Below are 110,399 nucleotides of genomic sequence, written 5' to 3'. Positions count from 1 at the left end.
TCGGCGGTGCTGCTGCACATGCTGAGCCGCCTGAGCGAGAGCATCCCGGTGCTCTGGGTCGACACCGGCTACCTGCCGGAAGCCACCTACCGCTACGCCGACACCCTCTGCCGCCTGCTTCCCTTGAACCTTCAGGTGCTGCAGTCACCCCTGAGCCCGGCTCGCATGGAAGCCCTGCACGGCCGCCTATGGGAGAACGGCAGCGTCGACGACCTCACCCTCTACCACCAGATCCGCAAGGTGGAACCGCTGGATCGGGCCCTGCGGGAGCTGCGCCTGCGCTGCTGGGCCAGTGGCGTGCGTGGCGGCCAGACCGACCACCGCATGGCCATGGCGCACCTCGATCCCGTGCGCGAGCGCTGGTCGCTGAGGCCCCTGTTGGAGTGGACCAACCGCGATGTCTTCTATTACATGCAGGAGCACGACCTGCCCCAGCACCCTTTGTTCGAGGCCGGCTACAGCACCGTGGGGGACTGGCACTCCAGCGCCCCTGACGACGGCAGCGGCGACGGCAGTGGAGAAGGGCGTGCCACCCGTTTCGGTGGCCTCAAGCAGGAGTGCGGCATCCACCTGCCTGGGGTGATGGGCGACGGCATCTGAGGTGGCGATCGAGCGCCGCCGCTGGTTGCTGATCGGCAACAGCCGCTGGCACTGGGCTGAGTCTCTTGAGGGTGAGGCCAGTGGGACGTCGCCATCGGTGGGTTTGGTGCTGCGTCACTGGCACCAGCCCTCCCCTGGCGTTGGCGATCACGGCCCCCTGACCAGCGGCCCCCTCACCACCGATCTGGTGGCCTGGGTCGCCGTGGGCGCCGTGGATCCGGCCTGGAACCTGCCTGAACCACTTCGGTTCGGCTTGGAGCAGATTCCCCTGGCTGGAATCCCCCTGGCTGGGGATCGACCGGGCCCTGGCGGGCTGGGGGCCTGGCGACGGGAGCAGGCGCTCGATCCGGGCGCTTCAGTGCTGGTGGCCGATGCGGGCACCGCCCTCAGCCTCACCCGCGTGGATGGAGGCGGTCAGTTCAGGGGTGGACGGCTGATGGCCGGTTTCGGCCTGCAGCTTCGGGCCCTGGCCGCGGGCACGGCTGCCCTGCCGGCTGTTGCGATCGAAGCCCTGGCGCCGGAACCCTCGGAGTTGGGTGCTGAGCCCTGGCCTGTCGCCACCGCCGCCGCCATGGTCAGCGGCGTGGGCCGCGGGTTGGCGGCGGCGCTCCTGGCGGCCTGCCAGGAGCTCTCCGCCGCCGGGGAGCCCACCGCCCTCTGGCTCACCGGCGGCGATGGCCCCACTTTGCTGCCGTGGCTGGCTTCGTCATCCCTGCCCGTGCGCCACGATCCCGATTTGGTCCTGGAAGCCCTGGTGGCGCTCAGCTCAGGGCCAGGTCCGCGAGGATCTCATCGGCCTGGGTTTCCGCCTTGACCTTGCGGTAGATCTTTTCGAGGCTGCCATCGGGGGCGACCACGAAGGTGTGGCGAAACACCCCCAAAAATTCCTTGCCCATGAATTTCTTCAGCCCGTAGCTTTCGTAGGCGGTCGCCACCGGGAAGGGCTCCGACTCACTGAGCAGGGTGAAGGGGAGCTCGTATTTGGCGATGAACTTGGTATGGCTGGCGGCGGAGTCCTTGCTGATGCCCAGCACGGCGATGCCGTGCTTTTTGAGAACTGACCACTGGTCGCGGAAGTTGCAGGCCTCCTTGGTGCAGCCCGGGGTGTCGTCCTTGGGATAGAAGTAGATCACCACCCGCTGGCCCTTGAATGACGCGAGGCTCACCGGCTGGCCGTTCTGGTCGGGCAGGGTGAAGTCGGGGGCGGGATCGCCGATCTGGAGGACCATCGCAGGCGCGCGCAACATCCTGGGGAGCCTAGGGGGGCCTTGAATCTGCGACCGAGACTCTGGCTGCGGAGCTTCCGCGGCGGTCCAGATCCCAGCGCTCAGCTCTCCCTCCAGGAACGGGACTGGTGCGCGCGGCTGCCCGCCGGCGTGGGCGGGCGCTACGGCGCCAGCCGTGCCCTGCTGCGCCAGCAGCTCTCGCAGCACCTGGGTTGCGAGCCACTGGCGGTCCCACTCCACAGCCCGCCGGGGGCGGCCACCCTCCTGGCGCCGGGCTGGGGCTCGATCAGCCTGGCCCACAGCGGTGATCGGCTGTTGATCGGCTGGTCCCCCCGGCCCATCGGAGTGGATCTGGAAGACGGGCAGCGCCGCTTGCAGGCCGCTGCCCTGGCCGCGCGGTTCTTCCCGCTCCAGGAGCGGCGCCAGCTCGAAGCGCTCGAGCCGGCGCAGCTGCGCCGCGCTGTGCTGGAGAGCTGGGTGCACAAGGAGGCGGCGATCAAATGGAGCGGCGGCAGCCTGGCGGCCGACCTGCGTCACTGGTGCTGGGACCACCGCCTCCGAACGCTGCTGGACCTGCGCGGATCGGCCGCCCCCCTGCCGCTGCGAGCAGCGTCAGGGCTGGTTGTGCGCCGCCGTGGGGGAGGGGCTGGAGTCGGCCGACTGGGGTTAGGGTCCGCCCAGCCACCCGGCCCGCGATGGCGATCGCCTTTCGTCTCTCTGTGATCGCCGCTCTGGGGCTGCTGGGGCTGGCCGGTTTGCTGGGGCTCTCGCTGCAACCGCCGCTCACCAGCCGCACCGGCATCGGCACCGCCCGGATGCTGGCCGAACTGGAGAACCAGGAGGCTCTCCAGGACTCGCGTGAGCGCGCCGCCGCCAGCCTCGCTCAGTTCGTGGGCGGCGAGATCACCCGATTCGTGTGGGGCGGCTTTTCCCCCGATCTCGACGTGATCGCTCTGGAGCCCCCGATGACATGGTGGCCCGGGTGATCGCCGGGCCCGAGCGCATCGAGCTGTGGCTCACCGCCGATGGGGGAAGTGAGCGCTACGTCGGCCGTGTGGAGGCCGTGGACAACGTGCCCAAATCCGTGAGTTGTCGCGGCCAGGGGACACCAGGAGCCTTCCCCCTGCGCGAGGGACGGCTGAAGTGTCCGGAAGGCTGGATCGAATTGCCGGCGCCGGCACGGCAGAAGCGGCCAGGCTGAACGCGTCGCGGCCCGCTGGGATCGATGCGACGCAGTTTTTTGCAACAACCTGTCAACCCACAGGGGCTGTTGGTCAATGGTTCGAATGGTTGTTATGAAGTCAGCAAAAGGGCTTGCGAAGTTGTTGGCAAGTGTTACTCCAACCTCTAGGGTGAATTCGGATGTATTCGCTGCAACCTCCGTGCTCAAGCGCCTTGCCACCGGTCTGATGATCGGAGCCACCTTCACCGCCCTGGCCCTGCCCGCCTCCGCGGCCGTCGACAATGATCTCCCCGTGCGCTGGAACTCCGGTGGTGCGGTGTGGTCCACCAACTTCGAGGCCTTCAAGACCTTCATCAGCACCGGTGACGTCACCGACCGCGGTCTCGCCTCGGGCATCTCCCGCTCCGGCTGGAGTGCCAGTGAACTGCGCACCGGTCTGGCCAAGCCCTACAGCGTTGATCTGGTCGGTGTCTCCGACTTTCTCTACTCACCCGCCGGCGTGAAGTTCCTCAAGAACGCTTCCCGCAGCTATTTCCCCTACTGGTCCCAGTCCACCTACGCGGTGGAATCCCTGCGCAGCGCGATCATCGCCGACGCCGTGGATGGTTCGATCTCCTCGGCTGGCATCATGGCCGCCCTGCCAGTCGACTACCGCCTGGCTGACACCTGCAACACCTACGACGGCAAGCAGAACGTCTGCGCCGAAGGCAAGTGCGTGGGTGAGGCCCAGTGCACCTCGCTGCTCAGCTGGTACGTCTTCCTGCCGGCTTGCATCCAGGCCAACCAGGTGGTTGCGGCCGTCGTCACCCGCCCCGAGCCCATGATGGCTGCTCCCGCTCCGGCTCCCGAGGCCATCCGCGGTCTCTGGTGAGCCCTGGACCTTTGGCTCCCTGCCCCGGCTTGGCCGGGGCTTTTTCATGGCTGCTTTGGTCTGCGGGCGATCAGCAGCTGGTGTTCGAGTCGCTGGGGCAGCGCCCGGCCCCGCTGGTTGAGGAAGGCCTGGTGCTGGTTTTCACAAGCGGCGGCGCCGAGCGCCTGCTCGAGCCGTTGGCGGTAGGGGGCCTGGGGAGCGAACCAGCGCTCGATCATCCCGTCGTTGAGCTCCAGGCTCAGCGGCTCATTCCAGATCCGCGGCTCCAGGGACCAACCCCGCCGCACCAGCTCGGCCCCCAGGGCCTCTGGATCGGGACTGGCCTGCAACCAGGAACCTTCAAGCGCCACCACCTGCTCCAGCACGTTCTGCAGGGGGTGTGGTTCCCTGAGCCCGGCAGCTCCAGCAAGGCGCCGGCGGGCCCCAGGCGCGGCTGAGAAAACAGCAGCCGCAGCTCCGCCCCGGGGCTGGCAAGGCGCTCCAGCGCCCCCAACCAGGCGTCGATCAGTTCGGGGCTGGCGCCCCGCCAGGGGTGGCGGGCGGCGATCGTTTCGAAGCGCAGCCCAGGTTCAAGCTGCCGCTCCAACGCCTCCGGTTCACCAAAGGGGGCCAGCAGCAGTTGGGGCCGACGCAGGCTGTCGAGCATCTCCAGCTGGGCCCCCAGGCGCTCCAGGTCGCCGGCCTCGCTCACCTGCAGCACCACCCCCTCCGGCGTGGCCTCCAGGGGGTCGAGGGCCCAGAGCAGCGAGTGGGCCTCCAGGATCAGGGTGCGGCCGTGGCGTTTCCAGCGGGCGTCCTGCCAGAGCCGCTGCCGGAGCTGATCGAGCCGTTCACCTTCTGCCCCCAGCTGCCGCCTGAGCCAACGCTCGAGGGCAGGGTCCTCGGGCCCGCTGCTGAGGGGGCGCAGGCGTCCCCTTCCGCTGCCGTCTCGGCTGCCGCCGCCAGCTGGGCCGCGCGCCGTTGCTGCAACCTCTGGCGCTGTTCGCCTTCCCAGCCCGTCCGCCCCGGCTGCCAGAACACCTCCCCTGCAGGGCACCGGGCAGGTATTGCTGGGCCACCCAGTGCTCGGCGTAGGCGTGGGGGTAGCGGTAGCCCACCCCGTCACCGAAGGCCTGGCCGTCACGGCTGGCATCACGCAGGTGGGAGGGCACCTCCTGGCGGTTGGCGGCGCGCACGCTCTTGAGGGCATCAAAGAAGCCCAGCAGGCTGTTGCTCTTCTCGGTGCCGGCCAGATACAGAGCCGCCTGGGCCAGGGGGTACAGCCCCTCCGGCAGGCCCACGCGCTCGAAGGCGGCGGCACAGGCCTCCACCACCACCACCGCCTGGGGATCGGCCAGGCCGATGTCTTCTCCGGCAGAGATCAGCATGCGCCGGAAGATGAAGCGCGGGTTCTCACCCGCCTCCACCATCCGCGCCAGCCAGAACAGGGCGGCGTCGGGATCGGAGCCCCGCAACGACTTGATGAAGGCGCTGATCGTGTCGAAGTGGGCGTCCCCTTGCTTGTCGTAGAGCACCGCCCGCTGCTGGATCGACTGCTCGGTGATCGCCAGGTCGATGCGAATCACGCCATCGGCCGCGGGCTCGGTGGTCTCCACCGCCAGCTCCAGGGCATTGAGCAGGCTGCGGGCATCTCCGCCGGCCACATCCAACAGGTGATCGGCCGCCTCGGGGCTCAGTTCCACCCGCCGATCGCCATAGCCGCGCTCGCGGTCGGTCAGGGCGCGCTCCAGCAGCTGGCGAAGGTGGCGGGTTTCCAGCGGCTGCAGCCGGAACAGGCGCGATCGGCTCACCAGCGCCTTGTTCACCTCGAAGAAGGGGTTTTCGGTGGTGGCACCAATCAGGGTCACCGTGCCGTTCTCCACCCAGGGCAGCAGGGCGTCCTGCTGGGCGCTGTTGAAGCGGTGCACCTCATCGATGAACAGCAGGGTGCGCAGGCCGTGCTTCCCCAGCCGGTCGCGGGCGGCCTCCACCTCGGCGCGCAGATCCTTGACCCCCGCCAGCACGGCGTTGAGGCTGCTGAAGTGGGCCCGGGTGCTGCCGGCGATGATCCGGGCGAGGGTGGTTTTGCCGACCCCGGGGGGCCGTGAAGGATGAGGTTGCCCACCCGATCGGCGGTGATCGCCCGGCGCAGGAGGCGTCCGGGCCCAAGGATCTCCTCCTGGCCGGCGAAATCCTCGAGCGTGCGTGGGCGCAGGCGGTCGGCCAGGGGCGCCACCTTGGCCCGGTTGTGGGCCTCCTGGTGGGCAAACAGGTCATGGTCGGCCGTGCCGCTCAAACCGAATCCCCCATCGCGATCACTCCAGGGAACTCCACGTCAGGGGAGGGTGCGGCCCGTTGCAAAGGGTAGGCAGAGCGGCAGACTCTGACGAGGTTTGAGGCTGGTCGTGTCGCGCCGTTTCGTGCTTGGTCTGGGCGCCGCAAGCCTGTTGATCACTCTGGTGGGCTGCCAGGAACCGGAAGCGGCCAAGCCGAGAATTCTGCCGGTGGCCACCGCCGTAGCCGCCTCCGCACGCTTCAGTGAGGGCGTCGACACGATCAGCACGCTCGAATCCGACAAGCTCGTGCAGCTCGCCGCCCAGGCCGGTGGCCGCATCCTGCGCCTGAATGTGAGCCAGGGCGACCGCGTCAAGGCAGGCCAGCAATTGCTGGTGCTGGACCAGGTGCAGGTGGAGGCCTCGGTGGCCAGCCTGCGGGCCCAGCTGGAAAAAGACAAGCTCAACTACCAGCGCTTCGAGTTCCTCGCCCGCCAGGGGGCCGCCAGCGTCCTGCAGCGCGATGAACTGCGCGCCGCCTACCTCTCCTCGCGCCAGGCGGTGATTTCCCGGGAGGCCGACCTGGCCTTCCGCGATCTGCGCGCTCCGATCGCCGGTGTGATCAGTGACCTCAAGGTGAAGGCCGGCGATGTGATCGCCACCGGTCAGGAGCTCACCAAGGTGGTGAGCAACGCCGAGTTGATGGCGCGGGTCGACGTGCCGGCAGCGCTCTCGAGCCGGGTGCGGCCGGGCCAGCTGGTGGTGCTCAAGGACCCGCTCACGGGCCGCACCTTGGCCAATGGCCGCGTCGATTCGATCGATCCGACCGTGAATGCGGGCAGCCAGTCGCTGCTGGTGAAAGCGGCCTTCGCCAACCCCACTGGGGCCCTGCGCAACGGGCTGCGGGTGCGCACCCGGCTGGTGCTCGATGAGCAAGATCAACTCTCGGTGCCGTTTGAGGCTGTGATCCAGACCTCCGGCCAGAGCTTCGTGTTCAGCCCCGGCAGCCTCGCCGAGCTGGAGGCCACCAAGCCGCCGGCGCCGGTGCTGGAGGCCGCCCGCCGCCTGCCGCCGGGCACCACGTTTGCCCTGCAGGTCCCGGTGAGCCTCGGGGTGGTGCAGAACAACCGCTTCCCCGTGCAACGCGGCCTCACGGCCGGCCAGCGGGTGATCACCTCCAACCTGCTCAACCTGCGCCACGGGGTGCCGGTGGCAGCGAATTGAGCGGCCTGTAAACGATGTCTCCCTCCAACAACTTCATCGTCCGGCCGGTGCTCACCGTGGTGTGCAGCCTGCTGATCGTGTTCGCCGGTTTGATCGCGATTCCGCTGCTGCCGATCGAGAACCTGCCCGACATCGCGCCGCCCACCATCAAGGTGACCGCCTTCTACAACGGCGCTGATGCCCTCAGTGTCGAGGAGGGCGTCACCACCGTGCTGGAGCAGCAGATCAACGGGGTGGAGGACATGGAGTTCATCACCTCCAGCAGTGCCGCCGATGGCACCAGTGCGATCGCGATCTCCTTCGCCAGCGGCACCGACGGCGCCATCAACCAGGTGAACGTGCAGAACCGGGTGGCCCTGGCCCAGCCCCAGCTGCCCACGGAGGTGCGCCAGTCGGGGGTGGTGGTGAACCAGGCCTCCACCTCGATCCTGCTCGTCTACAACGTCGTCAGCGAAGATCCCGCCAACCCCTACAGCACCGAGACGATCAGCGGCCTGCTGGATCAGAACCTCACCGATGCGATCCGGCGGGTGAAGGGGGTGGGCAGCCTGGCTTACTTCGGCAACCGCAAGCTTTCGATCCGGCTCTGGCTGGATCCAGGCAAACTGGCGGCCAACCAGCTCACCTCCAGCGATGTGGTGGCGGCCCTCAACAGTCAGAACCGGTTGGTGCCCGCAGGCCGCGTCGGCGGCGCCCCTTCGCCCCAGGGCCAGGTGTTCACCTTCTCGGTGCAGCTCCAGGGCCGCCTGGTGAAGCTCGACGAATTTGAAGCCATGATCCTGCGCACCGCCCCCGACGGTGGTCTGATCCGCCTGCGGGACGTGGGCCGAGTGGAGCTGGGCGGTGAGAGCTATGACGTCTCCGCCACCGACCTGCGCGGCGTGCCTTCGGTGGGCCTGGCGATCTATCAGCTCAGTGGCAGCAATGCCCTGGAGGTATCCGATGGCGTGGAAGGCGTGCTGGCCGACTTCAAGGCCACGATGCCGCCCGGGCTTCGTCTGGAGAAGATTTACGACTCCACTGACTTCATCAACGCCTCGATCGAGGGTGTGACGGGTTCCCTGCGCGATGCGGTGCTGCTGGTGGTGCTGATTCTGTTTCTGTTTCTGCAGGACTGGAAGGCCACCCTGGTGCCGGGCATCGCCATCCCCGTGGCCCTGGTGGGCACCTTCGCCTTCGCCAAGGCCTTCGGCTTTTCGCTCAACCAGCTCACGCTGTTCGGGTTGGTGCTGGCCACGGGCCTGGTGGTGGATGACGCCATCACCGTGATTGAGGACACCTCCACGAAGAAATCCCAGGGCCTCAGTGCCGTGGCGGCCGCCAAGGCAACCATGGATGACCTGTTCGGGGCGGTGATCGCCACTTCCCTGGTGCTGTTCGCGGTGTTTCTGCCGGTGCTGTTCTTTCCCGGCGCCACCGGCACGATCTACAAGCAGTTCGCCGCCACGATCATCTTCTCGGTGGCGATCTCCACCTTCAACGCGCTCACCTTCTCGCCGATGCTCTCGGCTCTGCTCCTGGCTCGGGAGAGTCCACCCCCAGTCGCCGCACCTACGCCATCGCCGGTGCGGTGATCGGCGTGATCTACGGCCTGCTTTCGGCTGGCCTCACCGCCCCATTGGTGGTGCTTCTGTTCGCTGGCATCGGCGCCGCCCTGGGCTGGTTCACCCCGCAGATCTTCGATCGCTTCAACCACCTCTATGGCGGCTTTGAGCGCCGCTATGAAGGTGCCCTGGGCTGGGTGCTGGGGCGCCGCAAGCTGGTGATGGCCCTGCTGGTGGGCGGCGTGGTGCTCACGGCGGTGGCCTTCAACGCCATCCCCTCAGGATTTGTGCCGGTGGAGGATCAGGGCTATGCGATCGGCTTCGTGCAGGCCCCCGATGGCAGCTCTGAAGAGACCACCCGGCGCATCAACCGCCAGGTGGCCGAAATTCTGCGCGGCGAGAAGGACATCAGTTCGGCGGCGATCTTCAGTGGCGCCAGCCTCGATGGCAACGCCCCCAACCGCGGCCTGTTTTTCTTCGGCACCAAGAACTGGGACGACCGTCCGGGCGATGAGCAGTCCGTTCCGGCGATCGTGGGACGGCTGGGCCCGAAGCTGGCCCAGATCCAGGGGGCGCGAGTGTTCGTGGTCGAACCGCCGGCGATCCCCGGCTACGGCGCCTCGGGCGGCTTTGAGTTCCAGTTGCTTGATCGCAGTGGTGGCGCCCTCAACCTGCCCGCGTTCTTTGGCGCCGCCAACAACCTGATCAACACCGCCCGCCAGAATCTGGTGGGAGGGTCGCCGCTGTTCGATCGGGTGTTCACCCAGTTCAGCCCCGAATCGCCCCAACTGGCGATCAAGGTGGATCGCGACCGCATGGCCGCGGCGGGTGTGGACTACGGCCAGGCGATGCAGGCGTTCAGTTTCAACTTCGGTGGCGCCTACATCAACGACACCTTCCAGGAAGGCAAGGTGCGTCGGGTGTATGTGCAGGCGAATGAAAGCTTCCGCTCCACCCCTGAGCGGCTCAGTGCGGTGTTCGTGCGCAACAGCTCAGGCGCCACCATCCCCCTGGCTGAGTTCTTCACGATCGAGCCGATCACCGGCCCGGCGGTGATCCCGCACTTCAACCTCTACCGCTCGATCAAGGTGGAGGGTTCGGCGGCGCCAGGCAGAAGCTCGGGCCAGGCGATCATCGGCATGCAAGACACCTTCAAGAAGCTGGGTGTCAACGGCATCGGCTTCGACTGGACCGGCATCTCCCGCGAGGAGGTGAAGGCCGGTGCCCTCGCGGTGGTGATCTTCGCCCTGGGGATCCTGGTGGTGTACCTGGTGCTGGCCGCCCAGTACGAGAGCTACAGCGATCCACTGATCATTCTGATGACGGTGCCCACCGCGATGCTCGGCGCCTTGGTGTTCCTTGGGTTGCGCGGCTACGACCTCAACATCTACGCCCAGGTGGGTCTGGTGATGTTGATCGGTCTGGCGGCCAAGAACGGCATCCTGATCGTCGATCTCGCCAACCAGAGAATGCTGGCCGGGGCCACGGCCCTGGAGGCGGCCCGGGAGGCGGCGCTGTCCCGCGTGCGGCCGATCCTGATGACGGCGATCTCTTCGCTGTTCGGCTTTTTGCCCCTGGTTCTGGCGAGCGGCGCGGGGGCGCGGAGTCAGTCGGCCCTGGGCACGGTGGTGTTCGGCGGGTTGCTGGTGGCCACCGTGCTTTCGCTGCTGGTGGTGCCGGTGTTCTACGTGGTGATGAAGCAATGGGTGCGCCCGGAGATCCCCCTGCCGATGACGACCTTGCGGTGATCGTTGACGCGGGCGGCGAGGCCTTCTGATGGCGTCCCCGGCCCCCCTGCGCGGGCGCCAGGTACTGCTGGCCGCTTTGATCGGCGGCGCCCTGGGGGCCGCCGTGGCCCTGATGTTGAAGACCGTGGTGTCCAACACCCCGGCCCAGGTGAGTCCGCGCACCTATGTGATCTTTTTCGTGATCTTCTGCGCCTTCGGCGGCCTCGCTGGCCTCACGCTCGAAGCGGTGCGCCAGCTGCAGGAGCGCAACCCCGATCCTGCGTACCACCGCAAGCCGCGCACGGCGGCCCGGCGCCAGAGCCCCCAGCGACCCAGGCCCCGGGGGAGGAGCCCAAGGGTGATTAGGCTCGCCAGCGCCGGCTTGGACTGTTCCGTGGGCAAATCTGCGGCCTGGCTCCTCCCCCTTGTGTTGCTGGCGGGATGCGGCGCTGGCAAGCCCACCGCCCAGCCCCTGCTGATCGTTCAGACCCAGGCGATCGATCCCCAGACGTTCACCCCGGGGATCGATGTGGTCAGCAAGCTGGAGTCGGTCACCGACGTGCTGCTCAAACCGGAAACCGATGGCCGCGTGGTGAAGATCCTGGCCAGCCAGGGGGAACGCGTGCGCCAGGGCCAGCACATCTTTGTGCTCGACAACGTGCAGCCCAGCGCCCAGCTCAACGCCAGCACGGCCGAGGCGCGCAAAGACCGCATCAACGCCGAGCGCTACATCTTCCTGAACAACCAGGGGGCTGTCTCCAACAAGGACCGCGACGCCTATATCACCCAGGCGATTCAATCGCGCGACCAGGTCAAGGCCAATGCCGCCACCCTGGGTTACTCCTTCGTGAAGGCGCCGATCGACGGCATCCTCGGTGATCTGAGCAGCGTCAAGCTCGGCGATTTCGTGCAGAAGGGTCAGTCGATCACGGGTGTGGTCGACAACAGCAGCCTCTGGACCCGCATGGATGTGCCCTCCACCCAACTTGGCCGGGTGGCGGTGGGCCAGCGTGTGCTGCTGACCTCCCAGGGCACACCGACGGTGAGCGCCGAAGGCCGGGTGGTGTTCATCTCCCCTTACTTCACCCCGGCCACCGCCACCAATCCCTCACCGCCCAATTCGTTGTTGGTGAAGGCGGAGTTCCCCAACCTCACCGGCAAGCTCAAAACCGGCCTGGTGGTCACCAACCGGATCATCACCGAGCAGAAAGTCTCCCTGGCGGTGCCCGTGCAGGCGGTGACGATGCAGGCTTCCCAGCCCTTCGTGTTCAAGCTGGTGCCGATCCAGGCGATCCTGCCGCGGCTGAAAGCCTCCACCCAGGTGCCCGAGGTGCAGAAGCAGAAGCTGGAGAAGCTGGCCGCCAAGAATCCCCAGCAGCCTGTGGTGGTGCAGGTGGCGGTGAAGCTCGGCACCCTGCAGAACAATCACTTCCCCTTGATCAGTGGCCTGGCGGCCGGCGATCGGGTGGTGGTGAGCAACACCGCCCTGCTGCGCAGCGGTATGCCGGTGAACGAAGCCGCCCCTGGCACCCGGCTGGCGGGCAGCACTCCAGAGGGCTGAGGCCAAGCCATGTCGCTGTCCGACAATTTCATCAAGCGGCCCGTGCTCACCACGGTCTGCAGCATCCTGATCGTGCTGGTGGGGCTGATCGCGATCCCCACCCTCTCGATCGAAAACCTGCCCAACATCGCTCCGCCCCTGGTGCAGGTGAGCGCCACCTATGGCGGCGCCAATTCGATCGTCACCGAGCAGTCGGTCACCAATCCGATCGAGCAGCAGATCAACGGAGTGCCCAACGCCTCCTACATCGCCTCCACCAGCACGATGCAGGGGGCGAGCACGATCAGCGTCTACTTCAACGAAGGAACCGATATCAACATCAACCAGGTGAACGTGCAGAACCGCGTCTCCCTGGCGATGCCGCAGCTGCCCCAGCAGGTGCAGGCCACCGGGGTGTCGGTGGAGCAATCCACCCCCTCGATTCTGCTGGCCTACCAGGTGGGCTCAAGCGACGGACAGTTCGATGCCGCTTACCTCAACGGGCTGATCTACGAAAGCCTCTACTACCAGCTGGGCCGGGTTCCCGGTGTGGCCAGCGTCAACCTGCTGGGGGCTCCAACCCCGCCTTCTGGCTGTTCATCGATGCCAAGAAGGTGACCGCCAACGGCCTTACCGCCAACGACGTGGTCAATGCGGTCAAGAACCAGAACACCGTGGCCATCGGTGGCCTGGTGGGCGGCCCGCCCGCGGGGGCAACCAGGCCTACGCCTACCCGTTGCTGATCAAGAACAACGGCAACCTGGTGTCGGTCGAAGATCTCAACGACCTGATTGTGGGACGCACCTCGGCCGGCAACCTGCTGCGTCTCAAGGACGTCGGCAGCGCCACCTACGGCTTCAACACCTTCGGCCAGGTGGCGGTGGATAAAAAAGGGTTTCCCTCGATCACCGTGGCCGTCTTCCAGACCCCGGAAAGCAATGCCCTCGATGTGTCCGAGGGGGTGGTGGAGGTGATGAATCAGTTCGCCGCCGGTGTGCCGTCGGGCGTCGTCGTGCAGCAGATCTACAACATCGGTCAGTTCATTGAATCGGCCGTCGAAGGGGTGGTGGACGCCCTCGGCCTGGCGATCATCCTGGTGCTGCTGATCCTGTTCCTGTTCCTTCAGGACTGGCGCGCCACGGTGGTGCCCAGCCTGGCGATCCCGATCTCCCTGGTGGGTACCTTCGCCTTCGTGAAGGTGTTTGGTTTTTCGATCAACCAGCTCACCCTGCTGGGGTTGGTGCTGGCCACGGGCCTGGTGGTGGATGACGCGATCGTGGTCATCGAGGCGGTGTCCAAGAACATCGAGCGTGGCATGAAGGCCCGCGAGGCGGCGATCGAATGCATGGGTGAGCTGATCGGAGCCCTGGTCGCCACAGCCCTGGTGCTGATGGCGGTGTTCGTGCCGGTCGCCTTCTACCCCGGCGGCATCGGCATCATCTACAAGCAATTTGCGCTCACGATCGCCTTCTCGATTGCGATCTCGGCCTTCAATGCGCTCACCTTTTCGCCGATGCTCTCGGGGCTGATCCTCGGGGGCAAACCCCAGCCTCCCAAGGGTCCGATCTGGATCGTGCTGGGCGTGGTGGTGGGTCTGGCCTTCGGCCGTTTCAACGGCGTCGGTGGCTGGACCTACATCCTCGGCGTGGTGCTGGGCGTGCTGGGTGGGGCCAACCTGCCCTGGATCTTCGAGCGCTTCAACGTCTTCTTCGCCAAGGTCGAGAGTGGCTACAGCTCCTTGGTGGCCGCCTTGATTCGGCGCCGTCGCTTGATCCTGGTGGGCCTGGGGGCCGGCATCGTGCTCACGGTGTTCGCCTTCACCAGCCTGCCCTCGGCCTTCATCCCCGATGAGGACCAGGGCTACGGGGTGGGCTTCTTCCAGCTCCAGAACGGCGCCTCCCTCAGCCAGACCCAGGCCACAGCCCAGGAAGTGGCCCGCGTGCTGGGCAAGGAGGAGGAGATCGTGGCCGGCACGGTGGTGAGCGGCTATGGCTTCAACGGCGCCAGCCCCGATCAGGGGGTGTTCTTCTTTGGCCTCAAGCCCCTGGAGGAGCGCTCCGCCGCCTCGGCCTCGGCCGCAGCGGTGGTGAAGCGGCTCAACGACAGCCTGCAGACGATCAGCAGCGGCTTCGTGCGCGCCGGCCTGCCGCCGGCGATCCCGGGCTTCTCCTCCCAGGGGGGCTTCTACTTCCAGTTCAACGACCTCAGCAACGGCGGTTACAGCTTCACCGAGCTCGCCCAGCAGGCCACCAAGCTGACCTCAACCGCCCAGGCCACAGGTTTTTTCAGCTCGGTCTACACCCAGTTCATCCCCAGTGCGCCGGCTTTTGAGCTGAGCATTGATCGCGACATCCTCGGGGCGTTGAACATCGATTTCACCCAGGCGATGAGCACGATCGGCATCCTCGCTGGCGGCAACTTCGCCAACCTCACCTACGAGAACGGCCAGGTGCGCAACATCTATGTGCAATCCCAGGCGGCCAACCGCAGCACGATTCAGGATGTGGAGGGCTACTACGTGCGCTCCAACGACAACAAGCTCGTGCCGGTGTCGGAGTTCGCCAAGGTGACCCTCACCAGCGCCCCACCGGTGATCAGCCACTACAACCTTTACCGCACGATTCTGGTGCAGGGGGCCGAGGCCGCGAGCAAAAGCTCCGGCCAGGCGCTGGCCAAGATCCAGGAGGTGTTTGGCAGCCTCGATTTCAACAACATCGGCTATGCCTTCACCGGCCTGGCGGCCCTGCAACTCTCGGCCGGTAGCGCCAGCGTGCTGGTGTTCGGGCTCGGGATCCTGGTGGTGTATCTGGTGCTCTCGGCCCAGTACGAGAGCTACGTCACCCCGGTGATCATCCTGATGACCGTGCCCCTGGCGATGCTCGGGGCGCTGGCGTTTCTGGCGATCCGCTCGATCGACCTCAACATCTACGCCCAGGTGGGGTTGGTGACCCTGATCGGCCTGGCCGCCAAGAACGGCATCTTGATCGTCGAGGTGGCCGAGCAGCACATGAAGGCCGGGATGAGCGCCGTGGAGGCCGCGATCGCCTCAGCCGAATCACGGTTGCGCCCGATCCTGATGACGGCGATCGCCGCCCTGGCGGGCTTCATGCCCCTGGTGGTGGCCCATTCCGCCGGCGCCCAGAGCCAGCAATCCCTGGGCACGGTGATCTTCGGCGGCCTCCTGGTGGCCACGGTGCTCTCGCTGGGGGTGGTGCCGCCCTTCTACGTGGTGATCAAGGGACTGGAGGCCCGCTGGTTTGCGGAGGGTCAGCAGGCCTGAGGCATGGCGATCAGGTGATCACCGTGGGTCGCTCCATGCCCGTGCGCCCTTTGATTTCCGCCAGCTGATCGATCGCCGTGATCAGGTCGGCTAAGGCCACTTGGGGATCCTGATCCAGGTCGCCATCGGCGGGTTCGTAGCGCTCCAGGTACACCCGCAGCGTGGCCCCTGAGGTGCCCGTGCCCGAGAGCCGCAGCACCACCCGGCTGCCGTCATCGAGCAGTAGGCGCAGGCCCTGGCCGCTGGTGATCGAGCCGTCCACCGGATCGGTGTAGCTGAAGTCGTCGGCGGTGGCGATGAATCGGCCGGCAAAGGACTGGCCCACCAGGGTGGGCAGCAGCCCCTTGATCCGGTCGTAGAGCCCGTGGGCGCGCTCGCTTTCGATCGCTTCGTAGTCGTGGCGCGAGTAGTAATGGCGCCCGAAACGGCTCCAATGTTCCGCCATCAGCTCCGCCACCGAGCAGCGGCGCACCGCCAGGATCTGCAGCCAGAACAGCACCGCCCAGAGGCCGTCTTTTTCGCGGATGTGGTCGCTGCCAGTGCCGAAGCTCTCCTCGCCGCAGAGGGTGATCCGGCCGGCATCGAGCAGGTTGCCGAAGAACTTCCAGCCCGTGGGCGTTTCGAAGCAGGGCAGGCCCAGCTCCTTGGCCACCACATCCACCGCGGCGCTGGTGGGCATCGAGCGCGCCACCCCGGCGAGCCCGCCCACGTAGCCAGGAGCCAGGCCTGCGTTGGCGGTGAGCACCGCCAGGCTGTCGCTGGGGTTCACGAAGCAGCGCTGGCCCACGATCATGTTGCGATCGCCATCGCCGTCGCAGGCGGCCCCGAAGCGGTAGTCGTCGCCATCGAGCAGCAGCTCCGCCAACTCGTGGGCATAGGTGAGGTTGGGGTCGGGATGACCGCCGCCGAAATCCTCCAGGGGTGTGCCGTTGAGCACCGTGCCGGCTGGGGCCCCCAGTAATCCCTCCAGGAGCCGATGGGCGTAGGGCCCGGTGACCGCATGCATGGCATCGAAGGCGATCGGGTAGTCGTGGCGCAGCAGATCGCCGATCTGCTCGAAGTTGAACAGGCGCTGCATCAGCGCCACGTAGTCATCGACCCCATCGATCACCTCCACCTGCAGGCCCTCGATCTGGGCGTGGCCCGGTGTGTCGAGATCGAGGGGCGGGGCATCACAGATGCGGTAGCTCTCCAGAGCGGTGGTGACCGCGTAGATCGCGTCGGTGATTGATTCGGGGGTGGGCCCACCGTTGGCGCCGTTCACCTTGACGCCGAAATCGCCTTCGGGGCCGCCGGGGTTGTGGCTGGCCGAGAGGATGATGCCGCCGATCGCCCCGTGGCGGCGGATCAGGTGGGAGGCGGCGGGGGTGGAGAGGATGCCGCCGGTGGTCGTGATCAAGCGAGCGACGCCGTGGGCGGCGGCCATGCGGGCGATCACGTCGATGGCGGCCCGGTTGCCGTAGCGGCCATCGCCCCCCAGCACCAGGGTGCCTCCCTGCACCCCTGGCAACACCTGCAGGCTCGCTTCAATGAAGCTCTCCAGGTAGTGGGGCTGCTGGAAGTGGCGACTGCTCTTGCGCAACCCGGAGGTGCCCGGTTTCTGGTCGCTGAAGGGTTGGGCCAGGCTGACGCTGTGCGCCATCGGGAGGGTTTCCGGGGGCACCAAATTAGACCGCTCGCCCGCTTGGCCCTGGCTAAGTTGAGGCCTAGCGATCGAAGCGGAACCTTGTCGAAGCGTTGGTCGGGTCTGCGCCCTGGTGGTGGGCCTCTTCTGGGCCCTTGCCCAAGCTCGGCTCCATCCACAGCGGCTTGGCCCTGCTGGGCCCTGCTGGCGCTGGCGTTGCTGGCGCTCGGCCCCTTCGCCCCGCGGCGGCAGTCGTGGGCGGTCCCAAGGCCTACCCCTATGAGCAGGCGGTGGGCACCAGCCTCAAGGCGGCCGAGGCGGTGCTTGGCCGCACCGGTACGGAGACCTGCCTGCGCGGCAAACTCACCAACGCCATGCTCGGTCTATCCGCCAGCTGTGAGGCCAGTGGTCAGCGAAGCGCCCTCTGCCAGCTGGCTGATCAAGCGGCGGTGATCACGGGCCTCTGGAGCCTCGACGCGATGGACGACACCGCCCGCCAGGTGATCAAGCTGGCTGCCCCGGTGGCGGGCCGCTGAGCGAGTGCATCGGCGGCGCTCACTTGGCGCCGAAGCCGAAGATGCCTTTTGGTTTGTCCGGGCCCGCTGGCTTCGGTGCGACCAGGGGCTTGAGGGTGGGTTTGCAGATGTTCAGCAGACTTTCGGCCACCTTGTTGAGCGCCTCGCGGCGGGTGTAGCTGTTGCTGGCGGCGATCACCGATTGGCGGCGGATGTCCCAGAGGTCGTCCTTGCAGGTGGCCGAGAGCCAGGGGTTGTCCATCAGGCCATCGGCGAGCTGGCGCGAGGGCTCGCAGGTGTCGGCTGTGTTTTCGCGGGCGCAGTTGATGGCGGCCAGCTGGACCTTGCGCAGGGTTTCCGTGCTGGGGAACTCCGGCTCAGGCCCTTTCGGGGCGGCCTGGGCCACCGGCGGGGAGCCAAGCGGTAGCAGCACCGCGGCGATCAGGCCGAGGGTTGGGACGCAGGCGGTGGGCCGAGCCATGGAGGCAGCACAGATGACATCCATCATCGCCCCGGCGCCATCCTCGGCCTGCCGCGGCCACAGGCCTTGAGCCTCTGGGCCCGCTTGCGCTCCAACCGCGGGGAGATCCCCAGTTCGGCTCCCCGCCACATTCGCTCGAACTCGTGCTCGAAATGGGTTGCCAGCGGCGGCGAGTGGATCAGCAACAGGGTTTCGTCGTTGCCATGGGCTGCCGCCGGACTCCAGTTGAAGCTGCCGGTGATCACCGTGCGCCGATCGATCACGGCGAATTTGTGGTGCAGTTTGTCGCCCCCCGCCAACCGCGGCACCCCTACCGTTTCCACCGCCGAGGTCCAGGCCTGGTTGTCCGCCTCGATGGCGCAGCGGCGATCCGGCAGGCTGACCCCGAGCAGATCGAGCACTTCTGAAAAGGAGCGGTGGGCGAAGCCCGGATCGGCCAGCAGCCTCAGTCGCACGCCACGGGCCCGCAGCTTGGCGAGGGTGTCCGCGAGGTTCTGGGCAGAAAAGACGAACAGAGCCAGATCGATCTGCGCGTTGGCCTGATCCAGCACCTGCGCCAGAACCTGCAGGCCGTTGCGGGGATCCTCACGGCGGTGGGGGGCAAAGAGCACATCCACAGCGGTGCCCTGCACGTTGACCCGCTGGATCGCCCCCTCCTGTTTCCCCAGGCCGAAATGGCTGTCGGGTTGTCCCAGGGGACCATCGCCCCACATCCGCCGGAACTCGCCGGTGAACACCCTGGCCAGGGGAGCGCTTTCGATGCGCAGCAGGTGGTTCACGTTGCCTCGGGTGCTGGGGGCATCGGGGTCGCCGTGGATGCAGGAGGGGGTGAAGTTGGCCGAGCCGGTCACCAGCACGTGCCCGTCGGCGATCAGGAACTTGTGGTGCATCAGACCGCTGCCGGCGCTGCCGTCGGCGGTGTCATCGATCAGGGGCACGCCCCCCGCCGCAGAATCAGCACCGCATCGCCCGCCTCCCGTTCCTGGGCGCTGAGCAGCCCGTCGTGGTTGCTGTCGGCCAGGGCGCTGAGCTGCTGCTGGCGCAGGCGCTGATGGGGGTTGAGATCGATGGCGTGTTCCTCGCTCCAGGGGGTGCTGTAGGTGTTTTCGAGCACGACCTTCACGTGCACACCCTCCCGCTGCTTGGCCACCAGTGCCCGGGCCACCTCCGGCAGTGAGAGCTCCTGCACGGCGATCAGCAGATCACGGCGGGCGCTGCGGATCGTCTCCAGCAGCAGCGCCTCCAGGTCATCCCCGGGTCGGTCCTGGCCGCTGATGGGACTGCGGTAGCTGGTTTCGGCCCTCTGGTTGAAGGCCAGCTCGAACCCCTTGGGCAGCGGCGGTACGGCCGGAGGCGATCCGATCAGCCGGGCGCTGGCGCTGCAGCCACCCAGCAGCAGGGTCCCAGCCAAAGCGAGCAGCGCTGGCCATGGTCCGGTTGGATGGGGCCGTACTGAAGGGATGGCGTTGGCGTCCAAGGCCGCTGGCCCCGATGGTCTTGCTCAGAGTTCCCAGGCTCTGCCACCGGTGCTTCCAGTTCCCAGGCCCGTAGAGATTCCTGGCCCGCTGGCAGGCGAAGGAGTTGATCTGCCGTGGCAGCTGAACGACCGATGGGGACTACGGCCCCTCGGGGCTCAGAACCATTCGGCCACGGCCTGGCTGCTGGGGTTGCTGTTGTCTTCAGGGGTGTCACGCTCGAAGCGCAGGGTGATGTTGCGCTTCTGCTCACCATCGACGGCGATCGCCTGGATCGGATAGAGCTGGATGCCATCGCGGAAGGGCACCTGCACTCGGAAGGTGCCGTCGCTGGAGAGGGGGACCTCCTCCTCGCCGATCATCAGCCGAGCCGAGGGATCCGTGGCGCCATAGACGATCAGCTCGGCGTCGGCCACGAGCCAGAACGCCCGCTGGCGTGGGGTCACCCCGCCCAGGCCGGATTCGTTGCGGCCACTGGCCCAGAGGCCGATGCCGGAGGGGTTCAGCCCCACACCGGAGAGGCGGGAGCTTTCGTTGTCATCGATTTCGTGGAAGGCCTCCGAGCCGCGGCCGAAGCGCTTCCAGCGCACCGTGGCGCTCTGGTACAACCGCTCGTGCAGGTCGTTGTTGGCGGCTTCCACTGGGCTGGGCAGCGTGGCCATGGTGGTACCGGGGGCCGTCTCCAAGGTGAAGGGGACGAATTGATCAAGGATCTGCTCGCTGGGGTGCAGGGCCGGCACCCGGGCCACGGCGGAGGTGGCCAGGGAGATCCAGCCGCCGGCCGACTGCCGATATCCGAGCTCAACGCGGTAGTCCCGGTCGCTCAGGGGCACCGGTAAGTACCACTCGGTGGAATGGGCATCCACCGGCACCTCCTGCAGGGTGTGGGGGTGGGTGGCCCCGTTGGCCAGGCCGGTCACATCCGCCAGGCGCAGGGCCAGTTGGGTGGCACCGCTGGTCAGGGCCCCCTGTCGATCCGCCTCCGAGATCTCCCAGAACACATAGGCCCACTGGGGGTCCCGGGGAAGGAACACCACCTTGGTGGCGGCGGCGGGACGGGGGCTGGCGGCAGATCAGCCTCGATGGTGAACAAGCTCACCGCCGAGCTGTCCGAAGCCTGCTCGGGCTTACGGGTGTCGATTTCCTCCAACAGTTCCTCCTTGGATTTGCGGCTGTAGAGACTCACACCCAGGTCACTGGCCACTTGGCGCAGTTGGCGGAGGGTCATGCGTGCCAAAGAAGAAAGGGCCTGACTCACAGCGTCTCCTGATTTCATTTGGGATCAGTTTGCATGGCAATTCCCGCTTCGAAGGCCCACGGCCTGCCCCCGTCAGTGGACGCTGACGGCCCCTGGAGCGACCGGCCATGAAAAAACGGCGGGGATCTCCCGCCGTTTCGTTGGCCAAGGGGCGTGAGAGCGAGCCCTGGGCTCAGCGACCGATGCTGCGGTAGGGCACCTTGGAGAGGTAATCAATGTTGGCGCTGCTCACCACGTTGCCGCTATAGCGCATGCCGGGCATGCTGCGCACCCAGGGGAGGTAGTCCTCGGGGTAACCGCCGCGGCGCTGGGTGGCACGTTTGGGAAGCGATTTGGCTGTGCCGGTGAAGACGATCTGGGGGAACCCGAAGATGCCGCGGTAGTAGGCGTCGTAGCGGGGGTGGTGATGTTGAAGGGGTTTCCCCAGAGACCGGGCGCCCACGACGCGATGGCGCTGGAAAGGGACGGTGTTGAAGCCGAAGTTTTCGAGGTATTCGTCGCTATCAAGGATGTCGTCGACGGCGCCCTTGACGCCCTTGGTCATGATCACGGCCGCCCAAGCGATCTCCTCGGCCTGGCTGTGTACCGGTCGGCCGAGGAGTTTTTCCACCAAATGGCGGGTCACTCGGTAATTGTTGTTGAGGTTGTAGAAGCTGCGTGTGAAGGTGTCTGACAGGGTCAGGGAGCGGATGAAGTCACGCACGGTGATCTGACCGTCGCGCAACTGCGATTCCAGGTTGCTGTCCCGGTCGACCTTGAAGGCGTGGAAAAAGATCTGCCGGTAGGCCGACTCGATCACGGACCTCAGATCATCGCGGCTGACAGACGTATCCAAGCCCCCCCTTGGGATCCTCGTCGTTGCCCACCCGAAACGGCTCGACCCGGGAGTTCTGGGTCGTGGGCGCGTATTGCAGGAGGGGGAGGGCCACGCGTTCTTCGGCTTCCAACGACTGCGATCGTAGAAGTGGGCCTTGGGGCCACTACGTCTGGCATGGGCAGGGCTCACGATCCGTAACGTTTGCTGCCGCCACGGGTTCGCCCGCCGCCGCCCAAGGGCGCTCACCAGCCCAGCACCGAGAGGGGGCCTGCAGCGCTGGCGCCGTCCACGGTCCCTTCCGCCCCTGCTGCGCCTTCGGGCTCCTGCCAGCGGGTCTCGATGCAGAAGGAGGCGGTGTTCGAGAGCCCCTCCACGGTGCTCGTGCGCAGCCGCACATCGGGCCCAGCGAAGCTGAAGCGTTCCAGGGAGTTCATCGTTTCGTAGCTCGTGCTCAACAGCAGCTCGTCCCGTTCATCCATGAAGAAGTGGCCGGCCACCGGGGCCGTCTCGGCGTAGCCCCGATCGCGCAGCAGCAGGCCGGCTCGGCCCCGTTCATCGCAGGGGATCAGCGCGAAGACCGATTCGCCCTCGTGGGCCTCCCCCGCCTTGTCCCAGGCCATCGAGCCGCTCCAGCGCACCTGGCAGCCGCCCACCAGGTGGGTGGGGTCTTGCTGGTGCAGTGCGGCGATCGCCACCAGCCGCGGATCGTTGGCCGCCACCTCCACCACTTCGATCAGCGAACCGCCCGCTTCGGCGCTCCGATACAGCAGGTGATGACTGCTGCGCTGGGAGCGCCAGCGGCCGCAGCTGAGCTGGAAGAAGCTGAGGGCATCGGCGATCGACGGGTTCACGGTTGGACATCGGCTACAGCGATGATCGCAACAGACGGCCTTGACGGCGCCCCCGTTGACCCTCGGAGCCCTGGCTGCCCTGGCCGCCGCCCTCTGCTGGACCCTCTCCACCAGTCTCTGGCGCAGGCTTCCCACCTCCCTGGGCGCCGCCCAGTTGAACCTGCTCAAGAATCTGTTGGCCCTGGCGCTGCTGGGGCCGGCGTTGCTGCTGTTCCCCGGGGTCGTGCCGGCTCCGCTGCTGCTGCCCCTGGCCCTGAGCGGGGTGGTGGGGATCGGCCTGGGGGACAGCCTGTTCTTCGCGGCCCTGCGGCGCCTCGGCACCCGCCGCACCCTCACCCTCGAAGCCGGCGGGCCGGCGTTCACCGCCCTGGTGGGAGCCCTGGTGCTGGCGGAGGTGCCGCGGCCCCTCCAGTGGCTGGGGATCGGCCTGATCAGCCTGGCGGTGCTGTTGGTGGCCAGGGGCGCGCCGCCGCAACGCCCGGATCAGGCTCTGGGGCTTGGGCCCGATCGCTGGGGAGTGTCTTTGGCCTTAGGCGCCCTCGCCTGCGGCAGTGCCGGGGCCCTGCTGGCCCGCTCCGCTCTGGTGGCGGGCACGGTGGATCCCCTGCAGTCCGCCGCGGTGCGCCTGGCGGCAGCCTCCCTGGTGCTGCTGCCCCTGCTGCGGACCTGGCCCCGTCCGGGCCAGCGCCCCTGGCCGGCCCCGGCCCGCTGGCCCCTGGTGCTGCTGGCGACGCTGCTGGGGACGAGCGCCGGCATCGTGCTCCAGCAGACGGCCCTGCAGCTGCTGCCGGGGGCTGGCGGTGGCCCTGATGGCCACGGCACCGGTGATGGCCTTGCCCCTGGCGTCCCTGGAAGGGGACCGGCCGGGGAGGCGGGGGCTGGCGGCGGCCCTGCTGGCGCTGGCGGGCGTCAGTTTGGTGGTGGGCCTATGGGGCTAGAGGGGGATGGGCGCTGGCAGCTGCCTCAGCCGCGTCTGGGCTTGCCCCTGCGCCCAGGCCACCAGTTGGCTCAACTCCAGGGCCAGGGGATCACAACCCAGCTCGGCGGCCAGCCGCTCCAGCTGGGCGGCGCCGCTCAGCAGTTGCTCCAGGAACACCGGGGCGAAGTCGGGATCGCTCTGGAACCGCGGCTCGCCGGCCATCCAGGCTTCGATCGCCTCGCTGGCCGGCACGGGGCCTTGGTGGGCCGCACCGATCTGCTGCAGACAGCGCAGGCAGTGGGCCAGCAGGCGCAGGTGGTGGCGTTCCAGTGCCGGCAGCAGGCTTCCCTCCAGCAGCGTCAGGTCATCTGAGCTGAGCGGCCCTTCGGCGCTCAAGGCTGGGGCAGGACGCCGTTGTCGGGTTGGAGGTGGAAGCCACAGGAGTGGCCGCCCTCCAGGCGCCAGTGCACCCGTTCCACCCGGCAATCGGGGAAGGTGTGGCGAATGAGCGCCAGCTCCTGCTCACAGATCACGGGGAACTGTTCAGCGATGCGGGAGACGGAGCAGTGGAATTCGCTCATCAGCCAGCCGGAACCTTCGGGGTCGGGCCGGCACTCGGCCACGTAGCCCTCCCGGCGCCGCAGCTCCACCAGGCGCTCCACCCGTGTGGTCAGGCTGCCGCTGCCGATCTGGTGGAGGTAGTGCTGGGCCTTGTCCTGGGCCTGACGCTCCAGCAGCTCCTGCACGGTGCCGGGGGAGGCTGGCGGCGATCGAGCCAAGCAGACCGAGGGCGAAGTGCTCGCTGCCGTCGGTGAAGTGGTCGTGGCCCTGGGGGGTCAGGCGCCAGTGGTTGCTGGGGCGACCGGGGCCTTCGGAGGCGGGACTGGCTTCCACCAGACCGTCTTCTTCGAGGCTGCGCAGGTGCCGGCGCATCACCTGAACCGACAGCTCCAGGCTCTCGGCCAGTTGGGCTGCCGTGGCTTCCGCCCGCCCGCAGGAGCAGGCTGAGGGCCGCCTCACGGGTGGGGGCCTGGGTTGAGGAACTCATCGGATTGCGCGCGGTCCCGCCGGCGAACGGTCCGTTGCCCAACCTTGCCACGCGTGGCAAGGATTTGTGGATCCGGTTTCGGTGGGCGTCAGGCACGGGTCACAATGGCGCCAAGCCGCGCGACGGCCGATCCGGTGCCCTAGGCTCCAAGAAACGAAACTCCAAGGTTTCGTAATTGGATGTCGGCCTTGTTCGGCCTGGATCCTTCAAGTTGCGATCCCTTCATCCGTGGTGCCGCTCACCGACCCGCCGAACCATGTCTGACGCTCCCCCCAGCAGCACGGCTTCCAGCAGCACAGCGGCTCCCACCAGTGAGAGCCTTGAGGTGATTCGCAAGTTTGCCGAGACCTACGCCAAGCGCACGGGCACCTATTTCTGCAGCGATCCGGGCGTGACCGCCGTGGTGCTCGAGGGCCTGGCCCGCCACAAGGATCAGCTGGGTGGTGCGCTCTGCCCCTGCCGTCACTACGAGGACAAGCAGGCCGAGGTCTCCCAGGCTTTCTGGAATTGCCCCTGCGTGCCGATGCGCGAGCGCAAGGAGTGCCACTGCATGCTCTTCCTCACCGAGGACAACCCCTTCCGCGGCGAGAGCCAGACCATCAGCACCGAAGAAATTCTTTCCCACACCTCCGACTGAGGAGCCTCAACGCCATGGCCACCGCTCCATCCGTCGGCGATCTGATGAGCCAGCCGTACAAGTACGGCTTCGTCACAGACATCGAGACCGACAAGATTGCCAAGGGCCTCAGTGAGGACGTGGTGCGCTGGATCTCAGCTAAAAAGAGGAGCCGGCGTTCCTGCTGGAATTCCGCCTGCGCGCCTTCCGGCAGTGGCTGCGCATGGAGGAGCCCGACTGGGCGACCCTGGGCCATCCCCCGATCAACTACCAGGACATCATTTATTATGCGGCCCCCCGGCAGCAGGACAAGAAGGCCAGCCTCGATGAGGTGGACCCAAAACTTCTTGAAACGTTCGACAAGCTTGGGATTCCGCTGAGCGAGCAGAAGCGCCTCTCCAATGTGGCCGTGGATGCGGTCTTCGACAGCGTTTCGATCGCCACCACCTACAAAGCGAAGCTGGCGGAGCACGGGGTGATCTTCGGCTCGATCAGCGAGGCGGTGAAGGAGCATCCGGAGCTGATCGAGCGCTACCTGGGCACGGTGGTGCCCGGCAACGACAACTACTTCGCCGCCCTCAACTCAGCGGTGTTCAGTGACGGATCCTTCGTGTTCATCCCCAAGGGGGTGGAATGCCCGATGGAACTCTCCACCTACTTCCGCATCAACTCCGGCGACACAGGCCAGTTCGAGCGCACCTTGATCGTGGCTGAAGAAGGCGCCTCGGTGAGCTACCTCGAGGGCTGCACCGCACCGATGTTCGACACCAATCAGCTGCATGCGGCGGTGGTGGAGTTGGTGGCCCTCGATGACGCCTCGATCAAGTATTCCACCGTGCAGAACTGGTACGCCGGTGATGAGAACGGTGTGGGCGGCATCTACAACTTCGTCACCAAGCGCGGCCACTGCCGCGGCGACCGCAGCCACATCAGCTGGACCCAGGTGGAGACCGGCTCGGCGATCACCTGGAAGTACCCCAGCTGCGTGTTGCAGGGTGCCGATTCGGTGGGAGAGTTCTACTCGGTGGCCCTCACCAACCACCGCCAACAGGCGGACACCGGCACCAAGATGATCCACGTGGGTCCGCGCACACGCTCCACGATCGTGAGCAAGGGCATCAGTGCCGGTCATTCCTCCAACAGCTACCGGGGTCTGGTGCAGATGGGGCCCAAGGCGGTTGGGGGTCGCAATTTCAGTCAGTGCGATTCGATGCTGATCGGCGACCAGGCCGCCGCCAACACCTACCCCTACATCCGCTCCCAGCAGCCCGACGCCGCGATCGAGCACGAGGCCAGCACCTGCCGGATCTCCGAAGACCAGCTCTTCTATCTGCAGAGCCGGGGCATTGGCTTCGAGGAGGCGGTGTCGATGATGGTCAGCGGCTTCTGCCGCGATGTGTTCAACCAGCTGCCGATGGAGTTCGCCGCCGAAGCCGACAAGCTCCTGGCCCTCAAACTCGAGGGTTCGGTGGGCTGACCCCCACCAGCTCTGCCTTCTTCCTTTCTTTCCGCCCTGCCCCAACCCCAGGCCCTGTGATCCGTCCCGACGCCGAACTTCTGCTCCAGATCAAGGACCTCCACGCCCGCGTGGAGGATCAGCCGATCCTCAAGGGCGTGAACCTTGAGATCCGCGCCGGCGAAATCCATGCGGTGATGGGGCGCAACGGCAGCGGCAAGAGCACCCTCTCCAAGGTGCTGGCGGGCCATCCCTCCTACCAAGTGACCAGTGGTTCGGTGCTCTACCGCGGAGAGGATCTGCTGGCGCTCAGTCCCGAACAGCGGGCCCGTATCGGCGTCTTCCTGGGGTTCCAGTACCCGGTGGAGATCCCCGGGGTGAGCAACCTGGAGTTCCTGCGGGTGGCGACCAACGCCCGCCGCATGGAGCAGGGCCAGGAGGAACTCGACACCTTTGCCTTCGAGGATCTGGTGCAGGAGCGCCTCAAGGTGGTGCAGATGGATCCTGCCTTCCTGGAGCGCTCGGTGAACGAAGGTTTCTCCGGCGGCGAGAAGAAACGCAACGAGATCCTGCAGATGGCGCTGCTGGAGCCGCTGGTGGCGATTCTCGATGAAACCGATTCCGGCCTCGACATCGATGCCCTGCGCATCGTGGCTGGCGGCGTCAACCACCTGGCCAGTGCCGACAACGCCACCCTGCTGATCACCCACTACCAGCGTCTGCTGGATGTGATCACCCCCGATTATGTGCACGTCATGGCGGCGGGCCGCATCCTGCGCACGGGCGGCAAGGAGCTGGCCCTGGAACTCGAGGAGCGCGGCTACGACTGGGTCGATGAAGAGCTGGCGGCCCTGGAGCTTTCCGAGAACGTCCGCACACCCTTGGAGGTGGCCTGACCATGGCGCTGGCGACCGAGACCTGGAGTGGGCGCCTGCTTCAGGAACTGCCGCCCGCAGCCGGTGCGTTGGCGGAGGTGCAGCGGCGGGGTCGCGCGGCCCTGGCGGCCCTGCCCCTGCCCCGCCGGCAGCAGGAGGATTGGCGCTTCACCGATCTGGGGGCGCTGACGGCCCTGGCTCCCCGTTGGGATGCCGGCGCCACGCCGGTTCCCGTCGACCTGCCCCCGGTGGCCCCTGGGGTCACGCGCCTCTGGCTCGATGGCCGCGGCGATCCCCTCGCTGGGGTTGAACTGCCGCCCGGCCTGCGCCCCCTGGCGCCGTTGGAGCTGAGCCAGGCTCTGGGCCACACCCTGGCGGCCGTCGGCGCCGAGCACCACTGGCCCGTGGCCTTCAACCACGCCAGCGCCGGCGATTGCCTGGCCCTGCGCGTGAGCGGGCGTGAGCCCGTTCAACTGGAACTCGTCAGTGCTGCTTGCAACGAACAGGCGGTGCTCCCCCTGCGCGTGCTGCTGCTGGTGGAGGAGAAGGCCCAGCTGGAGCTCACCCAGGTGCTGCTGGGCTCGGCCGCCAGCCTCACCAGCCTGATTCTTGAGTTGCATCTGGGCCGTAAGGCCGCGGTCAACCACGGTCTGCTGGCCTTCGGGGAGGCCCCGGCCAGCCTGCTGGCCCATCTGGCCGTGGAGCAGGAACCCCAGAGCCGCTATCAGTTCACCAGTGCCTCCCGCGGCTGGGCGCTCTCGCGCCTGGAGCCCCGCATCAGCCAGGTGAGCGGCGCGGCCCACACCCAGCTGGCGGGCCTGCAGCTGGCGGAGCAGCATCAGGTGGCGGACACCCACGCCTGGGTGCGCTTCGAGGGGCCCGATGGCAGCCTCGAGCAGCTGCACAAGGCGATCGCCGATGACCACGGCCGCAGCATTTTCAATGGTGCCGTGCGCGTGCCCCGGGCGGCCCAGCGCACCAACGCCGCCCAGCTGAGCCGCAACCTGCTGCTCTCCAACCTGGCCCGGATCGACACCAAGCCCGAGCTGGAGATCGTCGCCGACGACGTGCGCTGCGCCCATGGCGCCACCGTGAGCCGGCTGCAGCTCGATGAGCTCTTTATTTGCAGAGCCGAGGCATCGACGCCGAGCTCGCCGCCAGCCTGCTCAAGCGCGGCTTCTGCGCCGAAGTGCTCAAGGGTCTTCCCGCGGCCGCCGCCGTCTGGGAGCCCCTGGCGAGGGTGCTGCAGCCGGGCTCTGCTTTGAGCGCTCCGGAGCGGCGGCCATGACCAGCCTGGCCCTCCCACCGCTGATCCCCGCGATCGAGCCGGCCGAGAACCTGGCCTTGCTGACGCGTCCGGATTTCCCGCTGCTCGATCAGGTGGCCTGCCTGGGGGAGCCGCTGATCTATCTCGATTACGCCGCCACCAGCCAGAAGCCCCGTCAGGTGCTCCAGGCCCTGCAGCACTACTACGGCCATGACAACGCCAACGTGCACCGCGGCGCCCACCAACTGAGTGGCCGTGCCACCGAAGCCTTCGAGGCGGCACGCACCAAGACGGCGGCCTTCATCGGTGCCGCCAGCCCCCACGAGATCGTCTTCACCCGCAACGCCACCGAGGCGATCAACCTGGTGGCCCGCAGCTGGGGCGACGTCAACATCCGCCCCGGCGATGAGATTCTGCTGTCGGTGATGGAGCACCACAGCAACCTGGTGCCCTGGCAGCTGCTGGCGGCCCGCACGGGCGCCGTGCTGCGCCATGTGGGGCTCACCCCCACCGGGGAGCTGGATCTCGACGACTTCAAGGCCCAACTGGGGGAGCGCACGAGGCTGGTGAGCCTGGTGCAGGTGAGCAACACCCTCGGCTGCCTCAACCCGATCGCCGAGATCACCCGCCTGGCCCACGCCGCCGGTGCGTTGGTGCTGGTGGATGCCTGCCAGAGCCTCCCCCACCTGCCGCTGAACGTGGCCGATCTCGGCGCCGATTTCCTGGTGGGCTCCTCCCACAAGCTGTGCGGGCCCACGGGCATGGGCTTTTTGTGGGGACGCGAGGCACTGCTGGAGGCGATGCCCCCTTTCCTGGGGGGCGGCGAGATGATCGAGGAGGTGCAGCTGGGCTCCAGCACCTGGGCGTCGCTGCCGCACAAGTTCGAGGCGGGCACACCGGCCATCGGTGAGGCGATCGGCATGGGTGTGGCCCTCGACTATCTACGCGGCCTGGGGCTCGAGCGCATCCACGCCTGGGAGCAACAGCTCACCCGTCAGCTGTTTGCAAGGTTGCAGGCGATCGAGGGGGTGCGGATCCTCGGCCCCACGCCCGAGCAACAACCGGATCGCGCCGCCCTGGCGGCGTTCACGGTGGAGGGCCTGCACGCCAACGACATCGCCGCCCTGCTGGATTCCGCGGGCATCTGCATTCGCAGCGGCCACCACTGCACCCAGCCCCTGCACCGCCACTACGGCCTGGCCGGATCGGCCCGGGCCAGCCTGGGATTCACCACCAAGCCTGAGGAAATCGACCGCTTCGCCGAGGAACTCCAGGGCACCATCGGCTTTCTGCGGGAGCACAGCTGAAGCTGGAACGGCTCCGAGTCAGGCCAGCCCTCAGGCGAGTGAGTGCAGGCCGATGGGGTTGCCTTCCGTGTCGAGCACCACCGAGATGAAGCCGAACTCGCCGATGGCCATTTTCGCTCGGCACACTTGGCCGCCCGCTGGCACCACGCGACTTTCCTCCACCGCGCAATCCCCACAGCTGAAATACACCATCGTGCCGCCCTTGCCGGGCTCACAGCCCTCCATCTGCATCAGCGCGCCGCCAGCCCCTGCCTTTGTGTCGTCCATCGGGAAGCACCAATAGGCCATGCCCGGATTCGAGAGGTCCTCGAACTCCACCTGGAACACGGCCCCATAGAACGCTTTGGCCCGCTCCATGTCAGACACGTTGATCTCGAACCAGGTGATGGGATTGGTGGCCATGACGGGAAGGTTGGCGCGTTTGGCAGAAGATAGGTCTGCTGAAGTGAGCCCTCCAGCGGCTTGGGATGATCGTCACGCTCCCCTTCTTCCACCATGAACATCGACGGCAAGGCCTGGCGCACGATCTGGCTGGAGCAGGGCGGTTGCTCGGTGGGGGTGATCGATCAGACCCAGCTGCCCCACCGCTTCGAAACCCGTTCGCTCGCCACGCTCGATCAGGCCGCCGAGGCTATTGCCACCATGGTGGTGCGCGGTGCACCGCTGATCGGGGTCACCGGCGCCTATGGCCTGATGCTGGCCCTGCAGGCGGATCCAGGCGATGCCTCGCTCGCCGCTGCCTTCGAGCAGCTCAACGCCACCCGTCCAACGGCCATCAACCTCCTCTGGGCCCTGGAGCGGGTGCGTGATCGGGTGGCGCCGCTCCCGCCTACCCAGCGGGCCGCCGCCGCTGCGCTGGAGGCCGCCACCATCGCTGATGAAGACGTCGCCATGTGCGAGGCGATCGGCGACCACGGGCTCGCGATCTTCCAGGCGATCGCCGCCGCCCGCCCGGCCGAACGCCAGGGGGAACCCCTGAACGTGCTCACCCACTGCAATGCCGGCTGGCTGGCCACGGTGGATTGGGGCACCGCCCTGGCGCCGATCTACAAGGCCCACCGGGCCGGGATCCCGATTCATGTGTGGGTGGATGAAACGCGTCCGCGCAACCAGGGCGCCAGCCTCACCGCCTTTGAGCTGGGCCGCGAGGGTGTGCCCCACACCGTGATCGTCGACAACGCCGGCGGCCACCTGATGCAGCACGGCCTGGTGGATGCGGTGATCGTCGGCACCGACCGCACCACCCGCACGGGGGATGTCTGCAACAAGATCGGCACCTACCTCAAGGCCCTGGCAGCCTTCGATAACGGCGTGCCCTTCTACGTGGCCCTGCCCGCCTCCACCATCGACTGGACGATCGACGACGGCGTGGCCGAGATCCCGATCGAGGCCCGCTCCGCCCGCGAGGTGACCCACATCGGCACTCTTTCGCTCACGCCCGAGGGCAGCGGCGCCTTCAACCCCGCCTTCGATGTCACCCCGGCGCGGCTGGTGACGGCCCTGATCACCGAGCGCGGTGTGGCGCCGGCCAGTGAAGAGGGGTTGCGATCGTTGTACGGCAGGGCCTAAGTTCCGCGCGCCTGAGGCCTTTCAAGGTTAAGGGAAGGTGAACAACCAAGCGGTGATCTGTCGTGCTCGATTGTGCCGCCCTGTTCATCTCCGACCTGCATCTGGGATCGAATCAGTGCGAGGCCAAGGAGCTGAGTCGCTTTCTGGCCTTGATTCGCCCCCAGGTGCTCTATCTGGTGGGCGATGTCATCGACCTGGAGGCGATTCGCATCAATGCCAACGTCAGTGAATCCTTCCTGGCGGCCAGCGTCGATCGGGCTTTTCAAGCCGGCTCTGTTGATCCGCTCGAGAAGGGCGTCTTCGGCAGCCGCAAACTGCTGCGCCACACCCACCTGCAGGTGCTTCGCGATCTCCGTGATCTCAGCCGCTCAGGCGTGAAGGTGGTTTATGTGCCCGGCAACCACGACGCTTATCTGCGCAAGTACACCGGTCTGGAAACTGAGTTCTTCGCCATTCGCCGCGAGGATCTCTACACCACCCCGGATGGCCGGCGCCTGCTGGTGCGCCATGGCGACGAATACGACGGAGTGATCCATTTCCACCAGAGCCTGGCCTCTCAGCTCACACGCCTCACGGAGCACTACAGCCAGTTGATCGGCCTGTTCCGCTCCGCCGCTGAGGCCCTACGGCCCAGTGCGCCTTTGGCCAGCTGGAATCCGGAGGCGATTCTTGAGAGTGCTGTGGAGCTGCTGGCTCAGCCCTGGGACTGGCCGGTACCGGCGGCAAGGGGGCTGGAGTCGTCGGAGTTTTCGCTGGCCTTCGCCCTCGAGCGGGCGATCAAGACCCGCACCGGCCATGACCGCGTGCACAAGCGGCTGATGACCCAGCACCTGTTCCGGGAGAACCGCGCCGGCCAGCAGCTCCATGGGCTGATCAACGGCCACACCCACATCCCCGAGGTCACCGGCTTCGAATCGCCCCCGCTTCACCGGGTGATCCGGCAGCGCCCTGCCACATCACCACCTACAACGACGGCAGCTGGGCGCGTAGCCAGCGGCAGCTGGGCCGCACCGCCCTGGTGGTGGCCCACGACGGCACGATCGGCATGATTCGCTTCGATCGCGAGCGCGGCATCGTGCCCTTTCTGCCGCCGCGTTTTCCCTTCAACAGTTATCCAATGCGCCCCTGTTCCGTGTGTGGCACACCGGTGGCTGATCTCAACAAAACCGATCAGGGCGGCGATGGCATTCAGCTCTCCATGGAGGAGCCATCACCTGTTGCCGAAAGCGTCGGGGTTTGATCCACGAGCGGACGATCCAGTGGGCCATCGATCAAGCGCCGGAGCATGGCCTTCGGCCCCTGAAACGGCGAGGGTCAGAGCGCATCCCCGATCAACTTGATGGGGGCGCCGGGACCGTCGGGCTGCACTTCCAAGGTGGAGTAGGTCCACTCCCCTCGGGCTTTGCGCGCCTGCACCACCAGCGTGCCCGAGCCCTTCGGGCCGCTGATCGGGATCGCCAGGTTGGCGCTGCCGCCGGCGCCGTTCGTGCTCACCTGGCCGGAGAGGAACAGGCCGCCTTGGAGGGGTGACCCCAGGCGGCTGCGCACCAGCGGATCGGCCTGGGCCCGCCCCAGGGCTTCCTTGTAGGGAGCGGAAGACTTCATCAGGCCGAACACGCCGAAGACCAGCAGGGCGATGAAGCCCAGCACCGACCCCAGGCTGCCGGCGCAGCCCAGGGGCACCACCCAGGGCCAGTTGCGCTGCCACCAGTTCCGGCTCGGGCTGTCACCGGTCATGGCCGTTCCGCTGGGTCGGGCCCAGGCTAAAGACCCCGTCCAGGAGACCTGGAGCCCATCTAAGGCGTGGTCAGCGCCACGGCGGTGCCGCTCACCACGATGCCGCCCGTCGCCGGAATGGTCACCTCCAGACGGCTGGGGCGCCCCATCGCTTCCCCTGCAGCACCGTGATCCGCCCGCCGGGGGCACCTGAGCCAGGGCGCGCAGGTAGCCGCCGAGGGCGGCGGCGGCCGATCCGGTGGCGGGGTCCTCGCGTAGGCCGCAGCTGGGGGCGGGGTTGCGGGCCTGGAACAGGGCCGGCTGGGCGCGCCAGATCAGCTGCAGGGTGAGCAGCCCCTCGGCCAGCATCAGCTCCCGCAGCACCTCAAAGGGGTAGTCGAGCCGCGCCAGTCGCCCGGCATGGCGGGCCGCCAGCACCAGGTGCCAGGAGCCGGCGAACGCCTTCAGGGGCGGCAGCTCGGGGTCGAGCTCGCCGGCGCCCCAGCCCAGGCAGGCCAGCACCGCCGCCACCAGCTCGGTGCTGGCGGGCTCCTGGCGGGGCTCGACGGAGGTGAGGGCGGCCACGGGGCGGCCGTTCTCCAGGCGCACGCTCACGGGCACCAGCCCCACGGGGGTCTGCAGCCGGTAGGTGCCCATGCCGCTCGACGTTCCCAGCACGACGCCACTGGCGATGGTGGCGTGGCCGCAGAAGGGCACTTCGCAGCTGGGGCTGAAGTAGCGGATCGTGCGCTCGTCTCCAACCAGCGGCGCCAGGAAAGCGGTTTCCGAGTAGCCCAACTCGGCGGCGAGCTGTTGCATCGCCTCCACGGGCGGCAGGGCCGGCCCGTTCCAGACCCCGGCGGGGTTGCCACCGGCCGGGTCGTCGCTGAAGGCCGTGAGCCGGTGCAGCGTGCCGGCGTCGATGGCTGGGTGGGCGTCGGGCTTCACCGCTCAGGCCCCCTGGCCGGGGGCCGCCGAGCCCCAGCGCCGCTGGGCCCACTGCAGCGGCAGGCTCAGGGCGATCAGTGCCAGGGCCAGCAGGCTGTTGGTGGTGTCGCTCAAGGAGGCGGCCACCAGGAAGGCCATCGAGCCCAGGGCCACGATGGCGGCGGCCCAGATCCCGCCCGGGGCCTTGAAGGGCCGCGGCAGTTCAGGCTCCTTCCAGCGCAGCACCAGCATCGAGACCATGCCGGCCAGATACAGGAGCACGTAGAGCAGCGCCGCCACCCCCAGCAGGCGCTCGAAATCAGCGAACAGCACCAGCAGGCCCGTCAGCAGGGTGGTGGCGATCAGGGCGTTGACGGGGGTGCCGCTGGGGCGCACCTGGGCGAAGGCGCCGAGGAACAGCCCGTCGCGGCTGAGGCCGAACAGGATGCGGGGCGCACACATGATTGAGGTGTTCACCAGGCCCAGGGAGGAGATCAGCGCCAGCACCAGGATCACCCGGCCGCTGAGCGGCCCGAACAGGGTTCTGGCGGCATCGGCCAGGGGCAGATCGGAGCCGGCCAGCTCCGCGATCGGCAACACCTTCAGCAGGGCCAGGTTCACCAGCAGGACCAGAGCGATCACCACCAGCAGCCCGCCGATCACCGAGCGGGGCAGGTCCTGGGCGGGTTCGTTGAATTCTTCAGCGAAGTAAATCGGACTCTGCCAGCCGTCGTAGGTGGTGATCACGGCCTGCAGGGCGAACACCGCCGCCACCACCAGGGCTGTTGCGCCCGCCGGTGGCGACGGCCCACCGGCCCCGGCCAGCTCGGGGCCATGGCCCGGGCTGAGCAGCAGGCAGGCGCTGATCAGGGCCAGGAAGGCGAGGGCCTTCACAAGGCTGAGCAGCTCCTGGCTGAGCCGGCCGGCCTCCAGGCCGATCAGCTGGATCAGGGCAAAGAGCAACAGCACCACCAGGGCGATGCCGGTGCCATGGAGGGGGATGGAGGGGATCAGGGCGGTGGTGTAGGCACCGATGGTGACCACCACCCAGGCCAGGCCAGCGCAATGGCCGATCCAGTCGATCCAGCCAACGGCGAAGCCGGCCTGATCCCCCAGGGCGCGGCGGGCGTAGATCGTCCAGCCACCGGCCCGGGGCATCGCTGCCCCCAGCTCCGCCACGGCCAGGGCCCCGAGCAGCACATAGAGCCCCCGAGCGCCCAGGCAGCGAGGATCAATGGTCCGTTGCCCAGCTGGGCGGCCACCAGACCGGGGGTGCGCAGGATGCCGGCGCCGATCGAGCCCCCCACCGCCCCGGCGATGCCGAAGCCCACCCCGAGGATCGAGAGCAGTTGGCCCGACGGTGCGGCGTTCGCCGCTGGGCTCGGTTTCATGGCGGGCCTCCCATGGCCGGAGACTAGGGCTCAGGTTTGCCGCAGGTAGGCCGGTGCCTTGGGGTGGTGCCCATCAAGGCAGGTCGGCCTCCAGCCAGGGTTGAGCGGCCCGGATCAGGGCGTCATGGATGGCCTGCCGCTCAGGGTCCGGGTCGTGGATGGCGGCAACGGCCTCAATCCCTTGGATGTAGGCGGGTGGCAGCCTGTGTTCGCGGGCGCCGGCGAGCACGAGCGCTCGATACCAGCTGAATGGTTGGATCGAAGGGTCGATGTGGGTGGGGGTGGCGACATACACCTGGGCCTGGAGGATGTGGCCGTTGCATGTCACCTCGATCACCTGGTCGTCGTAGCCGACGCCAAGCCCCTCGGCGTGATCCAGCCGTGGCTTCTCGGTGGCGGCCAGTTCAAAGAGCACACCATGGACCTGCGCCTCCGCCCGGTCCGTGGCCCACACATCGCACTTCCCGGAGCCGTCCTTGCCGCGCTTGTGCCAGCGCAACTCGTAGCCCCGGAGCACGGCCCGCCCCAGGGGCATCGCCGAGGGGACGCGCTCCCGCAGACGTCGAACGAGCATGTTGGAGCCGTAGGCGAAATTCAACACGGCGGGCTGGGGAATCAGGCAGACCTGATGGCTGAACTGGATCAGGACGCCGGAGAGGCAATGGCTCGGTTCAGCGTCAGCGGGGATCCACTCGGAACAGGGCCTGCATCCCCGCCACCATGTGATCGTTCACATGGCAGTGCATCATCCACACCCCGGGCACATCAGGGACCATGTCCAGGGTTCGGCTCGTGGCGGGGAAGATGTCGGTGGTGTCGATGCGCCGGCCATTCTCCAGCAGTGTTGAGCCATGCCAGTGGGGCGTGTGGAGGTCCGTTTCCGTTCCCATCGCCAGCAGATACCAGCGAACATGCTCGCCCTGCCGCATGGTGAGTCCAGGAAGATCCGCATAGACGAAGCCATTGATGCCATGCATGAGGTTGCTTTCGATGAACTCCTCATCGCTGCGGTCGATGGATTCGTTGTTGATGAACTCAGCAATATTGGAATCTAGGAACAGGCTCTGGTTTTCATCGGTGATGGCGTAAAGCCCCACGAATTCATGATCCACTCCCTTGGGAAGCCTGCGATTCTCATCCAGCTGGCCTTTCCTGTGAATGATGATCGGTCCCACCAATCCGGCGCTGGTGTCGGCCACTTCGTTGACGTGGGAGTGGTAGGGCCACACGATGGAATCTGGATCAGCGGGCCCAGGGCCGGCGCGCTCTGGAACCTGCCATTGGTAGGTGTGGGAAGCACCTGGTGGCACGTCATCATCCGTACGATCTTTTGGCGAAGACCCATCGGCATAGGGCGAACCTTCGCTGGCCTTGTCGTAGAGAACACCGTGGGGATGAAGGCTCACCGGGAAGCGGGTTTGATTCCGCAGATGAACAACGAGGGTGTCCCCAACCTCCGCGCGCAGGATCGGGCCAAGGTTCCCCAGGTGCTCCTCACGGGATCCTGGCCTGCGCAGAGGCGATGCATCAGCACCAGGTTCGGCTTCTTGCACTCCCCTGGGGCCGTCAAGAATTGCGCCGTAGCCAGCGCTGTAGGAGCGGAAGACCGCCTTGCGGTAGACCCGGCCGATCCGCCCGGCTCGTCGCTCAACGAAGGTGTTCTCCTCAGCTCTGAAGGGCATCCCCATCATCCTGTTGATGGGATAGGAGGGGGCGTAGTCCCAGAGGATCTCCTCCGCTTGAATCCAGTACTCGCGCTGGTGTGAACGCCCGTTGACCGCAAGGGCAAGCCCGAGGATCAAGGCAAGCCCCAGAAGCAGCGACAGCAAAGCCAACCATCGACGCGCCATTCTCTGCTGGTTGATCTGCTGATCCGATCGGCACCTTTCCAGCGAAAGCTAGGCGCAGCCATGCCAGACACCGCAGACGAATGACACGGTCCGTTGTGATCGATGTCACACGAGCGGGGCGCTTGCAACGATGGCCTCTGTGGTCCTATGGCGCTTTTGACGGCAAAGTGAGCTTGCATGAGATCAGCCTTTCAGGCATTAATAGGCGGCGATCACTGGTAGTAGGAACAATCCTGGGTGACGGATTGTGATGTGGGGTTGCTGACCGCCTAACGCTCAAGATCAGAAGCGGGCAGTCGCTTTGGCAAAGGAGACAGCCTCCGGTCACGTCTTCTGAATCTTGATGTTAGGCACCCTTCGCATCGACAGTGGCGTGAGCTTCGACATATTCCTTAAGCACAGCATCCATACGGGCTTGCCAGCCAGCTCCAGAAGCTCTGAAATAGTCAATAACTTCAGGACTATATCGGATTGAAACCAGCTGCTTTTTATATGCCAACTTTGGACGGCCGCGCAGCACTCGCATGGGGACCATCGCGCTCATCTGTTCGTCTGTAAGCGGAAGGGCATCAGGATCTGATTCCGCTGCCTCTGTAATCAACTGATCCTCCTCAAGTGTCGGCATCTTCAGGTTGACCTTCCTTAATGGCTCTGACATAGTGATTGACCTCACGGCAATTGGCTCTGCGTAGGCTAATAATTCTCCTTGCTGGCTCGCGTTCTACAAAGGCTACAAATAAGAGTATGTCTCCAATTGGAGCCAAGGCAATCATCGTTACTTCTCCATAGTCAGCCCGGTCATCAATCCAGACGAGTGCTGCATCCCAGCTGAGCTAAGCTGCGGCCGCCAAGGAGAGGCCGTGCTTGCTCAGGTTGGTCGCGTCCTTGCCAGGGTCGAAATCGAACTGCACGCTTTATCGTAGCTACGGAAAGTCCGGCCGTCAACTTCGACTAAACAAGCAGTCTTCAGGTGGGCCTAACGCTTTTTCTGAAGGTGTCGCTTCTCAACAGGCAACCATTGCGGACCTTTGCATCGCCAGCAGAGCTCAAGTCAGCTCCTCTTCGCTTCTCACACTCGCGCTCAACTTCAGACCCAGAGCCGTGACCACCTTCAGGATGGTGTCAAAGCTAGGGCTGCGCTCTCCAGACAAAGCCTTGTAGAGGCTCTCCCGGGAAAGTCCTGAGTCTCTGGCCACCTGGGTCATCCCCTGGGCCCGTGCAATATCGCCCAGGGCCTTGGCAATGAAGGCAGCATCTCCATCCGCCTCCTCGATGCAGGCTTCCAGGTAGGCCGCCATCTCCTCAGGTGTTCGGAGTTGCTCGGCAACGTCGTACGGGATGGTCGTGGTTTTCATCAGGTCTCCTCTGTCAGGTTGTCTGCCAACAGAAGAGCCTCATCAATGTCCTTGGCTTGTGAGCTCTTGTCTCCGCCAGCCAAAAGGATGATCAACTCGGTTCCCTTCTGCAGGTAGTAGACCCTGTATCCAGGGCCGTAGTTGATCCGCAATTCCGACACGCCAGCCCCAACGGGCTTGACGTCACCAGGATTGCCGCCGATGAGGCGCTCGATCCTGGCCTGAACCTTCGCCCGGGCTCTCAGATCACGGAGACCCGCAAGCCATCGGACGAACCGCTCTGTCTGGCGGACCTCAACCATCCACCAACTGTAGCCTGTTGGCTACGGCGACGCAACGCTGCCTTGCTGGGGCCCTTCAAGGTCGCCACATCCTTCGAACGTTCGCGATCACCTGGCCGCAAGGAGTAAATGCTGAAACAGGACTTCTGATGGAGGCGACTTAGGTGGATCGCAGTATTAGGAATCCATGATGAGCTTGTATGAAACCTTTTCATCCGTCAGTGTAACGAATCCAGCCTTGACCATCTGGTCAATCACGGCTTGTACGTCTGGCTCCCCAACCTGCTTGAAGAGGATAGCGTCTATTGAAGAGCTTAGAGAAGCCAGCGTCCGAGGTCTTGAGTTTCCGGATTTTAATCGATCAACAACCAGCCCCATGCGTTCCTTCGGGGTCTTTGCCGTTGATGCTCGAATAATGGGAATTTCGCCAATCGTCTCGCTCCGGACCGCAAACACCTTTCGCTCCCTTAAGTGCTCAATTAGCGGATCAAAACCCTTATCCTTAGATATGATATGAAAGAAAGCATCTGCATCGGTTGCGCCAATTTGTCCTATGTAAAATGCAATATGAAAGTCAAGGGCGTTGGGCCCCGCACCGGAGATCTTTATGTACTTTGCGCGCTCACCAAGGTCTTGAATAGCAGACACGGTCTCAAATGAGAGTCTTGTCTGCACCTTTCCCACAAAGACATAGGCGACAAAGCCATCTCTATTTAACAGCTCAAGCTGGCTGGGTTGAACACTCTCGTAATCTATGAGGACATAATTGGTTCTCTTCATTATGGATGGCAAGGGAATTGATCAGCCTTGGACAACATGATCGTACGAACTGCGCTATTGCTCTTGCATTATCGCGATGCTTTGGGGCTTTGCAACCTCACGTGTCGAGCGGGCTTACTGAGGTTTAGAGGAATGCCCAACAATAATTGGGCGGGTCCTTGGTCCCTTCTACATGCTCCCTATTCAACCGCATAAAACCATAGTGCCCTGCCCTGTAGGAGCTTAGATCCCTTTCAGGCCTACCGATCACAGGGGCCTTCGCGGCTTGTTCTGACCTTTAGCCGGGTCTGAGAACCAACTGTTCGTCAGGTTACAGAAGATCAGCCGGGCTTCGAACGCCGAGTGTGCCGTGGTTCAGTACATGGGTGTAGATCATGGTGGTCCTCACGTCGCTGTGACCGAGTAATTCCTGGATCGTGCGGATGTCCTGCCCGCGTTCGAGAAGGTGGGTCGCGAATGAATGGCGGAGGGTGTGGCATGTAGCTGGTTTGCTGATGCCCGCCGCCATTACATCCCGCCGGACTGCTTTCTGGATCAACGAAGGATCCAGGTGATGTCGACCTTCCTGGCCTGTGGCTGGATCGCGCCAGCGCTTGTGCTGCGGGAACACCCAATGCCAGCCCCATTCCACTGGTGCGTTGGGATACTTTCTGGCCAGAGCATGGGGCAGAAGAACTCGGCCCCAGCCTGAGGCAAGATCGGCCTGGTGAATCTGGCGCAAGCCATTCAGGTGCTGCCAAAGGGCAGCAGTCTGGCTTGATGGCAGGAGCGCTCTGCGATCCTTGTCACCCTTGCCGGAGCGCACCATCAGTTCATGGCGCCCAAAATCCAGATCATGAACGCGAAGGCGCAGCGCCTCCTGCAGCCTCAGTCCGCTGCCATACAGGAGTCCCGCTACCAGTGCCTCAGCGCCGCTGAGCCGTCTCAGCACGGCGCGTACTTCTTCCACGGTGAGCACCACCGGTAGACGTTGTTTCGTTCGCGCCCGTGCCACGCCATCAAGTTCCACATCTCTCTCCAGCAGCACGCGGTACAGGAACAACAGTGCTGCCAATGCCTGGTTCTGCGTCGACGCGCTCACCTGCAGATCGACCGCCAGATGGGTGAGGAAGGCTTTCACCTCGGCGCTGCCCATCTCGCGCGGATGGCGCATCTGGTGAAAATGCAGGAAGCGTCTCAGCCATTGCTCGTAGGTCTTCACCGTGCGCCTGGCGTAGTGACGCACCACAAGTTCCTGTCTGTACCGCTCCATCAGCCGGGGCGGCCGGTTTGTCGTCATCCCAAGGGCGTCGTCGTCGCTTCAGTGTTCCCACGGCACGGCTGCGTCTGATTCCCGGCTCTTCATTGCCCCCGCCCCCCGTAGCCTCCAGGCGCCACCACCGCACCCCTGCGCCCATGCCCGCCCGTAACCGCTGGTCGGACGCCGGCGCCGCTGCGGCCGTTGAGCGCTATGGCGCCTCCGGAATTTCCGAGGCCCTGGCGCTGCGCACCTTCACGGCGCGGCTGCTGGGGTCCGATCCGGAGCTGGTGCTGCACGGCGGCGGCAACACCTCGGTGAAAACGAGCGTCTCGGGGCTGCTGGGGGAATCGATTCCGGTGCTGTGCGTCAAAGGCTCCGGCTGGGACCTCGCCACGATCGAGCCCCCGGCCATCCCGCCGTGCGCCTGGAGCCGTTGCTCGCCCTGCGCGCCTTGGCGGCTTTGAGCGATGAGGACATGGTGGCGGCCCAGCGCCAGAACCTGATCGACCCGGCTGCCCCCAACCCCTCGGTGGAGGCGCTGCTGCACGCCTTCCTGCCCCATCCTTTCGTGGACCACACCCACTCGATCGCCCTGCTGGCGCTGGCGGATCAGCCCGACGCCGAAGCGGTCTGCCGCCGGATCTACGGCGATCGGGTGGCGATCGTGCCCTATGTGATGCCCGGTTTTGCCCTGGCCAAGGCGGCCGCGGAGGCCTATGAGGCGGCCGCGGCCCGGGCTGCTGAGCAGGGCCTGGAGCTGGAGGGGATGGTGCTGCTGCAGCACGGCCTCTTCTCCTTTGGATCCACGGCCAAGCAGAGCTACGAGCGGATGATTGCGCTGGTGGGGGAGGCCGAACGCGCCCTGGGCCAGGTGGAGCGCTCGTTCCAGCCGCTTCCCCTGCTGAGCCCCGCCGCTCCTGCGGCGGCGTTGCTGCCGTTGTTGCGCGGGGCCCTGGGCCGGGCCGCCGGCGCCGCAGGCCTCCGCTCCCACTGGCTGTTGGATCTGCGCGCCGATGGGCCCGCCCTCGCTGTGGTCAACGACCAGCGCCTGGCTGACTGGGCCACCCGGGGCGTTGCCACCCCCGACCACGTGATCCGCACCAAGGCCCGCCCCCTGGTGCTGCCGCCCGCACCGCCCGCCGGCGACGCCGAGGCCTTAACTGCCTGGGCCGCCGCCGCAGAGCGGGCCCTGGCGGCTTACATCCCCGACTACCAGGCCTACTTCGCGCGCCAGAACGCCCGCGTCGGCGGGATCAAAAAGCCCCTTGATCCCCTGCCCCGGGTGCTGGCCCTGCCGGGGCTGGGCCTGATTGGGGTGGGGGCCAGCGCCGCCGCCGCTTCTGTCACCGCCGACATCGCCGGCGCCTGGGCCGCCACCCTGCTGGCCGCCGAAGCCCTTGGCTCCTTTCGGCCCGTGGGCGAAGACGACACCTTCGACATGGAGTACTGGAGCCTGGAGCAGGCCAAGCTAGGCAAGGGCTCCGAAAAACCCTTGGCCCGTCAGGTGGTGCTGGTCACCGGCGGGGCCGGCGGCATCGGCGCCGCCACCGCCCGGGCCTTCGCGGCCCACGGGGCCGATCTGGTGGTGCTCGACCTCGATGGCGAAGGGGCAGGGGCCACGGCGGCCGCCTGCGGGCCGCTGGCCCTGGGCCTGGGGTGTGATGTCACCAATCCGTTGGCGGTGCGCGCCGCCTTCGCCGCCGCCTGCGCCCACTTCGGTGGCCTCGACATCGTCGTTTCCAACGCCGGGGCCGCCTGGAGTGGCCCGATCGCCCAGCTCCCTGACAGCGACCTGCGCGCCAGCTTCGAGCTCAACTTTTTCGCCCACCAGCACGTGGCCCAGGCGGCGGTGGCGGTGTTCGAAGACCAGGGCTTCGGCGGCCAGCTCTTGTTCAATGTCTCCAAGCAGGCCCTCAACCCCGGCCCCGCGTTCGGCGCCTACGGCATCGCCAAGGCGGCCCTGCTGGCCCTCATGCGCCAATACGCCCTCGAGGGTGGCCCCAAGGGGATCCGCGCCAACGGCCTCAACGCCGATCGCATCCGCTCCGGCCTGCTCGACGACACCATGATCCAGGAGCGCGCCGCCGCCAGGGGTCTCACGGAGGCGGACTACATGGGCGGCAATCTGCTCGGCCAGGAGGTGCGCGCCAGCGATGTGGCTGAGGCCTTCGTGGCTTTGGCGCGGATGGAACGCACCACCGGCGCCCTGCTCACGGTCGACGGCGGCAACGTGGCGGCCATGGTGCGTTAGCGCTAGCGGCGGGCCAGCCACAGCCCCAGGCTGATCCAAGTCACCACCAGCACCAGGCAGAGCGCCGTCCAGGCTGGCAGCCCGATGCTCATCACCGCCAGCGGTGCGCCCACCGTGATCACACCGCCGGCGATCAGGGGCTGCAGGATCAGCTGCTTGATCGAGAACGCTGGCAGAGCGTCGGAGTCATCGGCGGGGTCGGCCATGCGCAGCAACAGCAATCCGCTGGCGGCCACCCCCGTGCCCTGGCCGAACTCCACAATCCCGCGCTCAAACCAGGGGGCCGGCAGGATCCTTGGCGCCAGCAGCAGCAGCACCCCCAGATTCCAGGCCAGCCCCACCGTCGCCAGCACGGTCAGAGGTAGCCAGTCGTGCCGCAAGAGTGAAAGATCCAGGCAGGCGGTGGCCGCTGTGATCAGCAGATCCGCCGCCAGGGTGCTCACCAGGCTCTGAATCGGCGCCGAGGTCCAGTGCCCCTTGCCGGTCTTCTCCAGCACCAACCGCACCAGCAGCGAACCCGCCAGGGCCAGCGGGAACACCGGCAGGGCATCGATCACCAGCTTGAACCCACCCCCCAGCTGATCCGCCACCAAGCCCAGGGAGGTCCAGAGCAGGTAGCCCATCACCACCGCCACCCCGGTCAGGGCCAGGTTCACCGCCCAGCGCTCGGCGCTGCCGGGGCTGGACACAGCCTGAGCTGATGGCTTGGCGATCGCAGCAGCCTCTGCCGGTAGGTCGTTCGAGACCGGAACGACCACAGGCTCCTGCCGGTCTGCCAGCAGCCAGCCTCGGGCGCGCCCCAAGACAACCACCAGCCCGCCTACCAACGTGGCCGCCAGGAGCCCCACCGTGGAGAGCGCCAGCCCCAGGGCCTCGCCCCCGGGAAGCCCAGATCGGCGTAGATCGGCCCCATCGCCGCGGCTGAGCCGTGGCCGCCCTCGTAGGCCACCTCAATGAGGCAGGCCATCAGCGGACTCACCCCCAGCCAGGGTTGCAGCAGCAGCAGAACCACCAGCCCGGCTACCAGGTACTGGCCGAAGGCGAGGGTGAGCGCCATCAGCACCTGCGCCGATAGCGGCCGCCACAACCCCGCCGGGTTCGGCAGCGGCTTGCCCAGCAGCAGGCAGGCGAACACCAGCGTCAGCAGCGCCGTGGGCAGCTCCGACCACAGGGCGATCACCGGTTCGGGCACCAGCGGCACCAGGCCCGTGGGTGCCACCGCCAGTCCGATCGCCCCGGCCAGCAGAGCTTCGGGGATGCCCAGCAGGTGCAGCCCCAGGGCGTTGCCGAGCAGTCGCCCCAGAGCCAGCAGCACGGCCAGGCCCGCCACCGCCACCAGCACGGTGGCTCCCCAGGTCTGCCAGGCCGCCAGGAGCATGGGGGCGAGATCGTTCATGGGAGAGCGGGGAGGCCGAACTGGCGGCGGAAGAAGGCTTCGCTGGCCTCCAGCACCTGGCGTTGCACCGCTCCGCTGCGGAAGCCGTGGCCCTCCCCGGGGAACAGGTGCACCTCCGCCTCGATGCCGTTGGCCCGCAAAGCGGTGGCCATGCGCTCGGTCTGCTCGGGTGGCACCACCTGGTCGTCGAGGCCCTGGAAGAAGATCACCGGGCAGCGGATCCGGCCGGCGTGCTCCAGGGGTGAACGTTGCGCATAGAGCTCCCTGGCCGCGGGCCAGGGTCCCACAAGCCCATCCAGGTAGCGCGCCTCGAAGCGGTGGGTGTCTTCGGCCATCGCCGCCAGATCGGCCACGGCGTAGCGGCAGGCGCCGGCGCGGAACACGTCGGTGAAGCAGAGGGCCGCCAGCACCGTGAAGCCCGCGGCGCTGCCCCCTCGATCGCGATCCGCTCCGGGTCCGCCTTGCCGGCTGCCACCAGGGCCAAGGCGGCGGCGGCGCAGTCGACCACATCCACCACGCCCCATTGGCCATCGAGCCGCTCGCGGTAGGCGCGCCCGAAGCCCGTGGAGCCGCCGTAGTTTACATCCACCACTCCCCACCCCCGCGACGTCCAGTAGGGGATCACGGGGTTCAGGCCCGTGCGCGCCATGGCCGTGGGGCCGCTGTGCCCCTTCACCAGCAGGGGCGAGCCTGAATGCGCGCCCCCGAGGGGCGGGTGGTACCAGGCGTGGGTGGGCGCGTTGCCGTAGCCCGCGAACCAGAGGGGCTCGGGTGGGCTGATCAGTTCCGCCGGCAGGGGCTTCGCACCGGCAGGCCGATGGCTCCAGCGGCCCGTGGCCAGCTCCAGCGCCAGCAGTCCCTGGCCCGCCGTGGGACCACTGGCGATGCAGGCCAGCCGACCGCCTTCGGCGACCACATGGGCCAGATCGTCGAAGGGCAGCTCCAGGGGCTGCCAGCGGCCGCTGGCTCCAGGGGCTTCAGGAAGGACGATCCGTCCCAGCTCCCAGCGGCCCTGCCTGCAGGCGGCCGCCACCAGCTGCTCCCCGTCCCAGGCGGTGGTGGCCATGCCGTAGACCCACTGGGGCATGGCGAATTCGGCCTCCACCTCCAGCAGCGGCTGCCAGATGGTGGGGACCGTCTCCAGCCGGTCGGCGGCCTTCAGCCCATCAGCCCCCGCCAGGCGCTCCAGGTTCCACCAGCCGCTGCGGTCGTTGGCCACCACCAGATCCCCGTTCGGCAGCCACAGGGGTTGGAACACGGAGATCCCATGGCGGTCTGCTTCCCCCGATCCGGCGATCACCCGGGCCTCCACCAGGGCGCCGCTGGCCTCCAGTCGGCCCAACCACAGCTGGCTGCGCTCCCAGGGCATGAACGGCTGCTGCCACTCCACCCACACCAGGTGCCGGCCGGAGGGGCTGAGGGCGGCGTAGCCGCAGAAATCGGCAGGGGTGTGCAGCCGCACCGGTTCCCCCGCCAGGTCCACCGCCACCAGCTGGTCGCGGCCGCCTTCTTCCATCACCCCGATCCAGCGCCGGCGGGCGCCATCGATCAGGCCATCGGCGAAGGCGCGCGCACCCGGTTGGGTGAGTCGCTGGGGTTCCGGTGGCGCATGGCCCTCGGCCTTGCCTGGGCCGCCGGCGAGGGTTGGGCCCAGGTCAAGACGCCAGAGGCAGCGGTCGCCGTCGTGGACGAACACCGCCAGGGGCTCCGCCAGACGTTCCGGTTCCTTGCTGGCCCCGTGCCACTCACCGAGGGCATAGACCCCGCCGCCGTAGTCATGCACGCGGCTGCGCAGGTTCCAGGGTCCCGGTGTCAGCTCCACCGCCTCGGCATCGGGGCGCTGGCGCACAAGCAGGGTGGTGCGGCCCTGCTCCTGGGGTCGCTGCTCCAGCCAGAACAGCCGGCCCTGGAGCCAGTGGGGTTCCTTCAGCGCCGGGGTCAGGCCCACCGCCAGCTCGATGGGCAGCGGCCGGATCCCGGCGCTGGGGGCCGCCCGTGGCTTGCGCCCGTCGCTCAACTGGCCCTCCGGCACGGCTCCTACAATCGATCCATCGTTTCAGGTGGTGTCGTGGCCAGCCTCTTCGCCCAGATGGCCCGCACCGCGGAGCAGACCAACCGGGGCGTGCAGGTGTCCAAGGAACCCCTCGACAGCCCGCCCCTGCGCATTCACACCCTGGGGGAGCAGTCCCTGCGCGCGCCCGCCAAGCGCATCAGCAAGGTGGATGAGTCGGTGCGGGAGCTGGCCCGGAACATGCTGCTGAGCATGTACGCCGCCCGCGGCATCGGCCTGGCCGCCCCCCAGGTGGGGGTCAACAGGCAGCTGCTGGTGATCGATCTGGATCTGGAGAACGCCGCCACCCCGCCCCTGGTGCTGATCAACCCGGAGATCACGACCACCAGTGGTTCGCTCGAAACCTATGAGGAAGGCTGCCTGAGCATCCCCGGGGTCTACCTCAATGTGGTGCGGCCCAGCGCCGTGGAGCTGAGCTTCCGCGATGAACAGGGCCGCCCCCGCCGCCTCAAGGCCGACGGTCTGCTGGCCCGCTGTGTTCTCCACGAGATGGACCACCTCACCGGTGTGCTGTTCGTGGACCGGGTCACCGATGAACTCAGCCTCAATGAGGAGCTGCAGGAGAGGGGCTTCGACCGCACCCACGTCCGCTCCATCCGCTGAACCGATGCCGATGAAACCCTTGGCCGGCCTGTTCCTGGCCCTGGCCTGCGTACTCGGCATCGCCGCCACCGGATCGGTGTTCGAGCTGGCCTACGGCGACCCTGATCTGGGGGTCACCCTCACCGGGCTGATCCTCGGGCTCAGCCTGCCCGGCACTGCCATAAGCCTGCTGGTCGCAATTCGTCTCAACAACCCGGTCTGAGCCCCCTGGCGCTGGGCGGGAGCACTTCTACGATCTCCCCATCGCCGTCCCTGTTGTCGTGAAACGCACCGTTCCTCCCGTGTTGCTCCCCCTGGCCATGGCCGTTGTGGCGACGGGATTCGTGGGCGCGGAGGCCCCGCGGGCCCTGGCCCAGGCCGTCAAGACGCCGGTTCCTGCCGTTGCGGTGACTCCCCTGGCGGACGCTGGACCGGCGAAGGCTGTTCCCCCAAAGGCTGTTCCCTTAAAGGCTGTTTCCACTGAACCTGTTCCCGTTACAGCTGCTCCTACAAAAGCTCTCCCGCTAACAGCTGTTCCTCTGAAGGCTGCCCCGTCGAGCGCCAATCCGGCAGCCGTGGCACCAGGTGCCGCTGGCCTCCCCTCCCCGCGGTGGCGAAGACCATGCCGGTGGTGGTCTCCCAGGGGGCCTTGTTCGACGCCCGCGACGTGCTCCAGGAGCGTTTCGTGCTGGTGGCGGCCCCGATCGGCTCGGGCGAGCGGGCCCAGCTCAACATCTATGAGCAGGTCAGCAATCGGCGCCCCTGCTTCTGCCACCGCCGGCGCCGCCCCCGCCCAGGTGGATCCGTTGCTGGGGAGCTTCGATTTCACCGGCATCTGCAATCGCTTCATCGATGGCAACGGCTACTCCCTGCGGGTGGGCGGCAGTGATCTGGGCACCGTCTACCGCCTGAGCGTGGTGCGCCAGGCGAATGACACCTTCCTGCTGGCCTCGCCGACCAAATCCAATCCAGGACCCGAGATGGTCGTGGCCCGCACCGGCGGCCCCGGTTCCGGCTTCCTGCAGCTGGTGCCCGAGCCGGGTTGGAAGCTGATGCGCCGGCACTTCGGTGCCCGCGCCCTGGGCCACGTCTACGTCTACCGCGATTCCTGGCCCACCGAGGCCCTCACCCAGCAGCCCCCGGTGCCCCCCACGCCGCCCACCCGTCCCGCCAGTTGAAGTCCCAGGAAGGGCGCTTGCTACCATCGTCCATCTCGGCCTTATCCCTGCTTCATGACCCAGGTCACCGTCGGCGAAAACGAAGGAATTGAATCCGCTCTCCGGCGCTTCAAGCGCCAGGTGTCGAAGGCGGGCATCTTCGCTGACCTCAAGCGCCTGCGTCACCACGAAACCCCGGTCGAGAAGTACAAGCGCAAGGCCCAGCAGCGCCGCCGCCGCCGCTGAACGGGTGTTTTCACCCATCCCCGGCTGAGGCTGGAATGATCAGCATGGAGATGTTCCCCGGAGCATGGCCATGGGCCACCTGATCCGTGATTTCACCCACTGGTTCGCCAGCGCGCTTGGCTACACCTTCGGCCATCCCCACCCGGGCGAAGCACCGCCTCCGCCGTTGGTGGGGGTGCAGCCCTACCGCGACCATCCCCGTCGACGCTGAGTTGGCTTAGGGGCGATCGAAGGAGCGAAAGGTGAGGGCCTCGGCCACCGCTTCGGCGCCGATGGAGCCTTCGCCGTTCAGGTCGGCGATCGTGCGCGCCACCCGCAGAAGCCGCTCGGCGGAGCGGGCGCTCAGGCGCCGCTGACGGATCGCCCCCTCCCAGAGCGCCAGGGCCTTGGGGATCAGATGGCTGTGGCGGCGCAGGTCGGCGCCGCCCAGCAGGCTGTTGGCGCAGCCCCCGGGGTTGCGCTGCGACATCCTTGCGCGGGCCTGCCGCACCCGCTGGGCCACCAGTCGGCTGCTTTCGCTCTGGTGGCCGGGGCTCGCTCGGGGCTCGAAGTCCGCCACCAGCTGCTCCGCCTCCAGCCGGCGCACGATCACCTGCAGATCGATGCGGTCCAGCAGCGGCCCCGACAACCGCGACCAATAGCGTTCGCGTCGCTGCTCGCCGCAGCTGCAGACCCGCTCCGGATCCCCGAACCAGCCGCAGGGGCAGGGGTTGGTGGCGGCCACCAGGGCCACCTGGGCCGGGAAGCGGCTGCGCTGCCGCGTGCGGCTGATCCACACCTCCCCTCCTCCAGGGGCTGCCGCAGCTGGTCGAGCACGTCCCGGCGGAATTCCGCCAGTTCATCGAGGAACAGCACCCCGCAGTGGGCCAGCGACAGTTCCCCGGGGCGGGGGATGGCGCCGCCGCCGATCAGGGCCGCCCCGGAACAGCCGTGGTGGGGGGCGCGGAAGGGCCGTTGGCTCAGCAGGCTGCCATGGCCGCCCAGCAGCCCCGCCACCGAATAAAGCTGGGTGAGCTCCAGCATTTCGGGTTGCTCCAACGGCGGCAGCAGCCCCGGCAGGCGCCGGGCCAGCATCGTCTTGCCGCTGCCAGGGGGACCCACCAGCAGCAGGTGATGGCCGCCCGCGGCGGCGATCTCCAGGGCACGGCGGCCGTGGGGTTGGCCCTTCACATCGGCGAGATCCAGGGTCGGCGGCACCCCTGGGCAGGCAAGGGCCTGCAGGGGCTGGCCTGGGCGGGATCCGCCAGCAGCGCCACCACCTGGGCCAGGCTCCCGGCGCACCACACCGTGAGCCCCTTCACCAGGGCGGCCTCGGCCCCGTTGGCGGCCGGAAGCACCAGGGCCCGCGCGCCACAGCGCCGGGCGGCCAGGGCCAGGGCCAGGGCTCCGCGCACGGGCCGCAGGCGGCCATCGAGGCCCAGTTCACCGGCGCACCAGATGCCCGCCAGTTGCTCTGCCGGCAGCTGGGCGCTGGCCACCAGCAGCCCCAGGGCGATCGGGAGGTCGAAGGCGGGGCCCTCCTTGCGCAGGTCCGCCGGTGCCAGGCTCACCACCACCCGGGTGAGGGGCACCCGGAAACCGCCGTTGCGCAGGGCGGCCCGCACCCGCTCCCGCGATTCCTGCACGGCCGCATCCGCCAGTCCCACGATCGACAGCCCCGGCAGCCCCGGGGCGATGTCCACCTCCACGCTCACCTCGACCCCGTCGAGGCCCTGGAGGGCGGCTCCGCTGCACCGTGCCAGCATCGAATCAAGGTCTCACTGCCCTTTCCAGTGCCACCTTCTGTCCCACCGACCGCCTCGCCGGCGCCATGGCCGACCCCAGCCCCACCGCATCGAACGCCCCCAGCGACACGATCTTCGGCCGCATCCTGCGGGGAGATCCCCTGCGATCCGGTGCACAGCGATGAGCTCTGCCTGGCCTTCCGCGATGTGAATCCCCAGGCGCCGGTGCACGTGCTGGTGATTCCGCGCCAGCCCCTGGTGAACCTGGCCGATGCCAGCGATGACGACGCACCCCTGCTGGGCCACCTGCTGCGGGTGGCGGCGAAGGTGGCCGCCGCCGAGGGGCTGAGTGGCTGGCGCACGGTGATCAACAACGGCGCCGGGGCGGGCCAGACCGTGTTTCATCTGCATGTGCACGTGATCGGCGGGCGCCCCCTGGCCTGGCCCCCGGCTAGCCGCCTGGGTAGCCCGTTGGGCCGCAGCCCGCACCTCCAGCGGCGACAATGGCGCCACATGCAGCGGTCCATGGGTCCCCTGAAAGCCTTCCGCGACCAGCTCGGCAAGCTGCAGCGCCTGGCCCAGCCCTATTTCCTCCCCGTTGAGGACACCAGCCCCTGGCAATTCCTGCTGCTGGTGGTCGCCCTGCTGGCGGTGGTGGTGGGCCTCACCCTGCTGCTGCTCACCGGCACCGTGGCCGCCACCGGCGCCCTGATCCCGGAGCTCCGCGGCCGTTTTCTGCCCGGTGTGCCCGAGCAGGTGAGTGCCCTCTGGCGTGGCCCCATCGGTCCAGGGGTCCTGGCGGCCTTCGTGGCCGGTCTTCTGGTGTTCGGCAGTCAGCGCTCCAAGCTGCGTCAGGGCCGCTGGCTGCCCTGGGTGCTGCTGGGGGTCATCGCCCTGCTGATCCTGGTGATCAACGGCATCAACGTCGGCATCAGCTTCATCGCCCGAAACGTCGACAACACCCTGGTCGCCTACGACAGGGATGGGTTCTGGAAGACCGTCGCGATCTATGCCTTCTGCCTGGTGCTCGCCCTGCCGATCCGGGCGATCCAGAGCTATCTGATTCCCAAGCTGGGGCTGCTGTGGCGGGAATGGCTGAGTGGACGCCTGATCACCCGTTACCTCTCGAACCGGGCCTACTACGTTCTCGATCCGAACGATGAATCGTTTTCGGAGATCGACAACCCCGACCAGCGGATCTCCCAGGACACGGCCAGTTTCACCAGCACCAGCTTGAGCGTCACCGTTGAGATCCTCGCGGCGCTGCTCACCTTTTTCAGCTTCATCATCGTGCTCTGGAGCATCAACTCCAAGCTCGCCCTGCTGCTGCTGGCCTATTCCGTGGGCGGCACGGCGCTGATCGTGTTCGCCAGCCGCAAGTTGGTGAAGCTCAACTTCCAGCAGCTCAAGTTGGAGGCCGACTTTCGCTACGGCCTGGTTCACATCCGCGACAACGCCGAGTCGATCGCCTTCTACCGCGGTGAGAAGCAGGAGGCCCAGGAGGCGGAGCGGCGGCTGGGGGGGCGATCCGCAACTACAACGGCCTGATCATCTGGGAGGCGCTGATCCAGGTGATTCAGCGCTCCTACGACTACTTCTCCCGCTTCCTGCCCTGGCTGGTGATCGCGCCGATCTACTTCGCCAAGGAGGTGGATTTCGGCGTCTTCGGTCAGGCCAGCATCGCCTTCTCCCAGGTGCTGTTTTCGGTCAGCTACATCGTCAACAACATCGATCGACTGGCGGCCTTTTCAGCCAGCATCAGCCGTCTGGAGAGCTTCCAGGGCCGGGTGGAGGAGATCGCCAGCCAGGCCAGCAGCGACGCCGCCATCGCCCTGGAAGCCGCCGGCGACGGCCCCGCTGTCGATGCGATCGTCGTCCAGCACATCGACCTGGTGCCCCCCGGCAGCGGCCGGGTGCTGATCCACGACCTGAGCGTCGAGGTGACCCCCAGGAGCGGCTGCTGGTGGTGGGGCCGAGCGGCTGCGGCAAGACCTCTTTCCTGCGGCTGGTGAGTGGCCTGTGGGCGCCGGCGGCGGGCAGCATCCAACGGCCGGCCCTGGCCGATCTGCTGTTCATTCCCCAGAAGCCCTACATGATCCTGGGCAGCCTGCGGGAGCAGCTCTGCTACCCGCTGCAGCCCGATCGCTTCAGCGACGACCACCTGCGCAACGTGCTCGAGGAGGTGCGTCTGGGCGAGTTGGTGAACCGCTATCCCAACCTCGACATCAAGCTCGATTGGCCTCGGCTGCTGTCGCTTGGGGAGCAGCAACGGCTGGCCTTCGCCCGCCTGTTGCTCAATTCGCCCCGCTTCGTGGTGCTCGATGAGGCCACCAGCGCCCTCGATGTGAGCACCGAGCGCCACCTCTATGCCCTGCTGCGGGATCGGGAGATGGCCTTCGTGAGCGTGGGCCACCGCCCCACCCTGGCCGATTTCCACACCCGCGTGCTGGCCCTCGATGGCAACGGCAGCTGGCGGCTGGTGCCCGCTGCCGAGCATGACTTCACCCAGAACTGAACCCACCATGAGTCCCTCCCCCAGCGACGATCCCTCCGCGCCAACAAAGGAGACCCCGGCCACCAGCGCCACCACCGGCGATGTGCCGGCCTTCGGCTGGAGCGCCTACGCCGAGCGTGTCAACGGCCGTTTCGCCATGGTCGGTTTCGCCGCCGTGCTCCTGATCGAAGCGCTCAGCCACCAGAGTTTCCTGAGCTGGGCGGGTCTTGTGCCGTCCTGACAGGCGTTGTTGGGCCACTTCAGGGCAGCCCGTTCAGGGCAACTCGATCAGGTCCACCTGCCAGAGGCCGCCCCGGCTCACCTGCACCGCCAGCAGGCGCCCATTGGCGCTGAGTTGCACCTGGCGCGGCACGCCCGGAGGCTCCATCGGCAAGGGCTGCAGGGTCTGCAAACTGCGGCGGTAGAGCACCAGTTCGGTGCGTCCATCCAGTTGGCGCACCAAGGCCAGCCGTTCGCCGCGCCCATCGACGCTCACGCTCAGGGGCTGGGCGTCCGGTCGATTGAGACCCGGCAGGGGCACCGGGGCGCCACGGCTCAGTTCCACCAGCTGCACCTGCTCGCGGCCCGCACGGCCACTGATCCAGGCCAGCCAGCCAAGGCCCAGCGAGGGAGCGCGGCCGTTGCCGGCGCGCTGCAGTTGCTCGTTGAGGCCACCCATGGGCTGGAGCGGCGTGCCGCCGCAGCCCGCGAGCAGCAGCAGCAGCGCCGCGCTCGTCAGGGCCTGTTTCACGGTGTCACCCCTCATGGGGGCGAGCCGCTCAGGCCCTGCCCCGGGGCCAGGTCCGGCTCCAGCAGCGCCCCCAGATCGAACACCTCCACCCGCGAGCGGCCCTGGTCAAGGAGCTCGAGGGCGATGCGGCGACCATCCGGGGCCAGGCTCAAGCGCTCGGGTTCCAGATCACCCGGCAGATAGAGCGGATGGCGTGCCCCGGTGGCCCGGTCTTCGATCAGGGCCAGCCGCTTGGCGCCCTGCTGGACCACCACCGCCAGATAGCGCCCGTTCCAGCTCAACGACGGGGAGCTGTGGGGCTGCTGGCCCCCGAGGTGGCGCAGGGGCAGGATTCGGCCGCTCTGGCGTTCCTGCAGCAGCACCGTGCGGCGGCTACCGCGTTCCACCACGCTGGCCAGGTAGCGGCCATCGCCGCTGAGGGCGGGGTCTTCGCGGCCTTCGATCCCCAGACCCAGCGGCGCCGCCGCCTGGCGTCGCACTCCAGTGAGCAGAGCGCAACTGGAGAGCGTAAGGCCGAGGGCCAGCAGGAGCAGACCGGAGGCGGCCCTATGAGGCCGCGGCGCTGGCACGGTCAGTCGTCGAAGCGGGAGCTGTTGTCACGCAGGCCACCGGCGGGCGGCTCACTGGGGCGGGAGGCGGCTCCACCTGGGCGGGGGCCCTGGGCTTCCGGCCGTGGGGCACCGGGGCGGGAGCTGGGGCGCACCGGGGTGAAATCGGCGTCGCTGATCGGTGAACCCTGGGGCACACCGGAGGCCCCCAGGCCCGTGCCGCGACCGGGGCTGGGCTCGCCGCCAGGGCCCCCTCGGCGGCTGGAGCGGGGCAGGTTGTCGGCACTGGCCACCGGGCGGCTGCCGCGGCGAGGTTCGTCGCGCTCCCGGCGGCGGGTGCCGAAGGCGGATGGGCCCGAGGTTGCCTCAGCGGAGGCTCCCGCGCTGTAGCGGCTGGCGCGGGGTTCGTAGGTGGGCTCGGGGCGAGCGGGGGCCGGCTGCCGGGGGTGTCCCAGTCATCGGCGGGGCGGGGGCCACGGCTGGCGGCCCGCTCGGGGATGGCGGTGCGGGCCGGCCGCCTGGGCCGGTAGAGGTCGTCATCGGGGAGCTCCTCACCGCGGGAGCGGATGCGGCGGCGCAGGGGCTCCGGCTCATCGAAGCGGTCGTTGTCGGTGCCCCACTGGTCGCGGCCGCCGCCCATGCGCGGCCCGGGACCGGGCTCGTCGTCGTCGAGGAAGGAGGAGCGGCGGGCCTGTTCGGTGGTCACCCCGCGCAGGCGCACGCTCTCATAGGCGAAGAACACCGTGGTGCCCGCCAGCAGGAACTGGCCGAACTGGAGGATCGGATCCAGGCGCCAGCCCTGGAAGAAGAGGATGCCGCCGCAGAGCAGGCCGATGGCGGCGAAGAAGACGTCGTAGTCGCGGGCGAGGGCGGGCTTGAAGCTGCGCATGAAGTACAGCAGCGCTCCCCCACCGCCAGCACAATGCCGACGATGCTGGCCCAATTCAGGCTGGCATTGACCACGGCTGAAGCTCCTCAGGCAGAACGCTTGATCACGTTCTCCGCAAGGAGAACCCGTTAGGACACTTTAGGGACCCTGGCGGCCGAAGCCAGCGGCTTCAGAGCTTCCGGTCAACCTGATCTTTCTGGCTGATGAACACCAGGGCGACAGCGATGGGCACGACCACGATCACGGCGCCCCAGGCGAGGCTGTTCAGGAAACTGGCGAGGGAAGGGGTCATGGCGCACTCAGCTGTGCTGAAATCCTAGGTAGGCAGGGCCACTTCCTACGATGAAGCCCCCTGCGCTTAGGGCTTTGTGACGGGTGATCGTTCGTTGCCTCTCGAGCGGCTGCTGGCCGTGCTCCCGGCCCTGCAGCTGGTTCTCGGCCTGCTGCTGGCGGCCTGGACGCTGCTGTTCCTGTTTCGGATCGTGCTCACCTGGTACCCCCAGGTGGATCTCAGCCGCGGGCTGATGGCGGTGGTGGGCTGGCCCACCGAACCGCTGCTGGCGCTCACCCGCCGGCTGGTGCCGCCGATCGGCGGCGTCGATGTCACTCCGGTGATCTGGGTGGGGCTGATCAGCCTGCTGCGGGAACTGCTGGTGGGCCAGCAGGGACTGCTCACCCTGGTGCTGATCCGCAGCCAGGACCTGGCCGCTGTCGGCTAGGAACGGGTCAGCGGTCGTTCAGCGGCCGATTAACGGCCAGGAGGGGGCGGCAGCATCTCCTGTTCCACGAACTTGGTGTGCACGTCGCCGCGCTGGAACTCGGGCCGATCCAGCAGAGCCAGGTGGAACTCGATCGTGGTCGGGATGCCGGTGACGGCGCATTCCGAGAGGGCCCGGCGCAGGCGCCGCAGGGCATGGTCCCGATCAGTCCCCCAGACAATGACTTTGCCGATCAAGGAGTCATAGAAGGGCGGAATCTCGTAGCCCGTGTAGACGTGGCTGTCCACGCGCACCCCGGACCACCGGGGGGAGCCAGCCGGTGATCCTGCCGGGGGCCGGGCGGAAGTTCTGGCTGGGATCCTCGGCGTTGATGCGGCACTCGATCGCGTGGCCGCAGAGCTTCACATCCTCCTGGCGGAAGCTCAGGGGCTCGCCGGCGGCGATACGGAGTTGTTCGGCGATCAGGTCGATGCCCGTGACCATCTCGGTGACCGGGTGCTCCACCTGGATGCGGGTGTTCATCTCCATGAAATAGAAGTCACCGCCGCGGTCCACCAGGAACTCCACGGTGCCGGCGCCTTCGTAGGTGATGCTGCGGGCGGCGGCCACGGCCGCCTCGCCCATGCGCCGGCGCAACTCAGGGTCGAGGGCGGGGCTGGGGGCCTCCTCCAGGAGCTTCTGGTGGCGGCGCTGGATCGAGCAGTCGCGCTCCCCCAGGTGCACCACGCTGCCGTGGCGGTCCGCCAGGATCTGCACCTCGACGTGGCGGGGCCGGTCGATGAATTTCTCCATGTAGAGGCCCGGATTGCCGAAGGCCGCCTCGGCCTCCCCCTGGGCCGCCTTGAACAGACTTTCGAGCTGCTCGGCTTCGTTCACCAGGCGCATGCCCCGGCCGCCCCCACCGGCGGTGGCCTTGATCATCACCGGGTAGCCCATGGCCCCCGCCAGCCTGGCCGCCTCCTGGGGGCTCTTCAGCAGGCCTTCGCTGCCGGGGATGGTGGGCACGCCCACGCCCTGCATGGTGGCCTTGGCGGTGGATTTGTCGCCCATCGCCCGGATCGCCTCGGGGGAGGGTCCCACGAAGATGAGCCCGTGGGCGGCGCAGATTTCGGCGAAGCGATCGTTCTCCGCCAGGAAGCCATAGCCCGGGTGGATCGCATCGGCGCCGCGGGAGGTGGCGGCGGCAATGATGTTGGGGATGTTCAGGTAGCTCTTGGAGCTGGGGGCTTCGCCCACGCAGACGGCCTCATCGGCCAGTTGCACGTGCAGGGCGTTGCGGTCGACCGTGCTGTAGACGGCAACGGTGGGGATGCCGAGCTCGCGGCAGCTGCGCAGGATCCGGAGAGCGATCTCGCCGCGGTTGGCGATCAGCAATTTGCCGATGGGCATCCGGAGCGGCAGAGCAAGGGCAGGCCGCTGCGGACTGTATCAGCGCTCACTGAGGAAGCTGATGCGTATATTGCTCAGCCGGAGGGCTTCTCGAAGCCAGCCGCCCACGCGGATGTGGTGGAATTGGTAGACACGCACGTTTGAGGGGCGTGTGGCTTCGGCCTTACGAGTTCAAGTCTCGTCATCCGCATTTTTCTTTCTCCACAACCCGGCCCCCCTCCGTGACTGCTGCACAGCCGGGTTCGGGTTCCCGTGAGCCCATGCTCCCTGGCACCGCGCCTGCCGGCGCCGCTCCGGCTGAAGCCGTGATCGTGCTCGTCTGCAACGGTCCCGGCGAGCTGGCCACCTGGGTGCGCCCCCTCGCCCGTCGGCTGCACCGGGACGTGCCCCTGCGCCCGCTGGCCCCAGCGGCAGCGATCGATCTGCAGCTGGTGCTGGTGCCCTGCCCCAACGCCACCGGCTCGGAAGCGCAGGTGGCCCGGCGCATGGGGCTGTTCAGCCGGGTGCTGCCCGCCGAGCGCTTCTGGTGGCTGCTGCTGCGGCCCCGCCGCCATGGCCCCTGGCCGGATCATGGGGTGGTGGTGTTCCTCGGCGGCGATCAGTTCTGGACCGTGCTGCTCTCCTGGCGCCTCGGCTACCGCCACCTCACCTACGCCGAGTGGGTGGTCCGCTGGCCCCGTTGGAACGACCGCATCGCCGCCATGGGCCCCCAGGCCGCCGGCCGGCTGGCCCGGCGCTGGCGGCCCCGCTGCGAGGTGGTGGGGGATCTGATGGCGGATCTCTCGGAGTCGGCGCGCAGCGACGCGCCCCTGCCCCCGGGGAGTGGGTGGCGCTGATGCCCGGCTCCAAGCGGGCCAAGCTCCAGGTGGGGGTGCCCTTTCTGCTGGACACCGCCGATCGCCTGCGGGCGCAGCGCCCCGGCTGCCGCTTCCTGTTGCCGGTGGCCCCCACCACCAGCGTCGAGGAGCTGCTGCGCTACGGGGGGCCGTCCAACCCGCTGCAGTCGTCCTACAGCCAGGGGGCTCCGGAGCTGCGGGAGGCGGCGGGGGCGCGCTGGCTGGAGACCCCGCCGGCACCTTGATTCGCCTGGTGGAGGAGCAGCCCGCCCACGGCGCCCTCAGCCAGTGCGTCCTGGCCCTGACCACCGTGGGGGCTAACACCGCCGAGCTGGGGGCCCTGGCGGTGCCGATGCTGGTGCTGGTGCCCACCCAGCATCTGCACGTGATGCAGGCCTGGGACGGCTGGCTGGGGCTGTTGGCCCGCCTGCCGCTGTTGAGCTGGCTGCTGGGGGTGGCGCTCACCGCCTGGCGCATGCGGAACCGGGGCTATCTGGCCTGGCCCAACATCTCTGCCGGACGGCTGGTGGTGCCCGAGCGGGTGGGGGCGATCACGCCGGCTGAGATCGCCGCGGAGGCGTTGGACTGGCTGGAGCACCCCCAGCGCCTTGAGGGCGTGCGCGAGGACCTGCGCAGCCTGCGGGGCCAGCCCGGGGCCGTGGCGGCCCTGTCGCGGCTGGTGCGAGAGCTGCTGCCGGCGCCCCGAACCGCTCCCTAGCCTGGAGACACGCTCTTCTCAGCCCCGATGTCGGTTTCCGGCCCTGACCCGCTCAACACTGCCCCCTCCGGCTGTGCCCTGCCCTCGGGCTTGGCGCGCGATGAGCGCTCCGAGGAGGCCTGGCGCGAGCGGCTGACGCCGGAACAGTTCCAGGTGGCCCGCCGGGGCGGCACCGAACGGGCCTTCAGCGGCCGTTACTGGAACCACAAGGGCGAAGGGATGTACCGCTGCGTCTGTTGCGGGGCGGAGCTGTTCGCTTCGGCGACCAAGTTCGAGTCGGGCACCGGCTGGCCCAGCTTCTGGGACGGGGCGGCCCCCGGCGCCATCACCCGCATCGTGGACCGCAGCCACGGCATGAGTCGCACGGAGATCCGCTGCGCCCGCTGCGAGGCCCATCTGGGGCACGTGTTCCCCGATGGACCCCGGCCCACGGGTGAGCGCTACTGCGTCAATTCAGCCTCGCTGACGTTCGAGGATCGGCCGGCGGCAGGCGGCTGAGGGCGGCATGGGCCTGCCCCTCGCTCGCTCACCAGGGGTCGTCGATCGGGGCGCTCCGGCCTTCGCCGCGGGGGGCGGCGAGCACATCCTCGTCATCGAAGGGCTCAGGCTCGACGTCCAGGGGTTCCTGCAGGGGCGAGCGACGGCTGGGGGGACGCGGTTGGATCGGCAGCTCCCGCGGGGCGGCTTCGGCTAACAAGGGATCCAGACGCTCATCAAGGCTGCGACTAGGTTCCGGGCGGCTGCCCTGGGAACGATTGGAGGCTGTTCGGTTTGAATTGGACCAACTGTCATCTGAGCCGCTGGAATCGGTGCGATTGAAGCGCGTGCGAGAGGGTTCGTCGTAGCGCTCGCTGGGAGCCAGCCGTTCGCGGTCGTAGCGGTCATCACGACCTGCTTCGTTGTCGTTGCCAAAGCGTTCGCTTCGGAAGCGCTCGTCGCGGTAGGGCTCCTGGTCGCGGCCAGTGGCGCGGGGGCGGCCATCACGGTCGCGCTCATCACGGTTGCTGGCGCTGTAGTTGCTGTCGCCGTAGCGCTCCTCGTCGTCGAGGTAGCGGCGCTGGCGCAGGGGTTCCTGCTGGCGCCCCTCCAGCTCCACGTATTCGAGCTCCTCCTCGGGCTCGAAGGCGCGGGTGGTGGCGGGCTGGATGCGGCGCTGGGCCTGTTCGCTGGCCTGACCAGCCGCCAGCTGATTCTCCACCGGCACCATGTTCAGCCGGTAGCGGTCGCGCTCCTCCTGCTCCCAGCCCGGGCCGCCGATGCCCAGCTTCTCCAGCAGGCCGGTGCCCAGTTGCTTGAGCTTCTCCTCGGCGCCCTCGTAAACAATGATCCGATCGGGGCCGCTGCTGACGATTTCCTCCACCTGCAGCTCCCAGGTGCTCAGCACGCCTTCGCCCAGCAGCGGTAAGCCGAGGGCTCCGAGCACCAGGGTGGCGAGATCGCCTGTTTCGATGTCGAAGCTGAAACCCAGCACCCGCCCCAGCTGCTCCCCGGATTCGGTGATCACCTGGCAATTGATCACCTTGCTGTAGCGCTCCGGGTTGAAACCTTCGGTGAGCGAATCAGCGGAATCCACCAGAATCACATCGCCCACCTGGCGGATGCGATCCAGGGGCATCCAGCGGGGCAGGCCGGGCAGGAAGCGGGTGAGGGGGTTGTCGCGCAGCCCCAGGGCCACCACCTCGCGGCGGTCGATGTCGACGACCACCTCGCCCACCACGCCCAGACGCCGCCCGGTGTCGCGGGTGATCACCTGGGTGCCCATCAGCTCGGAGCGCAGCCAGAGGCGGTCGCTGGGGGCGGCGCCTGCGGTGTCGGCGGAGGGGGAAGGCTTGCCATCCGATTCATTGTGGCCCACCAGTGCTGGTCACGCCGCCGGGGGTAACCCGACCACCTGGGTGTGGGCGCCTCGGGCCTGGGTGACACCGATCGTGCGGGTGGCGGCGGCGATCATCGGCCGCCGGTGGCTCACCACCATGAACTGGGCCTGGTCCGCCTGTTGGGCGATCAACGCCGCCAGTCGCTCCACGTTCACCCCATCGAGAAAACTGTCCACCTCATCGAGGGCATAGAAGGGTGAGGGGCGGAAGCGCTGCAGGGCGAACAGGAAGCTGAGGGCTGTCAGCGATTTTTCTCCCCCGACATCGAGGCCAACCGCCGCACCGCTTTGCCCTTGGGATGGGCCACCAGGGTGAGTCCTCCATCCAATGGCGCCTCGGGGTTCTCCAGTTGCAGGTGGCCTTCGCCCTCGGAGAGGCCGGCGAAGATCTCGCGGAAATGGCGGTCCACCGCCGTGAACGCCTCCATGAAGGCCTCCTGGCGCAGGGTGCCCACGGTTTCGATCCGCAGCAGCAGCTCTTCGCGCTCCTTGCAGAGCACCTCCAGCCGCGCCTCCAGCTCCGCCAGCCGCTGCTCCAGCTGCTCCAGTTCCTCCAGGGCCAGCATGTTCACCGGCTCCAGCGCCTCCATGCGCACCTGCAGCTGGCGCAGCTCCTGTTGCAGGGCCTCGAGCCCGGCTGCGCGCAACTCCTCGCTCAGCTCCGGCAGGGGATCGGGCAGGTCCCGCTCCAGTTGCTCCAGCCGCAGGGCCCCGGAGCGCTCCTGTTCGGCCAGGGCCAGCAGTTCTTCGCCCAGGCGCTGCAGTTCCCACTGGCGCTGCTGCAGGGCCTGGCGCTGGGCCGCCACCTGGGCCTCGGCCCCGTCCCGGGCCCGGCGGCGCTCCCCGAAGCGTTGCTGCAGCTCCTGCTGCTGGGCCTCCAGAGCCGTGCGGCGCTCCTGCTCCTGCTTGAGCTGCTCCCGCCAGCGGCCGTGCTCCTGGGCCAGGGCCTGCACCTCCTGGCTGAGCCGCTGTTCATCGGCCACGAGGCTTTCGAGCTGGTTGCCCAGCCGCTCGAGCGCCAGACCGCGCTCCCGGCGGGCCGCCAGCCTTTCGTCGCGGGCCGCTCGGGCTAGGGCCAGGGCGCTGTCGGCGGCGCTGAGCTCCTGCTCCAGCCCCTGCCAGCGGCCGCTGTCGCCGGAACCCTGGGCGGCCGCCTCGGCCGCTTCCAGGGCCGCCAGGCGCTCCAGCAGCGGCGCCAGCTCCGCTTCCAGCGCGGCCAGTCGCTGGCTGTGCTCCGCCTGGGCCGCACCGGCCTGCTGCCGGCGGTCGCTGAGGTTCTGCTGCCGTTGGAGCAGCGGTCCATGGGCCCTGCGGGCCGCCTGGCGCTCGGCCTCCAGGGCGGCCTGGCGCTGCTGTTTGCGCTGCAACTCGGGGCGCAGGGTCTCGAGTCGCTGGCCCAGCTGGCTCTCCTGGCGGCGGCTGGCCACCAGCGTTTCACCGACCTCCAGCAGGCGCCGACGCAGGGGTTCGGCCTCATCGTGGTCGCTGGCGCTGCCGAAGCTGAGCCGGTCGGCGCGCAGCTGCAGGCTGCCGCCGGTCATGGCGCCGCTCTTTTCGAGCAGCTCGCCTTCGAGGGTCACGGCCCGGCAGCGGCCCAGCTCAGCGCGGGCGCTGGCCAGGTCGCTGAACACCAGGGTGTCACCGAAGACGTAGCGGAACACTTCGGCGTAGACCGGCTCGTAGCGCACCAGCTCCACGGCCCGGCCCACCAGGCCGCCGGTGTTCCCCGAGGCGCCTGAGGGGCCGCGGCCGCGCTCGAAGGCGGCCCCACCAGCACTGCCACTGCCGCCGCCTGTGCCGCGGATCTTGTTCAGGGGCAGAAAGGTGAGCCGGCCCGCCTTGCGGCTCTTGAGCAGCTGGATCGCCCTGGCGGCGATGCGGTCGTCATCCACCACCACCTGGCCGAGCCGGGCGCCGGCGGCCACTTCCAGGGCCAGCCGGTGGCGCTCATCCACCTCCGCCAGCTGGGCCACGGGTCCGTGCAGCCCCTCCAGCCCCGACTCCAGCAGCAGCCGCAGGGCGCCGGTCCCGCGGCTCTCCTGCAGGGCCTCGCGGCGGCTCTCCAGCCGGGCGATCTCCCGCTCCAGCTGGGTCTGCTCCTGCTCCAGCCGGGCGCGGGTGCGCTGCTGCAGGGCCAGGGCCTCGGCGAGCTCCTGGGCTTGGCTCTGGTCAGTTTTGAGCGCCTCCAGCAGTTGCTGCCACTCCGTTTCGAGCTCCGCCAGACCCTGCTGCACGCTGTCGCTGCTGCCGGCCTCCTGCTGCAGTTCGCTCTCCAGTTCCCCCAGGCGCTCCTGCTCCTGGCGCAGCCGCTCGACCAGCTGCTGCTGCTCGGCCTGGAGGGGGCCGCTGCGGGCCTGGAGCTCCTGGCGCTCGCGGCTGCGCTGCTGCTGCTCCTGCAGCCAGGTGCCCGAGCGCCCCGCCACTTCCCCGAGACGGCGGCGGGAGAGTTCCACGGCCGCCTCGCCGGCGCGGCAGGCCTCCTCCGCCTGCTCAAGGGCACTCAGGTCGTCGCTTTCGCTGAGGCTGCGCTGTTGGTTGCGCAGCTCCACCTGCTGCTCGGCCAGCTGGCGACGCTGGCGCTGGAAGCCCTCGGCGCTCTGCTGGTGCTTCTCCCCCTGGCGGGCCAGCTCGCGGCCGCTGGCCTCCAGGCCCGCCAGCTCCGCCTGCACCGCCAGCAGGGCGTCTTCGCCGAGGGCCTTCACCTCCGCTTGCAGCGCCTCCAGCTTCGCGGAGGCCCCCTGCAGCTCCAGCTCGGCCACCGCCAGGGCCTCGCGCTCGCTCCCTTGCTGCTGAGTCAGGGCGCTCTGGCGGCTTTGCAGCTCCTGCAGCTGGCTGCGGGCCGCCTCCACCACCAGCACCTGTTCCTGCAGGCGGCCCAGGTGCTGGCGCTGGCGCAGGTCTTGATACAGGCGTGCCTTGGCGCAGTCGCGCTCCAGCTTCTGGCGGTTGGCGAGCAGCTCCTGTTCAACGATGCGGCAGCGTTCCTCGCGCTCCTGCACCTCCTCGAGTTTGGCGCGGCTCTGCTCGATGCGGCTGTCGAACAGGGCCACGCCAGCGAGCTCATCGATCAGGCCGCGGCGGTCCCGGGCGCCCATCGAAACGATGCGGGTCACGTCCCCCTGCATCACCACGTTGCTGCCCTCCGGGTCCACCCGCAGGCGCCGCAGTTGGGTCTGCAGTTGCTGCAGGTTGCAGGGGACGCCATCGGCGGCGTAGCTGCTGCTGTAGGTGCCTCCGGGGGCCACCCGTAGCCGCCGGGTCACCGTCCATTCCGTCTGCCCGGGTTGGATCCAGGGACCTTCGCCGCTGCGCTCCAGCCCCGCTTCGGCCTCGTCGGGCTGCCAGTCGCTCAGATCGAAGCGCACGCTCACCACCGTCTCGGCGGCCTTGCCCTCGCGCAGCATGGCGCTGTTGATCAGGTCGGGGAGCCGCTCGGCGCGCATGCCGCGGCTGTTGGCCAGGCCCAGGCAGAACAGGACCCCATCAAGGATGTTGCTCTTGCCCGAGCCGTTGGGGCCCGTGACCACCGTGAATCCCTCGTCCAACGGGATCGTCAGGGATCCGCCGAAGGACTTGAAGTGGGTAAGCCCGACCTGATTGATGTGAACCAACAGGCCCGTGCGCCGAGCGAGGCAAATGTAGCGGCTGTCCTCACAATCTCAAGGGTGCTGCCTACGTTGAGAGCACATGGCGCCAAAGCGCTCCCCATCCCATGACCTCCGATTCCCCATCGGGCAGCCACGACCGCTTCCGCGAGCGCTTCGAAACCCTGCTGCCCACGATTCAGAAGGAATGGCCCCAGGTGGCCCGCGACACCCTTGAGGCCACCCGGGGCAGCTTCGATGAGGTGGTCTCGGTGATCACCGAAAAGACCGGCCGCACCGCCCACGGGGTGCAGGAGCAGCTGCTGGAGCTGCTGCACAGGGCCGGCGATCAGACCCGTCAGCTGGCCGACAGCCTCGAGCCCCTGGAGCGGCAGCTGGAGAACCTGCTCGATGAGCTCAACACCAGCCTGCGGCCCAAGATCGAGAAGCCCGTGCGGGAGAAGCCCCTGCTGGCCCTGGGCATCGCCGCCGGCGTCGGCCTGCTCACCGGTCTGCTGCTGGCCTCGGGCCGCCGCTCCCGATGAGCACCACCAACCGGGTCACGGCGATCGTCGCCTCGGTGATGGATCTGCACGTGCGCATCGCCCTGCAGGAAGTCGACCGGGAGAAGCGGCGATTGATCGCGGGCGCTCTGCTGCTCAGCGGCGGTCTGGTGCTGGTGCTGCTGTCGCTGATCGCCGCCGAAACCGCCCTGTTGCTCTGGTTCCACAGCGCCAAGGGCCTGGATTGGACCACGGCGGCCCTGGTGGTGGGGGCGATCAATCTGGTGGCTGCGGGCCTGTTCCTGCGCATCGGCGGCCAGCTCACCAAAGGGCCCTACCTGCCCGATACGATCGCCGGCCTCAGCAAGACCACCCGGGCTGTGCTGGGGCGGGATTAAGGGGCCTGGAAACGGATCCCCAGCGCTTCGGCCACCGCGGCCAGACGCCGGTCCTGGGTCCAGAGGCTGGCCCGGCTCAGCATGGTTGAGCTGATCAGGTGGGCCTCGATGTAGCCGATGCCCCGCCCCATCAGCTGGTGCGTATCGATCACCTGCATCACTTCCAGGTCACTGGCCACGGCCGCGGCCGGGAGGGCTTGCAGCAGGCGCAGGATCGAGGCCCGATGGCGCAGGTTTCCGCAGGCCAGCTCGCCAAGCACGAAGGGGTGGATCAGCACCTGTTGATCGCTGAGCGCCACGGAGAGCGGCCCATGGGCGCCGCGCAGGTGATCCACCCAGAGCGAGGTGTCCGCAAGGATCACGGCAGGGTCACGGCCGGGCCGGGCGGCGCCTCGGGATCGGCTTCAGCTCGGGCTCCGTGCCGCCGAGCAAGGCCAGACGCCGGGCACTCTCCCGCTCGATCAGGGCCTGGAGGGCCTGCTTGAGCAGCTGGGTGCGTTCGGGAATTCCCGAGAGTTCACTGGCCTGGGCCAGCAACTGATCGTCCAGGGTGACGGTGGTGCGCATGGTCTGCTTGGACTGGTGGCGCCGAGGTGTTGACTGGCATCAGATTAGGCATCAATTGATGCGCTGATCGAGTTGGATCAGCGACCCTCCAGCAAGCGCAGCACCGCCTGGGTGCGGTTGTCGAGCGCGGCGCTCAGCGGATCTCGTAGTGCAGCCAGCGGCAATCGAGGCCGCCGTTGCTCACGGGAATCTTGCGGCGCGCCTTCATGCGCAGGGCGCCCGTGAGGGTGGGGTTGCCGCTCAGCAGCCACAAATTCCAGCCGGAGCAGCGTTCCTTGAGCACCTGGCCCAGGTCGGCGTAGAGGGCTTCAAGATCCTCATCGGCGCCAAGGCGCTCGCCGTAGGGCGGGTTGCAGACCAGCACGCCGGGTCGCTCCGGTGGCACGAAATCGCGGGCATCCCCCTGGCTCAGCTGCAGCCAGGGGGCCACCCCGGCGGCCTGGGCGTTGGTGCGGGCCTGCTCCAGCACGGCGGGGTCCCGCTCCCAGCCCACGATCGGCGCCAGCGCCGAGCCATCTGAGAGGGTGTCGCGGCGCAGGGCGATTGCGGCGGCCAGTTCATCGCGCCAGCTGACGGGATCGAATTCCGGCCAGCGCTCGAAGGCAAATGTGCGGGCCCGCGGAACTCCGCCCGCCTGCTCCAGCAGCCCGGGCGCGCGCCCCAGCGCCCAGCAGGCCGCCTCGATCAGCAAGGTGCCGGAGCCGCAGAGGGGGTCGGCCAGGGGCACCGTGCCATCCCAGCCGCTGAGGGCGATCAGACCGGCGGCCAGGTTCTCCTTGAGCGGCGCCAGGCCCAGGGCGGCGCGGTAGCCGCGGCGGTGCAGGCTGGAGCTGGAGCCCTCCACGCTCAGGGCGGCCCGGCCGCCGCCCAGGTGCAGATGCAGGGCGAGGTCGGGGTTGTCCAGGTCGATGCTGGAGCGCTCGCCCCAGCGCTGGCGTTGCAGGTCCACCAGGGCATTTTTCACTTGCAGAGCGCTGTAGTGGCTGTGGCTCAGGCCCGGCGCCGAGCCGCTCACCTCCACACGGAAGCTGGCCGAGGGGGCAGCCACAGGTCCCAGTCGGCGGCGGCCTGCACGCCCGCGTAGAGCTCCCGGGGGCTGGTGCAGGGGAAGGAGGCCAGCTGGCGCAGCAGCCGAAAGGGCAGGCGGGCGCGCAGGTGCAGGCGCATGAAGCCCGCGGCATCGCTGCGAAAGCTGGCGGCCCGCCGCAAGGGCCGCACGTCCGCTCCCCCCAGGGCAACGAGTTCGGCGGCCCCCTCGGCCTCCAGCCCCTGGGGCAGCACCGCCACAGCCTCGAACGGTTCGGTCATGCCCACCCGTGTTGCCCCACCCTGGATCCCTGTTCAGCTGCCACAATGACAAGGTCCGTCCTTGGGCGGACTAGGTGGCTCACACCAATGCTTCGGACAGCGGTTCGATTCCGCTCAGCTCCATTTCTCCCGCTCCCGTGGCGGGACCTTCCCGGGGCTGCAATGGTTTCGACGGGGTATCAGGAGGGTGACTGAAGCCTGCTCGGTAAGAGCACACACGTAACAGCGAACAACATCGTTGCTTTCTCCCGTCAGACCGCCCCTGTGGCCGCCTGACTCCTTAGGGAGATGGGGTAGATCAGCCTTATCACCCAAATGATCCGTGGGGGCTGGAAGGCCCCTTTTTAGTAGTTATACCAAGACTTCTCAGGGTTTCAGCTTTCGTCCGCAAGGCAAGCGCGGAAAAAGCGCGGAAGAATATGAGTCTGGGTAGCCACCAGTAGTGCCTTGGACGCTGTGAGCACTAGGGGGTAGCTGTGCCCACCAAGTGTTCCCACTGGTGGCCGAGGGCTCAGGTAAGTGGCCAGGGCGGTGCTGCTGCGGCTTTCGCTTGGGCAGGGTCACTTGCGAAGTTGGTCCGCCCCGAACGGCGGCGGCGATGGGGTGGCTTGCGAATCGCTGCGCTGAAAAACCAATGGGTCGCTGGTGCCCGCTGACAATGGCCCCGGACAAGATCCGGGCAGAGTTGATCGAACGCTCACCTGAAAGTGACCCCTGGCCGCGACCTGCCGGAGCGGATCACGCACCAAGGCAGACGGCGCCTGTTCGGGGTGCGCTGAAAGGGCAGAAGCTGGACTACTCGGACATCATGACCTCTGCGGTTACTGATTGAGTGGCACTGTCTACAACACAGGAAGCGACGCTTACATTCATGCCGCCAAATCCATTGCGTGCGCGGAACTTCCATGTCCACGTGGCCTTCCCTCCACCAGAGGCGAGGCCATCGCCCCCGTTCGCCCATTCACCGGTGGGCTCATAGGAGGCTGGGTCGCGTAATTTCTGCTTCAGGTTCGCTTCACAGTCCGCCCGGGCGCTGCCATCGTTGAGAATGTCGCTAGGTCGCGATAGAAAGACGATCGCACTGAACAGCACGAAAGATGCAGCGATACCCGCTCCTGCCATTGCTGTGGCCTTGCCAATCGCTTTGATGAAGCCTCCCTTGGCTCCGCCCTTCACCCAGTCAGACAAAAGAAGTCCCATGATGGGAGGGAATACAATTCCAATAAGGCCCGCGATCACTTTTGTTGAAGCTCCTTCTGGAAAGAATCCTGCAGCAAAGAATCCGACTGGTAAGGCGAGAAGGAAGCCGGTTAACTTGATGGCGCAGGGTGCTGTTTTGCCGAAGGGTGCTGTAGATGCAGCAAGTGCTCCGCTCTCCCTCCTAGCCCTCTGGCGTGCAATCCTTTCATCTGCTGTTTCATTCCTCCTGACAGCTAGCTCCTGGGGAAGGTTTGTCAACCTGGCAGCCTCTTTTCTGACCAAAGCCAATGGAATCCGGTCGATCACCCGTCCATCAGCGGCAGCCAATACGAACGACTGGCCGGTTGGTCGAGATCGCTCCGAATCAACGTCACCCTCAGCCTTCATCTTACCCTTCCTGAGGGAATAGCTGACAGCCGCCTTGAATAGATTATCCTCAGCCAGTTCAGCCTCTGTCATGCCTCTAGCCATCTGACATCTCGCCTGAACAATAAGGGAATCTGCGAAGTTTTGACGACATCCAGCCGACCTTCCAGCTCTTCCGCGCCATGCGGAAGCGGGGATAACTTCAGCCTGTCACAGCAGGACGGAGCCTTCCGATCAGGTGGAGGCGGTAGTCGGGAACGCTCAAGGCCAGCAGCAGCAGGCTCTCCAGGGTGGGGGCAGGCATCAAAGGGGCAGCGGTGCCCGCTCACTGTTCCCACACCCGTTCAAGCGCAGTAAAACCAGAGAGGATGGGCTAATTCGACGCGAACTAATGCGCCTCTCTCTCATAGCGCCTGCTGCCCTGGCCTGCCTTGCCTTTGTTCCGCTGTCAGCTGGTGCCAAGGTGCTTGCCGAGGGCAAGCCCAGTCCAGGCGGCTTCTACTGGCAGAAGGTTGAGATGAGTAACAAGAGCTGAATGGGCGGCTGAGACTGCTCGGCTGGGAGTGTGGTCAGTTCCCGGTTGCATCACAAGACCATGGGACTGGCGGCACAGCGGGAGTCAGGGGAACTTCTCCAGCGGCAGATAAACTGGTCGAGCCCGAGGGGTGCACTACAACCGAGCCCCGCACAGTCGGGAGGTCGTTACCGCTGCAAGGAAATCGGCAGCTTCGCCAAGGCCCAGGAGTTGCTGAAGCAGGGGCACAGCTACCTCGATAAGAACGGCGATGGGGTGGCTTGCGAATCGCTGCGCAGATAAATGCACGTCTCGGCTCGGGTCACGGAGATCAGCCAAAACGAGAAGCACAGCCGCTTAGTGAAGACCAAGTCATTGGCTCGACAAATGAATGAAGATCTCTTAAAGTTCGGAGCCTACTCTTTATGTGACTATATGGAAGGGACAAGCGAAGGCGATGCATCACTTTTTAGGGCTGCAGTAGCAATAGCAAATCGTGACCGGAAGATCAAGGATGATATGACGCCATCGGCGGAAAGATCTCGTAGATCGGAGAAGACATATGTATTGGCCGCCGAGGATGGCCGGATCATTGGACGATTGCCCATAGATCAAGTTCTTGAAGAAGTCTTCAATCATGCAACTTCTGTTAAGAGAAGAGAGAAAGGAATAAGACAAGACGAAAGCCTGGAATCTTTTGCATCAAGGGCAGAAAATTCTCCTTTAGTGCCGCTGCCTCCTGCCGTGTTGGAGTTGCGCGGTCTTGGCAAGCACTTTTCTTTAACAGCAGCCTTCGGCTTTCTCGCTGGGACCATTATGCTTTTTAATGGGATTTCCATGAAGACTGAGAGCTCAATTCATCAGATATATCAGATCCTCAATATAGGAGGTGGCGTCATTGCCATCTGTTTGGGAGGAATTTGTTCGCACACAAAGCGCCAGTCGTAGCAGTAGCCACAGAGGTTTTTGGCTTCTTGAGTATGTTGTCCATGGTTGCGCTGTTATGCACTCAGAGGATTGGCTCCTAACTAATTGCGAGGGTTGCAGGGATTTCTTGTAGGCTGTCGTATCGCCCAGTCGGTTGGTGTTAGCCCGTTGGCGATGGCCGCCAGGTCACCCATGCCAGCTGAGCACCTGTCCGCTTGAACACCTGTTGGCCAGACAGGTGCTCAGCGGAGGCTGTGCCAGTCGGGCTTTATCTGGCCCGGGATTCTCAACAAGCAACATGCCAATCCGACCGGTCGGCGTGTGATGCGCTGTCCATTGACGGGGTTCGGCTGTGTCCAATCGACTCGAAGCCTGGCGGGTGTGCCGACTGGCACTATTACGAATGAAAAACGCCACGAAACCCCACCGCTCCCTTGCGGGCGGCCTGCTTCGCCGTCTCTAGTTGACTCCTGCGCTTCCAATCCTCATCCGGCAGAGGCGAGAACGGCTCACGCGTGGGGGTGCCATTGCCACGGCCATAAATGGCGGTGCTCACCCGCATGGGTCCGGTGCCTGCGATGTAGTTGAGCGCCTGGGTCATGGCGTCCACCTGATCGTCATGTGCGCCGCTGGGGAAGCTCAGCAGCTCATCCACGAAACCCTGTAACCATGGCGCCGACCGTGGGAACCACACCTGGCCCTGTTCGAGCTGCACAGCCGCAGCGTTCGCCCGTGCCACCTTCCCGCCCAACGGCCTGACCGCCCTCACAGAAAAGCCCTGCGCCTGGCGAATTAGCGTGTCGATCACCGCAGGCCCGTTGGCCGCGTCTTCGATCAGCAGTTCGCCCCAATGCCACCGCTGGTGGCTGGCGGTGATGGCCGAAAGAGTTCCGGTGGAAGCCCAGTCGGCGGGTGTCGTTATCCAGCAGCCAGATGCCGGTGCTGTGCTGACCCCAGACCTGCAAGGAGACAAAATCAGAGCCATCGGTGCCCTTGAACGTGCAGTCGATCGAAGCCACTAGGCGGACAAAGTTTCTTGGCACCTCTGGCGGTTCGTAGAACTTGAACCACTCCCGAACGAACACCGACCCGGCAGCAATGCTGGGCCGTTGTTGATAGAGCGCCTCCCACCATCGGGCCGACATTCCTGCCCGGATCTTGGCCAATGCATCGGAGTCGAACCTTTCAGGACACAGCGGCTCACCAGGCTCCCGAAAGTCCGGTTCCTGCGACCAGGCAGTGGGCTCGTTCTGCTGTTCAGCAATGGCAGGCAGGTTCACAACATGCCAACCCTCCGGTGCCTCCGCTTCCTTCGCCAATAGGTGCCCAGCAAGGTCGGAGATGTGCCATCGGGTTTGTACAACCACTAGGGCCGCTCCAGGCTCTGCACGGGTTGCGAACGTTGATTCCCACCAGCTCACCATCCTTTCCCGGTAGGTGGGGCTGTCGGCCTGCTGCGCGTCTTTGGTCGGGTCGTCAACGATCCCCAGCGAGAATCCCCTGCCGGTCGTCGCACCACCGACACCCGTCGCCCAGCACCCGCCACCAGCACCCGTCACCCATTGGCCCACAGACTTGCTCGAACGGTCCAGGGTTCCCCCATCAGCGGTGTAGAACCCTCGCGCCTCGCGGCTGAAGCCCTCGGCAAGGTCGGCGCCATAGCTGCTCATCCCAACCCACAGGCCAGGGTGACGGCGAAGGTAGTAAGCAGACAGCAACCGCGAGGACAAGAGGCTTTTCCCAGACCGTGGTGGCAGCAGAATCAGCACCCGGCGGTGCCCACCATCAGCAACCCGCTGGAGCACGTCGGCCAACAGCTCGACATGGCGGTAGAAGGCGACTTGAGGGGCCACGCGGGAAACGAACTCCTTGAACGTGCCCGCGGGCCTTTCAGCCAGTTGCGCCTCAAGCTCCGCCAGGTCCATCCGGGCCAGGGCCTGTCGGATCGGATCACTCCGCATTGTCTGGCGCGGCGATTATGCCAGCAGCAGCAAGACGCAGCAGTAGATCCTGGCGCTGGTCGGCCCTGAGCCCTGCGGATTCGATCGCACTTACCACCTGCCCCATGGCGCGGTTCACTTCACGGGTGACGGCGCTGTTATCGCTCCAGCCAGTGCGCCATGCGTTGCTGTGGCTCAGTAGCCACCGGGCGTCGGCGGTGTCCTGACTAGCCAACAGCTTTGCCACAAGGGCCTTCTCACCCGCCTGGCGGCCTTCATGGAGCGCAGCAAGTAGGTCGGCTTCAAGCTCGGTACAGACCCCCTCACGGGCGTTCTTAAGCCAAGCCTTGAGGCCGCCATAGGAAATGCTCACGGCTGCTGCGATGGATTCCAGGCGAAGGCCGAGGGCGGCCAGCTCGCGCACCTTGGCTACCATCTCGGGGTCGAGCTTACGGTGGGGCAGGCGGTTGGACATGCCCTCATCTTTCCTGCGTGGCCCCGGAAGCACCAGAGAATTGCACATCGGGGCTGATGTCAGTTGGGCCTCGCCGCCCGGGTGGATCAAGCCTTAACGGGTCAATGCTGTCGGGTCGTCGGCGCGCTCCTCATCCCGCAGGGCTTCGATTGCCGCCGTCACCGCCAGGCGCCCATATCCCGCGCCCAGGTGCCCCAGCACTTGGCGGGTAACGCTGGGGTGGGTCGCGGCCAGCTTCAACGCCCGCAGCGCCTCGGCCACGGCCTCCCGCGTAGTCAGCAGCCCGCCGGGGGTGGGCCGTCCTCTGGCGCAACCGTCGGAGGCCCCCCGGGGTGGTGCGGCATCCCAGATCGGCTGTTTCACAGCCGGTTTGGGGCGTTGGCGCAACCGGCGCAGCCTTTTCCCCCTCCTTGTTACTAGGAAGGGTATGCACCCCCTCTAGGGGTGACCCCTTATGTCTTTCTTCCTCGAAGTAATCCAAAAAGGTTGCGTAGGTTGCGTCAAGGGGGGCAGGTCGCTTGCGCTGCTATGGGTTTCGGCTGGTGCAACCTCCTCGAAAAAGTTGCGCCAAGGTTGCGCCGGTTGCGCCAAGGACGGCCCTCCCGGCTGGCTGTGACGGTCCATGTCACCCCCGCCCGGCAGCCAGACCCGCGCCTTCGGTTTGCCGGGCCGGTGGACTTCGTGCTTCCTTCGCACGAAACCCGCTCGCTTGAGCGCGTCGGAGGCTCGCATTTCATCGGCCCTGGTGATCGACTCAAGCAGCCGCAGGTTCGCGCCAACGATTGCCTCTCGGGTGTCGAATCCACCGGGCGTCCGTGAGGTCTGAGCCCAACTCGCCAGGGCCGGCTCCCATTCGTCAACCGCCTCCCAATTGCTGTTGCGGACGTTGCTGGCAGCCTGCTCCGCTGGCGTCAGCCGCCACGGTGCCCCGTCCCGGTATGCCTCCACCGCCGCCTTCCAGATCGCGTCCCTGTCGCGTTTCGCGCCGGGGCCATCAATGAAGGCCCCGCTGTCCTTGCGATGCGGGCAGTCGATCACCAAGAACCGCCGATTGCCTTCCTTGTCGGTTAGGAATCCGTCGCCATTGACGGCTGCCACCATCACGAACTGCCGGGGGAAGGTTTCTTCCCGCCGGGCATAGGGCGGGCGGAACGTGTCGCAGTTGGTTGAAACTGTGGAGCGCACCGATGCCGCCTGTTTGGCGGTCGTCATTTTGTCCAGCTCGTCGAAGTCGTAGAACCAGGCGCGGTGCATCGACATCGCCTGATCCTTGCCGTTGTCGGTGTCGCGGCTGGTGACATAGAACGCTCCGGCCAGGGCTTGCCAGAACTCGGTCTTGCCGATGCCTTGTGCCCCCCGCAGCACAACTACCCCCACCGATGGGCAGCCGGGCTCATAGATGCGAGCAACTGCTTCGATCAGCTTGCAGCGGATCATTGCGGCGCTCAGCGAATCATCAACGCTCAGGTAACGGGCGGCGATGGCATCCAGGTCGATCGTGGGCAGCGTTGGATCGGCAGCCACCCGCTCCAGGTACTCCCGCACCGGATGAAAGCTATGGGCGCGGGCCACTTGGCGGGTGCCGTCGAAGCAATCAACCTTGTTGACCTTCCAGGTCGCCTGCTGAGCGCAGACGTACAACAGTTCCTCGGTGTCGGCCCGCAGGTCGCGGCCATCGAACTCGATGCGGGAACTCAGCAGGTTCATGCGCAGACGATCGCCAACGCCAGCCCCTAGGGCATTGGCCCACGAGCCTGCGTTGGCGCTCCACTCCGGCACCGCCCCGGCGCAGGTAACAAGCTGCGCCTCTGGTGGGGCATCAGCCGGTAGCGGCTTCGGCGGCGGGGCTTGCTTGTGCTGCTCGACGGTGACAATCCGCCTGGCGGAGTCCACAGGGAACCCGATGCCCTTTGCTGCGCCAGCCACCAACTGGCGCACCGCATCGCGGTTAAACCCCGCCAGCACGGCCAGCCGCGCCAGGTGACGCATGGCCAGCGGCTGCCAATCCACCCGTAGGTTGCGGTCCCATTGCTGTGACAGCAGGCGGATCAGCTCACGGGCCTTGAACCGCTCGATGGATTCGAACGCCCCATAGGTCGCGGCCTTGAAGAACTCACAAGCGCCCCCTTCGGCCCGGCCAGGTCAACGGGGAAGAACGCCAATCGCAGCCTGCTGCGATTCAGTCCTGCAGCGATCAACTGGGACCAGACTGCCGGGTTATCGCGGGCGTCGGCGTCATAGATCAACAGCTCCACCGATGGCGCCAGGAGTTTGTGGGCCGTGACCCCAGCGATGCCCTGCACCGCCTGACAGGTGGCCAGGTGCAGTCGCAGGGCATCCTTCCAGCCTTCGGTGGCGATCTTCGGGTCACCGCTGCCGAAGGTGACGGCGCTCTGCGGCTTCCCGACCCGGTTGAGGTACTTGAGGCGTTCGCCGTTGGGTGCGACAGGTGGATCGTCGCAACGCAGTTGCCCGAAGTCACCACCGAAGGGCAGCAGGAGGCCCCCGGTCACGTGGCCCTGGTAGCGGTAGCCCAGGGCCGCGGCCTCAGTTGGGGTGACGCTGCGGGCGCCGTAGTCGATGGCCACCTGCACGGCGTCATCGCTGCCCAGTTCATCCAGCAGTTGTTGGCGATGGGCGGGAGATAGCGCAGCGGCAGGGCTGACCCCGGTGGGGCAGGTGGGGGCGACCGTGGCACCGTAAAAATGGGCGGAGGTTTCTGGTTTTAATTCCCCCGGTTGCTCTGGCGAGAGCAGTTGGGCGATTTTCATTCGCCATCCCCCGCGACGATGACAGCGGGCAGCCGATCGCCTGGGCAGACTTCAGCCAGGGCCTGCATCCCCGGGTTGTGGATCGGCTGGCGGCACAAGGACAAAGTGACGAGGGACATGGCTCAAGACCTCGAACCTGAGAAGGTTTCGACCGCTGCCGGGTCGATCCGCCGGAAGCTGGTGAAGGCCGACTCAGTGGCTTCCGGGTGCCACTGGAGCGGAGCTGCCGTGGTCAGGCCCCCACGGCGATAGTGCATCCCCTCACTGAATGGTGCGAACGATTGGCGACGAAGCCGAAGGAGGGTTTTTGGATGAATCCCTAGACGGACGGCCATCTCAGGGGTTGGGATCCACTGGGCGGATACGGAGGAAGTCATGGAAGTTACCGGGTGCCTCACTCCCAGCTTTCCAACTTTCAATTCCCCCTTTTTCAGGCCGTCCAGCCTCAGGCCCGCTTGCTCTGCCAGAGCTGCGCATCGCTTGGGGTGGTCAGATGCACCTGCTTGGCTGGGTGGAGCGCCTCCTGATCGTTGAGGCTCCTAGCTGTGCAGTGCCATCAGGTCGTTCGGGCTGATAAAGGGCGTGAGATCGACAGAGTCAGGGATGGCTGACCACAGATTCAGGGGGCTGATCCTGAATCAACATCCATCGCGGTTCCCCGGGGCTTGTCCATGCCCTCAGGCAGGGAAGGCCGCTTCAAACGCCGCAGCAGTGGTTGCCTCTGATGCCCACCTGTAGCTGCTGGCATGGACCGCCAGGCTGTGGCCCATGGCGGAGGCGATCGCTCCCACTTCCACCCCTCGCTGGTGGCACCGCAGGCTGTAACTGTCCCGGAAGGTGTAAGGCCGCAACCATTCCCCCTGGCGGTGTAGATCGCCTTCAGTTCCTTCCATTCCGGTTGGATTCGAAGGAACTGCTCCACGTAGTGGCCATTCAGCACCCTGAATCCACCATCACGCCCCTCTGGGATTTCCAGCAAGCCCGCCACCATCGCCCCGGTGATGTTCCAATCCTGACGCTCTCCAGAGGCCATGTGCAGCGGCGCAGGCAGCAGCCAGCGGGGCGCCGTGAGCTGGCCGCCGCAGTTCTTCCGGTAGCTGCACCACATCCTCAACACCCCTTGGTCGTCAGGTTTTGGGACCAGATGCTGCAACTCGATGGGCCGCAGCCCGAACAGGGCCAGGGCACGGAGCACGTTCGCCCAACCAGGATTCCGGCGATCCACTCCCTCAATGAGGTAGAGCATTTCCGAATCAGAAAGGGTGGCCTTGGTCCGCTTCTCTGATGTCTTCCCTCGAAGGTTCTTCACGATCGGCGCCGTGATGGTCCAACAGGCCGCCGCGTGATGCCTGGCCATAGCGTGATCGGTCAGGTTGCGGATGGCGATGCAGCAGGCCGCACGGCTGGCCGCTTTGCCCTTCCACCGCTCAAGAGTGCGCTGGAGGAGCCCATGCCCATCGTGAGGTGGGTTCGGGCCATCCAAGATCCGCAGGGCTTCCTCCATGTACTGCTGGTAGTTGGACTTCCACGTCGCCGGGAGGATTTCATTCCGCCCATTCATCAGTTCCGCCCGCAGGCCATCCACGGCGGAGCTCCAGTTGGTGCCCGTCTTCATGGTGTCGCTGCCATCCACGACCGTTTGCAGGGCACCCTTCACCGTCTGCTGGCCGGTTGCCACGATCTGGTAGATCCTGCCGATCAGTTGCATGGCCGCAGCCTGGCTGGCTGGTGACCATTCCAGAGGCAGCGATGCCGACTCGACCTTGCCGTTGGCTGATCGCACCCTGAGCTGGATTCGGCCACGGTTGTTCGAAACGGTCCATCCGGCCCTGCCGGTGCGGATGGCGGAACGGAATCCGGCCTCCCATACGTTGGCTGCTTTGGTGGTCGCCATTGGTCATTTCCTCTGAGGCCAGTTTTCCGCAAGCGCGGAAAAACGCGGAAATTTCCGCACCTTCAGCTTACTTCGTGCTCCCGGCTGTTCCTTGCAATTCCTTGCCGTCACAGAGAAGCGTAGTTGTCGCAATGGCCCGTAGGGGTCTATCACCCAAATGATCCGTGGGGGCTGGAAGGCCCCTTTAAAGTATTCAGAAACATTGGGGTTTTTGCGAGCCGCTTTGCACCCGTGCGTATGTCCCGTGACGATAGGTTGACAACATTAGGCATCAGCGAAATCCCGCGACAACGCTTCAGTTAGCTCATCTAGGTCAGGCTTTAATCATCTGAGTCCCTAGGCTTCCTCCGCTTGCAGGCGTGGCCGATATCGCTCAGTTAACGAGTTAGAAGCGAACACGCAAGCCACCGCCGTATCCATACTGGGAAGCGTTGGTGAATGTCTCGTAAGAGGCATTAACGTAGAGAGATGTTGAATCGTTAAATTGCAAGTCAACACCAGCGGTTATATTTAAGCCATTGGTCCCCAGGTTCTGGCCCTCTGTCTTACATGATTCGCAGGCGCTGGAGGCTTCAGAGAACGTCGACATCATTGACTTGTTAGAGCTATTGTTCGCAAGTGCGTCCACCTGATAGGCCACCAATAGTGAGGGCCGAATGCTCATTGTTTTTGATGTGTTCAGAGGGATTGGGCTGGTGCTGAACTCAACGCCTGCAGTCGTTACAAGGCTATTAGATGTATTGCCATTTACGGAGAGTGCGAGAGCATTGCCTGATTCGGAGAATCCTGATTGTGCATAACTGCCCCAGGCAAGTCCTAGAAGCGGCTTGATTACTGCCTGGGTGGGCGAGGACGGTTTGGTGAGTGGGAATGCGTAGTCAGTTTCGATGGCAGCAGTAAACCCATTGCCGTTTGTGTTGGAGGTGAGGGAGGAGTCATTGCCGATAAAAGCGATGGATCTGCTTGCATCGATATTAAAGCTGCTGTAGCCCAGCAGTCCGCGCACATGCCATTGCTCTGAAGGCCTGTACTGGGAAAAAAGGTTGAGGCTATTCACGCCTGCGTTGATTGAGGCGGATGATGTTGAGAAATTGTTGGCATATGAGGTACCGTAGCCGTAACTCACACCCACACTCCATTGGTTGGAGGGGTAGTACTCCAGGCCAATACCACTTGAAAATACCCCAGCATTGTAAGAGGCCAAGTCGGCGTTGCCGCGAACGGAACTGCTGTTGTTCTGGGCCAAGGCAAAGGCACAGAGTGGATTCTTCGCCTTCTTGCCGTTGATGATCCAGCCGTTGTTCAGGCATTGCCCAGCCTGGGCAAGCACCGTTTCGCGCTGCTGCTTAAGGGTTTCAAGTCCCACAGATTGGAAGGCCGCATAGGGCTGGGCGGAAAGCGAGTTCACGGCCGACACCAGTTGGTTGCTGGATGGCAGCAACACCAAGTTGTTGAGGGCTTCCACAAAGCCAGAGCTCATTCCCGCTGCTTTGGCCTGGCCTGAGGTGAAGCCAGTGGCACCGATGGCATTACCACTGTTGTTCTTGTTGTTGGTGGCGACGTCCGTAAGGGCGTTAAAGGCTCTGTCCAGAGATCCTGCCAGGCAGAGGGCATTATTGCTGCCGTTGCCCAGTGCCTGCATCGCGGCAGTGGTGGCTCCGGTAGTGCTATTGGGTTTCCACTGCACTGCGAAGGTTTGAGGATTATTTAGGGGGTTCTGACGCAGGGTTGTGCCGAACCGCAGCAAAGCACTGCTCACAGACGACTGATCCAGATTCAGGCTTGAGGATGAGGCGAAGTTGGTACTGTTGGACGCGTCAACGACAGTGTAGACAAAGCCCGGAAAAGGTGAACCACCCCCGAAGGGGATCAGCGCAGCTGTGCCGGTGAAGTCGGTCACATTGCCAGTTACATTGATGCGGTCGTTCTGCGGCCCCCGGATTTCTGCTGCAATCGTGCCGCCGTTCAGGGTGAGATTCGCAGCGGTTAGGGTGCCGATCGAATTGCCAGGAGCAATTATTGCACCAGGATTCAACGCCGTGCTAGGCAGAAGACCGTTGCCTCCGACTAATCCGCCAGACTGAACTGTCAGTGAAGCGGACGGTGCAATCGAGCCGTTGATGAAGACTCTGGCACCAGTGCGTATGGTGGTAAGCCCTGTGTAGGTGCTGTCGCCGCTGAGCGTCATTGATCCATTGAAGGTCTGACCAGTATTCTCTAATGTCAAATCTCCTTCTCCGCTGAAAACCCCAGTGAAGTTTGAGTTGCCAGAATAGCCAGCAAGATCGATGCGGTTCGTGCCGGCGCCTGATACCTTTTCTAGTAGCCAGTTATCATTAGACGAGTTGGTGTTAATTATCAGCCTGCCTCCACAGAAGGTGGTGGCATAGGGATTTGCATCGTTGGCGGGATTGCCAGGGTCTATGCAATCACCTGTTGGAATGGGTGTATCTCCGTTGTAATGCAGAAAGACCCCGGGGCGGCTCCCTGATGTTCGGTAGACGATGGTTCGGTTTTCGCTAAGGCCAAAGATGCGACTGAAAGCCCCACTCACCGAGCTGTCACTGCCTGCGGTTATCAATGGGATCCAATAGGAGGCTGTAGTGCCAGTAACTGAGCCGATCGAGAGAGTGCTGTTTTGAGGGGAAATCGTGAGAATGCCGGCAGCACTTATCAAGTCGCTGCTGGCAGGATTTACGGAGAGATTGTGAAGAATGGCACCGCCGCCATAGCCAATGTTTAGATCACCTGTGAAGGCCAGTCGGCCGATCGGTGAATCCATATCGCCAGGAACCAACATACCTTGAATGGAGCTCTTTCCCGTGCCCGGCAGGGTACCTGAACCTTCGATCACCGTAGATAGGGCAGAGCCGATGCCGGCATAATTGGAAATGTTGCTGTTGTTTTTAAGAGAAAGAGTACCGCCGGCGATGGAGATCCGGCCGGTGCTCTCAGTGCCTTTGCTGAGCCCATCCAGGGAGAGCAGCCCACTTCCAGCTTTCCGCCAGCCCTGGGCAGAGGTTAAGCCGCCGGTGAGGGTGAGGCTGGAGTCTTCCGTCACGTTGAGGCTCAGGCGCGAGCTGCCGGTCAGAGTCAGCGGCGCCGAAATAGTCTGAGTAGTGCCGCTCTCGTTGCTGATGGCGAACCCATTGCGGCCGGTGAGTGTGATGGGGGCTCCATCGATTGTGTAAGATCCAGTCCCAACCCCATATTCAATTCCCTGGGCCTTGAAGTTGGTGATGTTATTGGTAGCCGTTCCACCAGTAATGGCATAAGGAGCCTGGAAACTGATCAGGCTAAAGGGAGTGCCTGGGTTAGGAAGTTGAGAGGATGTCCAGTTTGTGTTTAGGCTGAATGGGCCTGAGGCTGCGTTCCAGCACACCACGTCATCAACCGCGCTGCAGGGGTCTGGCGGTGGAGTGCTGCCCCACTCCTGCAAGGTGATCGTCACGGGATTGCCGGCTTGAAGGGTTCCGTCCCACTTGGATGGAACCTGTAAGGTCGGAAGCGACGAACTACCAGGAAAGCCGGTGTACGGATTCTCATCTACGGAGAATCCGTAGGCAGCGGCAAAAGATTTGTAAGGATCTTGGTTAGTGTCAAATGCTGTAGCAACATCCTGCGTGTGCCAGAACGCCGAATAGATGTTGTAAGCAGGATTCCCGTTTTCATCGGTATTGGTGTACCAATTAGCAGGGTTCGCCCAAACGGTATTGATCAAAGTGTCGCCAGTAGGCAGCGTGGAGGCCAGCGAACCCCAGTTGATTGCTTGATTGAGCTGGGTTTTGATTTGCCCGACCCATTTTGAAACGGGACAGTCCATTGTGGAGTTGCAATATACCTGGTTGTCTAGAGTCTGGTTGGAATCCAGCGGCCACTTGTTTGCAAGCCAGACAGCAGCCGGTGAGTTGGCCTGCGAACGATCGTTGATATTGGAAAAAAGTACGACAGCGTTGTTTTCATTTTTGGGTGCTGTGGTCTGTAGATTGCCCCCTGGCGAGTACAGCGTAAGGGTTACGCTGTTGTTGCTGCCGCTGTTGGGCGTGATGGCCATGATCATCACATCAGACGTAGTGCCACCTGAGAGATTGGTGAAGTAATTATTGCTGCTAACCAGGAACATCCCAGGCTGCAACTTGGCAGCATCACTGGCAGACACCTCCATCGTTGCTGCGTTTTGGGTGTTCGGGATGATAATATTGTGGTTTTTTTGTTTGGTTTTCCAGAGAAGTTGAGCCGAAATATCGCTTGGTGTTGGGATATAGGCTGTTGTTGTTGTGCTCGGGCCGGTTGGAACGCCTGTGAATTGAAGGCCCGTGAATCTAGCGGATCCGTTGTAGTAAATTTTTGAAGGGTCTAGTGTTGTGGTGGCGGCGTAGTTGTTCGCGACTGCTAAGTTGCCAAAGATGCTTGCTGCAGGGATATTATTGATGGTAGAGCCCGTCACGGTTGCTGCTGGTAAATCCGATTTGTACGGTGGGGAATATAGTTTTAAAGCTGCTCTTCGCTTGAACGCGTCTCAGAAAATCTCCCCATATGTTATCAAAAGAGGATGTATTTATGTCCGCTGCCACTGCATTGGAAATGAGGTTGATGGCTCCCGGGATCACAGCCTGACCGGGATTTAGGATGAACTGGTAAGCCTGAGGATTGCTGGTCGGAGCGGTGCCAGGTGGGAGGCTGAATGGGCTTCTGACGTTATTAGAGAAAGCTGAGGTTAAGAACTGATTGCTAATGACTAGGTCTCCGTAGCCCAGCTCCTTTGCAAAGGTGGTGTATTTGCTGTAAATTGCGCTCCGCGTTAGGGTCGGTTTAATTCCAATCGAGTTCAGCCCTGGCGCTGCAACGGTTGAGGGAAAGCTAAAATTATTTACCCAGCTAATGTCAAGTGTGTAAGGGTTGGTTGCTGTTGCAAATTCATACAACTGACTGTAGCCTGGGCCAATTAAAACGGTGCCAGGTGATTGGCCGGTTTTGATGCCGGTCGGGTCTGCCAAAATGATCTGCAAGGTTCCGCCTTTTCCCCCGTTGGCAATGGGAAGGAAGTAGAGCCAGTGAAGGGTAGGGAATTCCAATTGATATTGCCGCCTTGATTGAATCCGTAGAACCATCCCAGGTTGCCACTAGTAGAGGATGTGAGGCCAGATTTATTATCAACGGTGATTGTTGTTTGCGCATAGGCATTCAGTTGCGAGCCGCAGGCCAAAAGACAGACTGAGCCCAGGGCGCCAATGGCTGCTGCCCTTGACCCTTTCAATAGGGGCTTGAGTGCGTTTTTGATTGGGCTGCTCATTTTTCTAAGCAATTTTTGCAGGGCGCGTAAATATGGACGCCGTTGCGAGGGTGTTTATGTCCGTCGAGTCAAGCTGAGGAATACCTCAAGTCAACCCCTTTGCTCCTTTGGCTTGAGGCGTGCTCGATTCATGGTCGTGCGGTTGCTTTTGTGGGCTTTGTTGGTATGGGACCCAGGGTGGGCTCCCATTGGCTACCAGGCCATTTCAGGCGCTCGCCTTCTCAGACGCGTGCGCAGGTCGCGCTAGGAGCCTGTTGCGCGTAGATCAGCGGCCGAGCTCTCCACAGACGCCCATAAATCTGCCCAGATCCCAGTGACAGCAATGGGTCTGGCCACCAGAATGGGGCATGCAGAAGCCCAAGTCCTTCCGCCCCTGGCAGCCGGAGCAGACCACCCTGCTGCCGCCATCACCGAGTGATTGGCTCTCGGATGATCACCAGGTGTATTTCCTGCTTGATCTGGTGGATGAGCTGGATCTATCACAGGTCCTGATCCCCGCTCAGAGCAAAGATCCACGTGGGGAGAAAGGGTTTGACCCCAGGATGATGACGATGTTGCTGCTTTACGCGTACTGCGTGGGCATCGTCTCCTCCCGCAAGATCGAGCGGGCCTGCTACGAGGACCTGGCCTTCCGGGTGCTGACGGGCAACCAGCAGCCAGACCACAGCCGCGTCAGCGAATTCCGGCGCCGCAACCTCGATGCCCTGAGGGGTCTATTTGTTCAGATCCTGCGCCTGTGCCAGAAGGCCGGCATGGTGAGCCTCGGCCATGTGGCCCTTGATGGCACCAAGATTCAGGCCAATGCCTCCAAGCACAAAGCCATGAGCCACGAGCGCATGCTCAGGGCGGAGAAGCAGCTGCAGCAGGAGATCAATGCCTTGATGCGCAAGGCCGAGATCCTTGATGCCCAGGAGGATCGTCGCTACGGCAAGAGCAACCGCGGCAGCGACCTGCCCGACGAACTGCGGCGGCGGCAGGATCGGCTGGCCAGGATCCGTCAGGCCCGCAAGGAGATGGAAGCGGAGACCGCTGCTGCTGCAGCGCGTCAGCGGCACGAGGAGGCAGAAGCGGCCAGGGCCCAAGCCACTGCCGCGCAGGACGCGGAGGCATCGCCAGCAGAGCAGGCCGAGCTGAACAAGAAAGCCGAGGCGGCAGCAGCAAAGGCCAAGGCTGCCCGGGAGGCTGCGATCAAGGCCGCCGAGGTCGCTGGCGTGGAGCCGCCGGATCTGGAGCCACTTGCTGCTGACGCGATGCCACACCGTGGTCTGGCCCGGAAAGCCGACGGCACCCCAACCACCAAGGCCCAGCGCAACTTCACCGATCCCCAGAGTCATCTGATGCAGTCAGGTGGGTCCTATCTGCAGGGCTACAACTGCCAGTTGGCGGTGGACAGCGACCACCAGGTGATCGTGGCGCTCGGGGTGAGCAGCCAACCGCCGGACGTCGAGCACCTGGAACCCATGCTGGAGCGCATCGCCGCCAGCGCCGGTGCACTGCCCACGGTGATGACGATGGATGCGGGCTACTGGAGCGAGGCAAACGCCAACGCCTGCACCGATCAGGGCATTGATGGATACATCGCCACCGGCCGCCTGCCACACGGCCAGCCGCCACCGCCCAAGCGAGGACCTTTAGCCAGAGACGCCGATGCAAAAACCCGCATGGCCCGCAAGCTCAGAAGCAAGAAGGGCGCCAAGATCTACGCCCAGCGCAAGGCGATCGTGGAGCCGGTAAATGGGCAGATCAAAGAAGCCCGGGGCCTACGCCGATTCCTGCTGCGGGGTCTGGAGAAGGTGAACAACGAGTGGCATCTGATCGCTGCCACCCACAACCTGCTCAAGTTGTTCAGGTTCAGGCGATCACAGCAACAGGCGCTGGTGGCAGCATCGGGATGAGTGGCAGCAGAAGCGTTGGCCGGTGTAGCAGCGGCTGACTGAGGCCCATCGATGGGGCCCGGACAGCAGAAGGACGGAGTCTCAGCTATTCAGCTCAGGGGTCGATCCGCTGTGGCCAGGGGTTCGCTGCTCAATTGGCAACAAACTCCTAGTTGTTGGGCAGTTGATCCTCAGTTTTTGCAGTGGTTACCGCGATTTGGAACGCTTGTTCCTGGTCGCCGAGGTTGCGATATGATGCGCGGTCAATGAAGTCTGAGGATCAAGTCTTAGACCGTGCATGAACCTGCTGGATCGACCGGCTGTAATGGCTGTGCCGCTAAAGAGCACTAGCAACGTCAGTGTGATCGGTTGACATTCCTGCTGGAGGTGTTAGTCGTTTGGGCGGCGTTCTCCAGGTAGTCATCCTCAGCTCCGAGCGGGCAGTTGCGTCCCCGTCTACGTAGGTGATCAAATGAGGGCTGGAGTCATGGTGTGTTCACCACCCTCCACTTCCTGTTCGCTTTTCTTGTGCCCTGTCATCAGCTTGAACCTGTTGGAAGCCTGGAAGGGAAGGCCAGGCAACTCTGAACCCGGGGTGCCAGAAGACAAGATCAGCGTCAACCCGCTCCTGGGTGATCAAGCTGAGGAAGCTGCCGTTGCTCCCGATGCTCCTTTCCGATGATCTCTGTGTGCCCTGCCGTGATGGTGGCCCCACCCTCGCTGAGGACGAACTGGCCGCTCTGCTTCCTGAGCTGCCGGGATGGCAGGTGGTGGATCACCATCACTTCTTGAAGTCACACACGTTCGAGGACTTTGCCTCGGCCCTGGCCTGGGTGAACCGCGCCGGCGCGGTCTGTGAGGCCAATGGCCACCACGCCGACTTCAAGCTCGGCTGGGGCTATGTGGAGGTGACGATCTACACCCACAAGGCGGATGGGCTCACCAGGGCCGATGCCGTGCTGGCGGCCAAGCTGGATGCGATCGAGACAGCTGCTCCCGCGGCCCAGTAGCAGCCGCAGGGTGCCACTGACGAACGGCTCAAGCGTCGTCGCGGCCGGCCTGCTGAACGGAAGGACCCTTGAGTTCGAGCGAATTTCCTTCGGGATCCTTGAGGTAGAACGCGGAGCCATACCCTTCGGCGCCGAAATTCTGGTGAACCGCTCCAAGATCGATGCCGTGATTGAGAAAGTGAACTCTCAAGGCCTCCACGTCAAATGGTTCGATACGAAGGCAGATGTGATCGACATTGTGGCCCTCCTTGCCAGGGGGCGCCACCGGCCAGGCCCAGCGCGCCATCGGCATCGACCAGGTCGATCTGGGACTTGCCGGCCCGTAGGTGAATCATCCCCAGGCGCTCATTTCGCTTGGTAAAGCTGCAGCCGAGCACATCGGTGTAAAACCTGAGCATGACGCCCAGATCCCTGCAGCGCAGAACGACATGATCGATACCGAGGATCTGCACGTTCCCCTGCCCCGCCTCGCTCCATTGTGAGGGAGTCGCAGCCTTGAGGGGCCTTCCGTTACGTCTTGGCGAAGGCGCGATCAGCGCAAGCGGAAGCCGCTGCTGGTACCGAGGCGCAGTACCATGAATGAATGAAGCGGAAGCACCAGCGCACCCTTGAGCTGATCTTCTCCCGTCCCGTAAACGGCAGCTTGCCGTGCAGGGACATTGAAGCCCTGTTTCAGGGGCTTGGTGGGGAGGTCACTGAGAGGGCGGGCAGCCGAGTCGCGGTCGTTCTGTTTGGCGAAGTCAGGGTCTTTCACAGACCCCACCCATCGCCTAATACAGACAAGGGTGCTGTTGCTTCAATCCGCCAATGGTTTGAAGAACACGGAGTGACACCATGAATCTCATGACTGTGGATGGCTACCACGCCAAAATTGAATTCGACGAGGAAATGGATCAGTTTCGCGGGGAAATTCTTGGGCTTTCTGGAGGAGCCGACTTCTATGGATTTAGTCCGGATGAACTTCGCCGAGAATTTAAAAAGTCACTGGGCGTCTTTCTTGAGGTCTGCAAGGAGCAAGGAATTGAGCCGCGGAAACACTTTTCGGGCAAATTTAATCTTCGGATTTCACCTGAACTCCATGAGAAGTTGGCGATGACTGCGGAAGTGCAGGGAAAGAGTCTTAACACGCTCGCACAGGAAGCACTCCAGAAAAGTGTCAGCGCCTAGATGGGCGAATAACAAGCCCCTTGAGTCAACAGGTCTCCACCGATTTCATTCTTGAGCTCTAGGGCACCTGCCTGCCACTCAGGGGCGGCGTTGGCAAGATCAAATCTTATTTTAGGCAGCGTTAATACCAAGTCTCAGTGTAATTCCTTGACGGTTCAGATCAAGGGTATTTCTACTCATCAGGGGACCGATCTGACCTCTCTAGGCTTCAAGCAAAGAGGCGGTCATGGCCATGGAAATCAGCAGCACATCGCTCCCCTCGGGCCACGCCTCCAGCGATGCGGAACAGGCACTGCATCGGATCAAAGAGCTCACACAACGGGATCCTGCCTTTGCTGCGGCACTTCGCCAGAGCCATTCCACCGAGGAGGCCGCCAAGCTCGCCCATTCCCACGGCATCACGATCAAGCCCGAAGTGCTCTGGCGGCATCGAGGCACCTTGTTGAGTGGAGGTCTGCCGACGTGGCCTGGATAACGCCATCCACCGCTGAAGAACCACGATCCAGTCCAGGCTGGTGGCTGGCCCCTGCTGCCGGAGACGGCTGATCGCCCATGTGCTTCTCCAGCAGCGCCAGCTTCGTGGTGGCGGCCGGGCTGTTGCCCCTGGGTGTGGGAGCTGTGCGGTATGCCCAGGATCAGCAACGCAATGATCTGCTGCCCCTAGCCCTCACGCCGTTTTTTTCGCGCTCCAGCAGGCCCTTGAGGGGCTGGTCTGGCTTGGCCTCGACCCCGATGGCCCCGACTGGCTGGTCCACCCCGCAGCGCTGAGTTACCTGTTCTTCGCCTATGCCTTCTGGCTGGCCTGGCTGCCCTGGTCCGTGCTGCAGTTGAACGTCCAGGCACCACCTCTCCGGCGGCGTTGGATGCTCCAGGGGCTGCTGGTTCTGGGCTTGCTCGCGGGCGCTGGGCTCTGGCTGCCGCTTGCCCTGGATGGTTCCCTGTTTCAGCCCACCGTGGTGCAGGGATCCCTCAACTACAACACCACCCTGTTGGCGGATCGCTGGATCAACCTTGGTGCCGGCAGCACGGTTTATGGGGTCATCATCACGGTCCCGTTCATGATCAGCGGCTCAGTGCGGCTGCGCTGGTTCGGAGGATCGCTCCTCGTCGCGTTCCTGATCACACACCTGGCCTACGGCTACGCCTTCACCTCGGTGTGGTGTTTTTCAGCGCCCTTCTCTCCGCGTCCCTGTTCTGGATCATCAGGGATCCCCAGCCCCAGGCCCTGCCGGCCCACTGAGAGTCAACGCACCAGTGGTTCCTAGCTGTGGGCTCTCACCCCAGGGCCCGTCGCGACGGATGTTGACCCCGCTCGGACCTCTGGATCAGCAGCTTGTGGAGGCTGTCGGCGAGCAGCACCGCCACCGGTGCCAGGGCGATCGCGCCGAGGTAGGTGAGCGGGAAGCGGGCCATGCCGAAGACGGCGGCCATGGGGGCCACCAGCACCAGGCTGCCGGCCACGATCGGTTGGCTCAGCAACCCGAGCCAGAACAGCCGATTGGGGACATGCATCACCTGCCAGAACGGTCGCCGGTTGCTGCGGCAGGCCAGCAGGGCGCCCATCTGTCCCGCCACGATCAGGGAGAAGGCCACCGTGGAGGCCTCCCGTTGCAACGCCAGCTCAGCCGTTGATGCGATGCCGTGGAGGAGCCGCGGCGCCAGCGACCTGAGCTCTGAGAGGTCGACGCCATGGCTGTGCCAGACCAGCAGATAGCCGGCCAGAGCGATCAGGGCCTCCGTCCCCCCAGCACCAGATAGGAGCGGCGCATCACCGCCCCGTCGAGCAGCGGTCTGTTGCGCGGGCGAGGGGGTTGCGCATCACGCCGGGTTCGGGCGGTTCGGCGCCAAGGCCCAGGGCCGGCAGCACATCGGTGCCCAGGTCGACGGCGAGGATCTGCAGCACACTCAGGGCCGCCGGGATCCTCAGCGCCACCATCGCCAGGAAGGGGGCCGCTTCCGACACATTGGCGACAAGGATGTAGGTGATGAACCTGCGGATGTTGCTGACCACACCACGGCCGTAGTGGATGGCCTCGACGATGGTGGCGAAGTTGTCGTCGAGCAGCACGATGTCGGCGGCCTCCCGCGCCACTTCGGTGCCGCTGATCCCCATCGCCAAACCCACATCCGCCGCCTTCAACGACGGCGCGTCGTTCACTCCATCCCCGGTGACGGCCACCACCTCCCCGAGGGCCTTGTAGGCCTGCACCAGCCGCAACTTCTGCTCCGGTGCCATCCGTGCGAACACCAGCCGGTGGCGGTACTTGATCAGTTGGCGCAGCTGCCCATCGCTGATCCGCGCCAGGGTGGCCCCCTCGATCACGCGCACCGGATCCACCGTGCCGTGATGATCGGAACTTCCGCTGGGAGCCTCCAGGAGACCGATCTGACGGGCGATCGCCTGGGCCGTGAGACCGTAGTCGCCGGTGACCATCGTCACCTTGATGCCGGCCTCGCGGCAGCGCCGGATCGCGTCCGGCACCTCGGGCCGTGGCGGGTCGTAGAGGCCGATCAGCCCCAGCAGGATCAGACCCGCCTCCAGATCCTCGGGAGGGTTGGTGGCGTCAGCTGAACCCGCAGCACGCAAGGCAACAGCCAGCACGCGGAAGCCTCGGCCAGTGAGTGTGTCGTTGGCGACGACGGCCTGGCTGTGATGTTCGTCGTTGAGGGGAACGGGGCCCGAGGCGGTGAGCCAGGCGCTGCAGCGGGAGATCACTTCCAGGGGAGCCCCCTTGGTGATCACCAGCGCAGAGGCCTGTGGGAGCGGCAGATCGATCGGGCCGCGTTCCACCACAACCGTCATGCTTCTGCGGTGGGAGTCGAAGGGCACTTCCCGCTGGCGGGGGTGCTCCTGGCGGAGCGCTTCGGGCACCAGCCCCAGGGCCAGGACCTCCTGGAGCATGGCCGTTTCCGTCGGGTCGCCCACCCCGACGCCGTTGCCATCAAGCCGGGCATTGGAGCAGAGCACGGCTCCGATCAGCAGCAGTCGCCGCATCCCCTCGTCCGCCTCGGGCAGCCAGGTGTCTTCCACGGCCATGTGGTTTCCGGTGAGCGTGCCGGTCTTGTCGCTGCAGATCACACTCACCGAACCGAGTGTTTCCACAGCCGACAATCTCCTCACCAGCGCCTGGCGACGCGCCATCCGCTGCACATTCAGCGCCAGGGTGAGCGTGACCTGGGGGAGCAGCCCTTCGGGAACAAAGGCGACGATGATGCCGATGGCAAACACCAGGCTCTCCATCGGCGCCATGCCGATGAACAGCAGGCTCAAGGCAAAGGTGAGCGCCCCGGTCGACAGCGCGATGATCGTGATCGTCCGCACGATGCGACCCACCTGCTGCTCCAGGGTGCTGGGGCTGCGGCGGGTGCCGGCGGTGAGGTGAGCCACCTGGCCGAATTCGGTTTCGGCGCCGGTGGCATAGACGACCGCCTCACCCCTCCCGGCCGCGATCGTGGAGCCGGCCAGCAGCAGATTGGTCCGTTCGTTGATGGGCACCAGGGTGGGCTCCACTCCGATGGGGAGGGGGCCTGCATGGCGTGAGACCGGCAGGGATTCGCCCGTGAGCACCGAGAGGTCAACGCTCATCTCGTAGGCCGCCCCGATGCGGCAGTCGGCCGGCACCCGGTCACCCTCCTCCAGCTGCAGCCGATCCCCCGCCACCAGCTGCTCGGCAGGGAGCACGCGCAGGAGGCCATCGCGCCAGACCTGCACCTGCCGCGGCAGGGCGCGGGTCAGGGCGGCCAGGGTCTGCTCGGCCTGGAATTCCTGCCAGAACGAGAAGATGCCGTTGATCAGCACCACCGACCAGATCGCCCAGCCCAGCTGGGGGTGCCCGCGGCAAAGGCCATGCCCCCGGCGCACCAAAGCAGCAGCGCCATGAAGTGCACCATCTGGTCGAGGAAGCGCAGCACCAGGGGGCGCCGTTTCAGGCTGGGTAGACGATTGGCGCCGAACTCCTCGAGGCGACGATCGGCCTCCTGCTGCGTGAGACCCTCGGGCCTGGTCTGCAGGGCGGGATAGACCTGCTCCAGCGGCAGGGACCAGATCGGCTGGGAGGCAGCAAGCAGCACCGGGCCCACAGGCTGAATTGCCTTCAGGATGCTCCCTCCAGCGCCCGTGGGCGGCGCTCAGCCAAGGAATCCTTGGGGGCTGGAAGGCCCCTTACCAATGCAGCTCCGGCAGATCGCGGAACACGCCACGAACTCCCGTGCCCCAGGCGTTGCTCAGGTCCTTGAAGTAGCTGTCTCCCTCGCAGAAGCGCCGGCGGTGGGTGATCGCCAGGCTGTCCCGTTCGTAGACGATCAGGTCGATCGGCATCCCCACCGACAGGGTGCTGCGCATGGTCGAATCGAACGACACCAGCACGCACTTGGCCGCTTCCCCCCAGCGTGGTGCTGGGATAGATCACCCGGTCGATGATCGGCTTGCCGTACTTCGCTTCCCCCGTCTGCAGGAACGGGGTGTCTTCGCTGGCTTCGATGAAATTACCTTCCGCATACATCCGAAACAGCCGGGGCACTTCACCCTTGATCTGACCACCGACCAGGAAGGAAGCATTGAACCCACCGGCCGAACCTTCCAGGTAGGGGCCATCCCGTTGTTGGATCGCCCGCACGGCATCGGACACCAGGCCCAACACATCGAACATCGTCCGTGCCGTCCACAGGTTGGCGTCTCCATTGCCGGCGTCGGCCCGCTGACGCAGCAGGCTGATCACCGCCTGGGTGCCGGCCAGGCTGCCGGAGCTGAGCAGCACCAGCACCCGATCGCCAGTGCGCTCGAACACCGTCATCTTGCAGAAGCTGGCGAAATCATCCACACCCGCATGGGTGCGTGAATCCGAGGCGAACACCATCCCGCTCTCCAGGAGCACGGCCACGCAATAGGTCATCGGGCCCACACCTGAAACGACTCCAGCACCGAGGGACCGAAGCTGGTGGTGAGGGCCACATCCGCCGCATCCCGGCCCCGGGCAATCAGGATCCGCCCGATCCGGGGTGTGTTGTTGCGCGGGTCGAACACATGCCAGCCATCGCCGAGGTAAGCCTCGAACCAGGCATGGAAGTCCATGGCGGTATGGGGCGGCGGCACCGCGATGTCGCTCAGATAGCCCGTGCAATAGCGCGCCGGGATGTTCATGCAGCGGCAGAGGGCAATCGCCAGATGGGTGAAGTCGCGACAGACTCCCTCTCGACTTTCAAGAGTTTGGAGGGCCGATTTGGTCGGGCTCGATCGGTTGTAGTCAAAGCGCACGTGCTGATGCACGAAATCGCAGATCGCCTGCACACGCCCCCAGCCGCTGGGGGCCCCCTCGAACCGTGACCATGCGAGATCCGTGAGCAGATCGCTCTCGCAGAAACGGCTGGCCAGCAGGAACAGCAACACGTCGTCCGGTAGATCCTCCACGGGACGTTGCTCCAGCTCTGGCAGGACTGGATCGGTCCATCCAGGGTCGGCCACCAGCCCACTGCCTTGCAGACGCAGCAGCCCAGCCGGAGCGACCAACCTGTGGCAGCGGTTGCCGTAGGAATCGACGTAGGAACGCAGCGGCACCGCTGGCGTCACCTGCAGCGGGTCGGCCTCCAGCAGATCCCCGGCCCTGCTGGCATGGACCCCCAGGGTGACGATCATCGGCGTGGGCCGTGGGCAGCGGAGCTCCAGATCGAAGCCCACGCGGATCTTGAGCGGAGGCTGCGATGGGGCGTTATCTAGCCTTTCCATGAGTCACCGTACTGACGCTGGAGCGCCTGGGAGCGGCGGGAAACCCTCCGCCAGGGAGGCCTCCAACACGCTGGCCAACCGCTCGGCCCACTCCCGCTGGCCGGCGCCCGTGGCCAGCAGGTCCTGGCGGATCTCCAGCTCCACGTGGGGAATCCGGCGGCGCTCCCCATGCACCACCAGGGTGTAGTCGCTTTCATCGCTCACGGCGTAGGGCTCGTTGTCCCCCACCCGGAGACCCTTCTCCCGCCCCAGCCCCTGGAGCATCCGACGGGCGAGGCGCCCGTCACGGCCGTGCAGCACCCCCACATGCCAGGGGCGCGCCACGCCCGAGTGCACCGGCGTGAAGCTGTGGAGCGTCACCAGCACGGTGGCTTGGGCCCGCTCGGTACGCCCATCGAGCTCGGCGGCGATGCGCTGGTGGTAAGGCTGGAACAGCTCCAGGGCCCGTTGCTGCCGCTCGGCGGCGGAGAGGTTGCCGTTGGCGGCGATGGCGGTGTGCTCGCTGCGGCTGACGATCGAGTCGGGAGCTTCCAGCGGCCGGTTGGCATCGATCACCAGCCGTGAGTAGTTGTGCAGGATCAATGAGGCGTCGAGCCGCTCCGACAGGCAGCGGCCCAGCCCATCGACGCCCAGATCCCAGGCCACATGGGTCTTGAGCACCCGAGCGCTCAGGTTCAGGCCAGCCAGGCGGCGGGGAATGGCGCGGCCGGCGTGGTCGGCCGTGAGCAGCACGGCCGAGCGGCCAGCGGGACGAACGATCTGGAACACGGCCGGATCACCGGCCCCCAGCAGGGGTTCGGGAGGCACCGTTGGGCTGCGAATGGGTCGACCCTAGGAAGGCTTGGATCACCAAGGCTTTGGCGCCTCTGCCCCAATTCCTGGCGCTCTCCAATCGAGAAATGGCCGTGCGGATGGTGATGGGCTCTGATCAGCTGGCCGACCGTGCGGCAGCGGGCTTCGGATTCAGCCCTGGCTTGGGCGTAACCAGGGCGTTTCATTCCTGCACTCCGGCGCTTTGCGTAGAGCCTTGCGCGCTGGCCGCCTTCCTCCTGGTGCGATGAGATTTCGCTGCCGATCGGCCTACGATTGGATCATGGAAATGTCCGTTGAACTGGACCTGGTCATCGAGCAGCGGCTTGACCGGCTTGTGCGCGATGCCGGCCGCTCGAAGGAGTTCTTTCTGCAGCAGATGATTCTCCAGGGCCTCGAGGACGTCGAGGATGCCTACCTCGGGGCGGCCGTGGCTGAGCGCATCAGGCGCGGTGAAGAGGCCACGCGCCCGCTTGAAGTCGTTGTAGCAGAACTTGGCCTGGACGATTGAGCTCTCCAAGCAGGCTGAGCGTGAGCTGGCACGACTCGATCGCCCAGCCGGTCGGCGTGTGGTCCCCTTCGTGGGCTTTGGCGCTACCGCGTGGGTGACTACCGCTTGATCTGTCAACTCCTGAATGATCAGCTTGTGGTTCTGGTGCTGAGGATTGGCCATCGAAGTGAGATCTACGACCGCTGAACGGCCACAGGTCAAAGGACGAAGAGTGCCTGCTGAACCAGCACCAACATCTCCTCAGAACTTCCGCAACTCCCGCCGCGGATCCCGCTGGGTGCCCTTCTGGCTGTGGAACACCTGCACCGCCAGGCCCATCCCCAGTAGCAGCAACGCCAGCAGCGCCCACGGATTGCGGCCGAACCAATTGCGGCCCTTCAACGTGCGGCGGCGGCGTGGGGCCATCGAGCCAGGGGCGGGACACCATGCTGCCGGAGCGCGGCCCGCCTCCCCTCAGCCCTCATGATCGCGGGGGTGGGTGATCCGGGGCAGCGTGCGCTCCAGGGGCGCCAGGCTGATGTTCTCGCAGGAGGAGAACTCGCCATGGCCGAAGGGATTGTCCAGATCCCAGATCATCAGCAGGATGAACACCATCAGGAAGGCGATCGAGCCGAGATAGAAGAAGATCTCCACCCAGTCCTCCATGTGGGTCAGCACCAGGCCGGCGCACAACAGGGTGGTGCTGGTGGCTGACAACCAATACACCGTGGGAACGAAGGGAATCGAGCGGATCGTTTCCATGCGCAGCAGCAGGCCCCGCAGCGCGGCCAGCTCCTGGAGCAACCGCGCCATGCAGGGGGATTCACAGCTGTGGCGCAGCTGAGCCAGCTCGGCATTGAGCCGGTCGATCCGATCCAGGAGCTCGTCGGCGCGGGTGGTGCCCTGGAACCAGCCCAGGAACCCTTGCCCCAGCTGGGCGACCGTGGCCAGGGCCGCCGCCGGTTCGGCCTCGGGCCGGGCCCAGCCCAGCGCCTGCAACTCCGCCACCAGGCTCAACAGGATCTCGGCGAGCTGGGCGGGACACTTCTCGCTTTCCTTGTAGTCAACGAGCACGCCGTTGAACAAAAAGCCGATCAGAAAGACGTTGGAGGTGATCAGTCCGGCGAACAGGGGTGTCGGCTCGAGCACCTCCCAGCCCCGGGCCATGGCCAGCGCCTTGAGCGCCGCCACCGGCAGCAGAACCAGGGCGAGCTTCAGCAGCATCCCCAGGCGGCGCATCACCATCGCGCTTGGCCCCCTTGATCCTTCACGGTGTCGCGCACCGGTCTACTCAATGGACCGCCGGCCCGCCCCCATGGCGCGATCGGCGTGCCCGTTGGAGGATCAGTCGATCACCCCTGTCCGCGCCCCATGCTGGTCAACCTCAAACAACGGCTCCAGTCGCTGCGGATGGTGGCGAGCCTGGCCGCCTTCCTCAAGAACCCCACCGAACTCACCAGCGTTTTCGCTGTGGCCCGCAGCCTCCAGGGCAGCCCCCTGGCCACCCAGATGCAGCGCCATCTGCTGGCCAATCCTGCGATGGCCGAGCTGGTGGTCACGCTCTGGAGGCCCGACCCGATCGATCTGGCCCAGCTTTCGGCTCTGCCGGTGGGCAGCCTGGGCCGCACCTACGCCGAGCAGCTCGTCAGCCAGGGGCTGACGCCCGAGAGCCTGATTGACCCCAGTCCGATCAGCTCACCGGCGCAGTACATCACCCACCGCCTGCGGGAAACCCACGACATCGTGCACGTGCTCACGGGTTTTGGCACCGATGGGGTCGGGGAACTGGGGCTGCAGGCCTTCAACCTGGCCCAGGTGCGCTCGCCCCTGGCGCTGCTGCTGATCTTTGGTGGTCTGCTCAGCGCCCTGCAGAACGACGAGCCACTCGAGGCGCTGCTGCACGCCCTCGCCCGCGGCTTCGAGTTGGGTCTGGCGGCCCGCTGCCTGATCAGTTTCAAGCTGGAAGAGGGCTGGGGGCGCCCCCTGGCCGACTGGCGCCTGGAGCTGGGGCTGCCGGAAACGCCGTTGGCCTGAAACTGATGCTCCGGGCCGGCTGTGAGCGCGGCCTTGGCGTCAGGACTGACTGGCGGCTTTCACTTGGTCGCGCCCTTGAAGCCGCTCCAGGCGCTCAGTTCCGCCAAACTCTGCACCCCTTCACGCCGTTCGCTGCCCAGCACCCAGGTGGGGAAGGCCTTGACCTTGGCGGCGACACACTTCTGGCGGCCCTGGTCGTCCTTGTCGCATTCCAGGTAGGGGAGCTTGCGCGCCGCCTCGGTGCCGAACAGGTTCTTCTGGTGGAAACAGTGGGAACACCACCAGGCGCCGTAAAAATCGCCCCCTTGGCGCGCAGGTGATCCGCCAGGGCGATCTGGGAGAGGGTGGAGGGGCTGACCGCCTCGATCCCCTGGGAACCTGCGGGCGCCGCCGCGGACGTCTTGACGGCCGGCTTGCTCCCGGCGCTCGCCGCGCCCATCAGTCCCAAGCTGGCCAAAACCAGCAGGGCCAGCTTCAGGCGTTGAGCCCTGGGGCCAGAGCTGGGGAGGTGGTGGGCCATGGGCGCGCGGGCGGGCTGGAGAAAACCTAGGGGGATTTCCGCCCTCCGGCGCCCCTGGCCAATGCCCGATCAACTGGGAGACTGGTTGGATTCACGTTTGACCGTTCCCCGCTGCGATGAGCGCCAACGGCTACCGCGACTACTTCAAGGTGCTCCAGGTCGAGCGCGGTGCCGACGCCGAAACGATCAAGCGTTCGTTCCGCAAACTGGCCCGCCAGTACCACCCGGATGTCAACCCGGGGGACAACGGGGCCGAGGCCAAGTTCAAGGAGATCAGCGAGGCCTATGAGGTGCTCTCCGATCCCGACAAGCGGCGGCGCTACGAGCAGTTCGGCCAGTACTGGGGCTCCGCCGGAGGTGGTGGCGGCAGCGCTGGCGCCGGTGTGGACGTGGACTTCGGCCGCTACGGCAATTTCGACGACTTCATCAACGACCTCCTCGGCCGTTTCGGTGGTCCCGGCGGCGGTGGGGGAAGCGCTGCCGGGTTCGGTGGTGCCCCGGGCGGGTTTGGATTCGGCTCCGGTTTCCCGGGGGGCTTCCCTGGCCCCGGTGGTTTCGCTGGCCCCGCGGGCGATCGCTCCCAGCCGCTCAATCTGGATGCGGAGGCCACCATCAATCTCTCCCTGGCCGATGCCTTTCGCGGTTGCGAGCGCACCTTGGCGGTCAACGAGGAGCGGGTGCAGGTGCGCATTCCCCCCGGGGTGAAGGGGGCAGCCGGCTGCGGCTCAAGGGCAAGGGCAACCTGCAGCCCGGCACCGGCCGCCGCGGCGACCTTTACCTCACCCTCCAGCTCCAGGACCATCCGATCTGGACCCTCGAAGGGGATCAGTTGCGGGCCGATCTGCCCCTCAGCCTCGATGAACTCAGCCTCGGGGCGGAGGTGCGCGTGGCCACCCCCGATGGCGAGGCCACCGTTCAGGTGCCGCCGGGTATGGGTGTGGGCCGCACCCTGCGGCTCAAGGGCAAGGGCTGGCCCCTCAAGGAAGGCCGCGGCGATCTGCTGCTCACCCTCAGCCTGCACCTGCCCCGGGAGTTCAGCGAGAGCGAGCTGGAGTTGCTGGGCCAGTTGCGCGATGTGCGCAGCAGCGACCCCCGGCGCGAGTGGATGGCGGCGGCCAGGCTCTAGGCCGAACCCCTCGATCCGTAGGATCCGCCCAGCGGTCGTCCCAGCATGGAACTCACCTACCGTCCCCGCCGCCTGCGGCGCACGCCGGCCCTGAGGGCCCTGGTGCGGGAATACCAGCTCAGCTCCGCCGACTTCATCTATCCCCTGTTCGTCCACGAGGGGGTCACCAACGAGCCGATCGGCGCGATGCCCGGCGCCCAGCGCTGGAGCCTGGAGGGCCTCGTGGGCGAGGTCGGCCGCGCCTGGGACCTGGGCATCCGCTGCGTGGTGCTGTTCCCCAAGGTGGCCGATGGCCTCAAGAGCGAAGACGGCGCCGAGTGCTTCAACGAAGGCGGCCTGATCCCGCGGGCGATCCGTCGGCTCAAGCAGGAGCATCCCGGCATGGCGATCATGACCGACGTCGCCCTCGACCCCTACTCCTGCGATGGCCACGACGGCATCGTCAGCGAGGAGGGGGTGGTGCTCAACGACGAAACCGTGGGCCAGCTCTGCCGCCAGGCGGTGGCCCAGGCCCGGGCGGGCGCTGATCTGATCGGTCCCAGCGACATGATGGACGGCCGCGTCGGCGCCATCCGGGAAGCCCTCGATGAGGAGGGCTTCGAGCACGTGGGGATCATCAGCTACACCGCCAAGTACGCCTCCGCCTACTACGGCCCCTTCCGCGAGGCGCTCGATTCCGCCCCCGCTCCGGTGCCACCAAGCCGATCCCCACCGACAAGAGCACCTATCAGATGGATCCGGCCAACGGCCGCGAGGCGCTCACCGAAGCCCTGCTCGATGAGCAGGAGGGGGCCGACATCCTGATGGTCAAGCCGGGGCTCGCCTACCTCGACATCATCCACCGCCTGCGCGGCGAAACCGAGCTGCCGATCGCCGCCTACAACGTCAGTGGCGAGTATTCGATGGTGAAGGCGGCGGCCGAGCGCGGCTGGATCGACGAACGTTCGATCGTGCTCGAAACCCTGCTCTGCTTCAAGCGGGCAGGCGCCGATCTGATCCTCACCTACCACGCCTGCGACGCGGCGCAGTGGCTCAGGCAGGGATGAGCGCGCAGCTGCCCCCGCGGGCCTGAGCCCCAGCGCCGAGAATGGATCGATCCGACATTCACGCCGTGCCCCCGTCCCCCCGCTGCGCCTGGGCCATGTGGCGGTGCGCGTCCAGGACATGGAGCGCGCCAAGGATTTTTACAGGGCCCTGGGCCTCGAGCTCACCTGGGATGCCAGCGACTGGGCCTACCTGCAGCTGCCCGAAGGCGGCGAGGGGGTGGCCCTGCTGGGGCCCGAGTATCGGGCTGCGGGGCCTCATTTCGCCTTCCACGTGGGCGATCGGGTGGGCCTCGCCGCCGTGCACGCCGCTCTCCAGGATCAGGGCGTGACGGTGGGTGCCATCCACGACCACCGCGACCAGACGGCCTCCTTTTACCTGCAGGATCCCGAGGGCAACTGGCTGGAGGTGCTGTTTGAGCCCGAAGGCGGGATCGCCTCCAATGTCGCCTGACACCAGGCCCGCTGGGCCCGAGTCACCGGTTCTAGTCGATTCGCTCCCAGTCGATCCGCCGCCGATTGATCAGGAAACCCGTTCGTTGCTGGAATGGGACCAGCTGGCGGCTGACCTGGCCGTCCATGGCTCCACTGCGGCCGGGCGGGCCCGCTGCGCGGAGCTCCCCTGGCCGATTCGCTGGCCCAGAGCCAGGCGCGGCTGGCGGAAACCACCGAACTGATCGGCCTCGATGGCCTGATCGAGGGCGGCCTGAGCTTCCAGGGGGTGGCTGACCTGGGCGCCACCCTGCGCCATTGCTGCAAAGGCGGGGTGGCGGGCGGCGAGGCGCTGCTGGCGGTGGCCACCACCCTGGCGGCGGCCCGGCGGCTGCGGCGCCAGATCGCTGACCACGAGCTCCGTCCGTTGACCTCATCGCTGGTGGCGGAACTGCGCACCCTGCCGGAGCTGGAGCAGCGGCTCCATTTCTGCCTGGAGGAGGGGGCCGGGTGGCGGATCGCGCCAGTGCGCCCCTGGCCGAGTTGCGCCGGCAGCTGCTGGCGGTTCGCAGCGAGCGGCGCGAGCGCCTGCAGGACCTGCTGCGCCGCTTCGCCCCCTGCTCCAGGACACGGTGATCGCCGAGCGCAACGGCCGGCCCGTGCTGGCGGTGAAGGCGGGCGCCGCCTCCCAGGTGAGCGGTCTGGTCCACGACAGCTCGGCCTCCGGCAGCACCGTGTTCATCGAGCCCCAGGCGGTGATCGCCCTGGGCAACCGGCTCAGGGAGCTGGAGGGCCGGGAGCGGGAGGCCGAGCGGGAGGTGCTCGCCGCGCTCAGCGCCCTGGTGGCGGCGGAAGCCGGCAGCCTCGAGACCCTGCAGAGAGTGCTGGTGGCCCTGGATTTCGGCCTCGCCCGGGCCCGCTATGCCCTGGCCCTCGGGGCGGTGCGGCCGGAACTTTCGGGCGATCCGTCGGCCCCCTTCCTGCTCGAAAACCTTCGCCATCCCCTGTTGCGCCCCAGCCCGCAGCGGCCGCAGGTGGTGCCAGTGACGGTGAAGGTGGGGAGCGAATTGCGGGTGGTGGCGATCACCGGCCCCAACACCGGCGGCAAGACGGTGACCCTCAAGAGCGTGGGGCTAGCGGCGCTGATGGCGCGGGCCGGCCTGTTCCTGCCCTGCGGCGGCACGCCGCGGCTGCCCTGGTGCGATCAGGTGCTCGCCGACATCGGCGATGAGCAGTCGCTGCAGCAGAACCTCTCCACCTTCAGCGGCCACGTGCGCCGCATCGCCCGCATCCTGACGGCCCTGCCCGAGCACCCATCCGAGGCGGCGGGGGCGTCCCTGGTGCTGCTTGATGAAGTGGGCGCCGGCACCGATCCCACCGAGGGGCGGCCCTGGCGATCGCCTTGCTCCAGCACCTGGCCGAGCGGGCTCGGCTCACGATCGCCACCACCCACTTCGGCGAACTCAAGGCGCTCAAGTACGACGATGCGCGCTTCGAGAACGCCTCGGTCGCCTTCGACGAGGAGACCCTCTCGCCCACCTATCACCTGCAATGGGGCATCCCCGGCCGCAGCAACGCCCTGGCGATTGCCTCCCGCCTGGGGCTGGCGCCCGGCGTGCTCGAGCGGGCCCAGGAACTGCTCGCCCCCCGTGGGGAGGGCGAACTCAACCAGGTGATCCAGGGGTTGGAGGCCCAGCGCCGGCGTCAGCAGGAGGCCGCCGAGGATGCGGTGGCCCTGTTAGCCAGCACCGAACTGCTGCATGAGGAGCTGCTGCAGCGCTGGGAGCAGCAGAAGGAGCAGTCGGCGGAGCTGCAGGAGCAGCGCCGCCGCCAGTTGGAAACATCGATCCGCGAGGGGCAGCAGGAGGTGCGCCGGATCATCCGCCGCCTGCGCCAGGGCCAGGCCGATGGCGAAACAACGCGGCTCGCCGGCGAGCGGCTCAAACGCCTGGAGCGGGACCACCGGCCCGTGCCCGAGCGGCGGCAGCACCGGGGCTGGATGCCGGTGGTGGGGGAACGCATCCGGGTGCTGTCCCTCGGGAAGTCGGCCGAGGTGCTGGAGCTCGCCGCCGGTGGCCGGGAGCTCACGGTGCGCTGCGGCCCGATGCGGCTGACGCTGCCCCTGGAGGCTGTTGAATCGCTCAGTGGCCAGAAGCCCCAGCCGCCGGAGCCCCCGCCCCGAAGGTGCAGGTGCGCATCCCCGCCGGGCTTGGAGCGGGCCCCTCGGTGCGCACCGAGCGCAACACCGTGGATGTGCGTGGTTTGCGTGTTCACGAAGCGGAGGCCGCCGTGGAGGAGCAGCTCCGGGTGGCCAACGGGCCGGTGTGGGTGATTCACGGCATCGGCACCGGCCGCCTCAAGCGGGGCCTGCGCGAGTGGCTGGCGGGGGTGGCCTACGTGGAGCGTGTGGCCGACGCCGAGAAAGGAGACGGCGGGCCGGGTTGCAGCGTGGTGTGGGTGAAGTAGAGGCGGCGACGCGCTCCCCTCCGCTCACCCCAGCTCCGGCAGCACCGGCAGCACCGGCAGCGCCGGGGCCTGGCCTGACGGCAGCTTGAGGGCTTCCCCTGGCGATCGAACAGGCGCCAGCCGCTGCCCACCACCTCCAGATGAACACTCTGGCCGGGCACCACGCGCTGGTCGGGGTCGGCGCGCAGCTGCACCAGATGGCCACTTTCCTGCAGGCGGGCGCTGACCAGCAGCTCATTGCCGAGGGCTTCGAGGTGGGTCACCTCCGCCGCCAGGTTGCGGTTCGTGGCGGGGGCGAGCACCAGATGCTCCGGCCGCAGGCCCGCTGTGAGCTCTTCGCCGGCGCGCTCGGCCAGGGCGCATGCCAGCGGCTCCTCCACCAGAAAGCGCTTGCTGCCCAGCTGCACCTGGGCGCCGCCCATGGCCCGCACGGGGAGCAGGTTCATCGGCGGGCTGCCGATGAACTGGGCCACGAACAGGTTCGAGGGCCACTGGTAGAGCTCCAGCGGCGTGCCCAGCTGCTGCAGGTGGCCCTGGTTGAGCACGGCGATGCGGTGGCCCATGGTCATCGCCTCCACCTGGTCGTGGGTGACGTAAAGGGTGGTGGTGCCCAGGCGGCGCTGCAATTCCACGATCTGGCCCCGGGTGCCCGTGCGCAGCTTGGCGTCGAGGTTGCTGAGCGGCTCATCCATCAGAAACACCGCCGGCTCGCGGGCGATCGCCCGGCCCAGGGCCACCCGCTGCTTCTGGCCGCCGGAGAGTTCCTTGGGCCGCCGCTCCAGCAGCGGTGTGAGCTCAAGGGTTTCGGCCACCTCGGCGATGCGGCGTTCGATGCGATCCTCTCGCTGCGAGGGCACCCGCAGGGCGGCGGGCAGCCCGCGGCCGGCCTGGTGCAGGCCGTCCTGGAGCTGTTGAACCAGGCTGCGGGGACGGCTGCGGCGCAGGCCGAAACCGATGTTGTCGGCCACGCTCAGATGGGGGTAGAGCGCGTAGCTCTGAAACACCATCGCCACATCCCGCTGGGCCGGTCGCAGCCTCGTGACGCAGCGCTCGCCCACGAACAGCTCACCGGCGCTGGGGTTCTCCAGCCCCGCCAGCAAGCGCAGCAGGGTGCTCTTGCCGCAGCCCGAGGGGCCGACCAGCACCAGAAACTCACCATCGGCGATGGTCAGGTCCAGCTGGTTGAGCACCGGAACCGGCCCTGACCCGCGCCGAGGCGGAAACACCTTGCTCACCTGCTGGAAGCGAACCTCAGCCAAGACCGGCCCTCAGACCGGCCGATCCTAGGGTTGGCCCCACGACCCAGTCCCCAGGCCCAAGCCCTTTGCAGTTCATTGATCAGGCACGCATCGCCGTGCAGGCCGGCCGCGGAGGAGATGGCATCGTCACCTTTCGCCGTGAGAAGTACGTGCCCGCCGGCGGCCCATCAGGGGGCGACGGAGGCCGGGGGGGCATCGTGCTGCAGGCCGATAGCAACCTCCAGACCCTGCTCGACTTCAAATACAAGCGTCAGTTCGTGGCTCCCGAGGGCCGCCGCGGCGGTCCCAACCGTGCCACCGGCGCCAGCGGCCAGACCCTGATCATCCAGGTGCCCTGTGGCACGGAGGTGCGTGATCTGGCCACCAACATCCTGCTGGGCGACCTCACCGAGCACGGCCAGCAGCTGCTGGTGGCGGCCGGTGGCCGTGGTGGCCTCGGCAACGCTCACTACCTCAGCAACCGCAACCGGGCGCCGGAGAAGTTCACCGAGGGCAGGGAGGGGAGGGCTGGAACCTGCAGCTTGAGCTGAAGTTGCTGGCGGAGGTGGGCATCATCGGACTCCCCAACGCCGGCAAGAGCACCTTGATCAGCGTGCTCTCGGCCGCCCGCCCCAAGATCGCCGATTACCCCTTCACCACCTTGGTGCCCAACCTGGGGGTGGTGCGTCGTCCGAGCGGTGATGGCACCGTGTTCGCCGACATCCCCGGATTGATCGCCGGGGCGGCCCAGGGGGCGGGCCTGGGCCACGACTTCCTGCGCCACATCGAGCGCACGCGCCTGCTGATCCATCTGGTGGATGCCAGCGCTGAGGACGTGGTGCGTGATCTGACGATCGTGGAGGCCGAATTGAGCGCCTATGGCCACGGTCTGGACATGCGCCCGAGGATCGTGGCGCTCAACAAGATCGAGCTGCTGCTGGAGGATCAAGTTGCGGAGCTGCAACAACAGGTGGCCAGCCACTGCGGGCAAGAGGTGCTGCTGGTGTCAGCGGCGACGGCCCAGGGCCTCGACCCCCTGCTGGGGAGAGTGTGGAGGGAGCTGGACCGACGCAAGCTGGTGGAGGCTGAGGCTGCGGCTCAGTCGTCGTAGACCCGGCACTCGAGGGCGTCGGGGTTCAGGTCGCAGTAAACCTCCAGGGGGCTGGGGTCGTGGCTGTCGTCGGGATGGTGGGCCTTGTACTCCTCAAGCTGCTTGAGCTCATCTTCCAGATGGCCGAGCTTCGCGGCATCTCCTGAGGCCTTGGCGGCTTCGAGCTCGCTCAGGTCCTTGAGGATGTGCTCGTCGATGGTGTTCATAGGTGCTCCGGCGCTCATCCACCGGTCGACGTCGAACCCACCATACGGGTCGTGGCCAGGAGCCGGTGCCGATTGTGGGCTCTCCCTGATTCGGCCTTCCGCACCCCTCAGGCGGGCAGCTCACTGAGTTCCATCCAGCGTTCCTCACCCTGGTGGATCTGCTCCACCAGTGCTGAAAGCTCCTGGGTGAGTCGTTCCAGGTCGGTGTAGTCGCCAGCGCCGCCGCCGGAGAGCTGGGCCTCCAGGGCGAGCCGCTGCTGCTCCCAGGCCGGCAGGTGGGCGTCGAGTTGCTCGAGCTCGCGAGTTTCTTTGTAACTGCGGCGTCGGGGGCGTTTGTCTGTCTCATCACCCCGGGGCGCACCGCCTGGGGTGGCACCGCCCGGGGTCGCCACCTCCTGGGCCGCTGGCGCCACGGGCACCGCCGCCCCTTTGGCCTCGCTGGCACGGCGCTCCAGATAGGCGCTGTAATTGCCCTCGAAGCGCTGCAGCCGGCCGTCTTCGAAGGCAAACAGGCGGTCGACGGTGCGATCGAGGAAATAGCGGTCGTGGGAGACCACCACCACACAGCCGCGGAAATCCTCCAGGAAGTCTTCGAGCACCGTGAGCGTGTGCACGTCCAGGTCGTTGGTGGGCTCATCCAGCAGCAGCACGTTGGGCGCTTCGATCAGCAACCGGCAGAGGTAGAGGCGCCGGCGCTCGCCGCCGGAGAGCTTGGCGATCGGGCTGTGCTGCTGGGCCGGCGGAAACAGAAAGCGCTCCAGCAGCTGGGAGGCGCTCACCTTCTCCCCCCAGATCGATCGAGCTGGCGGCCTCCTGCACGAAGTCGATCACCTTGCGCGCCACGCCCTTGCCCGCCAGGAAGGCCTCGGCCTGCTGATCGAAGTAGGCCAGTTTCACGGTGGCCCCCAGTTCCACCGTGCCGGCATCGGGGGCGCGCCGGCCGGCGATCGCATCGAGCAGCGTCGATTTGCCGCTGCCGTTGGGGCCGATGATCCCGACCCGGTCTTCCGGGGAGAAGTCGTAGCTGAAGCCCTCCAGCAGCACGCGTTCGCCCACCTTCAGACCCAGGTCGTCGGCGTCGATGGCGCGCTTGCCGATCCGGCGGCTGGCGGTGGCCAGGCTGACCGCGGCGCGGGCCTGGCGGGCCGGGGCCTCGCGCATCGCCTCGATGCGCTGGATGCGGGCCTTCTGCTTGGTGCTGCGGGCCTTGGGGCCCTGGCGCAGCCAGGCCAGCTCGCGCCGCAGGGCGCCTTTGAACTTGGCGTCGCTGGCGGCTTCGGAGGCATCCTCCTCGGCCTTGAGCTTGAGGTACGTGGCGTAGTTGCCGGCGTAGCTGCGGGCCTCGCCCCGCTCCACCTCAACGATCCGCCGCGTGACCCGATCAAGGAAGTAACGGTCGTGGGTGATCAGCACCAGGGCGCCGCCGAAGCGCTCCAGTCGCCCCTGCAGCCACTCAATGCAGTCGGCATCGAGGTGGTTGGTGGGTTCATCCAGCAGCAGCACGTCGGGTTCGGCCACCAGGGCCGAGGCCAGGGCCAGCCGTTTGCGGTAGCCGCCGGAGAGTTCTCCCACCCGGCGCTGGGTGTCGGTGATGCCGAGGTGATCGAGCACCTCGTGGCACTGGTGCTCCAGACCCCAGGCCCCGGACTGGTCCATGCGGCCGCTGAGTTCGCCCAGCTCCGCTAGTAACCCCCGTCGTCGGGCCGCTCCGCCAGGCCCTCGCCCACCGCCATGAAACGCAGCAGCAACTCCCGCTTCTCGCCGCAGCCGGCCACCACCTGCTCCAGCACCGTGCGCTCGGGGTCCAGTTCCGGGTCCTGGTCCACCAGAACCACCTTCCACTGCGCAGAGCAGCGCCGCTCCCCTTGATCAGGGGCTCCTGCCCCGCCAGCATCCGCATCAGGGTGCTCTTGCCGGCCCCGTTCGGGCCGATCAGCCCCAGACGTTCTCGCTCCGCGATGTGCAGGGTGAGGTCGGAGAAGAGGGTGCGCAGGCCAAAATCCTTGCTGACACCCACCAGGCTGATCAGGCTCACGCGATCGAAGCGGGTCGTTGTTGCTCCAGGTAAGCAAAGACGCTCTTGTCTCCCACATCCGCCGCCGCCGCCATCGGGAACTTGCGCGCGGTGAGCACCAGCAGCAGCGCCGCCTGCACGGCCAGCAGCGAGAAGGTGGCCTGATCCCCCAGCAGTCCCGTCAGGCGGCCCAGCAGGGCCAGGGGCAGCAGCAGGGTCACGCCGATCGCCTCGGGACGGCGGAAGCAGAAGAACTCCTTGAAGCCCACCCCCGCCAGGGCGGCGAAGAAGGGGCCCACCGCCCAGATCCAGCGCCCGTCGGCGGCCAGCGTGGGCACCACCCCATCGGCGCCGACGCGAACGGCCAGGGCCAGGCCCCCGAGGCTGCCCAGCAGCCAGAACAGCTGCAGGGTGCGGTGCAGGGGTTTGACATAGATATGAATCCAGCGCAGGGCCAGTCCGAGGCCCGTCGCCATCACGAGCAGCCAGGGCCACAGGCCCCGTGCGCCCCAGATCTGCCACTGCACAAGCAGCGACACTTCGGCCACGGCCACCAGCAGCAGGGCGAGGCGGTAGCTGAGCACCTCGCGGCGGTCCTGGTCCGTGATCGTGTAGGTGCCATAGGCCCCCTCGAAGACGGGATCGGTCATGGCTGGGGGGCGACGGGTGGTCCGTTCACCAGTGTGGCCAACTCCGGGCCCGCCGGAACGATGCCCGACGGGTGCAGGGGGAACAGGGCGCCGAAGTAGTCCCGGCGCCAGGCGGGCGCATCGCAGCTGGCGGCCACGCCGGCTGTGGCGAACAGCCGCGCCCGCCAGGCCGACAGGGCTGGGAATTGCCAGAGCGGCCGGCGGCTGCGGCCGAACAGGGGCGCGTAGACCAGCTCCATGCGGATCAGGGTTGGAAACAGCACTACATCGGCCAGGGTGAGTTGCTCGCCGCAGAGCCAGGGGCCCCGGGCGGTCAGCTCTGCCTCCGCTTCCTCCAGGGCCGCGAACAGCGCCGCCTCGGCCCGGTCGTAGGCCCCTTGGTTGCGGGCGAAGCCGCAGCGGTAGACGCCGTCGTTGACGGCGCTTTGGAACAGCTCGCGCCAGCGCTGGATCGGGTCGCTCAGCCCAGCGGGGGCCAGGTTGGGGGCGTCCTCGGGGCCGGGCCAGTGGTTGAGCAGATCGACCAGCACGGCGCTTTCGTTGGCCACGATCCGCCCCAGGCGGCGGTCGTAGAGGGCGGGCACCGTGGCGCGGGCGCCGGCGGGGCTGCCGGAGCGGCGGTAGAGATCGATCAGGGCGCTGGCGCCCTCGAACGGTTCCACGAAGCGCCAGCGGCCCCGTTCGGGGTCGGGCTCCACCACCAGCTGCTCGATGCTGGTATCAAGCCTGCGCAGGCTCCAGACCAGCCAGGTGCGGTGGGCCCAGGGGCAGCTGCGTCCCACGATCAGCACGTGGCGTCCGGGTTCAGCGGCCCCTGCGGGCAGCTCCGGAACGGCGGCGAAGGCGCCCGCGGGGCGGCGGTAGTTGCCATCGGCGTCGGCGGGGCCCAGGCCGCCCATCAGCTGCCGCCACTGGCAGTGCCAGAGACGGCGCACGCTGGAAACCACCAGGGGCGGGATGGGCATGGCAGGGGCCGAGGGGTTTGACGCCCATTCAGGTTGGCTCCAACGTGGCGATTCAGGTGCGGCGATCGGATGGCGGCAGGCACGGGGCGGGGTTCGGCCAGGGTGCTGGTGGTCGCCGGCACCCACGGCAACGAAGGCAATGCCCCCTGGCTGCTGCGCCACTGGCAGGCCCACCCCGAGGCGCTCGAGCGGCGGGGCCTGGAGGTGGAGCTGGTGCTGGGCAACCCCGAGGCGTTCGCGGCCCGCCGCCGTTACCTGGACCGGGACCTGAACCGCTGCTTTGCCGCGGAGCTGCTCGCCAACCCTGGGTGCCAGGAGCGGGAGGTGCGGCGGGCCCGGGAGCTGCTGGCGCTCCATGGCCCGGTTGGGGAGCTCCCCTGTGCCGTGGCCCTGGACCTGCACAGCACCACGGCCGCCATGGGCAATGCCCTGGTGCTTTACGGACGCCGGCCCACGGACCTGGCCCTGGCGGCGGCGATCCAGGCCGATCTGGGCTTGCCGATCTACCTGCACGAGGCCGATGCCGCCCAGACGGGATTTCTGATCGAACGCTGGCCCTGTGGCCTGGTGATCGAAGTGGGGCCCGTGCCCCAGGGGGTGATCACCGCCCAGATCTGCCGCCAGAGCCAACTGGCCCTGGAGTCGGCCCTGGCCGCCCTGGCGCGGGCCCGCGCCGGGGAGTTGCGCCTGCCGGCGGGCCTCACGGTACATCGGCACCTGGGCAGCCTTGATCTGCCCCGGGGCGTCGACGGTGCCCCCTGGCCTGCCTGCACCCCGAGCGTCAGCACCGCGACTGGGTGCCGATCCGTTCAGGGGATCCGATGTTCAGCTCGGCGGATGGCACCGCGGTGGCCTACCAGCCGTCGCCTGGAGCGGTGGATGAGCCCGTATGGCCCGTGTTCATCAACGAGGCGGCCTACGGCGAGAAGGGTATCGCCCTGAGCCTCACGCGCCGGGAGCGCTGGCCGATCGAACCCGCCTGGGCGGCGGCGCTGATCGCGCTGATGGCTGGCTGAATCAGCGCGGTTTGCCGTTGTAGATCACGCTGAGCACCTCACGGCCATCCGGGGAGATGCGCATCTCCGTTTCCGTCGTGGGGAGGAGGTTGAGCTGCCTCCAGCCCGGGGGGCCGCCCAGGAATCGGAACAGGATGCCCTGATCATTGGCTTCAATCAGGCAGTTACCGACCTTGCGGTCGAACATGCAGGCGTCAGCTCGGTAAACCCCAAGCCCCCCATTGATCTTCTCGGCCCGCATCCGGGCGAGGTTGGTGGCGCGCTGCAGATTGAAGGGGAAATCGACTTGGGCCCCTACCGGCGCAGCCACCAACAGGCTGAGGCTGGCGCTGAGGGCAAGTAGGTGGCGCATGCGGGGTTGGGAGCGTTGTTGGTGTTAAGCCCAGGCCACGGCTGGCTCAACCACAGGCCCAGGTGCCCTGCTCCTTGGTGCAGGGCAGATCGGTGCGGCTGCCATCGGCCCAGTAGATGCGCAGGCGGTCGTCGGCGCTGCCGATGCGGAAGGTCAGCGACTTGACCACACCGGCCGGGGGCTTGCCTTTGCTATCGGCCGGATCGGCTTTCTCCGGGGTGGCCTGGCGTTGCTCCAGTTGCTGCACCCGTTGCTCCAGCTGCTGAAGGCGCTGGGCCTCACGGCTTGGTTGGCAGGAGGCCAACGCCAGGCTGAGGCCAACCAGGGCCAGAGTCGAGCGAACCGGCGACAGGGTTGTGCGCAGACGCATCACCAAGGTGCAGGGGATGCGGGCACTCCTAGCAGTGGCTTTCGTCGGCTGGCTACAGACGCTCACTCCAGTACACGATGCCACCCATCAGTTCGACTTCGAGCCGGCGATGACGGGCCTGATGGACCGGCACCGTCTCCTGACGCCGCTCGCCCTGGTGTTCCCAGCAGATCAAGACCAAAACCAGACCTTTAAATCTGAACTCAACCTAAGGGGGCCTTTGTCGCAGCGGCTACCGATGGTGCGGAGATACACACCGCTGCATGGACCAGGGGCTCCGAGCGCCCCAACCCAACCCCAACCCCAGCCAGCCTCAAGCTTTCCTCACATCGCGCAATGTTCTGTTACACTTCCCCAGGCAGCGCCCGCCCGGGTGCCGTCCTACCTAACCGTCCCCTTACGGGGGCAACCCTCTCGCTCTTATGACCACCACCATCCAGCAGCGCTCCGGCGCTACTCCTTGGAACCAGTTCTGTGAGTGGGTCACCTCCACCGACAACCGCCTCTACGTGGGTTGGTTCGGTGTGCTGATGATCCCCACCCTGCTGGCCGCCACCACCTGCTTCATCGTTGCCTTCATCGCCGCTCCCCCGTCGACATCGACGGCATCCGTGAGCCCGTTGCCGGCAGCCTGCTTTACGGCAACAACATCATCTCCGGCGCTGTCGTTCCTTCCAGCAACGCCATCGGCCTGCACTTCTATCCCATCTGGGAAGCCGCCAGCCTCGACGAGTGGCTCTACAACGGTGGTCCCTACCAGCTGGTGGTCTTCCACTTCCTGATCGGCATCTTTGCCTACATGGGTCGTGAGTGGGAACTCTCCTACCGCCTCGGCATGCGCCCCTGGATCTGCGTCGCCTACTCCGCCCCCGTGGCAGCTGCCAGCGCCGTGTTCCTGATCTACCCCTTCGGTCAAGGTTCCTTCTCCGACGGCATGCCCCTCGGCATCTCCGGCACCTTCAACTACATGCTGGTGTTCCAGGCGGAGCACAACATCCTGATGCACCCGTTCCACATGCTCGGCGTGGCCGGTGTGTTCGGCGGCAGCCTGTTCTCGGCCATGCACGGCTCGCTGGTGACCAGCTCGCTGGTGCGTGAGACGACCGAAAGCGAGTCCCAGAACTACGGCTACAAGTTCGGCCAGGAAGAGGAGACCTATAACATCGTGGCCGCCCACGGCTACTTCGGTCGCCTGATCTTCCAGTACGCCTCGTTCAACAACAGCCGCAGCCTGCACTTCTTCCTGGCTGCCTGGCCCGTGATCGGCATCTGGTTCACCGCCCTTGGCGTGAGCACGATGGCCTTCAACCTGAACGGTTTCAACTTCAACC

97 protein-coding genes, 1 tRNA gene and 27 pseudogenes (2 of these 125 only partly in view) are annotated in these 110,399 nt (G+C 66.3%); 61 read left to right on the top strand and 64 right to left on the bottom strand.

Annotated features, from left to right (window positions below):
* On the top strand, positions 1–600 hold the 3' portion of the coding sequence (locus AAF143_RS18040) for a phosphoadenylyl-sulfate reductase (protein ID WP_255009823.1). Its footprint begins 168 nt before the window's first position; 600 of the gene's 768 nt are visible here — the last part of the coding sequence; its start codon lies off the left edge, out of view; it ends in the stop codon at positions 598–600.
* 1 nt (position 601) lies between these two features.
* The gene (locus tag AAF143_RS18035) at positions 602–1,414 is read left to right on the top strand and encodes a type III pantothenate kinase (protein ID WP_414027485.1); all 813 of its coding nucleotides are present in this window, start codon (positions 602–604) and stop codon (positions 1,412–1,414) included.
* Here AAF143_RS18035 and bcp read toward each other — a convergent pair.
* Positions 1,362–1,829 carry a thioredoxin-dependent thiol peroxidase gene (gene bcp, locus AAF143_RS18030; protein WP_255009884.1) on the bottom strand — a complete coding sequence of 156 codons (468 nt, stop codon included), beginning with the start codon at positions 1,827–1,829 and terminating at the stop codon, positions 1,362–1,364. The genes AAF143_RS18035 and bcp overlap by 53 nt on opposite strands.
* Before the next feature lie 39 nt (positions 1,830–1,868).
* Between bcp and AAF143_RS18025 the strand changes: the two genes are divergently transcribed.
* From AAF143_RS18025 to AAF143_RS18010, 4 genes are all read left to right on the top strand, one after another.
* Positions 1,869–2,549 (top strand): 4'-phosphopantetheinyl transferase family protein, encoded by a 681-nt coding sequence (locus tag AAF143_RS18025; RefSeq protein ID WP_414027484.1) that lies wholly within the window; start codon positions 1,869–1,871, stop codon positions 2,547–2,549.
* Positions 2,522–2,812 (top strand): hypothetical protein, encoded by a 291-nt coding sequence (locus AAF143_RS18020; RefSeq protein ID WP_414027483.1) that lies wholly within the window; start codon positions 2,522–2,524, stop codon positions 2,810–2,812. Before AAF143_RS18025 ends, AAF143_RS18020 begins: the two co-directional genes overlap by 28 nt.
* Entirely contained in the window at positions 2,797–3,027 is a 231-nt protein-coding gene (locus AAF143_RS18015) for a hypothetical protein (RefSeq protein WP_414027482.1), read from the top strand. Before AAF143_RS18020 ends, AAF143_RS18015 begins: the two co-directional genes overlap by 16 nt.
* 181 nt (positions 3,028–3,208) lie before the next feature.
* Positions 3,209–3,880 (top strand): alpha/beta hydrolase, encoded by a 672-nt coding sequence (locus AAF143_RS18010; RefSeq protein WP_255009815.1) that lies wholly within the window; start codon positions 3,209–3,211, stop codon positions 3,878–3,880.
* Positions 3,881–3,924: 44 nt separating this feature from the next.
* Here the strand turns inward: AAF143_RS18010 and AAF143_RS18005 are convergent.
* Positions 3,925–6,155 (bottom strand): annotated as a pseudogene (locus tag AAF143_RS18005) (AAA family ATPase).
* Positions 6,156–6,264: 109 nt separating this feature from the next.
* Here AAF143_RS18005 and AAF143_RS18000 point away from each other — a divergent pair.
* From AAF143_RS18000 to AAF143_RS17985, 4 genes and pseudogenes are all read left to right on the top strand, one after another.
* Positions 6,265–7,356, top strand: coding sequence for an efflux RND transporter periplasmic adaptor subunit (locus AAF143_RS18000; RefSeq protein WP_255009812.1), 1,092 nt, complete (start codon positions 6,265–6,267; stop codon positions 7,354–7,356).
* A 14-nt stretch (positions 7,357–7,370) separates the two neighbouring features.
* Positions 7,371–10,648, top strand: a pseudogene (locus AAF143_RS17995) (efflux RND transporter permease subunit).
* 28 nt (positions 10,649–10,676) lie between these two features.
* Complete coding sequence (locus AAF143_RS17990; protein ID WP_414027481.1) at positions 10,677–12,188, top strand: efflux RND transporter periplasmic adaptor subunit; 1,512 nt, start codon at positions 10,677–10,679, stop codon at positions 12,186–12,188.
* A gap of 9 nt (positions 12,189–12,197) precedes the next feature.
* Positions 12,198–15,447, top strand: a pseudogene (locus AAF143_RS17985) (efflux RND transporter permease subunit).
* Positions 15,448–15,457: 10 nt separating this feature from the next.
* Here the strand turns inward: AAF143_RS17985 and AAF143_RS17980 are convergent.
* Entirely contained in the window at positions 15,458–17,089 is a 1,632-nt protein-coding gene (locus AAF143_RS17980; protein WP_255009802.1) for an alpha-D-glucose phosphate-specific phosphoglucomutase, read from the bottom strand.
* 137 nt (positions 17,090–17,226) lie between these two features.
* Between AAF143_RS17980 and AAF143_RS17975 the strand changes: the two genes are divergently transcribed.
* Positions 17,227–17,607, top strand: a complete 381-nt coding sequence (locus AAF143_RS17975) for a hypothetical protein (protein ID WP_414027480.1) — start codon at positions 17,227–17,229, stop codon at positions 17,605–17,607.
* A gap of 19 nt (positions 17,608–17,626) precedes the next feature.
* Here AAF143_RS17975 and AAF143_RS17970 read toward each other — a convergent pair whose 3' ends face one another.
* From AAF143_RS17970 to AAF143_RS17945, 6 genes and pseudogenes are all read right to left on the bottom strand, one after another.
* A complete protein-coding gene (locus AAF143_RS17970; RefSeq protein ID WP_255009799.1) occupies positions 17,627–18,067 on the bottom strand; it encodes a hypothetical protein in 441 nt (146 codons plus the stop codon).
* Between the two features lie 23 nt (positions 18,068–18,090).
* On the bottom strand, positions 18,091–19,005 hold the full coding sequence (locus AAF143_RS17965) for a phospholipase D-like domain-containing protein (RefSeq protein ID WP_414027479.1): 915 nt from the start codon (positions 19,003–19,005) through the stop codon (positions 18,091–18,093).
* A complete protein-coding gene (locus tag AAF143_RS17960) occupies positions 18,996–19,478 on the bottom strand; it encodes a hypothetical protein (RefSeq protein ID WP_414027478.1) in 483 nt (160 codons plus the stop codon). Before AAF143_RS17960 ends, AAF143_RS17965 begins: the two co-directional genes overlap by 10 nt.
* A gap of 222 nt (positions 19,479–19,700) precedes the next feature.
* Positions 19,701–20,800 (bottom strand): annotated as a pseudogene (locus tag AAF143_RS17955) (DUF4912 domain-containing protein).
* A gap of 172 nt (positions 20,801–20,972) precedes the next feature.
* Positions 20,973–21,729 (bottom strand): annotated as a pseudogene (locus tag AAF143_RS17950) (phycobilisome rod-core linker polypeptide).
* Positions 21,730–21,859: 130 nt separating this feature from the next.
* Entirely contained in the window at positions 21,860–22,468 is a 609-nt protein-coding gene (locus AAF143_RS17945) for a phycobiliprotein lyase (RefSeq protein ID WP_255009791.1), read from the bottom strand.
* Positions 22,469–22,508: 40 nt separating this feature from the next.
* On the opposite strand from AAF143_RS17945, the gene AAF143_RS17940 reads away from it, so the two are divergent.
* A complete protein-coding gene (locus tag AAF143_RS17940; protein ID WP_414027477.1) occupies positions 22,509–23,759 on the top strand; it encodes a DMT family transporter in 1,251 nt (416 codons plus the stop codon).
* 20 nt (positions 23,760–23,779) lie between these two features.
* On the opposite strand, the pseudogene sufR reads toward AAF143_RS17940, so the two are convergent.
* Positions 23,780–24,435, bottom strand: a pseudogene (sufR, locus tag AAF143_RS17935) (iron-sulfur cluster biosynthesis transcriptional regulator SufR).
* A gap of 256 nt (positions 24,436–24,691) precedes the next feature.
* Between sufR and AAF143_RS17930 the strand changes: the two are divergent.
* The 5 genes and pseudogenes from AAF143_RS17930 (at position 24,692) to AAF143_RS17910 (ending at position 29,956) form a co-directional block, all read left to right on the top strand.
* Positions 24,692–25,072 (top strand): ferredoxin-thioredoxin reductase catalytic domain-containing protein, encoded by a 381-nt coding sequence (locus AAF143_RS17930; protein ID WP_255009785.1) that lies wholly within the window; start codon positions 24,692–24,694, stop codon positions 25,070–25,072.
* 14 nt (positions 25,073–25,086) lie between these two features.
* A pseudogene (sufB, locus tag AAF143_RS17925) lies at positions 25,087–26,528 on the top strand (Fe-S cluster assembly protein SufB).
* A gap of 56 nt (positions 26,529–26,584) precedes the next feature.
* A complete protein-coding gene (gene sufC / locus AAF143_RS17920; protein WP_255009782.1) occupies positions 26,585–27,403 on the top strand; it encodes a Fe-S cluster assembly ATPase SufC in 819 nt (272 codons plus the stop codon).
* A gap of 2 nt (positions 27,404–27,405) precedes the next feature.
* On the top strand, positions 27,406–28,647 hold the full coding sequence (locus tag AAF143_RS17915; protein WP_414027476.1) for a SufD family Fe-S cluster assembly protein: 1,242 nt from the start codon (positions 27,406–27,408) through the stop codon (positions 28,645–28,647).
* Positions 28,648–28,666: 19 nt separating this feature from the next.
* Entirely contained in the window at positions 28,667–29,956 is a 1,290-nt protein-coding gene (locus AAF143_RS17910; protein ID WP_255009779.1) for a SufS family cysteine desulfurase, read from the top strand.
* Positions 29,957–29,986: 30 nt separating this feature from the next.
* Here the strand turns inward: AAF143_RS17910 and AAF143_RS17905 are convergent, their stop codons facing one another.
* Positions 29,987–30,358 carry a VOC family protein gene (locus tag AAF143_RS17905; RefSeq protein ID WP_255009777.1) on the bottom strand — a complete coding sequence of 124 codons (372 nt, stop codon included), beginning with the start codon at positions 30,356–30,358 and terminating at the stop codon, positions 29,987–29,989.
* Positions 30,359–30,451: 93 nt separating this feature from the next.
* Here AAF143_RS17905 and mtnA point away from each other — a divergent pair, with 93 nt between their 5' ends.
* From mtnA to AAF143_RS17890, 3 genes are all read left to right on the top strand, one after another.
* Positions 30,452–31,525, top strand: coding sequence for an S-methyl-5-thioribose-1-phosphate isomerase (mtnA, locus tag AAF143_RS17900; RefSeq protein ID WP_255009775.1), 1,074 nt, complete (start codon positions 30,452–30,454; stop codon positions 31,523–31,525).
* A gap of 62 nt (positions 31,526–31,587) precedes the next feature.
* The gene (locus AAF143_RS17895) at positions 31,588–32,574 is read left to right on the top strand and encodes a UDP-2,3-diacylglucosamine diphosphatase (protein ID WP_414027475.1); all 987 of its coding nucleotides are present in this window, start codon (positions 31,588–31,590) and stop codon (positions 32,572–32,574) included.
* Positions 32,547–32,765 (top strand): hypothetical protein, encoded by a 219-nt coding sequence (locus tag AAF143_RS17890; RefSeq protein ID WP_414027474.1) that lies wholly within the window; start codon positions 32,547–32,549, stop codon positions 32,763–32,765. The genes AAF143_RS17895 and AAF143_RS17890 overlap by 28 nt, the downstream gene beginning before the upstream one ends.
* 74 nt (positions 32,766–32,839) lie before the next feature.
* Here AAF143_RS17890 and AAF143_RS17885 read toward each other — a convergent pair whose 3' ends face one another.
* The 10 genes and pseudogenes from AAF143_RS17885 to AAF143_RS17840 form a co-directional block, all read right to left on the bottom strand.
* On the bottom strand, positions 32,840–34,189 hold the full coding sequence (locus AAF143_RS17885) for a PhzF family phenazine biosynthesis isomerase (protein WP_414027473.1): 1,350 nt from the start codon (positions 34,187–34,189) through the stop codon (positions 32,840–32,842).
* A 3-nt stretch (positions 34,190–34,192) separates the two neighbouring features.
* Positions 34,193–35,326, bottom strand: a complete 1,134-nt coding sequence (locus tag AAF143_RS17880; protein ID WP_414027472.1) for an APC family permease — start codon at positions 35,324–35,326, stop codon at positions 34,193–34,195.
* A 306-nt stretch (positions 35,327–35,632) separates the two neighbouring features.
* The gene (locus AAF143_RS17875; RefSeq protein WP_255009766.1) at positions 35,633–36,160 is read right to left on the bottom strand and encodes a gamma-glutamylcyclotransferase family protein; all 528 of its coding nucleotides are present in this window, start codon (positions 36,158–36,160) and stop codon (positions 35,633–35,635) included.
* A gap of 76 nt (positions 36,161–36,236) precedes the next feature.
* On the bottom strand, positions 36,237–37,361 hold the full coding sequence (locus AAF143_RS17870; RefSeq protein WP_414027471.1) for a multicopper oxidase domain-containing protein: 1,125 nt from the start codon (positions 37,359–37,361) through the stop codon (positions 36,237–36,239).
* A gap of 394 nt (positions 37,362–37,755) precedes the next feature.
* Positions 37,756–38,034, bottom strand: a complete 279-nt coding sequence (locus tag AAF143_RS17865) for a BrnA antitoxin family protein (protein WP_255009761.1) — start codon at positions 38,032–38,034, stop codon at positions 37,756–37,758.
* Positions 38,021–38,224 (bottom strand): annotated as a pseudogene (locus AAF143_RS17860) (BrnT family toxin); the annotation flags it as partial. The gene AAF143_RS17865 and the pseudogene AAF143_RS17860, both read right to left, overlap by 14 nt.
* 231 nt (positions 38,225–38,455) lie before the next feature.
* Positions 38,456–38,764, bottom strand: coding sequence for an addiction module antidote protein (locus AAF143_RS17855; RefSeq protein WP_255009759.1), 309 nt, complete (start codon positions 38,762–38,764; stop codon positions 38,456–38,458).
* Entirely contained in the window at positions 38,764–39,066 is a 303-nt protein-coding gene (locus tag AAF143_RS17850) for a type II toxin-antitoxin system RelE/ParE family toxin (RefSeq protein WP_255009757.1), read from the bottom strand. The genes AAF143_RS17855 and AAF143_RS17850 overlap by 1 nt, the downstream gene beginning before the upstream one ends.
* A 156-nt stretch (positions 39,067–39,222) precedes the next feature.
* A complete protein-coding gene (locus tag AAF143_RS17845) occupies positions 39,223–39,825 on the bottom strand; it encodes a PIN domain-containing protein (RefSeq protein WP_255009755.1) in 603 nt (200 codons plus the stop codon).
* A 310-nt stretch (positions 39,826–40,135) separates the two neighbouring features.
* Entirely contained in the window at positions 40,136–41,104 is a 969-nt protein-coding gene (locus tag AAF143_RS17840; RefSeq protein ID WP_255009754.1) for an integron integrase, read from the bottom strand.
* Positions 41,105–41,220: 116 nt separating this feature from the next.
* Between AAF143_RS17840 and AAF143_RS17835 the strand changes: the two genes are divergently transcribed.
* Together AAF143_RS17835 and AAF143_RS17830 are read left to right on the top strand one after the other, a co-directional pair.
* Positions 41,221–41,529 carry a hypothetical protein gene (locus AAF143_RS17835; RefSeq protein WP_414027470.1) on the top strand — a complete coding sequence of 103 codons (309 nt, stop codon included), beginning with the start codon at positions 41,221–41,223 and terminating at the stop codon, positions 41,527–41,529.
* Complete coding sequence (locus tag AAF143_RS17830; RefSeq protein ID WP_414027469.1) at positions 41,484–43,316, top strand: bifunctional aldolase/short-chain dehydrogenase; 1,833 nt, start codon at positions 41,484–41,486, stop codon at positions 43,314–43,316. The genes AAF143_RS17835 and AAF143_RS17830 overlap by 46 nt, the downstream gene beginning before the upstream one ends.
* A gap of 2 nt (positions 43,317–43,318) precedes the next feature.
* Here the strand turns inward: AAF143_RS17830 and AAF143_RS17825 are convergent, their stop codons facing one another.
* From AAF143_RS17825 to AAF143_RS17815, 3 genes and pseudogenes are all read right to left on the bottom strand, one after another.
* Positions 43,319–44,005 (bottom strand): hypothetical protein, encoded by a 687-nt coding sequence (locus AAF143_RS17825; RefSeq protein WP_414027468.1) that lies wholly within the window; start codon positions 44,003–44,005, stop codon positions 43,319–43,321.
* A 131-nt stretch (positions 44,006–44,136) separates the two neighbouring features.
* Positions 44,137–44,712 carry a hypothetical protein gene (locus AAF143_RS17820; protein ID WP_414027467.1) on the bottom strand — a complete coding sequence of 192 codons (576 nt, stop codon included), beginning with the start codon at positions 44,710–44,712 and terminating at the stop codon, positions 44,137–44,139.
* Positions 44,709–46,678, bottom strand: a pseudogene (locus tag AAF143_RS17815) (prolyl oligopeptidase family serine peptidase). Before AAF143_RS17815 ends, AAF143_RS17820 begins: the two are co-directional and overlap by 4 nt.
* Positions 46,679–46,780: 102 nt before the next feature.
* On the opposite strand from AAF143_RS17815, the gene def reads away from it, so the two are divergent.
* From def to AAF143_RS17785, 6 genes and pseudogenes are all read left to right on the top strand, one after another.
* Positions 46,781–47,386: a peptide deformylase gene (gene def / locus AAF143_RS17810; protein ID WP_255009749.1), complete on the top strand. Its 606-nt coding sequence runs from the start codon at positions 46,781–46,783 to the stop codon at positions 47,384–47,386.
* 4 nt (positions 47,387–47,390) lie between these two features.
* The gene (locus AAF143_RS17805) at positions 47,391–47,588 is read left to right on the top strand and encodes a hypothetical protein (protein ID WP_255009747.1); all 198 of its coding nucleotides are present in this window, start codon (positions 47,391–47,393) and stop codon (positions 47,586–47,588) included.
* 399 nt (positions 47,589–47,987) lie between these two features.
* Positions 47,988–48,095 (top strand): annotated as a pseudogene (locus tag AAF143_RS17800) (hypothetical protein); the annotation flags it as partial.
* A gap of 7 nt (positions 48,096–48,102) precedes the next feature.
* Complete coding sequence (locus AAF143_RS17795) at positions 48,103–48,543, top strand: DUF3747 domain-containing protein (protein WP_414027466.1); 441 nt, start codon at positions 48,103–48,105, stop codon at positions 48,541–48,543.
* Positions 48,544–48,597: 54 nt separating this feature from the next.
* Positions 48,598–48,768 carry a 30S ribosomal protein S21 gene (rpsU, locus tag AAF143_RS17790; protein ID WP_010304532.1) on the top strand — a complete coding sequence of 57 codons (171 nt, stop codon included), beginning with the start codon at positions 48,598–48,600 and terminating at the stop codon, positions 48,766–48,768.
* A 70-nt stretch (positions 48,769–48,838) separates the two neighbouring features.
* On the top strand, positions 48,839–48,979 hold the full coding sequence (locus AAF143_RS17785; RefSeq protein WP_255009745.1) for a hypothetical protein: 141 nt from the start codon (positions 48,839–48,841) through the stop codon (positions 48,977–48,979).
* A 12-nt stretch (positions 48,980–48,991) separates the two neighbouring features.
* Here AAF143_RS17785 and AAF143_RS17780 read toward each other — a convergent pair.
* Positions 48,992–50,513 (bottom strand): annotated as a pseudogene (locus AAF143_RS17780) (YifB family Mg chelatase-like AAA ATPase); the annotation flags it as partial.
* A gap of 65 nt (positions 50,514–50,578) precedes the next feature.
* Between AAF143_RS17780 and AAF143_RS17775 the strand changes: the two are divergent.
* From AAF143_RS17775 to AAF143_RS17765, 3 genes and pseudogenes are all read left to right on the top strand, one after another.
* Positions 50,579–50,942: pseudogene (locus AAF143_RS17775) on the top strand (histidine triad nucleotide-binding protein); the annotation flags it as partial.
* 75 nt (positions 50,943–51,017) lie between these two features.
* Positions 51,018–53,007 (top strand): annotated as a pseudogene (locus AAF143_RS17770) (ABC transporter ATP-binding protein/permease).
* 7 nt (positions 53,008–53,014) lie between these two features.
* Positions 53,015–53,227, top strand: a complete 213-nt coding sequence (locus AAF143_RS17765; protein ID WP_255009739.1) for a chlorophyll a/b-binding protein — start codon at positions 53,015–53,017, stop codon at positions 53,225–53,227.
* A gap of 33 nt (positions 53,228–53,260) precedes the next feature.
* Here AAF143_RS17765 and AAF143_RS17760 read toward each other — a convergent pair whose 3' ends face one another.
* The 4 genes and pseudogenes from AAF143_RS17760 to psbX all read right to left on the bottom strand — a co-directional run bounded on the left by AAF143_RS17760 (position 53,261) and on the right by psbX (position 55,466).
* Positions 53,261–53,737 carry a TolB family protein gene (locus AAF143_RS17760; protein ID WP_414027465.1) on the bottom strand — a complete coding sequence of 159 codons (477 nt, stop codon included), beginning with the start codon at positions 53,735–53,737 and terminating at the stop codon, positions 53,261–53,263.
* Positions 53,738–53,748: 11 nt separating this feature from the next.
* Positions 53,749–54,306: a Tol biopolymer transporter periplasmic protein gene (locus AAF143_RS17755; protein WP_315859636.1), complete on the bottom strand. Its 558-nt coding sequence runs from the start codon at positions 54,304–54,306 to the stop codon at positions 53,749–53,751.
* Between the two features lie 2 nt (positions 54,307–54,308).
* A pseudogene (locus AAF143_RS17750) lies at positions 54,309–55,248 on the bottom strand (Ycf66 family protein).
* Between the two features lie 95 nt (positions 55,249–55,343).
* Positions 55,344–55,466, bottom strand: coding sequence for a photosystem II reaction center X protein (gene psbX, locus AAF143_RS17745; RefSeq protein ID WP_255009733.1), 123 nt, complete (start codon positions 55,464–55,466; stop codon positions 55,344–55,346).
* 76 nt (positions 55,467–55,542) lie between these two features.
* On the opposite strand from psbX, the gene AAF143_RS17740 reads away from it, so the two are divergent.
* On the top strand, positions 55,543–55,893 hold the full coding sequence (locus tag AAF143_RS17740) for a YggT family protein (RefSeq protein ID WP_255009731.1): 351 nt from the start codon (positions 55,543–55,545) through the stop codon (positions 55,891–55,893).
* A 29-nt stretch (positions 55,894–55,922) separates the two neighbouring features.
* Here the strand turns inward: AAF143_RS17740 and accC are convergent.
* Positions 55,923–57,282: pseudogene (gene accC / locus AAF143_RS17735) on the bottom strand (acetyl-CoA carboxylase biotin carboxylase subunit).
* Between the two features lie 108 nt (positions 57,283–57,390).
* Between accC and AAF143_RS17730 the strand changes: the two are divergent.
* From AAF143_RS17730 to msrB, 3 genes and pseudogenes are all read left to right on the top strand, one after another.
* Positions 57,391–57,472, top strand: a tRNA-Leu gene (locus AAF143_RS17730).
* Between the two features lie 70 nt (positions 57,473–57,542).
* Positions 57,543–58,836: pseudogene (locus AAF143_RS17725) on the top strand (glycosyl transferase).
* Positions 58,837–58,863: 27 nt separating this feature from the next.
* Complete coding sequence (msrB, locus tag AAF143_RS17720; protein ID WP_255009725.1) at positions 58,864–59,334, top strand: peptide-methionine (R)-S-oxide reductase MsrB; 471 nt, start codon at positions 58,864–58,866, stop codon at positions 59,332–59,334.
* Between the two features lie 28 nt (positions 59,335–59,362).
* On the opposite strand, the gene AAF143_RS17715 is transcribed toward msrB, so the two are convergent.
* Together AAF143_RS17715 and smc are read right to left on the bottom strand one after the other, a co-directional pair.
* The gene (locus tag AAF143_RS17715; RefSeq protein ID WP_414027464.1) at positions 59,363–60,691 is read right to left on the bottom strand and encodes a PRC-barrel domain-containing protein; all 1,329 of its coding nucleotides are present in this window, start codon (positions 60,689–60,691) and stop codon (positions 59,363–59,365) included.
* A gap of 9 nt (positions 60,692–60,700) precedes the next feature.
* Positions 60,701–64,323: pseudogene (gene smc / locus AAF143_RS17710) on the bottom strand (chromosome segregation protein SMC).
* A 101-nt stretch (positions 64,324–64,424) separates the two neighbouring features.
* Between smc and AAF143_RS17705 the strand changes: the two are divergent.
* Both AAF143_RS17705 and AAF143_RS17700 read left to right on the top strand, forming a co-directional pair.
* On the top strand, positions 64,425–64,841 hold the full coding sequence (locus tag AAF143_RS17705; protein ID WP_255009720.1) for a glycine zipper domain-containing protein: 417 nt from the start codon (positions 64,425–64,427) through the stop codon (positions 64,839–64,841).
* Positions 64,838–65,197: a phage holin family protein gene (locus tag AAF143_RS17700; protein ID WP_255009718.1), complete on the top strand. Its 360-nt coding sequence runs from the start codon at positions 64,838–64,840 to the stop codon at positions 65,195–65,197. The genes AAF143_RS17705 and AAF143_RS17700 overlap by 4 nt, the downstream gene beginning before the upstream one ends.
* Here AAF143_RS17700 and AAF143_RS17695 read toward each other — a convergent pair.
* From AAF143_RS17695 to AAF143_RS17680, 4 genes and pseudogenes are all read right to left on the bottom strand, one after another.
* Positions 65,194–65,559 (bottom strand): type II toxin-antitoxin system VapC family toxin, encoded by a 366-nt coding sequence (locus tag AAF143_RS17695; protein WP_255009717.1) that lies wholly within the window; start codon positions 65,557–65,559, stop codon positions 65,194–65,196. The genes AAF143_RS17700 and AAF143_RS17695 overlap by 4 nt on opposite strands.
* Before the next feature lie 7 nt (positions 65,560–65,566).
* Positions 65,567–65,764, bottom strand: coding sequence for a type II toxin-antitoxin system VapB family antitoxin (locus tag AAF143_RS17690; protein WP_255009715.1), 198 nt, complete (start codon positions 65,762–65,764; stop codon positions 65,567–65,569).
* Positions 65,765–65,897: 133 nt separating this feature from the next.
* A pseudogene (locus AAF143_RS17685) lies at positions 65,898–67,072 on the bottom strand (THUMP domain-containing class I SAM-dependent RNA methyltransferase).
* A 795-nt stretch (positions 67,073–67,867) separates the two neighbouring features.
* The gene (locus tag AAF143_RS17680; RefSeq protein WP_255009712.1) at positions 67,868–68,731 is read right to left on the bottom strand and encodes a hypothetical protein; all 864 of its coding nucleotides are present in this window, start codon (positions 68,729–68,731) and stop codon (positions 67,868–67,870) included.
* A gap of 298 nt (positions 68,732–69,029) precedes the next feature.
* Between AAF143_RS17680 and AAF143_RS17675 the strand changes: the two genes are divergently transcribed.
* The 3 genes from AAF143_RS17675 to AAF143_RS17665 are packed head-to-tail and all read left to right on the top strand — an operon-like array spanning position 69,030 to position 70,100.
* Positions 69,030–69,173 carry a hypothetical protein gene (locus AAF143_RS17675; RefSeq protein WP_414027463.1) on the top strand — a complete coding sequence of 48 codons (144 nt, stop codon included), beginning with the start codon at positions 69,030–69,032 and terminating at the stop codon, positions 69,171–69,173.
* A 60-nt stretch (positions 69,174–69,233) separates the two neighbouring features.
* Positions 69,234–69,455 (top strand): excalibur calcium-binding domain-containing protein, encoded by a 222-nt coding sequence (locus AAF143_RS17670; RefSeq protein ID WP_414027535.1) that lies wholly within the window; start codon positions 69,234–69,236, stop codon positions 69,453–69,455.
* Entirely contained in the window at positions 69,456–70,100 is a 645-nt protein-coding gene (locus AAF143_RS17665) for a hypothetical protein (RefSeq protein ID WP_414027462.1), read from the top strand.
* A 376-nt stretch (positions 70,101–70,476) separates the two neighbouring features.
* Here AAF143_RS17665 and terL read toward each other — a convergent pair whose 3' ends face one another.
* The 7 genes and pseudogenes from terL to AAF143_RS17630 form a co-directional block, all read right to left on the bottom strand.
* On the bottom strand, positions 70,477–71,064 hold the full coding sequence (gene terL, locus AAF143_RS17660; RefSeq protein WP_414027534.1) for a phage terminase large subunit: 588 nt from the start codon (positions 71,062–71,064) through the stop codon (positions 70,477–70,479).
* A gap of 85 nt (positions 71,065–71,149) precedes the next feature.
* Positions 71,150–72,004: pseudogene (locus AAF143_RS17655) on the bottom strand (terminase large subunit domain-containing protein); the annotation flags it as partial.
* A 25-nt stretch (positions 72,005–72,029) separates the two neighbouring features.
* Positions 72,030–72,494 carry a hypothetical protein gene (locus AAF143_RS17650; protein WP_255009706.1) on the bottom strand — a complete coding sequence of 155 codons (465 nt, stop codon included), beginning with the start codon at positions 72,492–72,494 and terminating at the stop codon, positions 72,030–72,032.
* Between the two features lie 93 nt (positions 72,495–72,587).
* Positions 72,588–72,881: a hypothetical protein gene (locus AAF143_RS17645; protein ID WP_414027461.1), complete on the bottom strand. Its 294-nt coding sequence runs from the start codon at positions 72,879–72,881 to the stop codon at positions 72,588–72,590.
* Between the two features lie 51 nt (positions 72,882–72,932).
* Entirely contained in the window at positions 72,933–74,483 is a 1,551-nt protein-coding gene (locus AAF143_RS17640) for a VapE domain-containing protein (protein WP_414027460.1), read from the bottom strand.
* Between the two features lie 59 nt (positions 74,484–74,542).
* Positions 74,543–75,265: a hypothetical protein gene (locus AAF143_RS17635; RefSeq protein ID WP_414027459.1), complete on the bottom strand. Its 723-nt coding sequence runs from the start codon at positions 75,263–75,265 to the stop codon at positions 74,543–74,545.
* A 619-nt stretch (positions 75,266–75,884) separates the two neighbouring features.
* On the bottom strand, positions 75,885–76,973 hold the full coding sequence (locus tag AAF143_RS17630; protein ID WP_414027458.1) for a site-specific integrase: 1,089 nt from the start codon (positions 76,971–76,973) through the stop codon (positions 75,885–75,887).
* Here AAF143_RS17630 and AAF143_RS17625 point away from each other — a divergent pair.
* Positions 76,972–77,175, top strand: a complete 204-nt coding sequence (locus AAF143_RS17625; protein ID WP_255009700.1) for a hypothetical protein — start codon at positions 76,972–76,974, stop codon at positions 77,173–77,175. The genes AAF143_RS17630 and AAF143_RS17625 overlap by 2 nt on opposite strands.
* Before the next feature lie 369 nt (positions 77,176–77,544).
* Here AAF143_RS17625 and AAF143_RS17620 read toward each other — a convergent pair whose 3' ends face one another.
* Together AAF143_RS17620 and AAF143_RS17615 are read right to left on the bottom strand one after the other, a co-directional pair.
* Positions 77,545–81,606 carry an autotransporter domain-containing protein gene (locus AAF143_RS17620; RefSeq protein WP_414027457.1) on the bottom strand — a complete coding sequence of 1,354 codons (4,062 nt, stop codon included), beginning with the start codon at positions 81,604–81,606 and terminating at the stop codon, positions 77,545–77,547.
* The gene (locus AAF143_RS17615) at positions 81,584–82,234 is read right to left on the bottom strand and encodes a hypothetical protein (protein ID WP_414027456.1); all 651 of its coding nucleotides are present in this window, start codon (positions 82,232–82,234) and stop codon (positions 81,584–81,586) included. Before AAF143_RS17615 ends, AAF143_RS17620 begins: the two co-directional genes overlap by 23 nt.
* 565 nt (positions 82,235–82,799) lie before the next feature.
* On the opposite strand from AAF143_RS17615, the gene AAF143_RS17610 reads away from it, so the two are divergent.
* Together AAF143_RS17610 and AAF143_RS17605 are read left to right on the top strand one after the other, a co-directional pair.
* Positions 82,800–84,347 (top strand): IS1182 family transposase, encoded by a 1,548-nt coding sequence (locus AAF143_RS17610; protein WP_414026636.1) that lies wholly within the window; start codon positions 82,800–82,802, stop codon positions 84,345–84,347.
* Between the two features lie 644 nt (positions 84,348–84,991).
* Positions 84,992–85,336, top strand: coding sequence for a 4a-hydroxytetrahydrobiopterin dehydratase (locus AAF143_RS17605; RefSeq protein ID WP_255010878.1), 345 nt, complete (start codon positions 84,992–84,994; stop codon positions 85,334–85,336).
* Between the two features lie 28 nt (positions 85,337–85,364).
* Here AAF143_RS17605 and AAF143_RS17600 read toward each other — a convergent pair whose 3' ends face one another.
* Together AAF143_RS17600 and AAF143_RS17595 are read right to left on the bottom strand one after the other, a co-directional pair.
* Positions 85,365–85,622: a hypothetical protein gene (locus AAF143_RS17600; protein WP_414027548.1), complete on the bottom strand. Its 258-nt coding sequence runs from the start codon at positions 85,620–85,622 to the stop codon at positions 85,365–85,367.
* Complete coding sequence (locus tag AAF143_RS17595; protein WP_414027533.1) at positions 85,537–85,734, bottom strand: hypothetical protein; 198 nt, start codon at positions 85,732–85,734, stop codon at positions 85,537–85,539. Before AAF143_RS17595 ends, AAF143_RS17600 begins: the two co-directional genes overlap by 86 nt.
* Between AAF143_RS17595 and AAF143_RS17590 the strand changes: the two genes are divergently transcribed.
* From AAF143_RS17590 to AAF143_RS17565, 6 genes are all read left to right on the top strand, one after another.
* Positions 85,663–85,818, top strand: coding sequence for a hypothetical protein (locus AAF143_RS17590; RefSeq protein ID WP_414027547.1), 156 nt, complete (start codon positions 85,663–85,665; stop codon positions 85,816–85,818). The genes AAF143_RS17595 and AAF143_RS17590 overlap by 72 nt on opposite strands.
* Positions 85,819–85,919: 101 nt before the next feature.
* On the top strand, positions 85,920–86,174 hold the full coding sequence (locus AAF143_RS17585; RefSeq protein WP_255010875.1) for a type II toxin-antitoxin system HicA family toxin: 255 nt from the start codon (positions 85,920–85,922) through the stop codon (positions 86,172–86,174).
* 5 nt (positions 86,175–86,179) lie between these two features.
* Entirely contained in the window at positions 86,180–86,503 is a 324-nt protein-coding gene (locus AAF143_RS17580; protein ID WP_414027532.1) for a type II toxin-antitoxin system HicB family antitoxin, read from the top strand.
* Between the two features lie 232 nt (positions 86,504–86,735).
* Positions 86,736–86,978, top strand: coding sequence for a hypothetical protein (locus AAF143_RS17575; protein WP_255010871.1), 243 nt, complete (start codon positions 86,736–86,738; stop codon positions 86,976–86,978).
* Positions 86,979–87,055: 77 nt separating this feature from the next.
* The gene (locus tag AAF143_RS17570) at positions 87,056–87,271 is read left to right on the top strand and encodes a hypothetical protein (RefSeq protein ID WP_414027455.1); all 216 of its coding nucleotides are present in this window, start codon (positions 87,056–87,058) and stop codon (positions 87,269–87,271) included.
* 50 nt (positions 87,272–87,321) lie between these two features.
* Positions 87,322–87,768 (top strand): hypothetical protein, encoded by a 447-nt coding sequence (locus tag AAF143_RS17565; protein WP_414027454.1) that lies wholly within the window; start codon positions 87,322–87,324, stop codon positions 87,766–87,768.
* A 10-nt stretch (positions 87,769–87,778) separates the two neighbouring features.
* Here AAF143_RS17565 and AAF143_RS17560 read toward each other — a convergent pair.
* The 4 genes and pseudogenes from AAF143_RS17560 to AAF143_RS17545 form a co-directional block, all read right to left on the bottom strand.
* Positions 87,779–88,237, bottom strand: a pseudogene (locus tag AAF143_RS17560) (cation transporting ATPase C-terminal domain-containing protein); the annotation flags it as partial.
* 34 nt (positions 88,238–88,271) lie between these two features.
* Positions 88,272–90,305, bottom strand: coding sequence for a cation-translocating P-type ATPase (locus AAF143_RS17555; RefSeq protein ID WP_414027453.1), 2,034 nt, complete (start codon positions 90,303–90,305; stop codon positions 88,272–88,274).
* Entirely contained in the window at positions 90,296–90,574 is a 279-nt protein-coding gene (locus AAF143_RS17550) for a cation-transporting P-type ATPase (RefSeq protein ID WP_414027452.1), read from the bottom strand. The genes AAF143_RS17555 and AAF143_RS17550 overlap by 10 nt, the downstream gene beginning before the upstream one ends.
* A gap of 91 nt (positions 90,575–90,665) precedes the next feature.
* Positions 90,666–90,845, bottom strand: a complete 180-nt coding sequence (locus tag AAF143_RS17545; protein WP_414027451.1) for a hypothetical protein — start codon at positions 90,843–90,845, stop codon at positions 90,666–90,668.
* On the opposite strand from AAF143_RS17545, the gene AAF143_RS17540 reads away from it, so the two are divergent.
* Positions 90,844–91,341: a hypothetical protein gene (locus tag AAF143_RS17540; protein ID WP_414027450.1), complete on the top strand. Its 498-nt coding sequence runs from the start codon at positions 90,844–90,846 to the stop codon at positions 91,339–91,341. The two genes, AAF143_RS17545 and AAF143_RS17540, sit on opposite strands and share 2 nt — an antisense overlap.
* A gap of 50 nt (positions 91,342–91,391) precedes the next feature.
* Here the strand turns inward: AAF143_RS17540 and AAF143_RS17535 are convergent, their stop codons facing one another.
* Complete coding sequence (locus AAF143_RS17535) at positions 91,392–92,177, bottom strand: transglutaminase-like domain-containing protein (RefSeq protein WP_414027449.1); 786 nt, start codon at positions 92,175–92,177, stop codon at positions 91,392–91,394.
* 51 nt (positions 92,178–92,228) lie between these two features.
* Positions 92,229–93,032 (bottom strand): N-formylglutamate amidohydrolase, encoded by an 804-nt coding sequence (locus AAF143_RS17530; protein ID WP_255010864.1) that lies wholly within the window; start codon positions 93,030–93,032, stop codon positions 92,229–92,231.
* 292 nt (positions 93,033–93,324) lie between these two features.
* Between AAF143_RS17530 and AAF143_RS17525 the strand changes: the two genes are divergently transcribed.
* Both AAF143_RS17525 and AAF143_RS17520 read left to right on the top strand, forming a co-directional pair.
* Positions 93,325–93,546, top strand: coding sequence for a DNA-binding protein (locus AAF143_RS17525; RefSeq protein ID WP_414027448.1), 222 nt, complete (start codon positions 93,325–93,327; stop codon positions 93,544–93,546).
* Positions 93,547–93,636: 90 nt separating this feature from the next.
* On the top strand, positions 93,637–93,732 hold the full coding sequence (locus AAF143_RS17520; protein ID WP_255010860.1) for a type II toxin-antitoxin system RelE family toxin: 96 nt from the start codon (positions 93,637–93,639) through the stop codon (positions 93,730–93,732).
* A 54-nt stretch (positions 93,733–93,786) separates the two neighbouring features.
* On the opposite strand, the gene AAF143_RS17515 is transcribed toward AAF143_RS17520, so the two are convergent.
* Complete coding sequence (locus AAF143_RS17515) at positions 93,787–93,951, bottom strand: hypothetical protein (RefSeq protein ID WP_255010858.1); 165 nt, start codon at positions 93,949–93,951, stop codon at positions 93,787–93,789.
* 48 nt (positions 93,952–93,999) lie between these two features.
* Entirely contained in the window at positions 94,000–94,764 is a 765-nt protein-coding gene (locus tag AAF143_RS17510) for a hypothetical protein (RefSeq protein ID WP_414027447.1), read from the bottom strand.
* Between the two features lie 132 nt (positions 94,765–94,896).
* On the opposite strand from AAF143_RS17510, the gene AAF143_RS17505 reads away from it, so the two are divergent.
* On the top strand, positions 94,897–95,559 hold the full coding sequence (locus tag AAF143_RS17505) for a Coq4 family protein (protein WP_255010855.1): 663 nt from the start codon (positions 94,897–94,899) through the stop codon (positions 95,557–95,559).
* A 59-nt stretch (positions 95,560–95,618) separates the two neighbouring features.
* Here AAF143_RS17505 and AAF143_RS17500 read toward each other — a convergent pair whose 3' ends face one another.
* Positions 95,619–96,152, bottom strand: coding sequence for a hypothetical protein (locus AAF143_RS17500; RefSeq protein WP_414027446.1), 534 nt, complete (start codon positions 96,150–96,152; stop codon positions 95,619–95,621).
* A 43-nt stretch (positions 96,153–96,195) separates the two neighbouring features.
* On the opposite strand from AAF143_RS17500, the pseudogene AAF143_RS17495 reads away from it, so the two are divergent.
* The 4 genes and pseudogenes from AAF143_RS17495 (at position 96,196) to AAF143_RS17480 (ending at position 101,146) form a co-directional block, all read left to right on the top strand.
* Positions 96,196–97,205: pseudogene (locus AAF143_RS17495) on the top strand (DnaJ C-terminal domain-containing protein).
* A gap of 45 nt (positions 97,206–97,250) precedes the next feature.
* A pseudogene (hemB, locus tag AAF143_RS17490) lies at positions 97,251–98,251 on the top strand (porphobilinogen synthase).
* Between the two features lie 97 nt (positions 98,252–98,348).
* Positions 98,349–98,702, top strand: a complete 354-nt coding sequence (locus AAF143_RS17485) for a VOC family protein (protein WP_414027445.1) — start codon at positions 98,349–98,351, stop codon at positions 98,700–98,702.
* Positions 98,692–101,146, top strand: a pseudogene (locus AAF143_RS17480) (endonuclease MutS2). Before AAF143_RS17485 ends, AAF143_RS17480 begins: the two are co-directional and overlap by 11 nt.
* Here the strand turns inward: AAF143_RS17480 and AAF143_RS17475 are convergent.
* Complete coding sequence (locus AAF143_RS17475; RefSeq protein ID WP_414027444.1) at positions 101,074–102,405, bottom strand: ABC transporter ATP-binding protein; 1,332 nt, start codon at positions 102,403–102,405, stop codon at positions 101,074–101,076. The pseudogene AAF143_RS17480 and the gene AAF143_RS17475 sit on opposite strands and share 73 nt — an antisense overlap.
* Positions 102,406–102,470: 65 nt before the next feature.
* Here AAF143_RS17475 and obgE point away from each other — a divergent pair.
* A pseudogene (gene obgE / locus AAF143_RS17470) lies at positions 102,471–103,495 on the top strand (GTPase ObgE).
* Here obgE and AAF143_RS17465 read toward each other — a convergent pair.
* The 4 genes and pseudogenes from AAF143_RS17465 to AAF143_RS17450 all read right to left on the bottom strand — a co-directional run bounded on the left by AAF143_RS17465 (position 103,483) and on the right by AAF143_RS17450 (position 107,330).
* Positions 103,483–103,701 carry a Calvin cycle protein CP12 gene (locus AAF143_RS17465; protein WP_255010832.1) on the bottom strand — a complete coding sequence of 73 codons (219 nt, stop codon included), beginning with the start codon at positions 103,699–103,701 and terminating at the stop codon, positions 103,483–103,485. The pseudogene obgE and the gene AAF143_RS17465 sit on opposite strands and share 13 nt — an antisense overlap.
* A gap of 107 nt (positions 103,702–103,808) precedes the next feature.
* Positions 103,809–105,736, bottom strand: a pseudogene (locus tag AAF143_RS17460) (ABC-F family ATP-binding cassette domain-containing protein).
* Entirely contained in the window at positions 105,733–106,365 is a 633-nt protein-coding gene (locus AAF143_RS17455) for a DUF2301 domain-containing membrane protein (RefSeq protein WP_255010829.1), read from the bottom strand. Before AAF143_RS17455 ends, AAF143_RS17460 begins: the two are co-directional and overlap by 4 nt.
* Positions 106,362–107,330 carry a glutathione S-transferase C-terminal domain-containing protein gene (locus tag AAF143_RS17450; RefSeq protein ID WP_414027443.1) on the bottom strand — a complete coding sequence of 323 codons (969 nt, stop codon included), beginning with the start codon at positions 107,328–107,330 and terminating at the stop codon, positions 106,362–106,364. The genes AAF143_RS17455 and AAF143_RS17450 overlap by 4 nt, the downstream gene beginning before the upstream one ends.
* A 69-nt stretch (positions 107,331–107,399) precedes the next feature.
* Between AAF143_RS17450 and AAF143_RS17445 the strand changes: the two are divergent.
* Positions 107,400–108,346 (top strand): annotated as a pseudogene (locus tag AAF143_RS17445) (aspartoacylase).
* A gap of 1 nt (position 108,347) precedes the next feature.
* On the opposite strand, the gene AAF143_RS17440 reads toward AAF143_RS17445, so the two are convergent.
* The 3 genes from AAF143_RS17440 to AAF143_RS17430 are packed head-to-tail and all read right to left on the bottom strand — an operon-like array spanning position 108,348 to position 109,243.
* Positions 108,348–108,698: a hypothetical protein gene (locus tag AAF143_RS17440; RefSeq protein ID WP_255010824.1), complete on the bottom strand. Its 351-nt coding sequence runs from the start codon at positions 108,696–108,698 to the stop codon at positions 108,348–108,350.
* 46 nt (positions 108,699–108,744) lie between these two features.
* Positions 108,745–109,068, bottom strand: coding sequence for a hypothetical protein (locus tag AAF143_RS17435; RefSeq protein ID WP_255010822.1), 324 nt, complete (start codon positions 109,066–109,068; stop codon positions 108,745–108,747).
* A gap of 52 nt (positions 109,069–109,120) precedes the next feature.
* A complete protein-coding gene (locus tag AAF143_RS17430) occupies positions 109,121–109,243 on the bottom strand; it encodes a hypothetical protein (RefSeq protein ID WP_414027442.1) in 123 nt (40 codons plus the stop codon).
* Between the two features lie 247 nt (positions 109,244–109,490).
* Between AAF143_RS17430 and AAF143_RS17425 the strand changes: the two are divergent.
* Both AAF143_RS17425 and psbA read left to right on the top strand, forming a co-directional pair.
* A pseudogene (locus tag AAF143_RS17425) lies at positions 109,491–109,685 on the top strand (hypothetical protein); the annotation flags it as partial.
* Positions 109,628–110,399 carry the 5' portion of a photosystem II q(b) protein gene (gene psbA / locus AAF143_RS17420; RefSeq protein ID WP_414027531.1) on the top strand. 170 nt of this gene lie beyond the right edge of the window, so 772 of the gene's 942 nt are visible here — the first part of the coding sequence; it begins with the start codon at positions 109,628–109,630; its stop codon lies off the right edge, out of view. The pseudogene AAF143_RS17425 and the gene psbA, both read left to right, overlap by 58 nt.

Origin of the sequence: Cyanobium sp. ATX-6F1, from assembly GCF_047395825.1 — a bacterium.
In the GTDB taxonomy this organism is placed as follows: Bacteria; Cyanobacteriota; Cyanobacteriia; order PCC-6307; family Cyanobiaceae; genus ATX-6F1.
Note: the sequence above shows the minus strand (reverse complement) of the source record. Positions and strands in the feature narration are given on the sequence as shown.

What these genes read in the sequence shown, in the direction of transcription:
- bcp (WP_255009884.1), bottom strand. Translation starts at nt 1,829, where the DNA reads ATGGTCCTCCAGATCGGCGATCCCGCCCCCGACTTCACCCTGCCCGAC.
- AAF143_RS18020 (WP_414027483.1), top strand. Translation starts at nt 2,522, where the DNA reads ATGGCGATCGCCTTTCGTCTCTCTGTGATCGCCGCTCTGGGGCTGCTG.
- AAF143_RS18015 (WP_414027482.1), top strand. Translation starts at nt 2,797, where the DNA reads ATGGTGGCCCGGGTGATCGCCGGGCCCGAGCGCATCGAGCTGTGGCTC.
- AAF143_RS17990 (WP_414027481.1), top strand. Translation starts at nt 10,677, where the DNA reads ATGGCGTCCCCGGCCCCCCTGCGCGGGCGCCAGGTACTGCTGGCCGCT.
- AAF143_RS17980 (WP_255009802.1), bottom strand. Translation starts at nt 17,089, where the DNA reads ATGGCGCACAGCGTCAGCCTGGCCCAACCCTTCAGCGACCAGAAACCG.
- AAF143_RS17970 (WP_255009799.1), bottom strand. Translation starts at nt 18,067, where the DNA reads ATGGCTCGGCCCACCGCCTGCGTCCCAACCCTCGGCCTGATCGCCGCG.
- AAF143_RS17930 (WP_255009785.1), top strand. Translation starts at nt 24,692, where the DNA reads ATGTCTGACGCTCCCCCCAGCAGCACGGCTTCCAGCAGCACAGCGGCT.
- AAF143_RS17915 (WP_414027476.1), top strand. Translation starts at nt 27,406, where the DNA reads ATGGCGCTGGCGACCGAGACCTGGAGTGGGCGCCTGCTTCAGGAACTG.
- AAF143_RS17910 (WP_255009779.1), top strand. Translation starts at nt 28,667, where the DNA reads ATGACCAGCCTGGCCCTCCCACCGCTGATCCCCGCGATCGAGCCGGCC.
- AAF143_RS17905 (WP_255009777.1), bottom strand. Translation starts at nt 30,358, where the DNA reads ATGGCCACCAATCCCATCACCTGGTTCGAGATCAACGTGTCTGACATG.
- mtnA (WP_255009775.1), top strand. Translation starts at nt 30,452, where the DNA reads ATGAACATCGACGGCAAGGCCTGGCGCACGATCTGGCTGGAGCAGGGC.
- AAF143_RS17880 (WP_414027472.1), bottom strand. Translation starts at nt 35,326, where the DNA reads ATGCCCCGGGCCGGTGGCTGGACGATCTACGCCCGCCGCGCCCTGGGG.
- AAF143_RS17865 (WP_255009761.1), bottom strand. Translation starts at nt 38,034, where the DNA reads ATGCCGACACTTGAGGAGGATCAGTTGATTACAGAGGCAGCGGAATCA.
- AAF143_RS17855 (WP_255009759.1), bottom strand. Translation starts at nt 38,764, where the DNA reads ATGAAAACCACGACCATCCCGTACGACGTTGCCGAGCAACTCCGAACA.
- AAF143_RS17850 (WP_255009757.1), bottom strand. Translation starts at nt 39,066, where the DNA reads ATGGTTGAGGTCCGCCAGACAGAGCGGTTCGTCCGATGGCTTGCGGGT.
- AAF143_RS17845 (WP_255009755.1), bottom strand. Translation starts at nt 39,825, where the DNA reads ATGAAGAGAACCAATTATGTCCTCATAGATTACGAGAGTGTTCAACCC.
- AAF143_RS17840 (WP_255009754.1), bottom strand. Translation starts at nt 41,104, where the DNA reads ATGACGACAAACCGGCCGCCCCGGCTGATGGAGCGGTACAGACAGGAA.
- AAF143_RS17835 (WP_414027470.1), top strand. Translation starts at nt 41,221, where the DNA reads ATGCCCGCCCGTAACCGCTGGTCGGACGCCGGCGCCGCTGCGGCCGTT.
- AAF143_RS17820 (WP_414027467.1), bottom strand. Translation starts at nt 44,712, where the DNA reads ATGAACGATCTCGCCCCCATGCTCCTGGCGGCCTGGCAGACCTGGGGA.
- AAF143_RS17805 (WP_255009747.1), top strand. Translation starts at nt 47,391, where the DNA reads ATGCCGATGAAACCCTTGGCCGGCCTGTTCCTGGCCCTGGCCTGCGTA.
- AAF143_RS17795 (WP_414027466.1), top strand. Translation starts at nt 48,103, where the DNA reads ATGAGCAGGTCAGCAATCGGCGCCCCTGCTTCTGCCACCGCCGGCGCC.
- rpsU (WP_010304532.1), top strand. Translation starts at nt 48,598, where the DNA reads ATGACCCAGGTCACCGTCGGCGAAAACGAAGGAATTGAATCCGCTCTC.
- AAF143_RS17785 (WP_255009745.1), top strand. Translation starts at nt 48,839, where the DNA reads ATGGGCCACCTGATCCGTGATTTCACCCACTGGTTCGCCAGCGCGCTT.
- AAF143_RS17765 (WP_255009739.1), top strand. Translation starts at nt 53,015, where the DNA reads ATGAGTCCCTCCCCCAGCGACGATCCCTCCGCGCCAACAAAGGAGACC.
- psbX (WP_255009733.1), bottom strand. Translation starts at nt 55,466, where the DNA reads ATGACCCCTTCCCTCGCCAGTTTCCTGAACAGCCTCGCCTGGGGCGCC.
- msrB (WP_255009725.1), top strand. Translation starts at nt 58,864, where the DNA reads ATGTCGGTTTCCGGCCCTGACCCGCTCAACACTGCCCCCTCCGGCTGT.
- AAF143_RS17705 (WP_255009720.1), top strand. Translation starts at nt 64,425, where the DNA reads ATGACCTCCGATTCCCCATCGGGCAGCCACGACCGCTTCCGCGAGCGC.
- AAF143_RS17700 (WP_255009718.1), top strand. Translation starts at nt 64,838, where the DNA reads ATGAGCACCACCAACCGGGTCACGGCGATCGTCGCCTCGGTGATGGAT.
- AAF143_RS17690 (WP_255009715.1), bottom strand. Translation starts at nt 65,764, where the DNA reads ATGCGCACCACCGTCACCCTGGACGATCAGTTGCTGGCCCAGGCCAGT.
- AAF143_RS17680 (WP_255009712.1), bottom strand. Translation starts at nt 68,731, where the DNA reads ATGACAGAGGCTGAACTGGCTGAGGATAATCTATTCAAGGCGGCTGTC.
- AAF143_RS17675 (WP_414027463.1), top strand. Translation starts at nt 69,030, where the DNA reads ATGCGCCTCTCTCTCATAGCGCCTGCTGCCCTGGCCTGCCTTGCCTTT.
- AAF143_RS17670 (WP_414027535.1), top strand. Translation starts at nt 69,234, where the DNA reads ATGGGACTGGCGGCACAGCGGGAGTCAGGGGAACTTCTCCAGCGGCAG.
- AAF143_RS17665 (WP_414027462.1), top strand. Translation starts at nt 69,456, where the DNA reads ATGCACGTCTCGGCTCGGGTCACGGAGATCAGCCAAAACGAGAAGCAC.
- terL (WP_414027534.1), bottom strand. Translation starts at nt 71,064, where the DNA reads ATGGCTCTGATTTTGTCTCCTTGCAGGTCTGGGGTCAGCACAGCACCG.
- AAF143_RS17650 (WP_255009706.1), bottom strand. Translation starts at nt 72,494, where the DNA reads ATGTCCAACCGCCTGCCCCACCGTAAGCTCGACCCCGAGATGGTAGCC.
- AAF143_RS17640 (WP_414027460.1), bottom strand. Translation starts at nt 74,483, where the DNA reads ATGCGTCACCTGGCGCGGCTGGCCGTGCTGGCGGGGTTTAACCGCGAT.
- AAF143_RS17635 (WP_414027459.1), bottom strand. Translation starts at nt 75,265, where the DNA reads ATGAAAATCGCCCAACTGCTCTCGCCAGAGCAACCGGGGGAATTAAAA.
- AAF143_RS17625 (WP_255009700.1), top strand. Translation starts at nt 76,972, where the DNA reads ATGGCCGCAGCCTGGCTGGCTGGTGACCATTCCAGAGGCAGCGATGCC.
- AAF143_RS17630 (WP_414027458.1), bottom strand. Translation starts at nt 76,973, where the DNA reads ATGCAACTGATCGGCAGGATCTACCAGATCGTGGCAACCGGCCAGCAG.
- AAF143_RS17610 (WP_414026636.1), top strand. Translation starts at nt 82,800, where the DNA reads ATGCAGAAGCCCAAGTCCTTCCGCCCCTGGCAGCCGGAGCAGACCACC.
- AAF143_RS17605 (WP_255010878.1), top strand. Translation starts at nt 84,992, where the DNA reads ATGCTCCTTTCCGATGATCTCTGTGTGCCCTGCCGTGATGGTGGCCCC.
- AAF143_RS17600 (WP_414027548.1), bottom strand. Translation starts at nt 85,622, where the DNA reads ATGGCGCGCTGGGCCTGGCCGGTGGCGCCCCCTGGCAAGGAGGGCCAC.
- AAF143_RS17595 (WP_414027533.1), bottom strand. Translation starts at nt 85,734, where the DNA reads ATGCTCAGGTTTTACACCGATGTGCTCGGCTGCAGCTTTACCAAGCGA.
- AAF143_RS17585 (WP_255010875.1), top strand. Translation starts at nt 85,920, where the DNA reads ATGAAGCGGAAGCACCAGCGCACCCTTGAGCTGATCTTCTCCCGTCCC.
- AAF143_RS17580 (WP_414027532.1), top strand. Translation starts at nt 86,180, where the DNA reads ATGACTGTGGATGGCTACCACGCCAAAATTGAATTCGACGAGGAAATG.
- AAF143_RS17575 (WP_255010871.1), top strand. Translation starts at nt 86,736, where the DNA reads ATGGAAATCAGCAGCACATCGCTCCCCTCGGGCCACGCCTCCAGCGAT.
- AAF143_RS17570 (WP_414027455.1), top strand. Translation starts at nt 87,056, where the DNA reads ATGTGCTTCTCCAGCAGCGCCAGCTTCGTGGTGGCGGCCGGGCTGTTG.
- AAF143_RS17540 (WP_414027450.1), top strand. Translation starts at nt 90,844, where the DNA reads ATGGTCGAATCGAACGACACCAGCACGCACTTGGCCGCTTCCCCCCAG.
- AAF143_RS17545 (WP_414027451.1), bottom strand. Translation starts at nt 90,845, where the DNA reads ATGCGCAGCACCCTGTCGGTGGGGATGCCGATCGACCTGATCGTCTAC.
- AAF143_RS17525 (WP_414027448.1), top strand. Translation starts at nt 93,325, where the DNA reads ATGTCCGTTGAACTGGACCTGGTCATCGAGCAGCGGCTTGACCGGCTT.
- AAF143_RS17515 (WP_255010858.1), bottom strand. Translation starts at nt 93,951, where the DNA reads ATGGCCCCACGCCGCCGCCGCACGTTGAAGGGCCGCAATTGGTTCGGC.
- AAF143_RS17510 (WP_414027447.1), bottom strand. Translation starts at nt 94,764, where the DNA reads ATGCGCCGCCTGGGGATGCTGCTGAAGCTCGCCCTGGTTCTGCTGCCG.
- AAF143_RS17505 (WP_255010855.1), top strand. Translation starts at nt 94,897, where the DNA reads ATGCTGGTCAACCTCAAACAACGGCTCCAGTCGCTGCGGATGGTGGCG.
- AAF143_RS17465 (WP_255010832.1), bottom strand. Translation starts at nt 103,701, where the DNA reads ATGAACACCATCGACGAGCACATCCTCAAGGACCTGAGCGAGCTCGAA.
- AAF143_RS17455 (WP_255010829.1), bottom strand. Translation starts at nt 106,365, where the DNA reads ATGACCGATCCCGTCTTCGAGGGGGCCTATGGCACCTACACGATCACG.
- AAF143_RS17450 (WP_414027443.1), bottom strand. Translation starts at nt 107,330, where the DNA reads ATGCCCATCCCGCCCCTGGTGGTTTCCAGCGTGCGCCGTCTCTGGCAC.
- AAF143_RS17440 (WP_255010824.1), bottom strand. Translation starts at nt 108,698, where the DNA reads ATGCGCCACCTACTTGCCCTCAGCGCCAGCCTCAGCCTGTTGGTGGCT.
- AAF143_RS17435 (WP_255010822.1), bottom strand. Translation starts at nt 109,068, where the DNA reads ATGCGTCTGCGCACAACCCTGTCGCCGGTTCGCTCGACTCTGGCCCTG.